Raw genomic sequence first — 115,343 nt, 5'->3', positions numbered from 1 at the left:
CCAGTTCCTGTTCAGATAAATGAAACATATTAATCCCCTTTCTTAACGCTGGATATGACGTTACTACCAGTTAATATTAAAAAAAATTATTTTACTTTAAAAACCTTCATACCTTCTTTTCCAGATTGCATAATTTCTTCCATAAATTCATCGATTGATACATTTCTTTTGAAACAGCTATCTAGAAGTAGTGGAGCATTTGTTCCTGATAAAACCCTTACATTTCCATGTACAACTGATAGTTTAGCAGATTCATTGAAAGGTGTTCCCCCTGCAATATCAGTAAAAACAACAATATCCTTTAAGGATGATAAGTTTTGGATCGCTCCCTCAAGCCTAGTTGCTAAAGTATCTGCGGACATGCCTTCCTCATAATCAATGATTTCAAAATTCTCTTGTTCACCCGCAATTAATTTGATGGATGAATATAAACCCGATGCAAAATGACCATGTCCACTTAATATGATTCCAATCATGCTGTTCAACTCCTTAATTTCTTATCTAATATGTCTAATTTTGTAAATAAATTGATCACTTCTTGCAATACTTAGTGTAAATTCAATCACTTGATTTGCAGTATTATATGTGGTGCGCACTAAACGCAAGCAAGCAGAATCTGTTGGTACTTGTAGAATCTGTGCCTCTTTAAGTGGGACTATACTTGCCGAGAATTCCTCATCAGCTGCTTTCACGACTTCTCCAAAATCCTCTTTAAAAATTTCATATAAAGGTTTTATCTTTACTAATTCTTCTGTTAAACTCGAAAACTTTTTAAAAGGGATATAACTAGTTTCAACCATCATCGGAATCTCATCTGCAAGTCTTAAACGAATAATCTTGAAAACATCCTCCCCAATCGTTAAACCGATATGCTTGGCGAGATATTCATTGGCTTCAATTACATCATAGGAAAGTACGTCAGTCTTTGGAACCCTCCCAATTTTCCTCATATGATCGGTAAAACTATAGCTTTCCATTAGATTTTGCTTATTTTCACCAAGGGTAGCAACAAAGGTTCCTTTACCATGCTTTTTATAGATATAACCCATCTTTTCCAGCTCAGCCATTGCCAATCTAACCGTCGTTCGACTCACATTATATTTTGTCGAAATTTCCCTCTCCGACAACATTTGATCATGTGGTTTCATACTTTCCTTAATCTGCTTCCCTAATAAATCAACTAGTTGATAATATAACGGGACTTTACTTTCACTACTAAGCACTCATTTCGACTCCTTATAAGCTTTTGAACTGGTTACCACCTCTTGAATAAAATATAACTCTGATTGTTTTCAATTGTCAATGATTTTCTTGTAACCCTTTTCAATATATTGACTATTATTAATTTTATAAACTACCAACACAGCCTTTCAATAATTAATAAAGTATGACAAAATACTACAAAAAAAGATTCAGAGTCTGCTCTGAATCCTTTAATCGCTACAATAGATGATACTTACATATTTACACTTCAAATTTGATTTAGTGAATTCCTTCTTAATCTAGTAAAGGATTGATAGATTTCATAAGCAAACCGATAAGTAGTCTTAGCCTATCAATCACTATTCATCTTCTTCCGATAATAATAGGTTAATAGCCATTTTAACAATGGAGGGACAGCAAAGAAAATAAATAAGATCCGGAATAATTGATAACCAGTTACAATTGACAAATCTGCATGAACTTCATGAGCAATGATCCCCATTTGATCCATTCCACCTGGTGCTGAACTTAGGAATGCAGTAATTGGAGAAATCGGATGTAGGTTTGCCAAAAAGAAACTTAGACCGATTGAAGCTAGTATGAGAACAGATCCACTGATCAAGGAGAAAATGATGATTTTCACTTTATTTGTTAATTGTTCTGGCTTCATCAATGTCCCAATATATCCTCCCATAAAAAATTGCGATATGTCTACTATCGTTGATGGAAGACTTGGTCCATGTAACCCTCCAATATTTAGTATGGCTGTACCAATAATTGGTCCAAGCATGTAAGCGGTTGGCAATTTAATTTTCTTGCCTATAATAGCGAAAATCACGCAAACAATGGTGAAAATAATGATATTCGGAAAAAGTTCAGCCCATTGTGGTTTGATTTTCGTTAATGATCCAGTTAAATGAAAAACCTCTCCTCCAGAAAACATAGGGCTGATTACTAGAAGCGGGACAACAAAAATAATCATCATTAACCTAGTTACCTGGAGAAACGTTACTATCGTTAAATCAATTCCTTTCATTTCCTCGCCTAACGTAATCATCTGGGATAATCCACCTGGGATACTACCTGCTAAAATAGTTGGATAATCAATCTTAGTTAACTTTGAAATAAGTAGAGCAAATAACGCACTAAATGATACGATTAAAACGGTCATTAGAAGCATGGATGGTGATTGATGAATAATTTGGATTAATGCATCCTTTGTAAATGAAAGTCCAATCGTATATCCAACAATAATTAAGCCTATATTCCGGATATGTACTGGCCAATAAGGAGTGAACTTCCCTGTCCTTGATAGAAGGAAAATCACCACCATGGGACCTAGGAGCCAAGGTATCGGCATATGAATATAGTTAAATACTAACCCGCCTAATGCCGCTACAACAAATGAATATAAGAGTTGAATCGATTTATTCTTACTATTTAATTGTTTTTCCATGTTAAAACCTTCTTGACATTGATTTTATTCCTTTTAATCTTATGTTACGGAATACGAAATATCAATGCATAATACCTAGATTAATTATAAGTAGCCTATATTAATGAAATAAGCATACATAATAATGAGTCTAGCCGTAGCCCTTTATTATAGCCAAACATCTATTCATTCACTTTATTTGCGGTTATCAATTCACCTTTGAAAATATTTATACTAGTTGGGGGAGATAAATTGGATTCGGTCCATCATTGAAGGTAATGGCGATTATTCTTTTAGAGTGAGTAGCCTCATGAATTAAACTACCTCCATGCATATTAATTACCTTCTAAATTCATATAGCTGTTCATTTAGAATCTTCGTTTGTGAATATATTTTTTTATAAAGAATAAATAAATTTTTATATGCTTCCACATTTTCATTATTAGGAAGATACGTCTTTGCAGTTTCAATGAATACCTCACTGCATGCTTTCAGTGATGGAAACCATCCACAGCCATATGCCGCTAGCATTGCTGCCCCCATTCCTGGTCCTTGTTCACTTGTTAATTTTACAATTTTTGTATTAAAAATATCAGCTTGCATTTGTAACCATACATCATTTTTGGCACCTCCGCCGATAGATACGATGGTATCAATGATCTTTCCACTATTCTTAAATATCTCAATGGATTCATTTAAAGAGAAGGTTATTCCTTCAAGAACGGAACGAACAAAGTGCTTACTTTCATGGGAAGCATCGATCCCGATGAAGCTTCCACGAATCATTGAATCTGCATGTGGTGTCCGCTCACCGACTAAATAAGGTGTAAAAAGTAGACCATTTGAACCCACTGGTATCTCTTCTACACCATGTAAAAGTTCTTCAAAACCTGCCCCATCTGCAAATGTTTTTTTAAACCAGCTTAAACTATATCCTGCGGCTAAAGTAACTCCCATTGTATAAAATGAATTTTCTTCTCCATGGTTAAAATAGTGAACCTTGCCTCCAAAATCCTGGTCATTACGACTTTCATAAGATAACACCACACCAGATGTCCCAATACTGCATAATGTCTTTCCTTCTGATAAAATCCCTGCCCCAATGGCCCCGCAAGCATTATCTGCTCCACCCGCGAAAACCTTAGTAGATGGGGATAATCCAGTTAGTCTTGCCCATTCATCGGAGATAAGGCCAACACATTCATGTGACTCTACTATTGGTGGGCAGAAACCGGGAGGCAAATTAAATATTTCGAGAAGTTCTGGACTCCATTCTCGCTTACTAACATTTAAAAGCAAAGTTCCTGCTGCATCCGAATATTCCGTATGGATCTTGCCGGTCATACGATATCGTAAATAATCCTTAGGTAGCACAAATACATGAGTCTTGGCAAATGTATCAGGCTCATTTTCTTTTACCCAAAGAATTTTAGGTAATGTAAACCCCTCTAATGCGGGATTCTTAGTAATTTCTAATAGACGCTGTTTTCCAACAATTTCATAGATTTCTTGACATTGCTTGGTCGTCCTAGTATCATTCCACAAAATTGCATTTCTTAGAATATGATGTTCCTGATCTAATAAAACAAGTCCATGCATTTGCCCGGAAAAACTAATACCCTCAATGTCTTTGATGTCACCTTGGAATTTTTGAATAAGCTCTGATAATCCTTCTAATGTTTTTTCGACCCATTCTTCGGGATTTTGTTCACTATATCCTGATTTAGGCTGTATTAAAGGATAGGATTTGGACACTTCATCACACACTTCACCTGTATGATTAACTAGTAATATTTTCACAGCACTTGTCCCTAAATCAATTCCAATTACATATTTCAACATCAAGTCACCCTTTCTATAAAAATGTGCTGGACAAATAAACTTCCAGCACATTGCCTTTAAACATTTATTTTTTTAGATAGTGAGAGTGTTTCTAACAAATATTGATTAATTAATGCTTTTATACGTTCGGTACGACCGGATTGATTTTTGAGTTCCGATAATTTTAATGCATATTCCTCTAACTGACGAAAGTTTGTTTTACCTTCTACTATCTCCAGGCCAATACCATAGGTATAGCTGCTATATCGGTCACTAATCAAATCATCTAAAACTTTATCTGAAATCAATTGATTTGCGACTTTTAGCCCGATGGCAAAGCTATCCATCCCAGCAATGTGGGCATGGAACAGATCATCTGGCTCAAAGGATCCTCTTCTTACCTTCGCGTCAAAGTTTAATCCACCTTTTCCTAATCCACCATTTTTTAAAATTTCATACATAGCTAATGTTGTAGAATACAGGTCTGTTGGAAATTCATCTGTGTCCCATCCTAGAAGTGGATCTCCTTGGTTTGCATCCACTGATCCAAGCATTCCATTGATTCTTGCGACCCTTAGTTCATGCTCGAACGTATGACCAGCAAGTGTAGCATGATTTGCTTCAATATTAAACTTAAAATAATCTTGTAAGTCATATTTTTGCAAAAATGCTAGACCCGTTGCCACATCAAAATCATATTGATGCTTTGTTGGTTCTTTTGGTTTTGGTTCAATCAAAAATTGCCCAACAAAGCCAATTTCCTTTGCATAATCAACTGCCATATGGAAAAAGCGGGCTAAGTTATCTTGTTCAAGCCTCATATCTGTATTTAACAGCGTTTCGTAGCCTTCACGTCCACCCCAGAATACATAGTTTTCAGCACCGAGCTCTTGCGCTACTTCTAAACCTTTTTTTACCTTAGCAGCTGAATAGGCAAAAACATCAGCATTACAAGATGTAGCGGCCCCATGTGTATATCTTGGGTGAGTGAACATATTAGCCGTATTCCATAGTAATTTTGTTTTACTTGTTTTCATATATTCCTTCAACATATTAACGATCACATCTAGATTTTCATTTGTTTCTTTTAATGTTCGTCCTTCTGGAGCAATATCAACATCATGGAAACAGAAGAATGGGGAATTTATTTTTTCAAAAAATTCAAAAGCAGCCTCCACCCGTGCCTTTGCTAAATCCATGCCTGTTAGATGATTCCATGGACGTATTGCTGTTCCAACACCAAAGGGATCGGAACCATCTGCTGTAAAAGTGTGCCAATATGCTACTGAAAAGCGCAATATCTCTTCCATCGTTTTTCCGCCAATGATTTCTTGTGGATTATAATATTTAAAAGCTAAAGGACTTTTTGAAGTGGCACCTTCATATTGAATCTGATCTACATTCGAAAAATACGTCATATGTGGTTTCCTCCAATCAAAATGAATTAAGTCTTAATAATGTTTGCTAAAGATAGATAATAGACTAAATATTACGAATAATTATAACAATCGCTAGTTAGTTTGTCTATTAAACAAACTAATTTTTATATAATTATTACTTATATTTTCTTGATTAATTTTCTATTATCAGAAAAACTTTGGATATCGAATAAACTATATTTATGTTAGAATAAATCCACTTAGCACATTAAGGAGACGAAACCATGTCACAATCCACTTGGAATCAACGAGTTGTTAAAAGAAACAATAAATCGATTGTTTTGCAAATGATTATGGAGCAGGAACCATTGTCTAGGGCAGATATCGCACAAAGAACAGGACTAAATAAAGCAACAGTTTCCTCCCTTGTAAATGAATTATTAATGGAAGAGTTAATCTATGAATCTGGCCCTGGGGAATCAAGTGGGGGACGTAGGCCTGTCATTCTCCACTTTAATAAAGCAACAGGATATTCAATAGGTATTGATATTGGTGTGAATTTTATTCTAGGTGTTTTAACCGATTTAAATGGAACGATTATTTATGAAAAAAGTCTATTCATTCATGATACTGACTTTTCAGTTGTATTGGAGCTTGTGAAAAAGATGATTTTTTCTTTAAAAGAACAAACTCCAGAAAGTAGATATGGAATAATTGGAATTGGAATAGGGGTTCCAGGTATTGTTGATAAACAAGGTACGGTTTTACTTGCTCCAAATTTAGGATGGAAGAATGTTTCCTTTAAAGAAGCATTTGAGAATGAATTTAACCTTCCCGTTATCGTAGAAAATGAAGCAAACGCTGGAGCTTACGGAGAAAAATGTTTTGGAGAGGGACAAAATTCCCAAAATATGATTTATGTTAGCGCAGGAATTGGAATTGGAGTAGGTATCATCCTCAATGGTGAGCTTTATCGAGGAAAAAATGGTTATTCTGGAGAAATGGGACATATGATTATTGAAGTAAATGGCAAGCTATGCAGATGTGGTAGTAATGGGTGCTGGGAAGCATATGCTTCTGAATATGCCTTGCTTAATAATGCAAAACAAAAGGATGCCACACTAGAATCTTTAATCAATTTAGCTGCTGCAGATGATGAGGATGTGCTTAAATTATTTGAGAGAATAGGCAATTATCTTGGTTTCGGGATGAATAATATTATTAATACATTTAACCCTGAAATGATCATTATTGGAAATCGATTAGCCAAAGCCAAAAAATGGATTGAACACCCCATTTATCATACCATTAAAAATCATACACTATCGTTTCAACAGAACGATTTACAATTAGTTATTTCCAATCAATATAAATATTCTACTGCCCTTGGAATGAGCTCCTTTGCAGTTGAAAAGTTTATAAAAGCTTAACCCTCAACATTAAAAACACCATTCATGCATACCCATAAGAAAATGCATAAATGGTGTTTCGCAACTATTTCGTTGGTAGCTTTCCTTCCTTCATATAACGATATATTGGAATTTCGTCCCCCTTCTCAACAGGGATGAAGTTGAAGGTGACGTAGCTGTCGATGGATTCTGGTTCAAGGGCAATGGCAATGACGTTTGCATTTGCTTGAGACATGTTGAAAACATAGCTTCCTTTAGGGAAGGTTTGTTCTTTTGTTGTAACTTCTGTTTTTACTTGATTTGTATAGTGACCATTTTCTAGAGTTGTTGAAACTTTATTATCAATCACTTTGAAGCCTTCAATTTGAAGTTTCATAGGTTTATTTAATTTTTCTACTTTCACTCCTAAAATTTCAAGTTTACGCGCAATATCATGGTAGGCTGGCGGCATGATATAGGCTGTAGGACGCTCTCTTTCAAGGGTCGCATAGGCTTCATTGGAATCCTTCCAATCAATCGGTATAGCTGTCCTTTCACTTTTCGCAAGATCGATTACTTCAAGTAATTGATCGGGTATCAATTTGTTTTCGCTTGTAATGACAATCTTGTCATTATCATTGATTTGTTTTCCTTTTGCAACGATTTCTTGTCTTGCAGTACTTACCAATTTTTTAATTTGATCAGCATGTTTTGCTGTAGATTTAATAAAATTGGTTTGAGCAATAGTTTGTGCATAGACGCGTCGTTCAAAGTTCTCACGTCCAATATTGATGCCACGTGTCTCAATTAAATATGTGAGTGTGTTCTTTAATCCTAGAGCATTTCTACCAATTCTCGCTTCTGTACTTCCTTCAGTTGCAACTAATTTTCCGGAATCATTGGTACCTAATGTGTAATAGTCATGATGGGTTAGTTTTTCTTTATCAAGTACCTTTTGAACCTCAGGAAGGAGCAAGTCCTCAGATGCTTTACGTAGCTGCTCTGGAATATTTAGGTTCTTAGCAGGAGAAATGAGCAGATCATAGGAAGCAATCGAACCCTTATCCCCATATTTCTTTAATAAAGACGAGTTCACTGTATATTCGTGGGTATCTAGTACGACTTCTGGCTGATACTCATTCACAGCTTGATTAATTAATTGAACCTCTGGATATTCCACTTTTATATAATCACGATTGGCATCAAGGTTCGTAGCAATGTATCGTTTAAAATTATACGAACCATCTGGATTTACACGCGGAACGATGGCGATATTCACTTGATCAAGCACATCTCCTAGCTTTCCTTCTGCTATCATTTGAGCCATTACAAGGGTAGATTCTCCAGCAGCAGGCTCATTTCCATGAATTTGTCCTTGTATCCAGATCAATGGTTTCTTTTTATTACTCTTTATTTTTTCCGGGTTATCTTTTGTAAATAAAAGAAGTGGGATATCCCTTCCTTCTAAAGATTGACCAAGAATCTTTAAGTGAACATTTTTATTTTTATTAGATAATTTTTTAATGAATGACATCATTTCTTCCTGACTTGTAAAAGCAATCTTTCCCTTTCCAAAGCCAGGAGTTGTGAATTGTGCATGGGGTGATGGAAAAAGGTGGGCAATGTTTTCGGGCTGAATATAGCTTGGACCATTTCCATAATATGGGGTGAATTCGCTTTTGTCCTGAGCAGCAAATGCGTTTTCCTGAAACAGTCCTCCAGAAAAGGGCATCACGGCTGTTATTGACAATGCAGCTACAAGGGATGTGACTCGGATGATTTTTTTCATTATATTCCTCCTCCTTTTGTTTGACTATTCAAAATTTAACATTAATATTCGATAAATGAAATGAATAGAATGACACTTTTTTGAAAACAGGAGATTCCTCCTAACATTCTTGCGATTCAAAGCATCACAAGCCAAACATAAATAAAAAGGGGAAATTATCCCCCATTGCTTTATGGAGGAAATGCTTAATATCAATATTCCATGTATATTTGCCTAGTATCTTATAGTTATTACCACGTTCCCCATTTTAGGTTACTACAACTAAAATTCTGCTTCCATTCCGTTTAGCCTTTTTTACGAAGCTCCATAATTAAATCAGAATGATTCACTGTTTTACCTTGTTGAATTCGGTGACTGATTTCATAGTGATCGCCATTAAGCAGAATGATTGGTGTAATTACTTCATAGCCTAGTTTTTTTATTTTTTCTATATCAAATATACCTAGCTGAGTTCCCTTACTTATTTTATCCCCATTTTTTACGTTTATTTCAAAACCTTCACCTTTTAGATTTACGGTTTCTAAGCCCATATGGATTAATAGCTCTGCACCTTCATTTGAGCGAAGAGAAATCGCATGCTTTGTCGGAAAAACGTCAACCACTTCACCGTCTATCGGTGATACCAATCGATTATTTTGAGGTAAAATTGCAACACCATCGCCCATCATTTTTTCAGAAAATACTTGATCTGGAACTTCCTCTAATAAAACAAAGGTTCCTTCTAGTGGCGCATTTAATATAATAGATTGATTCACTTTTTTAAATAAAGATTTAAACATCATTATCCCTCCTACGAATTCTTATAATTATGAAAGCGTTTATTATTTTGTTGATTTTTTATATTGTAATACTTTATACTGTGTATGTAAATAATTTTCATCCGATGAGGTAACATGATGAATAGTTTCTTTGAAAAGGCGCAACAATTTGGTAAATCATTTATGTTACCGATTGCTGTATTACCAGCAGCCGGCCTTTTACTAGGAATTGGAGGAGCACTATCCAATCCTAATACAATTAAAGCCTATCCATTTTTAGATGTATCATGGCTTCAAGGTGTATTTACGATTATGTCTAGTGCTGGAAACATTGTATTTGCAAATCTTGCTTTACTTTTTGCTGTTGGACTTGCGGTAGGATTAGCAAAATCTGATAAAGGTACAGCGGGTTTAGCTGGAGTCCTTGCCTTTTTAGTAATGAATGCGACAATGTCTGCACTTCTTACAATTACAGGAAAAATTAATATTGAGAATCCTGCAGCAGCTGGACAAGGAATGGTCCTTGGTATCCAGTCATTAGAAACGGGTGTGTTTGGGGGAGTTGTAGTCGGTATTGTAGCTGCATGGCTTCATAATCGCTTTAATAAAACCCAGCTACCACCATTCTTAGGCTTCTTTAGTGGTTCACGATTTGTACCAATTATTTCGTCGTTTGCTGCAATTATTCTAGGTGTTGTTCTATTTATTGTATGGCCATTTATTCAAAGCGGAATTTTTAAAATGGGTGGTTTAGTCGAAGCAACTGGCTATATAGGAACATTTATTTATGGCTTTGTCCTTCGTTTATTAGGGCCTTTTGGCTTACATCATATTTTTTATATGCCATTTTGGACAACAAGTCTTGGGGGATCACTCGTAGTAGATGGTCATCTCATTGAAGGAACACAGCGAATTTTCTTTGCTCAATTAGCAGATCCAGATACAAAAGAATTTTACATTGGAACATCCCGTTTTATGTCTGGACGTTTTATTACAATGATGTTTGGATTAGTGGGTGCAGCCTATGCAATTTATCGCACAGCAAAACCCGAAAAGAAAAAGATTGTGGCAGGTTTAATGGGTTCAGCGGCCTTGACCTCTTTCCTTACAGGAATTACCGAACCACTTGAATTTTCTTTCCTATTTGTCGCACCATTTCTTTATGTATTACATGCATTTTTTGATGGATTGGCATTTATGATTGCACATATTCTTCATATTACGATTGGTCAAACTTTCTCTGGAGGCTTCATTGATTTTATTTTATTCGGAATATTACAAGGAAATGCGAAAACTAATTGGGTACTCGTACCTGTAGTTGGTATCATTTGGCTCTTCCTTTACTTCTTCACTTTTACTTTCTTTATTAAAAAATTCAACTTTAAAACACCTGGTCGTGAAGAAGAAGGTGAAGCAGTAGTATCTATCAATAATAAAAGTGAACGTGCACAAGTGATTGTAGAAGCATTAGGCGGGAAAGAGAATTTAGAAAATGTTGATTGCTGCGCTACTCGCTTACGTGTAACGGTAAAAAATGAAACAGCTGTTGATGAAAACATGCTGAAGAAAACAGGGGCAAAAGGAGTTCTTTCAAAGGGAAAAGGAATTCAAGTTATTTATGGACCTGATGTAACTATAATTAAAAATGAAATAGAAGAAATGGTAGGCGAATAATTGATGTTAGAAACCATAAAAAAAGGGCTTGTTGCTTCTTGCCAAGCACTTCCAGACGAACCACTTCATAGCTCATTTATTATGGCAAAAATGGCGTTAGCAGCACAGCAAGGCGGTGCTGCTGGGATTCGTGCTAACTCGAAGGAAGATATCATTGCGATAAAACAAGAGGTAAAGTTACCTGTCATCGGTATTATTAAACAGGATTATTCCGATAGCGATGTGTTTATTACTGCAACAAAGCGCGAGGCAAATCTTTTACTAGAAACTGGTTGTGAGATGATTGCACTTGATGCAACTCTCCGGAAACGACCGCAGGGAGAAACACTAGAAGAATTGGTTTCATATATAAGAAAAAAGGGACCACATGTTCAATTGATGGCTGATATTTCTACGATTGAAGATGCTGTGAATGCTGAAAAACTTGGATTCGACTGTGTCTCAACTACTCTATATGGATACACAAATGAAACAAAAGGTTGTAAACTATATGATAATGAGTTTCACTTTATAAAAAAAGTCCTTCAATCCGTTTCCATTCCTGTCATTGCAGAAGGTAATATTATCACACCAGAAATGGCTAAGCAGGTATTGGATTTAGGAGCATATTCAGTTGTTGTCGGTGGTGCCATTTCAAGACCACAGCAAATAACCGCTCGATTTATTGAAGTCATAAAAAAGGGATAACGCTGTTTTTCGAAGGAGAAAGGAGCTATAAGTGTCTTCACTATTAGAGGATATTCAATCTAGATACTCTTCCTTTTCAGATAAAGAAAGGCAAATTGCAGATTACCTCTTAGCATCACCAGATGAAGCGTCCCATAGCCATATTAAAGATATTGCTAGTAAAACAGGAGTTTCTGTTGCGTCAATTACAAGATTTGCTAAAAAAGTATCTTGTCGTAATTTTGTAGAACTCAAATTAAAGCTTGCTAGGCAAAATCATGCAGCAAAAAGCGATGACATTGACGAAACATTACAGAATCAATATAAAGAAATGTTTCAAGATATACAGTCTTTATCTGGAAAAGAATCCTTTTCACGTGTTCTATCATTAATCGAAGAAGCTAATCGGATTTTCATTTATGGATTAGGTAGTTCCGGTTTAGCATCTCAAGAATTAAACTACCGTTTAAGTCGGATGGGGTTTGCTTCCGAAGCGGTTACCGACCCTCATTTGATGGTAATTAGGAGTGGATTATTAAAGGAAGGGGATCTATTACTTACATTTTCTCGTTCTGGACAAACAAGAGACCTTTTAGTATCACTTGAAAAAGCAAGAGAAAATGGAGTAAAAATTGTCTCTTTCACCGCCTACGGCGATACACCACTCACTGCGCTTTCACACGAGGTACTATGGACAATACACCCAATAAGAAATGGTTACTTCTCTCCGGGTCTGGACTTAAGTGCATTATTTTTAATTGATCGAATTACTGCACATTTCCTTCAAGATCCTGAGCGGAATAAAACATATAGACAAACCATATCAATCATTTCTAATTTATCACACTTAAATCAATCGAAATAATAAATACATGCTGAACAATAGATAGCGTCCTCATTAAAGGACGCTATTTCCTTGTTCAAACTAGCATTTATTAGTAAAGATGGATTTTATAACGTGCAATCACTTATTGAACACCCAATGCTGAATTGCTTTTGCTACACCGTGGTCCTCATTTGTAGCCGTTACCCAATTAGCCATCTCCTTCACCTTTTCTTGGGCATTTCCCATCGCCACACCTACACCCGCTTTTGTGATCATTGAGCTATCATTCAGACTATCTCCCATAGCCATCACATTTTCCATTGTAATCCCGATCCTAGAACAAACCTTTTCTAAGCCTCTCGCTTTACTCACTCCATAAGGATTTACCTCTAGATTCGTCGGACTAGAATTGGTTACTTGAAGTTTTCGGTTCGTTAGTTCTTCTAATAAAGTGTGACGAATGACATCATCTTTAACATCAAAACCAAATTTTAACCATTTATGCTCTGAAATATCCATTTCATTAGGGAATCCTTCTCGATAAATATGCTCAGGAGTAATTGCCCAGAAATAGGTTTTGTATTGTTTAGCTAATTCCCACATTCTTTGTACATCGTCTATTTGGAGAAAATTTCTTTCTATTAATTCACATGAAGGATCCCATATTTCTCCTCCATTCACTGTTACCATATAAGAATCTAGTTTCAACTCCTCTGCATATGGATGAGCGGTCGTAAAGTTTCTACCAGTCGTTAAGACAATATGTATTCCCATTTCCTTTGCTCTTGAAATGGCTTCTTTATTTTCTTTCGATACTTCTTGTTGATTAGTAAGTAAGGTTCCGTCCATGTCGAGTGCGATTAAGCGGATATCTGGATGAATGGCTTGATTGTCCAATAATATCTTCCTTTCTATTCTTATCCTTTCTTTAATTGTAGTATAACTTTACCTATTTTGCAGGTATTTTGGTCGGCAGAAAAAGAGCAACCACCTCAAATAGACGCTGGCATTGGACATTGCGGGACTGACTCCACCTTTAGAAGTGAATGAAAACTAAAATAAAGAAGACTGTCGAAAGTTGAATCTCTTTCGTACAGCCTTGTTCTTTTTTGTGGCTTTTTCTATATCCCCTATTTAATTAAATAGGTTGAAGATTAATTAAAATAGATTTCTTTCCCTTTTTCACTTGATTCATATATTCCACATAATATTTTCATCATTTCTACTCCATGCTGGACTGGACTTAATGTTTCTTTTTCCCCTAAACATACATTGACAAAATGATCAATTTCGTTTTGAAAGCCTTTGACAAAATCAAAGGATAGATTGTCAACCTGTGGAGTGATATTCAAAATTGTATTATGTTTTTCTGAAATAATGGAGAGCTCTGGTTCAATTTCAGCTCCGCCCTTTGTTCCAAAAAGCTTGACCGCGATTTCATCCTTTTTCGCATGGAGAGTGAAACTTACATCGACTAACATCGACGCTCCATTTTCAAAGCGAATCATCGCGTTTGCCATATCCTCTACATTATTTTTACTAGGATCATAGTCTGCTGCTTTGTAGAATGATAGATTTTCTATATTCGACCGGTTCCCTAACTTCGAATACGTATTTCCGCTAATTGATTTAACTTTTGGACAGCCCATCAAATACCAAAGAATATCAATCACATGAACACCTATATCGATTAATGGACCGCCACCTGATCTTTCTTTATCAGCAAACCAGCCACCCGGGTTTCCTAATCTTCGAATACAAGTCGCTTTTGCAAAGTAAATTTCACCTAATTCACCATGATCAATAAAATTTTTTATGATTTTCGTATTCGTTGCATATCTTCTTACAAAACCAACCTGCAGGTTTTTCCCACTCCGTTTCACTGCTTCTTCAACCTTTAATGCTTTTTCAACACTTGTCGTTAATGGTTTTTCCACTAATACATGTTTACCGGCATTCAAAGCATCAATAGCAATTTCAGCATGTGTATTATTCCATGTACAAATACTCACCGCGTCTAGTTCAGCATCTTTTAAAAGATCTAAATGATTCGTATACGTTTTTTCTGCCTGAAAAGCTGCAGCCTTTGCCTTTGCTCTTTCTTCATTAAAGTCACATATAGCATAAATATCAGCATTTTCATTATTTTGATAAGAGCGAAGATGTGAATCTGAAATTGAACCTGTGCCGATCACACCTATTTTTAGTTTTTTTGACATATCCCTTCCCCTTTCAACTATATATAGTTTCTAAACGAACGACCTGTTTTTTGCGGTTGGATTCATAAGCCGCTTTTACAACTTCTAATGTGCGAAGTCCATCCAATCCAGTGATGGATGGCTCTCTTTGTTCTTGGACACAGGATATAAAATCATTGATCAGTTTTTCATCCATATCCTCTGCTAACGGTAAATGCTGTATTTTACCATCATGATCATTAAAATAGGTAGCATGCTGCTTGAAAGCATCCACATATAGATTTCCTTTTGTGCCAATAAAGTGGATTGTAACATCACCCCAAGTAGGAAATGTTTTCGGTCTCGACCAGCTCGGATCAATGGAAACGATGACACCAGATTTAAGCTCAAGTGTGACTATGCCACAATCCTCTACGTCAATATCATAAAATCTTGTATCAAACTCAGCATATACATTCTTTACCTCGTCCTTTAAAATCCAACGAATGACATCCATTATATGAACGATATGGTCTGTTGCTGCACCACCTCCAGAAAGAGCTTTTTCGATAAACCATCCACCAGGCATTTGTCCGTGATTGGTCCCGCTGATTGCAATTACTTCCCCAATATCGCCTTGATCAATTATTTCCTTCGCCTTTACTACAGCAGGAGCAAAGCGAACTGGATAGGCCACTTGAAGGATGACACCCGCCTGTTCACATGCTTGAATCATCTCTTTTGCATCACTAATTTCAGTTGCGAGCGGTTTCTCACATAAAATATGCTTGTTTGCCTCAGCCGCATAAACGACATGCTCTTTATGTTTGGCATTTTCCGAACAAATAATGACCGCTTCAATATCCGTTTTCAAAAAAGAATGAATATCGCTTATATAAACACAATGAAACTTTGTAGCCATTTCTTTCCCACGTTTTTCATCCTCATCCCAAATATAAGATAATTCAGCATTTGGATGTTGCTGGACATAATTGGCATAGGTTATGGCGTGCATATGTGCAAAACTAATGATTCCTATTTTCATAGACATTCCACTCCTTTTGAAAGAAAAACAGGCTGTCCTTGTGCAACTGATTGATTCGCCGCATCTGCTAGTTGCAATGCCTTCATTACATCCTCTGCTGACATAGCCGGCTTTTCATTCCCAAGTAGACATTGCAGGTAATGACGAAAAATATGGGTATCCACGCCTTCCTTCTTATACTCTATTGAAGCGCTTGAATGATTTTGTAAAAGCAGTGGATTATTGTCCTGACTATCATATGTAATCATTCCTTTGTTTCCTGTCAATTCAAAGGAAGTATGCTGTGCATAATCAGACCAAGAACATTCCAAATAAGCGATTGTTCCATCTGTCATACGCAATGTGACAAAACCATATTCGATGGGAGTACCCTCGATATCTGAATAATTTACACGTCTTGACATCACCATTTCTGCCTCACCAAATGTCCAACGTAGCCAATCGAAATGAGGTAAGCCCACCTCATTAAATAAATTACGATCTATATTTATTTGATCATCATTGTTTGGATACGGGACTCCACTCCTTATTCGAATAACACCTGTTTTTCCAATCAATCCCTTGTTAATTTGATGTCTTGCCTGAATAAATTCAGGTGTGTGACGGTATGTATTTCCCATTAAAAGCTGTACTTTATGTTTCATGCAAACTGAAATCATCTTACTTACTTCATTACTATTAATTGCAGCTAATGTTCCATAAATCACATGAATATTAGCTTCCGCTGCTATAGTCACTAACTCTAAGGGGCTTCTAACCGGTGTTGCTATATCAATAACATCCACATCTGTATATTGAATGAGTGATTCTAATCGATTATAAATTGTAATCCCATTTTCCTCTGCCTCCTGCTGTAAGGTCGAATCCTGCGTAATAATCCCTACAACTGTGACTTCTCTAAATGTTAACCATGCTCTCAAATGTTGCTGACATTGACTTCCTGTCCCGATGATTGCAAGCTTCATTTCTTATGCCTCCTATCTTTTTCGCCGCGAAATGTTCATTATCATGTAACCCACGATTTTTCTTCATTTCCCTTTTCACACATTTTCAGCTGAGTAGGAATAATTTCGCTTTCAATACCCAATTCACCTTTATTCTATTGTCGAGTATTTTTTAAACAAAAACCTTATTAGATTATTGAAAAAACTCCCCACATACTACACCACACTATTTCACATGGGCTCCATCAATTCTTGGCCAATCTAATTCAATTCCCTGACGAACTAATAATTGTTGAAACTCAGTAAGTAATTCTTCATTGTTTCGAACGTCCCTAGGCAGGATTCCTTTTTCAATCGAATAAGCTGCTAAATAGCCTGCTGATTCTCCAATATTCCACTCAACAGGATGAAGCCGGAAGCATCCATTTGTTAAATGTGTAGCTCCAATGTTTTTACAAGCCGGCAATAAATTATTCATCCGTATAGGTATAAGACTGCCTAATGGAATTTGAAAAGGATAGCTCGGTACATAGCAGGTAGTATTCGTAACAACTGTTGGATGTAAATCAATATAATACCAGCCTACTCCAATTGAATCAGGGAATATCGTGATACCTTTATCACCACGGCTCTCCACACTAATATGTTGTTCCAATACAGTAAATTCCGCCTTAATTCTTCTTGATTCCCGAATATAGGGATGCATAGCTAAACCATCTTCCGTACCTACCATATCTTTTCTTAGTCTTAAACCAGGGTAACCAATGCCACCATCATCCCTAGGCGCCTCCGTTTGTAACCAATATAAAAGGGAGAGGCTTAACTGTTTCGCTCCTTCTAAATGTTTGATCTTTTCCTCATGACTGACATCAATGATCGGACCTAGCCAATAATCATTTTGTGGCCAATTAATAATGGAAATATCCCCTTCGTATCTATTTGGCTGAAAATGGTTGCGATCAATGATCCTCCGATAATCCCATAATGAAATATGCTTACCAGGAAACATGCCGAATTTTTTAGATTGACCTGTTACTCCATCAACCCCATACCAACTTAGTAATTTATGGCTCATAAAATCAGCATGATAATTTTTCCAAAAATCATATTGCTTTGGTTTTTCAATCGTAAAATTTCCACCTTCGATATAATCAACGATAAAACAATGGGTGATGGATTGCATATCTAATGGAATAGGCGCCCCATCAAGAGCATGTGGCTCACCCGTTTCTGATTTTGCTTCAGCCCCTGTTACATACTCCGTGCCAGTCATAGGAAGCATGTCACCACATTCTGTTGCATCTAAAAAGTATTTACCACTTAATATAAATATTTCCTTATTTTTTTGATTCTGTACGTGAACCGATTTAACAATATCCCCCTCAACCTCCGCACGAGTCAAACAATAATTTAGCATAATAGTAATTTGTGCGTTGCTGATATACGGGGCCAACATATCATAAAGAACCGCAAGAGCTACTCTTGGTTCATGTGCGATCCTACTGACCCAAGCATTCCCTGGATTAAAAACTTCATCTTTTCTTGCGGCCTCTGTTAGTGGGTAATGACGTCGATAATACTCCCTCACCCGATTCCGAAACTTTCTATAGGTCGTTGTACATCCAAAGTATTCGATCCATTTATGTTCGTCCGGAGGAACAGCTTGACTTGTAAGCTGTCCACCAATCCAATCTGTTTCTTCCGTCATAATAACCTTTTTCCCCATTTGGGCGGCGGCAAGTGCTGCAGCACAACCACCTATTCCACTGCCAATTATAATAATATCTGCGTCCTTTTCCTGTGCCATGTTTCCTCACCTCTCAGAAATACCAATTTTTCAAACTGCTTAAACAATCTTTTCCATGACATAAGATAAATGAAAGTCCACTTCAAACATTCGCTTCCAAGGAGAAGTAACATTCTCTAGTTTTAATCTACCTTCAGCAGGATTGGACAGATTCTCCTTTATAAACTGCTCTAGCTTCTGCTTTATTATGGATTGAATCACCTCTAATTGGCTGGATATATCAAAATATGTACAGCCTAAACGCGGAATATCATTGGTTGCAACCTGCTTTCTCACAATCGTTTGATATCCCCAATCCTCGACAAGTCTTGAATAATAAAATTCTCGACTCTTTGCAATCCTCTCATAATCAATCATTTTATGATAATAGGACTCTATGATTGTATGTGCAATAACCGTACCGAGGGAATTTCCAGAGGTATTCCAACCTGCATAAGCGCTAATTTTTTCAAGTAATCCTTGTTTTTTAAGCATATACATGAGCGTTTGATCACTGCCATTACAGGTAGCCACATCCGCAATTCCTACAACCATATTCTTAGAAAGATAGAATTGCATAGCTTGAATAAATTCTCTGTAATTGATTTCGGAAAAATAGGACCGATGTCTTTCACTGAAAAGCTGATTCGGTTCTGCCATCCCTGATTGACCAACAGCTGGCGAATGGGTGAACAAAACTGCATCAGCATCTAATGAATGATCCACCATGACCGCGCCACTTGCAGTTAAATGGGATTTTATGCTTTCCTGTAGACTTCGATCCTCATATTTCGGAATAATAAAGGGACCATTTGTAGATGAATATCTTACATAAAGGGCCGGTGTGTACTGATGAATCTCACAAAATACTTTTGAAAATAACGTACAGCCAATTTCATCGGCACCAGGATAGATAGCGATTCGATCCATTAATTGGAGCTGTTCCACTTTAAACAATAAATCACTTTGCTCCATCGCACTAAATCCATACTCCGCATTATCATCAAGAGGAAAGATTAAAAAATCAATTAGCCCTATTTGGACTAAATCAATAGCCACTAAATTCGTAGCAGAGTTAGTCCTTCGTCTATTAGTAAAATCCTTAAGAATTTCAACAGGTATCTCTTGCTTTAGAAGAATAAAGTCCTCGCTTTCCTGTTCTAGTAGCTCCCCTCTTCCCTTCTTATCTAATAATTTTCCGTAGTGAGAGATTCGTTCACCATATATCGCATAATAATCTGGTTCCTCATCACTGCTGTTATAACTTGGAACCCTCATAATTAGATTAAATGCATAAATAATGATCCTTTGGTTTTGCTGCTTTATTTCCTTTATTACATCTAAGCGCGCTACACATTCCTCATCCGTTAACTGATGCAATCTCGATGGTACAATTCCACCATAAACGAGCATGTCTAAAGAGAGGATAAGATGTGTTGCTTCTTTCGTTTCTCGTAATAGCCAGCTTCGAATATCCTCAAACTTGGCAGGATTCTTCTTTCTACCCAATATTTGTTTTGAAGGGGTAAAAAGTTGAATATCCGTAGCTGCCGCTAATTGCTGCGGATATTTTAAATTACATGGCCTCTCATCAAGTGGTAAATAAACAACCTTCATCATCAAACTCCTTTCCAAACTCTTATACTCGTATTATCCTTCTTCCCTAGCGCCCGCTGAATAATTTGGTAATGTATGAGGCCTGTAATACTAAAGGCAAATAATATTGGTAGAACATGAATATATGTACAAATAAGAACAGCGATACTAGCAAATAACAGAACCATTGTTGGATATGCAGGTCGAGTAACCGCTAAATAAACAGATTGCTTGATCAGCTGTTTAAGTGATCGATCATCATCAACAACTAAAGGATAAAGATAAGATGAAATAAATAGAAAAAAGAGACCGATTATAATAAACAGCGGGAATAAGATGTATTTAAGTGTTCCATCCATATTCCAAACGAACAAGAAATCACTCACTAGAATAATCATAATAAGACTTTGTAAAATACCAATGATCAAACTTTTCATAAAATACTTTTTAAAATTTAAAAAAAATGTTTTTATTATGGCGGGATCATCATTTTTCGACCAATCCCTAATCACTCCATACATGGCTGTGGTTGATGCAAAAATTGTAATTAACGGGAGTGAGCAGATGATCCATAAAATATTTAGTAAACAAAAGTTTCCGATGAACTCCATGATTCTATATAATTTACTGTCTGGTTTAAACAATTGGGCTCCTCCCATTTCTAAAAAGATAATATGGGAAGTACCTATTATGGGAACTCCCCTTCACATTAAGTGTCTTATGTTCTAGCTGGTAGTAATTTCTTCAAATTACTTACCGATTTCTCTGATCCTACTTTAGGATCTTCTGTCCCTTCAAACTCAACAGATAACCAACCAGTATACCCCACGTTTTTTAATTCAGAAATCACATGGTTGAGATCAACATTTCCCTCACCAGCTACAGTTCCTAAAAACTTGTTACCCGATAACGATTTAAAGGCAGGGCCATCATAATCACTGCTCATTTTTATGAAATCTTTAAAATGAACATGGGCTACATATTGTTTAACTTTTGTAACAGCATCATTGGGATTCTCATCAACTAATAGAAAGTTACCTGTATCAAGAGTGCTAAGAATATTCGGTGAATTCACAGTATGAATTAATTCTATAATTTGCTCACTACGTCCTGCAAAATATCCATGGTTTTCAATACCTAAAATCACACCTTGCCGTTCAGCATATGTTGCACATTCTTTTAAACATTCAATGATCCACTCTTTCCCTTGTTCAAAAGGAACCCCCTCTAAAATATCCCCACTAAATATTCGAACAACATTTGTATTTAATTCCTTTGCAATATCAATCGCCTGATGAACTCTATTTATTTCATGTTGCCTCTCCTTTTCATCCGGCTTAACAAAATTATTTGTTATATCATAAGCACTTACTTGGAGGTTATTCTCAGCTAATAAGGAAAGAACTTGCGGGATTTCTTCTTGTTCGTTTTTCCAATATATATCTAATAATTCAACCCCATCTACACCAATGGCAGCCGCATATTGAATAAACCCAAACACATCAAGATTTTCTTGTTTCACATACCGGTGTAAACTATACATACTAACACTTGTTTTCATACATATCCCCTTTTCAATAAATATTCCTCTATTGCTAACTGGATAAATTACACGAATAACTATCGATTGAAGACCTTAATCCATTCCAAATTATCAGTACATCTTATCCAATACCGCCTTTGCGGTCTTCTCAATTGATTGGAAGGTTTTTTCCTTTTGCTTTAATACGATAATGGTTGTTAAAACATCTAGTAAATGTAACTGGGCAATTTTTGATGCAAAAGCCCCACCCTGTAGTGGAGTTTCCTTCGAGGCAGCTAGTAAGATAACATCCGCATATTGAGTAATCGGCGATTTAGCATGGTTTGTAATACAAATGATAAAAGCGTTATTTTCCTTTGCTATGGCTATTGCATCCACAACATCCTTCGTGCTCCCTGAGGTTGAAATACCAAAGACAACATCGTTTTTTGAGACAAGAGCTGCATTCATCGCCATAATATGGGAGTCTGATGATTGTTCTACATGATACCCCAACCTCATAAATCGATATTTTCCATCAAAAGCTGTAAGCCCAGAGGAGCCGACTCCAAAAAAGTATAGCTTATTCGCCGACATAATGGCTTCGACAGCTTTATCAAGTTTTTGTGATTCTAATAATTGGAGGGTACTCTCCAATGTTTGAACATTTTGCGAGGTAATTTTTTTCAAGATCGTTTCAATATTATCATTTTCCTCAATTTTTCCATGTACTTGTTCATCTGGGTCTGCAAGATTTTGGGCAATTGCCAGTTTAAATTCTTGGTATCCGCGATACCCTAGCTTCCTGCAAAAGCGAATGACGGTTGTTTCTCCTACTCCTGACTTTTCCGCAAGATCCGTTACCGATGAATAGACGGTTTCTTGCGTATCCGCAATCACAAAGTCAGCCACCTTTTGTTCTGCTTTAGTTAATGACTTATAAATGGTTGAAATGAGTATGATTGGATTAGAGATTGTTTTTGTATTCATTTTTTTCCTTTCCTTTTCGTAGTTTAGCCTACGATAACGTGTAGCTTCCATTTACAAATTGATAAATTTTGTCATAATATTCTCTTTCTTTTTCATCTGAGCCATGATAGATTCTGTATAATGCCTTTCCTCCATCAAACCAAGCAATAGCCGATTCCTTCATATATTTATGAAGAATCCCTCCCTCTAAATAACAATCAAATCGTTTTAATCGTTCCGCTTTCTCTGCCATTGATTCGTTATTCGCAGTATAGAATTCCATTTCAACCCCTGCATTCCTTTCCTCTGCTGCCTTTGCAGCATCCTTTACACCAGTAAAGTCTTTATAAAACATATAATTAGGCTGGAGAAAAGCAGAATGGAAATAATAGTCCTGATAGTTATCCAGCTGATGAATATTATATGAGCTATAAAAAGGAATCCAAAAGAACTTTTTACCTTGTTGTTCGATGTATTGATATAGTTCCTTCAACAGCCAATGATCATCAATATCCCAGCTTCTATGTATTGTCTCAAATGTCCAATAAAATCCTAATAAATGAAGATGTTCATAGTTTTGCTGCGAAAATCTTTCTATCACTCTATCTATAAACCATTTACAAGCGACTAAACGAGCTTCTGTTGCATGCTGTAAATTCTGTCCTTGAACACTAAAATTCAATGGAGCTCCATCAATGGTTCCAAATTTTGATTGTAATGGACCCGGATAAGGAATCGTAATAATTAAATTGCGCTTATGTTTAGGTGATCCAAGCGTCTCAATTCCCGCATTAATTGCTTGATTAAGGGCATCTGCGAAAACATCAGGCATAAAATACCAATCAATAATCGCCTCCCAGTCTGCTAAATTTCCAGGGTTAGGGGCAGGGACTGCATAAAAATTCCCTTCTCCATTCTTAGTTGTACCAATATTCACATCTGAATAAAGATATCCTCCCTTCGGGGACTTAAAATGCCAAAAGGCAAAACTATCAAACATCCAATCATCTGACTTCCCCTGCTTATCCAAATGAGTAACATAATGCAAAAAATCATCTTTTCCCCAAGGATTATCGACATTTCCACCTACAAGAATCATCTGTTTGAGAAAATTAAATGCTTCTTGGTTCGGTTGAAAATATGGCAAAAGAAACACTCCTCATTAATAAGATTTGTTTGAAACTATTTTCTGATTCAAGACATTATGTTAAGACTATTTTTTTCCAAGCTCTCTACAAACCTTTTTGTTAAAACCTGTGGCCTTGTAATCGCCGTTCCTACTACGACCGAATGAGCCCCCTGCTTAAATGCCATCACTGCCTCTTCTGGTGTTGAAATTCTCCCCTCGGCAACAACTGGAACATCAAAGGATGAAGTGAGTTCTTTTATTAAAGAAAAATCTGGACCATCTAATTTTGGACTATAGGAGGTATAGCCTGATAGAGTTGTAGAAATTAGATCACACCCCTCCTCGACTGCTATTACTCCTTCTTCAACCGTCGAAACATCAGCCATCACAAGGCTATTGCTATTTTCCCTAATAAAAGTAATCATTTCATGTAAAGTAATCCCATTCGGTCTCATTCTTGCTGTTGCATCAAGGGTAATGACATCCGCTCCTGATTCAATGAGTTCTTCTACTTCTTTTAGAGTAGGAGTAATAAAAATTTCACTACCCGAATAATTCCGCTTTATGATTCCGATAGTTGGTAGACCTGTTAATTTCTTGATTGCAATAATATCTTCTTTCCCATTTGCACGTATGGCAACGGCACCGCCTATTTTAGCTGCAAGACCCATTTTCGCCATATATTCAGAACCATGTAATGGTTCATCCTCTAATGCCTGACATGATACGATTAATTTTCCTTTGATTAAATCTAGGAATGTTTGTTTTTCCATCATTTCACCTCTTATTCATTCACCAAGATTGTTATCCCTTTACTGCACTGCTGTATGCACCTTTAATAAAGTAGTTTTGAAATGCGATAAATACAACTAAAATAGGAATAAGAGCGATGATAGCTCCTGCAGATACTAATCTCGTATCTGATACAAATGCTCCCTTCAAATCATATAGTCCGATTGTTAAAGGATACGTATTTGGATCCTGCAATACGAGAAGTGGCCATAAGAAACTATTCCATGATCCGATAAAGCTTAGTATCGCAAGTGTTGCCAACATTGGTTTGACCATTGGCATCATAATATGCCACCAAATTTGCAGAGTTGATGCCCCATCCATAATGGCAGATTCATCTATTTCCTTTGGAATCCCCATAAATGCTTGCCTCATCAGAAATATTCCAAATGCCGAAACAGCTCCTGGTAAAATAACCCCTGTATATGATCCAATCAGGTGAAGTTTTTGCAAGATGATATAGATTGGTATCATTGTCACCTCTCCAGGAATCATCATCGTTCCTAGTATTGTGAGAAATACGATATTTTTTCCTTTGAAATTCATTCGTGCCAATGGAAAAGCTGCTAAAGAGCAAAATAATAAAGGCAAAACAACACCCCAAAAAGCTAAAACTGTACTATTCCATAGATAACGACCAATGGGAATTGTATTCCATACCTTCACAAAGTTTTCAAGAGTAATATGTTCAGGAATAAACTGTGGAGGAAAGGAAAATATTGTTTCATTTTGACCTTTTAATGCAGTTGAAACAGACCACAGAAAAGGCACGATCATTATTACTGCTACAATAATTAGAAAGAAATAGGATACAACATACCGGATGATTTTGCGTTTATTAAGGGGTTTTCGTGCTTTGCTATATGGCTTAATATCTTTACCTGACTGAATGTTCGATTGAGTCGGCTGCATTGGACTACCTCCTTATGACGCCTTATCTAAGGATCGCTTATTTAATAGAGTTAAGATTAAGATAATAATAAATAGAATAAAGGAGATGGCACTGGCATATCCCATATCTAATTGCTTAAACGCTTTTTCAAATACGAGATATACTACCGTTGTAGAAGCACCAATTGGCCCTCCATTTGTCATGGTCAACATTAGGGTAAACTCTTTAAAAGCAGACATGGTCGATATCACAGCGGTGAAGAAAATAATTGGTTTTAGCATGGGGAATGTAATATAAAAATGTTTTTGCCAAAAATTCGCTCCATCTAATTCTGCCGCTTCATATAGGTCTGTTGGGACAGACTGCAAACCAGCCAAGTAAAATAACATATAATAACCAAGTCCTTGCCAAATAGTGACAATGGCTAAGCTGATCATTACGAATCCTTTACTTGTAAGCCAGTCAATCGGGTGGATACCAACTAAGCTTAATAAATAATTAAAGATACCATCACTTGCAAATAACCAGTTCCATAAAATGGCGGTTATCACAACAGAAACAAGTACAGGGAAATAATAAGTTAATCTAAAAAGCTTAATCCACCGCAATTTCTGATTAACTAATATGGCAAGAAAGATAGGTAACACAACTAATGCTGGTGTTACTAATATCCAAAAATAAAACGTATTTTTTAAGGCTCTCCAAAATTCTTCATCTTTAAAAGCTCGAATAAAGTTATCTAATCCTACCCATTCAATTGGTTGGAATACATTATAATTCGTAAAACTCAATCCGAGGGCTGCAAGAGCTGGAAGGAAACTAAACGTTATGAGTAAAATTCCTGTCGGTATAAGAAACATCCATGCATGTCTTGCTTTATACATTTGATCACTCCTACCATTTTCGCTTACAGTATCCAATGTGGTGTAGATTTTTTTATATTGAGTAGTCTCTTTTTTATCGCTTTTGTGAAGCTATTTCGTATTAAACAGAAGAGTTTTTTACATATTATTTACTCATATACACATACAATGAGAGAATAAATCCTTTGGAAAAGAAGGCATTCATTAGAAGGATGAATGCCTTTCTATTGTTTCCCTTTGATTTGTAGCTAGAATTATTTTAGTAGATTATTAATTTTGGCTTCCGCATCATCAAGTGCTTTTTGAGGATCTTTATTTTCTAGCAGAACTTTTTGAAATTCTTCATTAATTGCTTTATTAATCTCAGAGATATTTTCTACTGGAGCAAACATATCTCTTGAAGTTTCTAATTGTTTCGCTGCAAAATAACGTCCTTTTTCTGATGGGTCTTCCGAATCCTTTCCTTGAGTAAAAAATTCGTCCTGAGCTGCTGCTTTAACTGAAGGAAGGACAGCAACAATTTTACTAAATGCTAATTGACTTTCTGCATTTGTCATAAACTTAGCGAATGCAACTGCCTCATCTGGTGCTTTAGATTTTGCTGCGACAGCAATGTTCATAATTGCAACATGGGCAACTCCTTCAGAACCTAGAATAGCAGGTGCTGCATCCGATTTATCGTATACCTCTGGAGCAAGATCCTTTACTTGACGATAAAGCTGCGGTCCAGTTCCCCACCAAGCAATTTTTTCTTGAGCATACCATTCATTAGGTTGAGCTTGTTTTAATAGGAGCTCCTTAGGAATAAGACCATCATCAAATCGTTTCTTAAATGTCTTAAAAATTTCTAATGCTTTTGGCGTATTAACAGCTGCACTCTTTAAATCCTCGGAAATGAGGGGTACGCCATTTTGTGGTAAGTATAGATGGATGTCTCCAATTGTACTTCCATAAACACCAAGCTTTTTATAAAGAACCTCTGACATCTTCCATGCCTCATCTTCTGTTGCAGGTGGCCTATCAAATCCAGCCTTTGCCAAGAGGTCTTTGTTGTATAATAGGCCAGAGTTAGAAAGATACCATGGAAGCGCATACAATTTATCATTCAGCATCCCTGACTGTAATACACCTTCAAAATAATCATCCTTTACATCTGCCGCTTTTTCAGAAAGGTCGAGAATGGCTCCAACAGCAGACAGCTTTTTCAAAAAGTCAGTATTTAAATTCATTACATCTGCAAGTTGCCCAGAAGCAGCTGCTGTTAATGTTTTCTGTTCAACATTCTCGAATGGAATGTCTTCCCATTTGACCGTTACTCCAGGATTTTCTGCTTCAAACTTATCAATGATGCCATTAATATAATCATCAAATGTAGGGCTTAATGAAATCGTCCAGAATTTAATTTCAACATTTTTCTTCTTCCCCTTCCCATCTCCTCCTGCACTCTCCTTATTCGAGCAGGCTGTAACCAGAATTAGGACAAACACCAGAAGTAGCATCGAAAGCCATCTTACTTTTTTCAATTTCCTTCCCCCTTATGTTTTAGTTGAAGCATTCACCCATAAGATCCTGGAGTAATTTTTCACTATTTTGTAAATAATTGGTGAATTTATTCTTCATTCACCATTTTATTTAAGAAGATAATTTGTGTCAATCATTTATTTTGAATTTTATAAAATTTCAAATTACAAGAGATTATATATGGATAATCATCCCGTCAAATGCCACTTTAATCCCACTCGGAGAAAATAGTTCTTCTAATTCCTCATGCATGAGTCCAATATTATGGGAATAATGGGTGGCAATCATTTGACTTCCTTTATGAATCATATTATTTTTTTGAAATATTTTTTGGATATCCTTAACGGCTTCAATATTAAGATGATTTCTTCGTTCTGGAATTAATCCATTTGTACAGTCAAGAATCGCTACATCAATTTTTTTATCCATTAGCCAATCCCATGTAACATCAGGAAACCATCCAGTGTCATGGCCATAGAATAATGTTTTTCCGTCCTTCTCAATAAAAAATAATAAGCATGTCTCGAATGGATTATGATCTGCTAGTAACGGTGTCACCCTGGCTGAATCAATTTGATACGTGTTAAATGGCTGGATTAGTTTGTAATGATAATGTTCTTCTATGCTTGGTAGCACTGCTTTACAATTTGCGATTGCTACATCGTGACCATAGATATGAATGGGATATGGAATATTGTGAGCAAAGCCTGGTGATCTCATCCCAATATCTCTAGGATGAAAGTGATCGGAGTGTGTGTGGGTAAATAGTAAATGTTTAACTTTAAATAAGTCTAATTGATGGGTTAATACATGATGATAAGTATCAGGGGGAAAATCAATTTTCAATATATCATCGATAATGGCAGAAGAGCGAGTTCGGATATTTTTCCCGCCAAGTTTTCGCGCCTTTTGACAATGCTGGCAATTACAAAATATACCTGGAAATCCTTCAGCTGCAGCTGTCCCGAGAATTTGTATTTTCATTTGGTCCTTCCTTCCTTAAAAATTAAGGTTCTTTTCTCAAACATTGTTACTATTTAAGTAAAGTCTTAACAAATAACTATCGGCTGAAGACCGCTACACCTTTCATTTCACTGAGAAAGGAGCAACAAACTATAAGAAAACAGTCAAAACCAATGATAAAAAATGTAATGAATAATATACATTGTTTAATCTAGCTGTATAAGGAAACTGAAAAATTACTTCATCATTTAAACAATATGTACTTCACAATAGGTCCATTTTGAAACAATATCACTTTACCCTCCTCTCTTTCATTTGTGGAGAATTCTTTCACAATTAATCTAAAAAGTGGATATATTCCCCTATAAACATTATATAGTTATTATTCAAGAAAATTCAATTAATTTAAAAAATATTTTAAAATTCCTTTTTTTCTATTACATTAGCAGGGTAAATCCAATCTTCTGTCGTATTTAGGTTTAAAAAGAGTAGCACCGAAAGGATGATTGAAATGGCCCTCATTCAATGTCAGTTTTATTCACAAGTATTAAATTTGTGCACATCAATGACAGTTATTTTGCCTGAACCATCAATCATAGGTAATAAGTCAAATCAATTTCCTGAAAAAAAGTACCAAACATTATATTTACTTCATGGTTTATCTGACGACGATACGATTTGGACAAGACGGACCTCCATTGAAAGATATGTCTCTTCTTTAAGGTTAGCAGTTGTGATGCCACAGGTACACCATAGCTTTTATACGGATATGAAATATGGAAATAAGTATTGGACTTTTTTAACTAAAGAGCTTCCCCTTCTTGCACAGTCATTCTTTCCATTATCAACAGCTAGGAAGGATAACTTTGTGGCCGGGCTTTCAATGGGTGGATACGGAGCATTAAAATGGGCTTTAAATCATCCAGAAACATTTAGTGCAGCTGCCAGCTTATCTGGGGTGACTGATATTGTAAAAAGAAAAGCCGATCAGCCGGATGGAATTTTCAACCTAATATTCGGTGATGAGGAACTAACTGGTACGGAACATGATTTATTTGCCTTAATTAAAAAAACGCATGAATGCGAGGAAAAGCCCATTATCTACCAATGCTGCGGAACCGAGGACTTTCTATACGAGGATAATCTTCGTTTTAAGAAGTTTTGCGAGGAGGCAAATTATCCTCTAACAACTAAATTTGAACAAGGAAACCATGAATGGGGATATTGGGACAAAGCGATTCAGGAGGTGCTTGACTGGTTGCCTTTAAATAAAGGACAATGAATAAATTTTGTAGTAATACTATTACATTACTAAAATTTTAAGATAGAAAATATTCAATTCAAGGAGATCCAAAGATGCCCAATATTGTTGACCTAGTACAATCTCAAGTAATTGCTTCTATTAAAGATGAAGCTGATATCGAAAAGGCGATTACTAGTAAAGCCAATATTATCTTTCTATTAACTGGAAACTTGATTAATATGGAAGATCATTTAAAACGCCTCAAAAAGGCACATAAGCATATTTTTATCCATATTGATTTTATTGAAGGCCTATCTAATACGAAAAGCGCCATTAAATATATTGCTTATACTTGGAAGCCTACTGGAATCATCACCACAAAAAGTATGCTGATTAAATATGCAAAAGAAGAAAATCTCATGACCATACAAAGAATATTTTTAATTGATAGATCGGCTATGTCTAAAGGAATTGAAATGAGCCAATCCATTAAACCTGATGCAATCGAAATTTTACCTGGTCTTATGCCTGAAATCATTGATGAATTAACACAAAAAGTTGACTTGCCGATCATTGCAGGTGGATTAATCAGTTCAAAAAAACATATTTTGCAAGGGCTAGAAGCAGGAGCATTAGCAATTTCATCTGGGAACCCCAATCTGTGGAATTTCAATTTATAAACGGATTAAGTAAAAATAGTCCCCATTAATAGAAACAGCTCTATTATTGAGGACTACTTTCATCGTTTTATTCTAGCCACTAATTTCTGTACTATAAATTTTATCAATCTTTGCAAGACCATAGTAGATATCAGGGGTTGTTAGTTTATAGCTAACCATAACTTTTAAATCTACTAAATAACTTTGATCCTGTAAATCCTTAATTCTTATATGCTCTATTTTAATATTTTTTTCTTGGATATTTTTTAATACACTAGCAATGTCTTCTTGCTTTTTCAACGTTAGTCTAACTCTGAGTTCCTTCGATCTCAGCCTCTTAACTCCCAGTATTCGAATCAATCCCGGTATTAGCTCCACACTTATAATAAGTAAGATGACACCTGCTATAGCCTCAAAATAAAATCCTGCACCAGTAGCGATTCCAATACCTGCTGCTCCCCAAACCATTGCAGCTGTCGTCAGGCCTGAAATGGTATCGTCCCCTTTCCTCATAATCACACCAGCACCTAAAAAGCCAATTCCTGAAACGATTTGAGCAGCTAATCGTAGAGGGTCCATTTGAATATTAATATATTTCGATCCAGGAAATAAATAAGCAGATTGGATGGATACAATAGTTAGTAAACAACTAACAATTGAAATAACCAAGCTTGTTTTTAATCCTAAAGGCTTCCTTTTCAGTTCACGTTCTAAACCAATCGTTAATCCTAAAATTGCCGAAATAGACAGCTTTATTATCATATCAATATCCACATCTGCAAATAATTCCATCATGTATAGTCATCTCTTTTCTATCAAACTATTTAATCGATGTCATATCCTGCATCGATATAATTTCCTTTATACTATTCAATATATAAGTAGGTTGAATTCTGGACTCTTTTAATAGCTCTCTCGTTGTAATTCCAGTTAATACAAGAATGGTATTTAGTCCATTTTCATTGCCCATTAATATGTCCGTTTCTAAACGATCACCGATCATATAACATTGCTCCGGCTTTAATTGGAGGATATCATTGACTACAAACTCTGCAGTTAATTTCGATGGTTTTCCAATAATTACATCAATTGACTTCCCCGTCACTCCCTCCATGGCACCGATCATCCCTGCACAATCAGGAATTTGTCCGCCATCCACAGGACAAGTTCTGTCTGGATTCGTAGCCAAAATGGTTGCATTATTTTTTACCCATGCCTGGTATGCAATATTTAACTTGTCATAATGAAATTGGCGATCCCAGCCTAAAACAACATAGGTAGCTATATCTGCATTATTTGTCATTCGAATATTCTCAGCCATTAATTCTTGGATCAATGCTTCCTCCCCAATAACATAGGCTGCATCTGTTTGAGTCATATGTTCTTTTAAATACTTGCCCGTAATGTAATTAGAATTAATAATTTCCTCTAATGACACCTGAATTCCTAATCGATTTAGTTTTTCTACATACTCCTCCCTTGTTGCAATCGATTTATTTGTCAGAAAGACAAGCTTATCCCCTCTAGCTCTTAAAGTTTGAATTACTTCAGCTGCCCCATCAATAAGTCGATTATCTAAATAAACGGTTCCATCTAAATCAAAAATATATCCCTTTTGCATGTTCTATCCTCCAGGTCTAATCTGTTCGAATATTGATTCTTACTAAACTAATAAATATCGTGTAATAGCTTTAGCAACACCATCCTGCTCATTCGTATCGGTTATCCAGTCAGCAGCTTTTTTTATATCCTCATTTCCATTACCCATTGCTACTCCAAGACCAACAGCTTGAATGAGCTGTAAATCATTCCAACTATCACCAATTGCCATTACCTCTTCCATACTAATATCCAGTAAATCACATACTTTTTTTATGCCATTTTTCTTAGTTGTTCCTTTAAAAGAAATTTCGAGATTATTTCTAGAAGACTTAGTGATTTCTAGATCAACCCAATTACATATTTCTTCATATATCCCGTGAATAACTGATTGTTTATCATGTCTAATTCCGAATTTCATCCAATGATGTTCAATAAAATTAGCTGGCCAATCTTCTTTTCTAAACAATCCTTGTTCACTATATCCCCAAAACCGTGAATGAGTATCAATGGCTGTTTTATGTAACTTTTGAATTGTATCAATGCTGATAAAATGTCTTTCCAATAGTTTTCCGGGCTCCATCCATATCTCTGCCCCATTTAATAATACTAGTGGGAACGATATACCTAGCTTTTCCCAATATATTTTCGTATTCGGCACCCCTCGACCAGTGCAAAATACAACAATAATCCCTGCTTTAACAACGTTTTGGATAGCTAAACTTGTATGAGGTGAAATCTCATGATTATTTAATAGCGTTGTACCATCCAAATCTAAGGCAAGCAATCGATATTTCGGCAAATATCCCCACTCCTTTCCAAAAACGATTTAAAGATATCGTTGCTAAAGCTAAAAAAAACCAAGCTATAAAAACCTTATGAAATAAGGTTAAATAGCTTGGGTTTTCTCTTTTTCTCTTCCCATGCATATATTAGATGAATTTATGACTGGTTAGTCGAAATTATGCTTGCCCCCTTAAAATTCTTTGGTTTATTTGTAATGATTCCATCTACCCCTAATTTTCGATAATACTCTCCTAGTTCCATATCATCCACCGTATACGGGAATACTTTAATATTTCTTCTATGAGCTTCCGCTATCATAGAAGGACTGACATAGAAGTGATTAGGATGAATACTATATGGTTTCAATCCGCTATGATCAATATAGTCAAATAAATGAATTAAATTTAGATGGAATATAAAAGCCACTTTCACTTCATTATCCAGCTGTTTTAATTTTTTTAAACTGATATGATCAAAGGATGAAATAATGATACGATCCTTAAAGTCATATTTGTATACTAGCTTAAGCACTTCAGCTTCAAGATGTTCCGTTATAACCGGTCCATTTTTCAATTCGATATTTAAAAGGACATTTTGATGTTTTAATTGTCTCATCACCTCTTCAAGTGTAGGTATACGCTCATTCACAAAACAATGGGAAAACCATGAACCAAAGTCATACGTCTTTAATTCTGATACATCGTACTGATGAATATATCCTTTACTATTACTTGTTCTTTGAATCTTTGCATCGTGACATACAACTGGTATTCCATCTTTGGAAAGTCGTACATCTAATTCAATTCCATCTGCCCCTTGTACAAGTGCCTCTTTAAATGATGACAAAGTATTTTCCGGACAATCACTTGATGCACCTCTATGCGCGAAAATTAACATGATGATCCTCCTGCCTGTATGAGATTTTTATTTACCAGCAGTTTTATTGTAGTTATCTAATGATTTAGTAATTTTAGCAGCTGCCTCATCTAAAGCTTCTTTCGGTTTTATACTACCATCATAGATTTTTTCAATTTCATCTTCTATTGTTGTACGCATCTCTGGTATCACACCGATTGCAGCCCCTTGCGTTGCTGGGATTAGTTTTGTAGCTTTCATTTGATCTACAGGTGTCTTGAATTGTGGATTTTTATTATACGCGTCCTTAATGATTTGTAGATCATAGGAATCACTTCTAATTGGAAAATATCCAGTATTTACTGACCAGAATGCTTGGCTTTCAGCAGATGAAAGGAATGCTAAAAACTGCCATGCTGCCTTTTGGGCTTTTTCAGATTGATTGGCCATAATCCAATGAGAATTACCACCTAATTGAGCTCCTTGCGGCTCAACTCCATCAGGACTTGGTAAAGCTGTTGTACCCACTTCAAATGTTGAATTATTAATTATATCTGCAATAGAAGCGGAAGAATCTAAATAAATGGCAACCTTGCCTGTTTTAAATGCAGTACGAGAGTCATCAAGCTTGCGACCATAATTGATGCTCAAACCTTCTTTATTCATCTCTAATAGCCAGTTCATAATTTTTGTACCCTCTTCACTATTAAATACAGCTTCTGTAGGTGCCTTCCCAGTACGACCGTTATCATTATTCACCATTAGAGCCCCCTGGTTAGCCATAAGCTGCTCAAATAACCAGCCATAAATCGGAAAGGTAAAGCCATAACGTTCTGTTTTTGAACCTTTTTTAACCATTAATTTTTCCGCTGCTTCTTTTATTTCACCGAAAGTTTTTGGCGGATTTTCTGGATCTAGTCCTACTTCTTTAAATGCTTCCTTATTGTAGAACATAATTGCATTCGAAGTACTAAAAGGCATAGAGTATATTTTGTCGTTAAAGGTATAGTAAGCGAGTGTATTTTTTTCAAATGTACTTAAGTCGTAATTTTCATCCTTAATAAAATTATCAACAGGGATGACGTCAACGGTATCAATCATTTCCCTATTTCCAATACCAAATAATTGTACGATTGCTGGAGCTTCCTTCGTTCCTTCAACCTGTTTTAATTTATTTAATGCTTCCTCATAAGAGCCTTGATATATGCTTTTTATTTGGATTTCATCTTGACTGTCGTTAAATTTTTGTACTAATTCATCTAGAGCTTTCCCTGAAGCACCGCCCATTGCATGCCAATAATCCAAAACAATTTTCCCATCCTTTTTCACATCTTCTTTCTTTTCAGGTGCACTACTTTTTGCTCCACATGCAGCTAGGACAAAGATTAACATCGTGACAATCAAACTGATCCCCATTCTTTTCATTGGATACATCTCTCCCATTCCTTTTTATTAACTTTTTTGAAGTAAACCTACTTTATTAAAGGCGCATTTCTCAAACATTGTTGCTATTTAATTACAGTTTTAAATATCGGCTGAAGATCGCTACTACTAAGAAAAGAGTTGCAATCTCCATAAGAAGAATCGCTAAAATCCTTTAATGGGTGTAAAACCCTTTACAAATCAACAAACGATACGTAAACAGCCATTAAATAATCGTTAAGTTTCCCTCCTTACCAAATAAGCTGATCAAGACTTCATCCTTTTAATGACCCTGATGTTAAACCCTTCTGAAGTTGTTTTTGACCAATAAATAAAATTAACAATGTTGGGATGATGACTAAAATAACTGCAGCCATAATCATGGGCCAGTTATTTGCTGTTTCCTCAGATTTCATCATTTTCAAACCGATTTGGATGGTACGAACACTATTGTCATTTGTTACAAGAAGCGGCCATAAATACTCATTCCATGCTGATAAAAATGTGTAAATTCCTAATGTAGCAATCATAGGTTTAGATATTGGCATAATCATTTTTATATAAAAACGGAAGTTACTGCAGCCATCCATTTGTGCTGCCTCATGAAGCTCTTTTGGAATGGTTAGGAAATATTGCCTTAAAAGAAAGATCCCAAAAGCTCCTGCAAACTTCGGTATCACTAACGCTGCATACGTATTCATCCACCCTAAGTCCCTTACAGTAGCAAAGTTCGGAATAATTGTTGCTTCCCAAGGAATCATCATCGTTGAAATAATAATTAAAAATACGATATTCCTTCCTTTGAATGGAACAAACACAAAGGCAAATGCTGCTAAGCTACAAGTAATAATCATCCCAATCGTAATTAGGGTAGACTGTATAATGCTATTAAATAAAAATCTAAGTAAAGGAACAGTAGTAAAGGCATCCACATAATTTCCAAGCGTAGGAGAAGTGGGGATAATTGCTCCCTCAAAAACCTGCTTGGAGTCCATAAGACTAATCAATAATGCATAAACAATCGGTCCAAAGACAATGATAGTTGAAAAAATCAATAGGATATAAAGAATCGTTCGCTTGAACATTATTGATAATGCACCTTCCTTTCCCCGAACTTGAATTGTAATAATGTAAAAATTAAGATGATAGCAAATAATATCATTGCCTGTGCGCTAGCAGATCCAACATAATGATTGGCGAAAGCATCCTGGTAGATTGAGTACACGATTAAATTAGTTGCTCCCGCGGGTCCTCCTTTGGTCATAATATCGATCTGCCCAAACGATTGAAATGAATTAATCACCGCAACTACTGTTACAAAAAATAATGTTGGTGATAACATTGGAATCGTAATATTCCTAAATTGTTGAAAAAAGTTTGCCCCATCAATTTTAGAACTTTCATATAAGTCCTCAGAAATACTTTGTAGTCCACCAAGTAAAATAATAAAATTAAAACCCAAATGCATCCATATCGTTGTAACAGAAATGGAAAATAGAGCCCAGTGCTTATCCGTGACCCACCCAATCTCTTGAACACCAAACAAACTTAAAATATGATTAGTTAACCCAATACTTGGGTCAAATAAGAAAAGCCAAATCACAGCTGCAGCAGCCGATGAAACACCTAATGATGATGAAAATGCCACTCTAAAAAACTGAGAGCCCTTTAATTTTTCATTTGCTATCACTGCAAGAAACAGAGCTATAATAATCGTTGGAATAACGGTGCATAATACAAATAAAAAGCTAGATTTTAAACTTAATAGAAATTCTTTCGAGTGAAAAAGTTCAATATAATTCTGAAAACCATTAAATAAAACAGGATCTCCTTTCGGGTTGGTCAAAAAAAAGCTTAAATATAAGGTACGAAACATTGGATAAAATAGAAATACTGTAAAAAGAATAAGAGCGGGCAGCAAATATAGAATTCCAGTAGAAAACTTCCGCTTTCTTTTAACTGAATCAGCCGTTGTCATTTCTAACACCCCTTTTGATTATTTTTAAAATAAATACATTCAGTAGGAAGCTTTAAAAAAAAGAAAAATCCCCAAAAAGAATAATCGACAACAACCTAAATTACTGTTGCTGTCATCATTCTCTTTGGGGTTCTCTTATTCTCCACCCTAAATGATGAATTAAATAGTCATATAATGAATTCGCTTTCATAGTACTTAAAAAAAGTATAGTTAAATTAATTACATATGTCAATTCAATAAATTATAAATTTTTAAAATATTGTACAGCTAATAATGACAGGGAAGTGATCACTTGGAAAAGAACCATTAATACAATCATCCACAATCTTAATCCAATGTATATCTATTTCTGCTCGGGCTAAAATCCAATCTATCCTCTGATCCCCACCATCTGAGTACATAAAATCATTCTTAGTACCTAGGTTCTTATTTACGTGCTCCCTTGCAAGATCCCAGGTATCTCTAAATAACCCAGGCTGGGTCAATATATTGTAAGGCTCTGTATGAACATCTGTATTGAAATCACCCGTTAAAAAGACAGGAAGTTTAGGGTCTAATTCATTTAGTTTTTCACTAATTTGCTGTGCTCCTAATATTCGTGCTTTCTCACATATATAATCTAGATGTGTGTTCATATGATAAAATACTTGGCCATTTCTTTTATCAAGGAATTTAGCCCAAGTAACCATACGAGGTATTTCATTTCCATAGGTCATCGATCCAATAATATTTGGCGTATTGGAGAGCCAAAAATGATCATATTCTATGATAGAAAACTGATCTTTTTTATAAAATATAGCCATAAAATCATCTTTACTTCCCCCTTGTCTTCCTAAACCGATCCAATCATAATCTGGCAAAAATTGAAGTAGATCCTGAATTTGTATATATAAACATTCTTGTGTACCAATAATGTCTGGAGATTCCCTATCAATGATATTTCTAATTAACTCCCTTCTTTTTTTCCAGTTATTTTCCGGATTGTCATCAATATGAAGCATATTGTAAGTCATGATTTTAATCTGATCCATCGCATATCTACCTCTTTCAAAAATTAATAAAAGCCCATTAAGACAACTAAGAAACCAATGATCCAACTTACTGTTTCTTATTTGTTTTAATGGGCTCTCTTCATCTCTTCCCTTTTTTAATAGTTTAAAATTGGATAGAATATTTTGTCAATAGATATTTTCTCATTTAGGTAAAAACAGCCATCTATTAGTTGACTGTTTATTACCTTACCATTCCATTGAAATCAATCGCTCAATATCGCCGATCCTCGTTTCGCCACTATCCTTATCCACTAAAGATGTATATAAATGCGGAATAACTATTTGTGCTCCATTTTCTAGACATGTCTGAACAATACGTTCAACATTTTCAAGTGTTATTCCGCCTGTAGGTTCAAATACTTTGATTCCCGCACCTGTTGCCGCTTTTACCATCTCAGCGACTTCATCTAACCGTTGATCACCATCAATTGGGTAAAACTTAACAGAATCCACACCTATATCAGCAAGCATGGAAGCTGCAAGTCCTACTGAGACTGTTTCCCTCCATTTAGAACTATTTGGACCTGTTGAGATCATCACTTTTCCTGGGATCCCTGATGGCTCAATCAATGCATTAATAATAGTCTCCGATGATCTAACCTCTTCCATTCTCCCCAGTGTATAGGCTGAGGCAGGAAATACTTGATTAATATGGTCAGGGATTGTTTTCACAGATACATCCGCCACCTTTTTCCATTGTGTCGGGTCGCCTGCCCCCAGTCCTACTGATACCGGAATATGCTGCTCCTTATAAAGCTTCACTTCATTAATGATGCTTTGTTCATCCGGGAAGGATTTTACCATTAGGCCAACAAGAATACGGTCACCTGCAACTTTTACTATATCTATAGCATTAGTAATATCTTTAGCTAATACATTAAAAATTACTTTTTGTTGGGTCATTATTTTTCTTCTGCCTCCTTCATGATAGCGATAATTCGTTCGGCGATAATATTTTCCTGACCTGGTAATAGTGGACGTGGATCAACAGAAATAATTCCAATATTTACATAGTGATGTCTTAAATAAATTGCTGGATTCCCCGATTCAAGTTGATGAAGTAATGTTTCTGCCGTAATACCTGCTGCATTTTTTCCCACTTCAATCTGTGCTCTGTAAATGTGGCGACCCGCTTCATCTTGTTGAATCGAGCAGGATAATTCGTTTACCTCATTTAGCTTTTCACACAATGCGGTCATTCGTGTGATTTGTTCATCCACACAAGTGTTCTTTAATGGATATTGATTTAAGGCAACAATGAGTCCAGAGATTGCTTCCTTCCCTACTTTCATCGCCCTTCCAATTCCTTTATATTGTTTACGACAAGCCTCCATAAAGTTTTTCTTTCCACAAATGAATCCAGAGGTCGGTCCTTCCAAAGCTTTACCACCACTATAAATGACGATATCTGCTCCCATATCTATATATTTTCTAAAATCACTTTCTGCTGCACCATCAATAATCAATGGTAAATTGTGTTTATGAGCAATCTCAAGCATCGTTTCAATCGATTGCATTCCTTTTTGCACAGCATGGTGTGATTTTACATAAAAAAGCGCCGCGGTTTTTTCCGTAATTGCTTGTTCAATATGCTCACTTTCAACCTTGTTTGCACTACCTACTTCAACTATATGACCACCACCAAGGCGAATCATTTGATCTATACTTCCTCCAAAATGAATATTTTGCCCCTTTTGAATGATAATTTCGTTTTTTAATCCATCAGAATTCGGCATTCTTTCAATTAGGCTTAAAATATTTCCCGTAATGACTGCTGCCGTCGAAATAGCAATTCCTGCAGCAGCACCAACGGTCGGACAACCATCCTCTGCCCCTGTATGCTGGGCGATCACCTTTCCCGTATACTCAATTAATTCATCAATATCTACATAGTCCTGTGCTGCTGTTTTTAATGCATTAGCAACTTCGTCTGTAACAGCTGATGCACCTAATGCTGTCATTTTTCCACTTGCATTAATAATTTTTTTTAGTCCAAACTCTTCAAATAAGCTTACTGTCATGTTTGATCACTCCAATGTTATCGGGAATATGGCTCCTAAGATCATTGCTCCTAAGATTGCCCCACCTGCTACTGGTTTTTTCCATACATAGAATATTGCTGCTCCAATAATCGAACCGATCCCAATTGGAATAGACGCCCCGCAGGCTGAGAGTACAATCAATGGTCCTAAAAAACGTCCAGATTGGTTCCCCGCTCCCATCATTACATCTGACCCGAAGGTTGAATTTGCTTTTCCAACGGTAAACTTTTTCAACCCAATTACTGCGTAACCAACTACTAATCCTAGAATAATCCCTGTAATTAAAGATAAAATAAAATTACTAATCGGTGCGACAAAACCTGCACCAAGCATCAACGCTGGAACTCCGATTCCAATTCCGGTTTGAAGAGATCCACCAATATCCAAAATTCCTACTAAGGACCCTTCCAGCACACGTGCAAACAAAAAGCTTGCACCAAATGCTGCAGCCGCTCCATAGCCGCCACCTTTCATGCCTGCCTCAAGCATAGCGACAATCGCTACATCATTAAAGGCTCCAATATGATACACATAATACATATGTGTTCCAGCAAAAATTCCAGCTGATAAAAAGGCGACAAAAATTGGGAAAGACCAATCTGCATACCAGAAGCTTCTTGTATTCATTGTTTCCACTATTATTTTCCTCCCCCACTAATAAGGTTGTGTAAATCTGTTAACCATACTGGAACGTCTAAATGCAAGCTTTGGATGAAATTCATATCGAAACCACGGAAAAACCCACTTAATACGAATAAAATAATAACCGATATAAGAAGTGTCTTCGTTACTCTATTCCAGCCACCATCATCTACACCTTTTCCAATTAATATTCCTAATACAACACCTGGTACCGCATTTCCCATTATGAGGTGAGCAAGCCCACCAAAAATCGTTCCCCACATCCCCGAACGCTTTCCTGCATCTAATGCTGCTAGCCAGAAAATAACAGGCATGACTGGGTTAATTAATAGATTGGCAGCAGGAACTAATACTTTCACAGCAATAGCCTGCATTGATTCTGGAATTGCCGAAGCAGTTGAGCATTCCTGTAGATCGTTAAATATCAGGTTTGAAAAAAATAGAGCTCCTCAGTAAGATACGAGTATGAGACCAATCAAACTCAAGTCTTAAGGAGGAGCCTTACTATGAATTTTAAAATGCAGAACAAACAAAATCAACTAATAGAAAGAATTTCCGATACTCATCTAATTGTTGGGGTGGATATCGCTCAACAATTTCACGTTGCACGTGCAGTTAACTACCGTGGCATCATTGTCGGTGATCCTCTCACATTTGAAAATAATGAAGAGGGTTTTGTGAAACTATTAAACTGGATGCAAGATTTACAAAAACTTAAACACTTAAATTCAGAAATAGTAGGAATGGAGCCTACAGGCCATTATTGGATTAACCTATCTAAGTGGTTATTTGATAAAGGAATTGAGGTAGTTACTGTCAATCCTCACTCAGTAAAAAGGAATAAAGAGTATCGTGATAATACTCAATCAAAGAGTGATAAAAAAGATGCGCTAGTGATCGCAGATATGGTCAAAAATGGCTACTATTCTTTCGTTCGCCCATCATCTGAATCATTTGAGAAACTCAGAGTTCTTATGTCTAATCGTGATGTGATTGTAAAACGTCTCGTCATGGCCGTTAATCAAATTAATCGATGGGTAGATGTTGTGTTTCCAGAGTTAAGACACGTATTTAAAGATGTTTCGTGCAAAGGAGCCATTGCCACCCTTCGGCTGTTCCCCACTCCAAAAGAGATCTCTTCCATGACTTCACTCGATATCATGGCGGGGTGGAAGTCATTAATGAAAAGACAACCTGGTCCCCAAAAAGCTCAATTACTCATCAAATTAGCAAAATCCTCTATTGGAACTGGACAAGCACTCGATGCATATAAGTTCCACTTAGAACAATTACTAGAAGAATATGATCTCGCTGTAAAACAACTCGAAAGAGTGGAAAAACAAGTAAAAGAAGTGCTTAACCAAATCTCATTTGCCAGGAAACTACTTGCGATGAAAGGAATAAGTGATATTTCTTTAGCTGGAATATTAGGTGAGGCCGGTGATCTGAGTGGATTTTCTCACGGAAACTCTTTATTACGACACGCTGGATTACATCTAGCTGAGGCGAGTTCAGGTAAATGGAAAGGTAAAATTGTGCTCTCTAAACGTGGTAGATCGAGATTAAGACGCTTCCTCTACTTAGCCACAATGAGCCTAGTGATGAATAATCCTGAGTTTAAAGCCATCCATTCCCATAATGTGAAGGTAAAGAAGATGAAGAAAATGAAATCAATCATGAAACTAATAGGAAAACTCGCAAGGATATTTGTGGGAATAGCACGACGAAACGAATCATACTGTCCAAGTAAGGTTCAGGTTCAGGAATCCATTCACTTAGCTGCCTAAACCGAAGGTTCAAAAGTTGAAGATGCATCTAATAAACTAGTTAACTTTATTTTGAATGTTGTCTTATTCGTAGGATTTCAAATATGTACGGAGTACCAGGTTTCTTAAACAAAAGGGCACTGTGACCCATCAGTTTAGCATAACTGGCCTCCACCCCTTGGAAAGGCATGACGAAGGAATGAGAGGGCAATTGACCCGTTGAGATATGGGAGGGAAAGCCTCCAGGGGCGGCGTGGAGATGTACATTATATGGTAAAATATGGAGTGGTAGCTGGCTCCTTTATTTAACTATGCCTTCACGAAGCCTAAATTATCAGAACTCATTTCAATTTTCCGTAAATCCAATTACAAGGGTTATGAATTCCTGCGAATAAGTGAGCATTCGAGAGATATTCGTATCAAACTGAGGGAGTTTAAGAAGGTAACCACGACCATTCCTACTAAAGCGCCAACAATCGCCATTTTCTTTGGATTATGTAGCGTATCCTCTACCTTTTTTCCCCTACCGATTAGTATCGCAGCTGCCCAGTTTGGGATAATTCGATGATCTACATCCTGTGTAAATGCTCCTGCACCAACTGATGACGCCCAAGCATTAAAGAAGAAGCCTAATCCAAATGAAAAATGGGATACAGCATCACCTGCACAGGCATTTAGTTCTCCTAATGTTCTAAAAGCCCCCATCCCTTGAACTTTTGGTGCATGAAACATACGTGCAGCACCCGCTCCAACACCAAAGCCCACTAAACCCCCTATAATTAGAGATTTTAATAGAATCACGAAAAACTCCATGAATTCATCCCCTTTGTTTCTTTTTAAAATCAATATTTTCTATATTTACGAGAAATAGATCTACTGTTACATCCATGACCACCTGGAATTGACTCCTACTTCTTGGGAAGAAAAAGAGTAGAAAGCGTTCTTTATAGATTTCTTCTATTGCAGATACAATATCGATGTTCATTGGTTCAATTCGAATGATCATTCCATTCAATTCGGCATTTACTTTTTTTTGAATTTTACTTAATGCATTTGCCATTGCATGTTCCTTTGATTGCCCTTTTCCTTCAACACGAACCGTTCGCTGAAGTCTTTTATAGTTGTTATTATCCATTTAGTTTGATGTACTCCTCCGTAATTCGTTTTCCCAATTCTTCAACATCCATGAAGCCAAAGCCTAAAACTTTTATTCCATCACGAATCGCTGTTATCCCCTCATCGATGGAGCGCATGCCATATCGTGCTTGATAGCCATATTTGGATTGAGCCGTAATGGCACCAGCCCCACCACTTCCGCAAAATGATATACCTAAGTTCGCATTGTGTGCATTCATTTCATCTCCAAGCCGCATATCTGCACCGAATCCTGCAACAACAATCGCCTTGCCACCTGCAGCCTCTACACCTTTTGCTACATTTTGTCCTTTACCTAAACGATCACCAATCACGACAACAACTTGTTCACTCATGTTCCATACCTCCTATAGTTATGAATTGTGTTTAGCTATCTCAAAATGAATGGATAATAAATAAATTTCATCTTCATCCAAGTGTTCCAGTGCTTCTTTTACTTTTTTCGCAATCCCAAAGGATTCCTGAGATATCTCAGAAAATAATGATCGATCAATAGCAGCAAGCCTTTCCTTTGTAATAGAACGGTAAACCATCGCTGAAAGATGTGATAAAAGGGCTACCTGTTGGACAGGCGTCATTGTGATTTGTCTTATTTCACATTCTTTTCGTGAAAGTTCAAATACGTGCTCACACAGCTTCTCATCTCCACTTTTTATAAATAATAATTTTTCCTCTTCGGTGAAATTCGTTTTATTCATTTCGCTTTATAAACAACCCTTCCCTGTCGTATCGTTATATGTGGAACTAACATTTTGCTTACTTCCATCCCCTCGCCTTGAGAATCAATTAATATTTCCCTCTTGTCGATTAACTTAAAAATGGTTACATCTGCCCTTGTTCCAGGAGTAAAGCATCCTTGTTCAGATAAACGTAGCGCTTTTTTTGGTCTCGCAGTAACAGAGGCAACCAATTCCTCTAGGCTATAACCGAGGGCAAGAAGCTTTGACATTGTGGTCATTAAGCTTCCAACTGGTTTATCGTAGTTTCCTAGATAAATATCAGTACTTGTCGTAAATGGGTAAGGATAGTTTTTTTTATACGTTTTCATCGTTTGAAAAGAGAAACTGGATGTCCCATGGCCCACATCGAACAATACTCCCCTTTTAATTGCATCATGTGCTGCATCTATAAGTTTTCCCTCATTGCTCAAGATTCCCCCTTTTTTCCCATGAAAAGCATGGGTAACAATATCCTCTTTTTGTAATAAGGGGAGAATTTCTATGATTTCAGGAGGAGCATTGCCGATATGAACCATGATTGGTAATTGACTTAAATCAGCTAATGTTCTCGCATATTCTAGCGGTTTAACACCATTATCCTTCACTACTGAATGACTCATTCTTGCCTTTAATCCAACGATATCGGTTTGCGTTTTTAAAAGTTCTTGAAGTTCATCAATTGTCATCAGATCATTCATATTTGCTAATTCCGATAATCCTGAGCACAGCCCATTACGAGAGATATTCAAAAAGGCAAGAACTTCGGTTTGGTTTTGGTCAATAATTTTTGTTTTAAAGGTAGGAAAATCATTTACACCAGAACTTCCTGCATCCACAATAGTTGTTACTCCCTGATTTATCCCCACTAGGTCAGGATTAATTCCAAGTGTCGTTTCTGCTTCAAAAACATGAACATGCATGTCAATAAATCCTGGAGCAACATAGCATCCTGTTACATCTAGTTCCATTACATTGGCCGTCTTATCGCTTTCGAGTTGAATGAATTTTCCATTAATTATAAGCACATCTTTTTTTGTCATTTTTTCAGTTTCCGGGTCAATTACCCAACCATTTTTTAACAATAGCCCTTCTGTCATGCTTGATCACATCCAGTCAGCTGAAAATATTGTAGTAACGCTCGTTGCTCTGCTTCATTAATAAAAATTTGATTTTGATGTAAAATATCCATTATTTTCACTAATATCTCATCATTTTGCTGAAGGGAAGATTGATGAATAAATTGATCATATTGCTTGTGAAAATAATATCGATGGATCATGAGAAAAAGATGGACCTGCAATCCCTTTTTTCGTTCTTCAGAAATTTGATTAGATAGCAGATTAAGTATCCCATAGGATATTTCAAAACCTTTGATTATGACTTCCTGACTCATCATTTCGTAATCAATATGCTCGTTTTCCACCTCATATATTTTCGTTTCATAGGCCTCTGTGTTTCTTTCCTTCAGAAGTCCATTTACCTTTTCACGAATGGCCTGTATATTTTCTTCCGTTGGAACAGGTTCAACGAGAACAACAGGAATGGTCGATTTGAGAGGAAACACACTTACGATTAAATCAATCTCTTCATTTTTACTTATCTCTTCAACTTCCAACACTGAACAATAGGTAGTAATATGAATATTCCCTATTTCGCGCTCTACTCTATTTTTAATAAGTCGAGCTACTCCCCTCCCAGTTGAACAAACATAAAGAGCTTTAATTTTTGGCTTCTTCGCAAATTCATTTTCATAGGATACGAGAAAATGCAAAGCGATAAAGGAGACAAATGAATCCTGAACGATGCTCGTATGCTTTTTAAACAGTTTTGCGCATACCTCTTTTATACTTGTAAATAATGAAGTATTTTTTCTTTTAATTTCATGAATAAATGGATTTACTTCGCTCACGTATGTCGTATTTTTCTCGAAGCGCAAAGATAGATGTGATAAGAGATTATTAAATAATTTCGTATCTTTGTAAAATGGTATTTTTTCTTTTTTGCTGACATACCGAATCAATTCCTCTGTTATCGTCAGCAAATTCATTTCTTTATCTCCAAGGAGAAAATTACGTTGGATGTAGAGAAATTCGTCTTCAAGTAAAGGAAGATCGAATTCATTGCATATGCTTGTCATCACATGAAGAATAAATTTCGATGATGCGGAGTTCTGTTGATGAGACTTTAATAAGCGATAACTGCCAATCGTGTATTCACATTCCATTCTGACAAGAAAGATAATTAAGCGTATAAAGATAGAAAGAATTTCTGCATGAAAAATAAAATTCGTATTTTCCTTTTTTAAAACGTACCGAATATATTGAAGAATGACTTCAAACTTTGGTTGAATTCCCTCAATAAATCTGAATTTAAATAAATCGATTCTCTCCGATTCATTATTCAAAATCATTGAATACATATCATAATTCGTTAGGCTTTCCTGAATAACATGTTCAAATAATAGACGAATATGAATTTCTTCTCCAACTAGCTGATACCCCACCCGTGGTTTTCTCTCTAATTTGACCATCCAAGATTGGATAAATTCTTCTGCATGCTTTAAATCACTTAATACAGTATTTCTACTTACCTGTAGATAGTTTGAAATTTGTGATGCGGTAATATAGCCTTTCTGTGAGAAAACTTTCATGATCTTTCGCTCTCAACCCAGAATGAAAATGGGTTCTCTGTCCCATAATGTAGATACCACAAACAGTGAGTATATGACGTAGCTCTTATTGGTGGTCTTACCCTGTTGAGAAAACTGTTGGAATGAATTTGGTGCACAACCCATTGTTAGCTCTCTCAATTTCGAGAGATGACTACGAACAGAAAAATGTTTAATTTCAAATTCATTCCACTGTTTGTGGAATATTTTCAGAAGGTGGAGTGAAATGGAAACATTGCACAAACGATGTGCAGGCCTAGATGTTCATTCGGAAACAATAGTTGCCTGTGTCATTCTTGGAGAATCAGAAACTGACTTGATTAAGGAGACCGAAACATTTCCTACTTTGACGAAGGATCTGTTTCATCTTCTTAAATGGCTTGAGGAGAAGGAAGTAACCCACATCGCAATGGAAAGTACAGGCGTCTACTGGAAACCTGTATACAATATCTTGGAGGATTTCTTTGATATTACTTTGGCAAATGCTCAAAGGATTAAAAATGTCCCTGGAAGGAAAACAGATGTTTCGGATGCTGAATGGATTGCTAAATTATTAAGACATGGCTTAATAGAGAAAAGTTTTGTCCCTCCCGAAGACTTTCGAAATTTGAGAGATTTGACTCGCCTCAGAAAAAAATGGATTGGACACATGACATCCGAAAAAAACCGAATCCAAAAGGTACTAGAGTCCTCAAACATCAAATTAAGCACAGTTATTTCAGATATATTTGGAGTATCAGGACGAAAACTATTGGAACAACTGATGAATGAAGGTTATATCGATCAAGAAGATGTCGAACAAAAGATACATGGAAGAATGGCCCATAAAAAGCAATTGATTACCGACTCACTATTTGGAACATTAAATGATCACCAGCTATTTCTTATTAAGCAATCTTGGATGCACATTGTTAATTTAGAAGAATTAATATTAGATATCGAGAAAAGAATCGACGTCATTTTATCCAACTATCAGGAGGAAGTACAGCTTCTGGTTACAATGCCGGGAATTAAGAAAGACACGGCAGCTGTTATCATTGCGGAAATAGGAGTAGATATGGGACAATTTCCAACCTCCAAACATCTTGCATCATGGGCAGGATTGTCGCCCGGAAATCACGAAAGTGCTGGAAGGAAAAAAAACACTAAAACGGTTAAAGGAAATCCTCATATTAAATCTGCATTGTGTGAGGCTGCGTGGGCTGTTTCAAGAAGTCGGAATCAAAGATTAGGAATCAAATATTGGTCACTAGCTGCAAGAAGGGGAAAGAAAAAAGCACTCGTTGCCATCGGACATCGAATGCTAACTATTGTCTATCATATGCTTCAGAATAAGGAACCCTACCATGAGTCAACTTAAATTAGCATTATAGACAAACAACAGAAAAGTTAAACGAGAAACCGAAAAATTCGGTAGCTCTGCTTTCCTATTGCCCAAATTAAATTATTTATAGCTTGCACCATTTTAATCAAGTTTAAACTTAATAAATTATTCTTAAAGGCGGAGTTTTATTTTCACAGAAAAAGAGATAGAGAATCTTCTCAATCCGACGTTTTTGATCGGGATAGAAAGACCTATTGGTATGTTCCATCACAGTTTTATATAGCTGTATTCTTTCATTTTCATCACATTCGATCCAATACCCTTTGTTCGGCTGGGAAAAGAAGGAGACATTTTGATGCTGGAACCACTGACGAACTTGCTCTAAATCGGATTTAATCGTTCTCGTACTTACATTCAAGTCTGTCGATAAATCCTTCGTTCTAAGTGATTTTTCCGCTTCCAATAGCTTCATTACTATTTGAGCCGATCTAGTTGTTAACATACTTATCACCACACTACTAGTAGTCATAGCTCGGATATCCATAATTAAATTATAGCCTCCACCTGCAAGCGTTTACAGACCAATTTCATTCACTAATAATAGTGAAATAGTTTGATCATTCAAATGACTGAATCAGATTTTTTGAACTTATAATAAGGGAAATAGTTGAATGGCTGTTGAGTTGGAAGATTACTTCTGGGGAAAATATATGGACGTTACACACTGGGAAAATAAAATCTCGTTTCATATTCGATGCTTAAAGTAAGCAAGGAGATAAAAAATAAAGAGTGCCCGTTACCCTTTATTTGGAAGAAAAATAGGAAAATCCTTGGTTATATGGATGAATCAGTTAAGTTATAATTATAAATAATTGAAAATTGCTTCTTAATGAAAAAGGATCTTTTCTATTACTTTGTTGTTATTTCACATGAAGTTATAAAAAAGAGCTACATCTTAATGAGAAACTCCTTCATAAATTCCAAGTTTTTTAGTTTACACGCTTACAAAATAAGTTGAAAAAGGTGAAATTATTTGGACATCCAGGAATTAGGACAAAAAATCAATCAATGTACGGAAGATCTCGATTTCCTTTCTGCCCGAAGATACATTGAGGAAAATTTAACTATTTTAGAAGATCATAAATATTTATTGAAAAGCAATGCACGAGAAATATTTAACTTTGTTAAAGAAAGACTTGAATCTGGCTACCCACCTCTTACAAAGCAGGAAAAGGCAGTTATTAACTCCATCAATACATATGCTTACAATTTTGACTTAAGAGGAATTAAACTAGTATTAAAAAGTAAAGCCAAACTATTCCTAAGAGAAGATATTATTAGCTATCTTAATGAAGACGCAAGGAATCTTTTAAAAAGTATGGGTGCAATAAACGAGTAACAAACAAGAACGACTCTATAATTATATCAATACATGCGTGATCTAATTGCTTCTAATAACCGGGCAACTCTTTTCTTTTCACTTGGTTCTGCACGGAAATGCAGATTTTCTCTTTCTTGATTTTCCAGGTGATAATTCAAATTTCAAACGACCTTTAAGGTATACCTAACTGCCTTTAGCAGTTGTCCAATAGGCAGATGATTTTAAGTCATTTACCTATTGGACAATGTCTCTTTAATAAAATTAATGCTCATAAATAATTAATCATAAGAAATATGGTAAATAATATAAGAAGCTTATTAAAATTCCTAAAATGCAAAATGAATATATTCCTATATAAAAAGGACTTAACCTTACTTTAAATACTGTCACATTGTACTGTACTCCACCATAATACTTATCTAAAACTTCTTGTTGATTAAGTGAGTAATTTCTAAAATAATTATATATCCACGTTATATCGATTAGTAAAAAACTTACGACAAAAAGTGTATCGATAAAATCATATTTATATAAAAAGGATATAGCTAAAACAATTATTAACTGGACTATGATTGTTGTTCCCACTATTAAACTTTTACCTTTTTTAGTACTAATCATTTTTATATAATTTTTTTCTAATTTACTAAATAAATATCCCCAAATAAAGGCAAAACATATCACTATTGAAATTAGAATTATTGTAACTATTACTCGTTTATAGAACTCCATTTCAATACCTCTTTTATTTTAGATATTTTCCCTCTTCAGATACTCCTTCCATGCTGTCAAACCGCCTTCTAACACCCGTACATTATAATCGTGCTCTGCTAATATTTTTGCACATTTCATTGCGGAGTTACCGGTAGTACAAGTAACGATGATTTCTTCACTTTTAGAAAGAACTTCGTTAATACTATCTTCCGATTCTTCGAAATTAAAGATGCTTGTTTTTGGAATATTATAAGAGTCTTCTATATGATCATTTATAAACTTTTCCTGTGCTCTTACGTCTAAAACAAACAATTTATCATTTCTTTTCTTTTTTTCATCTAATTGTTTCGGTGTAATCTTTTTTATTTCCAATAGGATACCCCTTTCTATTAATACTCTATCAAAATTATAACACGCGGTTATTTTCTATTCATTTAATAATCGATACATTACTTGTTCATCTGTCTGTAATGGAGTTTGTTCTTTCATCATGTCTTTGGCATCATTAATGGTTCCGATAAAATGGATCTTACCTTGTTTTAACACACCAATCCGATCACAAAGAAAAAGAATTTCACTCATATCGTGTGTCGTATAAACAATCGTTTTTCCCTTTTCCGAAAGCTTCTTTATATATTGATTGATTTCCAATTTCGATTGAAGATCAATACCAACCGTTGGTTCATCCATTAATAAAACATCAGGATCATGGATAAGTGCAACAGCAATATTTAGTTTACGCTTCATCCCACCCGATAGCTTTGATACCTTTTCTGTCCATTTTTCCTCTAAGTGAACGGTTTGACAAATCTCAAATAATTTCTTATTTGATACCTTACCTTTTGTAAATTTACTCCAAAAAACTAAGTTCTCTTTGACAGTCATATCTTCCCAAAGTGAAATATCTTGTGGAACATACCCAATTAGTTGCCTCGCTTGTTTTTTTTGCTTAACTAAATCTAATTGTTTCACCGTCACAGAGCCAGTCGATGGCTGAGAAATAGTTGCTAAAATGGAAAGCAAGGTTGATTTTCCTGCCCCATTCGGACCTAATAATCCAAACACCTCTCCCTTTTTAATTTCCAATGATATATCCTGTAAAATCGCTTTTTTCCCAAATTGCTTTGATATTCTTGAAATAGTTATCATTAGACTTTCTTTAACCTCCATATCGCCATCGCCCATAGGATGACACTCACTAATATTAAGAAAACGGAATAGTTAACTGCGGATGCGGAATCTAAAATAAAGAAGCTTTGCGGCATCCAATAAGATAAAGTCGCAAGCGATGGAGTAATGTCTCCAATCGGAAAAAAGCTCCCCCCGATAATCCCTATCAAAAAGGTTATGAAAAATCCAGCAATATAGTATGTCCCTAGATGAGAGATAAAACTAGCTACACCTGAACATAAAGCTATACAAAAGATTATAAAAAGGACCATCAATATAAACATTCTTATGCTAGACTCAATCATATGAAAGTGAACCAATAGGAAATAGCTGATAGTTAATTGAATGATATGAAAAAATAGATTGGCACCTGAGCTTTGCAGCAAATACCCCATTAATCCTTTATTCATCGTTTGGATCCGTGGAAAGATCTTTTTCCGCTCCTTTACGATCCAATCTGAAGTGAAGAAACAAGCAAGCATAGTAAAAAAACTCCAAAGTCCTAAAAATGAGGTAAAATCAATGTTTTCTTTGCTTTCTTTAGCCTTCTTATCTCCATTATTACTATAGTCGATTGTCATTAAAGGCTCTGGTTCCCATTGCTTATCTGTATATTCATAAGCTTCATTCCATAATTGGTTCGATTCTCTAAGCTTTCCAAACCTTTTCTCCATTAACTTTACTACACGATTTGATGCTTTAATGGTGGTCGTCAACCGGGTTATCTTGCTTGCTACAAGCTCCCTTACTACTCCTGTAGCTAAAGAAGTGGGGGATGTCCATAGCTCAATTGTTTCTTCCCATTCTTCATCCATTAACCGTTCTTGAAAATCTCTCTTTATGTAAAAAACACTGTCAACATCATTCCGTACAAGTAGTTTTTCTGCATTACTAGCTGTTGTCTCACGTACAACTAATCTTGGTTCATTCTTCAATTCTTTAACCACTGTCTTTGAAAAATTATGTTGGTCTTCATTCACAACTGCAATTGGGATAACTAATTCTTGCTGCTGTTTCTCAAAAAGAAAACCGAAGAAAAATGTAGCAGCAATAGGAAAAAGAAAGAAGAACATCATCCATGGCTTATAAAATATATACTTTACTTTCTGAATTAGAATTCCCATTCTTAAAGGAACCTCCTTTTCCTGGCATTAAGCAAAATGGAAATGAATAGAAATCCACAGGATGATAGGAGTAGAAGCTTAAATGAATGACTCAAAGAGGACGTCCATTCCCCATGGAAAATTTCAAGCATAAAGGTAAGTGCCCATGCATTCACCGAGTAACTACTCATTTGCTCCAACCAAGATGGATAATATGCGGTCGGAATAAGATGTCCACCAACAATGGCTCCAACTAATATGAAAATAACTCCCATAAGTAGAAACACTTTTTCCCTTTGGAAAAGGGATTCTAGCATGAGGAAGAACAAGGAAAAGACCAATGAGATCAGTACCGATCCAAAAACAAACGACCAAGGTGCTAATTCCATCCAAATGATCAATGGAATTCCTATGATTAAAGAACAACCCATTACCAATAGAAATAGAGCAACAAATTTAGCTGCAATAATATGGATTGGTGTAATACCGTATGACAATAATCGCAAACTCACCGATTGATTAATTCGTGATGTAAGTAATAATTGACCACAAAATCCCCAAATCATTAATAATAAAATAAAAAAGGAAATGGCGTAGTATTGTAGAATGTCTTCCTGAAACAATGATGCTTTTTTCACCTCTTCAAACACCTGGCCACGTCCTAATACATGTAGTGCATAGGTTACTATATTTTTTCGGAGTTCTTTTTTTCTTACATCTTTAGGAAAATCATTTTCTACCATAAAATCATTGACCGTATTGATTCCACTTTGCGCTGCAGATGTAAGGTCGGCCGCACTTTTCAGTAAGTAGTGGATTAATTGTGATTGCAATGGACGCCTTTGATTCCCAATTACTTGAACGGGGGTATTCTCTCCATGAGCAACATTCCCACTAAACCCCTTGGGTATATGAATAACTCCCGCTATTTCATTCTTATTTAGCAGCTCATCAGCATGGGTTTGGTTCGTTTGAATCGTTTCCATTAGTTGATTTAAATGATCATTGTCTGTGAGCTGCTTAATAACCATTTTTGTTTCAAGGGTAGGATCCTCGTTAACAATTGCGACCTGAAATGGTTGTACACGGGATTCTTGTTGAAACAATTGACTACCAATTAAACCAATACCTGAAATAAATAAAATAGGAATAAAAATAATAGCAAAGATTACTTTTTTAGTACTAAATAAAGCTTTTACATAGAAAGATAGGAATATAGTAAATTTCCCCATGCTTGCTCACACCCCCCTATTGAAATTATTTAGGTTCAAAAACATTTCAGGCACCACCCAATAATTGGATGGTGCCCTAAAAGCTTACTTAAATCCCGGAGTACTCTTCATCTTCTAGATAATACTCATCATCCATTGGTCCAGTGAACATGTCTTGAAGTCCCAAACTTTCCACTAAACCTTGAATATTAACCATAACTTTTTCCTGAATATCCATCATTTGTTCCGGAGTGATTTTAGTGATATTAATTCCATTTTGATCGGCTTTTGGAATCGTTAGACTATCTTTTAATTTTGTTTCAGAATCAACCTTTAATGAGACGGATCCTCCCATTCCTTCTGCCTTTACATTTAATTTAATATCCATTGCATCTTTTTGATAGTTTTTCTTTATATTCACGTCATTTGTTTGATTTATTGTTCCACTCAAATCAAAATCTGATGGAATTTCAACAAAATTTGGTCCTGAAAACCCGATGTTGAAATCTCTTTTTACTTGATGCTTTTCATTCATCTTTCCGTCATAATTCGAATTCATCGTAAATTTAATTGTCCCTGACTCTTCTCCAGGATCTGAAACAGAAAGTTCAGCAGACAATTTTTCTTTACGCTGCTCTTTTTTCTTTTCATCAATATCATTATTTACTTTAATTGAAACTTCTTCTTTTGAATTATAATCATTCATAAGTAAATGAAACTCTTTAAATTGTTTCTTATCGCCATAAGGAACATTTTTCGTGGAGATAGTTAATTTAACTGGCTCTTCTCCCTTTTCTGTTCCCATTGTCATTTTACGATCAACCACTTGCTCTTTATCATTGATTAGTAGAACCGACTTAATTCCACCTTTAACCTCTTTATCTTTTAAATCATCCTTAATATCATCAATTGCACGATTCATTTCCTTTTTGAACCATGCTCCATCCATCTTTTCTCCATTTACTTCACTAGCCATCGCTTGTGTTTTTGTTAATTCGACAAAGCGCTTAGCAAGCATATCTTGGAATTTTTTATCTGCCTTTAAATGATCTAATAAATTGGTCAGAACAGTAGTAGCTTCTTTTGGTGACATATCTAATGTTACTTGACGTAACTTTAATGTCTCCCCTTTAAACTTATATTCTACTCCTTTTTTTAAAGTAAAATATTCATCTTTTAATTGGTCATTAAGGAATTTTCCATATCTTGTTGCTAAATATTTCTTTTCACTATCCGTAAATTCAATATCCTTTAAACTAGTATTGGATAGATCAAGTGTATCTGGACCATTGTAATAAGGATCACTCATACGCATAAAGTCGCCAAATTCATTCGTATTTAAATAGAATGCTTTATCATATAGTGTAGGTACTTTTAGCCCTAACTGTTCTTTTGATTGGAAAACTTCAACATCAAGTGCCTTTTCCTTATCTAGATTTAAAGAAAGCGTATGGTGTCCTGCTTCCTTTTTTGGATCTTGGTCACTTTTTACTGCAATAGATACGCCATTTAAAATTTCTTGTACCATTTCAATTTCAGGAGTCATTAGCGCATCATCAAGTTTAAAGTTTCCACTTATATTTACCGTTGAACTTGATGGTTTTTCTAGCATATCCTTTTGAAAGGCAATACTGTTCCCATAATTTTCATCAATTTCTTTCGTCATATTTTTGAAAGAATTATATTCTGATAGTAAATAAAGTTCCTTAGGTGATTTTTTGAATACAAAGGCGGAAACAGTCCCCGCACCAATCAATAAGATGGCTGCCAAAATAGCGATGACTTTTCCTTTAAATGGTTTTCTAGCAGGTTGCTTTTCCGGTTCATCAAGAGGTATATGTGCCTCAAGAGCCGCAGATGCTTCTTGCATAGAATCCTGGTTTCCTCCCCCTACAGAAGAACCACATGATGGACAAAATTTGGAATTCTCTTTTAATTGCCCACCACATTTTGAGCATAAATTCATACTTTTTTCCCCTTTTCATTTTTTATTACACATGCTTTATACATAATAATCATAAATAACCTACAGTTCTATATATTCGACAAAAGTAGACAATAACTCATCCTTTCACCCTATGCTAAAATAAGGAAAATAGTGTAAAGTACCTATTACACCTCCGTTTTTCAAATAGGTAAAATTACCTAAAAAGGTTTTCTTACAAAAAAATAAGGTTAAACATTAAGCAAACTATCCGGCATTACCTTTATATGTATAGAACAATTAAGTTAATTATGATTATTTATATATATAATTTGGAATCTTTTTGAATGCTATGGAGTAGATTCATCTTTAAAGGAGATTAGCCGATGCGTGATTTTACCCTTGATTGAGAGGAAATGTTATAAGGGGGGCTCATTACAATTTTAACCAAGCAGATAGATGGAGTACATTTTTATCGGACAAGGGGCTTTCAAACCCACATGTCCATTTTGTTTTCGTATAGTTGTTGCCTTTGTAAAGCCTTACTGCTAGCTATAAAGAGCGCTTAACTCCTGTGAAGCTATTTTCAGTGAAATGAAGAGACTTGTCCTTCTTCGACCTATTTTTCTTAGGTAAAACTTTAGCTAAAATAGCAACCTTGTTTGTGAAAAGGGAATTTTATAGTTATACGTCCAAAAAAGCCGTAAATATCATGCACCTTCATTGTATACATTGAGCATATTCTGTAAGAGAGTCTTCATTTGATTTCTAAAATCTTCAGGACCAATGATCTCCACTACTTCTTTTTGGGATAATATCCACACTAGGATTTTGTCTGTGTCTTTTACTTCTATTTCATACGTTGCCCACGCATTTTCCACTTTTATTTGTTTCGAGTTTGGAAATTCTCTTAGTAGGCTCTCCATTAGAACAGATTGAATTTTTAAGGTGACCATTTCTTTGTGTTTAGAAGATGGAATGAATATTTCTGTTGATTGAGGGTTTTCTATTTCATCTATCATGATGCTCTTTCTACTAATTCGAAGATTTTGTATATGCTCTAGTTTGAAATTTCTTTTTCCATTATTAACACCTTCGAGCATTTCCCCAATAAGATAATAGCTGCCCTCATGAAAATGGATCGAATGAGGTTTTAGAAGACGAACCTTCAACGAAGCATTATCGCTCTTATATATAAAAGATAATCCTTTTCTTTCGTCAATTGCCCGAAAAATTACTTCAACATTCGGTAAAAGATCTTTTACATTCGTTTCTTTGCAACAAATATCAAAATCATGAAATAATTTACTTAACTGTAGCTGAGCTTCATCTGATAATTGTTGGACTAATTTTTTTTCTAATGACTTTATCTCTTTATAACTAAAACTGTTACTTTGGTAAATGTTTAATAGTAGAAGAATCGTTTCAGAATAGGATAATAGTTCAGATTTTCTTATTTTATACATTCCATTTTTTAAATGAATATCAAATTCTTCCAAAAAGTTTCTGATTAAATAGATGGATTTTTTAATCGTTGCTTCATGTACACCATATGTAATTGCTTCCTTTTCTATTGATATTTCTTCTCCTTTTAAAAGCCTATTACATAAATCTAAAAGACGTTCTTGTGAATTATAATGTGTATGGTCTCCAAGCTGAGCATCCATAATTTCCTTTACTAGTTTTTGATCGCCATCTATAATTTCCAATTTATGAAAAGTAGGAATTTTATTTTTCAGCTGCTTAATGATGTTTGAGAATCTATCAACGATTTTTCCTTGTTCTATGATTTCATTCTTCTCTTGAATTTCATACCAAAAACGGGAATTATATTGATTTTCCTCCTTATGGATGGTAATACTTTTTGTATTACTTACTTTTAGAAGTAAGGCTGTCCCCAAAATAACCCCTCCTTTTTCTAGGTAATTAGAACCAATCACTTATTATATCGGGAATTTAAAAGAAATTTTTAGTTTTTAATGTGGTTAAATTATTTATAAATAAAAAAAATGGAGCCTTCTGATACATTGCGTTTCAGATTGCCCCATGTCTTTCTACTCTTTTTAATTTTCTACCCTTTTCATTTGGTTGATACTTACTAAAACTAATAGTTGGGATTACGCTATTTTTTTCTTTTAAGAAGGACTGAATCCTATTTTCCACCTGCTCTTTCATATGCTCAGTAAGAGGTTCCATTTGAATTTCTAATTTACTATCTTGATATTGGATAACTCTATATTCCCTTACTTCAGGTGCTGATGTAATAATCCATCTCCGGACAAAGTCAGGGAAAATCGGTAAAGACCCACCATCATCTGTATTGAAATAAAAAATATCATCGCATCTTCCTTCAATTTGTTCAATGGCTAGATGTGGAGAGCCACATAAACATGGATCTTCTTTAATGGTTAAAATATCATTTAATCGATATCGAATAATAGGCTGTGCTTTGCGTTCAAAATCAGTAATGATCGGAGAGAATCTTTTCTTTTTCTCATCGATCCATTCTTTCTCAATGACAACAATATCTTCATTTAAGTGCAGGGTTCCGTATTTACAGGTTGCAGCAAGAAAACCCTCCGTACATTGATAGACCTGATGTATGATTTGATTAAACACCTTTTCAATATAGTGCTTGTCAATTGGATCTAAAACTTCAGCAACTGTAATTATTTTTTTCGGTTGTAAAACTAGCTCTCCTTGATCGACATACTCAGCTATCATACGCATCATTGAAGGGGGAGCGACTAGAATGGTAGGATTAAGCTGCTTTAATCTTTGAATAAGGGTCTTAATTTCCTCTAATAAATCAAAAAAGTGAAATTGAATTCTCCCCTCACTTACTGATTGATAAAGATTACTGTTTGCTCTTAAGAAAAAGGCAATGACTTCCCGAGATCGAATGGATTGAGGAAGTAATTTAGCTAATATCGTTCCTGCCCATGCATTTCTTTCCTTCTCAGAAACGATAAACAATCCTCTATTTCCAGAGGTTCCAGAAGAAAGACCAATTGTTACATCATTAATCATCGGATCGAAATCCCTTGTCTTCTCTGCCTCCAAAGCAACACGGAATGCTTCTTCTTTACCAATCCCCATTGTATTTAGATCATCAAAATGGTCCATCATTATCTCTTTGTCAATGGTGGGAAATGTAGTTAATACATCCATTGTCATTGTTGGAGGAATATTTTTTAATCTCTCTTGATAAAAGGTAGAATATTTACAAACATAACGTAAGTGCTTCGCTAACCTTTTCATCTGATACTTCTCAAGCTGATCTCTCGTCCTATACTTCAAGAAATACTTTGTTTTTACATATGCCAACAATATTGATAAAATTCTCAACAAAAGCATCTCCTTTGCTCAAACATTTATTTTAAACGGTTATGAACTACTTTTTCGATCCATTTCCAAGGAAATACTTTTTTCGACACATCTAATGTTTTTGCACCTTTTCCAATCGGGTACCGAAGTTTAGGGTGGCGTCTGTTACAGATTTGTACAATTAACTTTGCTACCTTTAATGGATCGTCTCCATTTTGATAGGATTGATTAGCATATTTGTAGATACTCCCAATCAAGGATGATTCCCTATCTATTTGAAAATTCTCCAGCCCCTTTTCCCATATTTTCGTTTTAAATGAGGCAGGTTGCACAATCGAGACATCTATCTGATCCTGTCGTAATTCTAAACGGAGACTCTCACTAAATCCCTCTAAAGCAAATTTAGAAGAACAGTAAGCAGACATTCCTGGCATTCCAATCATTCCGCTAACACTACTAATATTGATGATTTTAGCTCCTATACTTTTTTTCAATAAAGGCAAGAATGTTTGGGTGACACGAATGGCTCCAAAGACATTCGTCTCAAATTGACGAATATAATCCTCCACATGTAAATCCTCTATTAATCCACCTTCACAATACCCCGCATTATTTATTAAAATATGTAGATGAATATTTTGTTTTTTGAAAAAGTCCAAAGCTTGTTGCACCGATTTTTCGTCAGTGATATCCATTTGCAAAATATGGATTCGTTCCTGTGCTTGATAACGTTCCGCTTCTTCCATCAGCTGTGTTTGTTTTTCAACATTTCGCATCGATGCATAAATGGTATATCCACATTTCGCTAGTTCAAGTGCACTATACATCCCAAACCCGCTACTGCTTCCTGTTATGAGAACATTTTTTTCCATTGATCCTCTACCTCTCGACAATGTGATGGTACGATCCATACATCCTGGTTTTTCTTTGCAAAGTCATGTATATGAAGAAGAGATCGTTTAAACTCTTTGTAGTTATTGAGAACTAATCTCCCCAACCTTGTAGGCATCGAATTCTTTCTATAACCATCGGAATCCCATGCAGCATCCGCAATCAACCAAATTTTTCGATTCCTATATGACAGATACACTCCCATTTGTCCGTTCGCATGTCCTGAGAGATCTACTGATAGAAGGGAACCATCTCCGAACACATCAAAAACAGGCTCTCCAGGTTTCGCTAATCTCCAGGAGTTCTTTACTTTCTCTTGATAGGTGGGTCCTTCCTCTAAAAATTTCACTCTATCTAAGAAATCTTTAGGTAAGAAACCTGGAATAAAACCATTCCGAACCGCTTTCAATCCGACTAAATTTTTGACCGATTCATATGCTTTTTTCGAGCAAATGAATATCGCATTAGGAAAATCCTTTAAACCAGCAATATGGTCTCCGTGAAAATGCGTAATGAAAATATACCGAACATCAGATGCCTTCACCCCAAGGCGTTCTAATTGATGTTTTGCACTCTCATGATTAGAAAATGATAACGGGGTTATCTTTCGATAAAGTGAATATGGAAACGTCTTTGTCTCCTTAAAAAAATAATCACTATATCCCGTATCAATAAGAATATGACCTTTTTTGGAATGCTTTATATAAAAAAAGTGGGCAGGAAACTGAATGATTTTGAAGGGCTTCTCTCGATTTGTCCATTTCTCAACCTGCTTGCAAGCACCCCCTATTAACACATCAAATTGCTCAATCATGTTCTTCTTCCTTCCACCACTGACTAAAATATTCAATTCCTTCTTGAATACTTACCTTTGGTATATAGCCAAGCTCTCTTTTTGCTTTTTCTATATTAATTGTTTGACTTTTAGATAAAACAGTTATGGAATAATTTGTGATTTTAGGTTCTTGTCCTTTTTTAAATAAATGCGAGTGCCATTTTAAAAGCTTTGCTGCAATATTTGCAGTTGCCACATTGATCTTCTTCACTCTCAAGCGTTCGCCAAGTTCATCAAATAGCATATGAAGAACTTGATGTAGGTTCACCTTCTCGCCATTTGATATATTGTATTTCTGCCCCAATGTCCTTTCTGGTGAATCCATGCATAGCAACAATGCATCCACGACATTTTCCACATAGGTTAAATCAATCGCAACATTTTCATTAAAGACAGGGATAAATCCTTCTCTATTCACTTTGATCAATCGTGGAATAATAGACGTATCACCAGGGCCAAAAATAGCTCTAGGACGAATCGTTATGACAGGCAAGCCTTTTTTAAATGCTTCATCCACCTCTTTCTCTGCTAAAAATTTTGTTTCTGCATAATGATTAATAAATTTTTTAGGAAGTGCATCCTCTTCCTTTACGTCTAAACGCTCTTTATTTTTAAAATAAATGCTTGGGGTAGAAACATGAATCATCCTTTTCACGCGAGCACTCATTGCACCTTCGATAATATTCTTCGTTCCAATCACATTCGATGCATAAAAATTCTCATATTTTCCCCATGGTGCGGAAAGTGCTGCACAGTGAAAAATATAATCCATTCCTTGACAATGCTCGATCGTAGATTCCTTAATTGATAAATCATTATAAATGAAGCGAATCCCTTTTCCCGCTAATTCCTTTCCTTTCGCTTGATTTCTCCCCATCGCAGTTACATGATGCCCCATCTTTCCCAAACGAATGGCAAGCTTTTCACCGAGAAATCCTGTTCCACCTGTCACTAATATATTCATCCATTATCACCATCCCACGATATATCAAATGTTGTTGCATCAACTAGACTGATTCCTCTTTTTCTACGAATCTTGTTTAATTCTAGCAGGAAGCGGAATTGATAAAAAAAGGGGCCGATATCCCTTATATCAAACAATACATCTTTTGAAGTAACTAACATTCGAAAATACTCTCTTACCCCCGCTATTTTCATAAAGCTTATTACCGATAGTACCCAGGTTGGGTAAATGATCATCGTCCTATTTTTTACTGGAAAAACTAATTCCTGTCTCCTTCCTAAAAAACATTCAACTATATCAGTGCCACGAAACAAATGGATACCGCTTGTTAAACGAGGATTACATTCGATTGGATACACTTCTCCATCCTTCGTTTGAATAAAATCAAAAGCAATTTGACCCGAAAAATTTAGTTTCTTTACAAAAGCAGACACCCATGTTTCAATCGACTTGACCTGTTCACATTGGAATACAGTCGTTGCTCCCATACCCACCTTATAAATGGATGGATATGTGCAATGTGCCAAGATATTTCCTTGTTGAACAAATGAATAGGTACAATACTGCTTCCCTTCAATCAGCTCTTGAATAACCCAAGGATATTTCTCGCTTACAGAAACAGAGGTACCCTTATTATCAGGAAAAAACAATAGCTTTGAAGAGAATCTAGAAAAAACCGGCTTTGCAATATAGCTTTCATTTCCAAGCTTATTCAATTGATCATTCCATTGTTCCTGTGACTCTATTAAAAAGGTTTGTGGAACGTTTAAACCGAATTCCCTTGCCTTCTGTATAAACGTATATTTATTATGTAAAGCTAATAAAGTATCAAACGAGTCGGTCAACACCTTACACGATAATGGAAAGCGCTCCTTTTCCTTAGCAATAAAAAAGATCTCTTCACATGTAGGAATAAGCAGCTCAATCCCTTCTTTTTCAATAATCGTGATTAACTGTTCGATATAAAGAGCCAAATGAGTTTTTGGGCTAGCTACTAAGTGATATCCCGAAACAGCTTTACTTTTTTTAATCATGCAATGCTTTAGACTTTCAGCTATATGGACCTCTATTCCATAGCGTTCAAATAACCTTGCTAATTCAATCGTACTATAAGCACGCCCACCGGTAATAAGCACTTTTTTAATACTCAATGATCAATCCCCCGAGTGACAATCCTGCAGATGTTCCTAATAATAATACTTTTTGTCCCCTACGAATCTGATTATTTTGGATAGCATCATGCAATGCTAAGGGAATAGAAGCCGCAATCGTATTTCCATAATTCTTAATTACATTTACCATTTTCCTAGATTCAAAGCCTATTTTTCCAGCCAATATTCTCATCGCCATACCACTTGCTTGATGTGGTACTAACCAATCAATCTCCTCGGTTGAAAGGGATGCTTGATCAAGTAATTCATCCAGGAAACCATTAATCACCTTCGAGCTCAAGCGAAAAATAGCTTTCCCATCCATATCAAATAGAAAATCCTCTTTAACAGAATGATCATTCGGATGAAGATGAGTACCACCACCCCTAATCTCCGTGAATCTTGCACCTTCACTATGCGTATACATAAGGGAAGCTTGAATTTTTGATTCCTCTCCATCACTTGATCGTCGAATAACACAGGCAACCGCCGCATCGCTAAACAGAACATAACTCTCCTTTTGCATAGGATTGATGCCTATCGAAGCAATATCACTGGATACTAGTAATACATGACGATATTTTCCTGCGTCCACCAAATAACTCATTATATCCAATGCAGTGACAAAGCTTAAGCAAGTAGAATTGATGTCAAATGCTGGGATCGGTCGCTTTGGCTTCAACTTTTCGTGTATCAATGATGCTGTACAAGGAATTGGCTGCTCCATTGTTCCACTAGCCGACACAATACAATCAATTCCCTCCAATGTCAGCCCTGCATCTTCAAGTGCCAGTTGTGCAGCCTTTGCTCCCATTTCAGAGGCTGTTTCCCCATTTGCATAATATCTTTTATATACGCCTGACTTTTTCTCGGTCCAACCATCAGAAAGTCCCAATCTTTTATCAATGTCAGATGACAGAACCGCTTTTCCAGGCAAATATTTTCCCATGCCAATGATTTTGATCTTTCTCATTTGAATCCCCCCTGTTGTATGCTCACTAACCCATTATCTATTAATAGAATACGAATAGTATAAAATTTACAAACTATACAAAAATACCTTTTAATTATACCAAATTGATCCTTTTTCATTATTTATTTCGGGAATAATGAAACTTTGTGCCTATATGATTTTTATTACTATTATTAAAATTCAGAACCTATGATATTTTTCCGATAACATAGATATGTTATATTAGAGCCATTAGGAGATTTTCCCTTTATCATTTGAAAAAGCAAATAAATAAATGAGGTGAATCCATTGAAATTCAATAAGTGTAGTAACATAAATGAGTGTGAAGGAGATTGGGGTTTAGATAGGATTATTATTTACCGTCTAAATTCTAATTTTACGAAATGAGGACTAAAACTAAAAAAAGAAGGAAAGCGTGGTTACTCTCTCTCCTATGTGCACTATTTACCCTTGGAATCATCGGGGGGTATATCATATCTCAAAATCAAAATGAATCACCTAAAGCTACTGAAACAAAAGATTCCGGTACTGTGAAAAAGAATGAAAAGGCTTCAACGCCAACCCAAAAGTCAAACGACCCTATCGAAGAAAAGGTAGACCATTTATTAAAGCAAATGACACTTGAGGAAAAAGTCGGACAATTAGTTATTGTAGGGTTTCAAACGAAACAACCAGATTCCCTTATTACAGCAATGATTCGGGACTATCATGTAGGTGGGGTTATTCTCTATGATCGGAATATGGATTCCCCTAATCAGGTTACTCATTTAACGAGTGATTTACAACGATTGGCACTGGAAAACACCCACCAGATTCCATTAATTGTGAGCATTGATCAGGAAGGCGGACAAATTGTAAGAATGAGAGATCATGTTTCACCCATTCCATCCCAACAAGATTTAGCTAGAAATAAAAACTTAGAGACAGTATATAATACTGCTGTTCAAACAGGATCAGAACTAAAAGCAATGGGAATCAATGTGAATTATGCACCGGTTTTAGACTTGTCGAACCTAGATAGCCGCTCATTTGGGGAAGATCCTCAAAAAGCAAAGGAATTTGGTGAGAAAGTAATTGCTGGCTTTACGAAATCAGGAATCATTGCTACTTTAAAGCACTTTCCTGGAAATGGTCGAAGCAATATCGACCCTCATAAGGATACATCTGCCGTTCAAGCGAATCAGCTTGATCTTGAAAATAATGATATTTATCCATTTAAAAAGATTATTGAAGAAGTGAATCATCAGAATTTTTTTGTCATGGTTACTCATATTAAATATCCCGCTTACGATAAAGAAAATCCAGCTAGTCTTTCACCAATTATCATCCAGCAACTACTAAGAAACAAATTAGGCTATAAGGGAATTGTTGTAACTGACGACCTAGAAATGGGTGCGGTAAGTAAATATTATTCTTATAAAGAATTAGGATATTCTGCTGTAAAGGCAGGTGCTGACCTTTTGCTTGTATGCCATACATTTGATAGCCAAAAAGAAGTCATCAGCGGAATGATCGAAGCCGTTAAAACAAACAAACTTTCCAAAGATCGAATCAATGAATCGGTAAAAAGAATTTTAACCTATAAATTTTCTTCTACAATGATGGATGCACAATAGACAAGGAGGGATTTTATGAACTGGACAGTATTTGAAAATAAACTAAAAAAACGGATGGAAACCGACCATGTCCCAGGATGTGCAATTGCAGTTAGTAAAAAGGGAAAAATGATTTATCAAAAAGGATTCGGTGTTAAAAATCTAGAATCAGGTGATTCTGTAACTCCGAAAACCATTTTCGGCATCGCCTCCGTAACTAAGTCTTTTACAGCTTTAGCAATTATGAAGTTAGAAGAAGAAGGATTGCTATCGATTCATGATCCTGTCATTGATTACTTACCAGAATTACAAATATCATGTATTCAGCCAATCGATTCAATTAAAATTCATCATCTATTAACCCATTCAACTGGACTTGCCCCTATCAGGCGAAGAGAGGAACTTAACGACTTCCATCAACACTTAAACTACTTGGCAGAAACCAATCATGACATACTTGGTATGCCTGGTGAATTTATTTCCTATTGTAATGATACCTTCCTATTATTAGGCGCTATTATCGAGCGCCTTACAGGACGGTTATTTAGAAGGTATATGACAGAGGAAATTTTAGCCCCTCTCCATCTTCATCGTTCTACTTTTAGTATCGAAGAGCTGCAAAAACTTGAGGATGTTTCAACGCCATATGTTTTTAATGAAGAAAAGAGAGATTATGAGATTCATCCTTGGCCACCTCTAGGAAACTATGAAGTAGGAGGGGGCATTCGTTCTAATGTCGTTGATTTACTTAAATATGGCGAATTATTTCTCAACCAAGTTCCTCCAATCATTACGAAAAAACAACTAGATAAGATGTGGAAACCATATATGCCATTAAGTACAACTTCTTATTATGGATATGCATTAGAGGTCACTCCAAATTATCACGGGATGACCCTTGTAGAGCATGGTGGAGGACAGCCAGGAGTCTCTTCGCATTTTGGTTTTATCCCTGAGCAGGATTTAGTCGTGGCAATATTAACAAATGTTTCCGATGCATCTGTTAAGGATATTTGGATAGAGGCAGTCAATACAGCTTTAAATTTACCGATAGAAGAAAGAAGAACTACATACCCTTCCATAGAGTTATCTCAAGAGCAACAAAGAAGATTTCTAGGGACTTATCAATCAGAGGAAGGAACCTGTCTCCAAATAAATCTGGATACACAAGGTTTAAAAGCAAACATCGAAAACAAAGAATTCCTATTATATGCAAGTGATGAAAAAACACTCATCATTGCTGACATACATAGGCCGATTCGATTTCATATGAATCCTGAGGGAATTCCATGGGCAGCTTTTTTCGGTTTAAGAATGTTATTAAAACAATCGGTTAGTTAAACCTATTTTCCTGTCAGCAGACTCTAGAACCGCTTTATGTAACTAAAAGCACTTTTTCTGTGATCAAATGACCACGTTCCGCTATTGCATGAAAAAATGGGTATAAGTTTAGGGAAATATCAAACCCATTATCCTCGTTTCTCTTAAAAACAGGAAATATAAAATGCCTGGATTTCCAGGCATTTTTGTGTCAATATTCAGCTTAGTATTTAATGTGATTCAACTTTTCTAAATCCTTTTTCATCATACATTTCTTTTTCTTTTCGCTGTGTTGCCCGTTTTTGTTTAAGCTTTCCTGCCAAAATAACAGCAGCTATGACTAAAAGCTCAAATCCGTATTTAATCCATCCATTAGAAAAGTAGTCTGCTAGAAATGGCTCAGCTACAATCATTTTCGATGCAGTCCAAGCAAGGATTGCTGAACCAATGGTGACAATGATCGGGAACTTTTCAATCCATTTAATAATAATTGTACTCCCCCACATAACGACTGGAACTGATACTAAAAGTCCAATAATTACAAGTAACATATTCCCGTGGGAAGCACCAGCTACTGCTAAAACATTGTCTAATCCCATTAAAGCATCGGCAATAATAACCGTTCGGATAGCTGCCCAGAAACTACCTGCTGCCTGCACATCACCATGATCATTATCATCAACTAGTAATTTATAAGCAATAATCACTAATAAAAGACCACCTACTAAATGTAAGCCTGGAATATTTAATAACCAAACAACTGCGAGTGTTGCAATAATTCGAATGATGATCGCACCCACGGAACCCCAGATAATTACCTTTTTTTGCTGTGGCTTTGGTAAATTTCTTGCCGCAAGACCAATGAGGATTGCATTATCTCCAGCTAGAACTAGATCAATAACAATAATTGATAGAAGTGCTGTTAAAAATTCCATAAAACTCCTCCTGTTTTTAAAAGTTTCCTTGCTAAAAACTAAGCTTTTGCAAATAAAAAGAGACCTTTACCATTATGAGTAATAATGGTAAAGGTCTCGCTAAGCACAATGTTATGCCAACAAAGCCGATGGATGCGATCCATGTAATGACGACCTTGTTTCAGGTATGAAACCTGACGCTACTCCCCTTCACGGTGGAAGATATAGATTAATATATATTAATTATACATAGATTATAAGGGATTGTCTATTTCTTTTAACAAAAAAATTGAATAGAACATTCTGAATTACATTTTCTCTACTAATTGTAATACTGCTTCTTGAATTTGTTGATTTAAACATTGACTCTCCTTTAAAGATGATCCCTTTACTCCAAAATAAAATTTAGCTTTTGGTTCTGTCCCAGAAGGACGTATACAGAACCATGAGCCATCCTCCAATGTAAATTTCAGCACATTTGATTGTGGTAAAGTAATTTCTTTTACCTCCATTGTTTGGAGATTCCTGCTTTCACTAGAAAGATAATCCTCTACTTTAATCACATTTAAGCCAGCAATCTGTGCAGGTGGATTTTTACGAAAGGCATTTAATATTGCTGAGATTTTTTCCGTTCCTTTTTTCCCTTTTAAGGTTAGTGAATGTAAAGATTCTTTATAATAACCATATCTATCAAAAATCTCTAATAATCCATCATAAAGTGATTTACCTTGTGCTTTATAGTAGGCCGCGACCTCCGCAGCAAATACGGCGGATTGTACTGCATCCTTATCCCGAACAAAATCCCCTATTAAATAACCATAGCTTTCTTCATATCCAAAGAGGAAAGTATGCTCCTTCGTTTCTTCAAATTCCTTCATTTTTTCTCCAATAAATTTAAAGCCTGTCAATGTATCTATTGTCTGGATGCCAAAGGATTTTGCAATTTCGCGTCCAATATTTGAAGTTACAATGGTTTTAATGAATACTCCATTTTCAGGTAATATGCCATTCTCCTTCTTTTTCGTTAACAGATAATGAAGCATGAGTGCACCTGTTTGATTCCCAGTCAACACCTCATATTCCCCATCATGATTTTTTACGGCAATTCCTAAACGATCAGTATCAGGATCGGTTCCGAGTAAAAGATCAGCATCCATTTCTTTTCCATATTTGATAGCTAATTCAAAAGCTTCATGCTCTTCAGGGTTTGGAGAGGTTACCGTTGAAAAATTAGCATCTGGTAACTCCTGTTCTGTAACAACAGTAATATTTTGAAAGCCGAAAGCCTCAAGTCCTTTACGAACAGGAATGTTTCCTGTTCCATGTAATGGGGTATAAACAATTTTCAAAGTATCCGCTACAGATTGTATCAGTTTCTTATCCTGCTGAATACTTGTTAACGCATTTATATAAACATTGTCCACTTGTTTCCCTATGTATGTTAATAGATCTTTCTCTAGAAGTTCGGCCACATCTGCTACGTCAATCTCCAATTCATTCTCTATTTGATTGACATATTGAACTAACACGTCCGCCATTTGAGGAGGCATTTGTCCACCATCTGGACCATACACTTTAAAGCCATTATATTCTGGCGGATTATGGCTAGCAGTTATCATCACACCAGCAAACGCATACAAATATCTCACTGCGAATGAAAGTATCGGCGTTGGATGTAGCTCATTAAACAAATAAACTTTTATGCCATGATTCCCTATGGTTCTCGCTATCTCTAAAGCAAATTCAGGTGATCCGTGACGACAATCATAGGCAATCACCACACCACGTTGTTTAGCCAATTCACCCTGATCCTCGATATAACAGGCTAAACCCTCAGCTGCTTTTCGAACGGTATAAATATTCATACGATTCGTTCCTACTCCAAGCTCCCCGCGCATTCCACCTGTACCAAATTCAAGATTTTTGTAAAAACGATCCTCGAGCTCCCTGTCATTTCCCATCAATTGTACTAACTGCTCCTTCAATTTCCCATCTAGCCTTTCATCACTTAACCACTTCTCAACTGATCGTTCCCAGCCCATACCATATCCTCCATCCACCAAACATAATTATCTGTTATTTTACCATAAATCAACGGGACAGGGGGTCGGTTCCTTTGTCCCTTATTTCGGGACGGGGGATCCGGTCCCTTGTCCCTCCTTGTCCCTTTATTCAATTTCGGGGACGGGGGGTCCGGTCCCTTGTCCCCTCTCCATAAAAAAGTCCACTCATTTTTAGAATGAATGGACTTTATACTGTTACTCGTTTAAATAAACCCAGGCATATTGAGCATATAGCTCTGCCCCAATGGCTAATGCATCTTCATCAATATTGAATTTCCCATGATGATGAGCCCATTGGGTATCTTTTTCGGGATTCCCACTGCCAACTAAGGCAAAGCTACCTGGAACCTCATCTAGATAAAAGCTAAAATCCTCCCCACCCATTGTTGGTTTTTCGCTAAATAGAGATTCCTCGCCAAATGCCGTAGCAGCAACCTTTTGCACTAAATCGGCACTGTATTTATCATTAATCACGGCTTGTGTTCCTCGAGTGTATTCCACCCTTGCAGTTGCCCCATAAAGACTAGCTACATGATCTGCATAATGCTGGAGCTGTTTTTCAATATGATCCCTTGTTTGAGGGTCGAAACAACGAACTGTACCTTCGATTACTGCATTTTCTGCAATAACATTGAATCGAGTACCAACGACCATTTTTCCGATTGTAAGAACAGCAGGATGTTGCGCATCAATGGTTCTAGACACCACCGTTTGTACATTCATTACAAAGGAAGACGCGACAATTGCTGTATCAATACAATCATGCGGTATTGCACCATGTCCGCCCTTTCCTTTAAACGTTACTTTAAAAAGATCTGCGGATGCAAAAGAAGGTCCTGGTGTACAAGAAATTTTTCCAATCGGCATTTGTGACCATATATGAATCCCAAAAATATTATCCACCTTATCTACTGCCCCTTGCTTTACCATAGCCCTAGCACCTTCTGCCACCTCTTCAGCCGGTTGAAAGATCAATCTAACATTTCCAGGCAATTCATCCTTCATCTCTTGAAGTACTTTGGCTGCGATAAGGAGCATGGCTGTATGAGCATCATGACCACAAGCATGCATTTTTCCTTCTTCCTTTGATACGTATGATAGTTCTTTATTTAATTCTTCCACAGATAAGGCGTCCATATCTCCCCGTAAAGCAACCGTTTTTCCAGACCTTTTGCCTTCAATTGTAGCAATGACACCTGTTGGTTCTGTTCTGCGATGAGCAATGCCTAGTTGTTCAAGATACTGGCAAATAAATTCAGTGGTTTTCTCCTCTTGCCAAGATAACTCAGGCTCACTATGAAGTTTTCGACGAATATCTGTAAGCTCGTTACTGTATTTTTTTATCGCTTCTTTTATTTTTGTTTGGATCATTTTACTTCTACCTCCGTTAAATTCTTCGCTGCTTCGTATAGGATTTGAACTGCATTCGCTAAATCCCGTGAATCCGACCATTCTTCAGGACAATGGCTAAGTCCATTTTTACTTGGGACAAAAAGCATCCCGACTGCTGTAAAGTCTGAAAAGACCATCGCATCATGACCTGCACCACTATTCATAGAGTAATAAGGTATATCTAATTCACTACTCTTTTGTTTCAGTAAAGTAATTATCTCTGGATTCATTGATTTTGGCTGCATATATAAAAGCTGCTCAATAGACAACCGAATATTATTTTGGTTATGCGAATAAACTAGCTCCTTTACCTTTCGAATCATGTTCTGGACATGTTCTTCTTTCCCTGATCGAATATCTACAGAAAATACGGTTTTTTTCGGGATTACATTTGCTCCATTTGGAAACACCTCGACACTCCCTACCGTAATAACCGAGCCCTCTCCTTCCTCCGTTGCAATAGTAGGTAATTCTGCGATTATTTTTGCAGAAGTTACTAGTGCATCAGCGCGATGTTCCATCGGCGTAGTGCCTGCATGTCCAGCTTGACCATCAACCGTAATTTCTAACTGAGTAAGACCAACAATCGTTTCCACCACACCAATCGGAATCTTTTTTTCCTCCAGAATCGGCCCTTGCTCAATATGTAATTCTAAATAGGCCTTCATTGTTTTCGAGTCCCTTCTTTTAGGAAAAGAAGGATCAAGTCCGATTTTCTCCATCGCTTCTACAGTTGAAATCCCGTCTTTATCTTTTAAACGATAAAAATCCTGTTCACTTAATAACCCAACGATTCCTCGAGATCCCATCAATCCTCCACCAAATCTTGTTCCCTCTTCTTCCACTAAGGCAATGATTTCTAGGGGATATTTGGGAATCAACTGATTTTTTGAAAAAAGCTCAGCTACAACAAGGCCTGCTACCACTCCTGCCGGTCCATCATAATTACCACCATGGGGAACCGAATCAAAATGGGAACCAATGAGAACACTAGGTGCATCCTGCAAGGCCCCTTCCATCTTGCCAAAAATATTACCAAAGCCATCCTCATGAACTTTAAGCCCATATTCATACATTTTTTCTTTTATATACGTTCTAGCTCCCAAGTCTTCCTGACTATAGGTAAGTCGCGTCGTTCCCTTATTTGGGGTTGAGGTGTATTTACTTAATTCCTGTAGATGTTTTTCGATTTGTTCCTGAATATCTATCATTTCTATCTCCCCCATTCTATAAAAACTTCACAAATATTCCTGCTAAAATGACCGATACAATAGTGACCGTAATGAAACCTCCGACAAGCATTGGTGGTAACATCTGACTTGTTAGGATTTCTTTTTCCTTTTCATCAGTAGTTAGTGAATTAATGACTTCATTCGTGATAATGTAATCAGCAGGAAATCCATATAAGGCAGTTAAAGAAACTGCAAATGCCATTTCCTTGCTGACTTTTAAAAACTTACCCGCAATAAATGAAAATATATACATACCAACGACACCAATAACTATACATCCCACCAGTGGGTATAAAATTTGAAGCATCATACTTGGAGTTGCTTGTTTTAATCCATCAAAGATGAATAACATTAACGCAACGATGGCAAAACCAAAACCATTTGCTTTTTGCAGCACTTGTTTTTCCAAAAAACCAATGCTCTTTGCGATTACACCAAAAAGTAAGCAAAGAACAAAGGGACTAATTGAAATAATAGGTGCCAATAATGTAGAAACTTGATAAGCAAGGAAAGCAACAAAGGCTAGTCTGAAAAACTTAAAAAATTCCGTATTATATTTTTCTGGTAATCTTTTAAATAGCTTAAGTTCCTTCATTCTATGTTCTGCTGTAGCAGCTACCTCTGAGGAAGCTTCCTCCTTTACCTTCAATTGTCCACTTCGATATTGTTTCAAAAGACGCTTCCCTTCTTTTTTCAACATAATAGATGTAAGTGGATAACCAGCAAATCCCTGCATCACATAGATAACAATCGCAAAAACGGATAGAGAAGCAAGTCCCACTTCCTTTGCACCTTCTGACATGATTAGGGCAGATACAACCCCACCCACTAAAGGTGGAATAGCTACAACAACGGTCTTAAATCCAAATAGAAGGGATCCAACGATAAATAACAGAACAATAATTCCAATAATCCCTGAAAGAGCAATAACAATCGTTTTCCATTGATTCTTTAGTTCCTGAAGCGATAACAAGGTCCCCATGTTCGTAATTAATAAATACATCATCATTGTAGCTACCACCGGGGGCACTCCAGATATAGCTACAATATCTTGTGGAAAAAATGTCCAATATCCAATAAGAAAAAGGACCGCACAGATAAAAATAGAGGGTACCCATGCTTTCGTCCGAACAGCAACTAGGTCCCCAATAAACAAGATCAATAAAAGAATGACTAAAGCTAACATTTGCGACATAAGATTCACTTCTCTTCCTAGGATGTATTTACTCTCATTTGCGATACGCAATATATTGAATAAATAGAATAATAATATAATTATTCCACACAGTCAAACTTTTTTAAATAGTTTTATAATTAAGAAGGGACAGGGGGAGGGACAGGGGGTCGGTTCCGCTGTCCCGAATTTTGGGACAAGAGAACCGTCCCTCTGTCCCCCTCTGTCCCCTTTAAAGTGTGAATGTCTCTTTAATTGTTCCTACCTCTATGCCTGAATCATTTTTGACAATGGAGGGTTTTAACATTCTAAGTTTGTGAATTGTCTCTTTATTTTTATAGTCGATTTGTTCAAGAATGGATGCAACGATGTTTGGCCATACTTCTTCCGATCCATTGATTACCTTTAAAGCAAAGGCAATTCGTTCGTTTTTTAAACCAAAGCCATAAACACCTTGGGCACCACCTTTTGCTACTATATTAGGATCTTGTAATAGAATCGAACAAATAAAGTGTTCAGAGGCAATCATGTTATACTGATGATTCATCGTACGTGTTAATTTAACAACAGCAGCTTTTAATCCAGAATCATCAATCAAATCTGGACATGCGAATTTCAAATATGTTAGTGCCATGGAATGTAATGGAATCGCAAAGACAGGAACACCACAACCATCTATTCCAACTTTAATTTCTGAAATAGGAACTTCAGATAATGTCGATAAAATTTGTACGATATGCTGCTGAAGAGGATGATCCTGCTCCCAATAATTAGCAACTGGATATCCTAGTTCACGGCAAACAGCCACAAATCCTATATGCTTCCCTGAACAATTATGATAGAGTCTTCTTTTTGTCTTTCCCTCGCCAATCATTTTTTCTCTCGGTTCTATATTTAATGGATAGGAAGGCGGGCAGAATAAATCTTCTTCCACAACTGGCAATTTGTTTAATAACGATTCAAGAGCATTGATATGGTAAGATTCTCCACGATGTGATGCAGAGAATAAGGCTGCCTCTTCCTCTGTAATATTATATTTTTCTATAATATTTGTTAAAAATAGTGGTAAGGCTTGAATCGGTTTTGCTGCAGATCGAAAAAATACTTCTTGTTGTGAGTCTCCAACTTGATAGATCTGTTTTTTCATCTCATTTATGCCACAAATGATGCCGAAGTGTTTATTCTCAACCAATCCTGCTCTAGTTTCTTCTATTAATATGTCATACCCCATGTTCATTTCTCCTCTTTCACTAAAACATTATTAATATAGCTTGTGCTAGGATAGCAGCTCCAAGTCCACATTACTGGTAAACTACCATAATGTTTTTTGTAAAATTATTTTAATTTTAAAATCAAAAATTATTTAAAATAATTATAACTATGAAAAATTCCCCTTACAACTGTACTAATTTTTATTTAAAAAAAATTAATCATTGATTAATATGAGATTGTAATTTTGTTTGTATAAAAGAAAAATAGGTTGCTCCTTAATCGGAACAACCTACTCAACTTTTATTCTATTTATTTAAGAACCAATTCCCCTATTTGAGCTCCCGCATTAACATCATCGGAATCATACCTTTTGAGCTCAGAGATTTTCTCATCAAAGTTTGTAAAGACAAGAACTGTTGTCGTTTCTTTACCTTTTTCCTTGAGATACGCTAGATCAAATGTGCCTAAACTGTCATTCGTATGAATCTTATCTCCAGCTTTTACCGTGATCTCAAATCCTTCTCCATTTAATTCAACTGTATCTAAGCCGAGATGTAAAAGGATCTCTACTCCTTCTTTCGTTTCCATTCCAATAGCGTGTTTAGTCGGAAATACCTGTGTAACGGTCCCATCAATCGGTGCAAGGACCTTTCCGTTATTTGGAATAAATGCAAAGCCATCCCCCATCATTTTCTGAGAAAAAACTGGATCTGGTACATCCTCCAATGGAATTATTTTTGCATTGAGAGGGCTTGATATGATCACATTACTCTTTGTTTTATTTTTCTTAAAAAACAATTTTCTCACTCCCATTATTATTTTCTTGGTTATAGGAGGCTTTTTCTCATATAACTTGAAGCGAACTTCTGCTCTTTTCTATAACTTTTATTTTTTTGATAGTGTAGAACAATCAAAAAAGTCTTATTAGACTCCCCCGAATATACCTTTTTTTAGTGGTAGGAAGGCTATATATGTTAGAAAAAAGCCTTATCGGAAAGGGCTGTTTTCGTATAGTTTGTAGCTTTTTTCGCAGTAAAATGAAAGGTGTAGCGGTCTTCATCTGATCGCTACTCGTTAAAACTTCACTTAAATAGCAACAATACTTGAGAAAAGAGCCTAGGAGAAAAAGAAGTTCCATTAGAGGAACCTCTTTTGTATCACTCTTAAATCAAGACGCCTTCTTTATACTTTTTATTTAGTGTTGGCCAATAATCTTTATTGGCTTCAATTAAGTCATCCAACACCGCTTTAGCTACGCGTGCAGATGGGAATGTTTTATTTAGTGTAAATGCTTGTAACGCCTTTTCATAAGAACCTTCTGTAATTGCCTCAACCAAGATTTTTTCAGATGCTAACTGTTGTTCAATCATTGCCTGATGGAAATAAGGAATTTCTCCTACATATTCTGGAACAGGCCCTTTACTTGTAATTAAGCATGGAACCTCAACCATCGCATTAGCCGGTAAGTTTGGAATGGTTCCGTTATTTTCTACCATTACAAGATATCTCTTTGCTAAGTTTTTTGCAAGTGAAACGGTTACATCTACGATAAAGATTCCATGGACACCTACATGAAACTCATCAGCTAAAACTCCAGTTTCTTCATAATTCTTAACTGTTTCAAACAATGATTTCTCGCGGCCATCCATCACTTCATTTGCTCGTGTATATTCCTTATTCGAAGTTTCGACGATATAATCTGGGAAGAAATAATATTGTAAATATGGATTTGGAATATAGTCTGGGAAGTAATCCATTATTAATTTAATATTTTTAAAGGTTTTAATCCATGATGAATCTGCATGACGATAATCAATTTTCGAAACATCCTCTGTCAATAATCCATATTGATAGATATGCTCCCGTAATTCTGGAAGACGATCTACTCCGTCTACTTTCACTTTCGTAAACCATCCAAAATGATTTAATCCGAAATAATCCACCTCTAGCTCTTCTCTCTCGACACCAAGAATGGCACTCATATTGCGCATTGTAGCAACTGGCATATCGCAAATATTGATGACTCTAGCATGGGGTCTTAATTTACGAACACCTTCTGCAACGATGGAAGCTGGGTTAGAGTAATTCACAATCCAACAGGAAGGCTTAGCATATTTTTCAACAAAATCAATTAATTCAACCATTGGGAAAATCGTTCTTAATCCATAGGCTAATCCACCAGGTCCACATGTTTCTTGACCGACAACATTGTGGGAAAGGGGAATCTTTTCATCAAGCTCTCTCATTGCATATTTCCCCACCCTCATTTGGGCAAAAACAAAATCTACATCATCGAAGGCAATTTGTGGGTCTGTTGTTTCCACTATGTTGATACGATCAGTATATTCAGAAATGACTGCTTTGGCAGCAATTACTACCTTTGATTGACGCTCCCCATCAATATCGTAAAATCTTAATTCAGATAACGGCAAATCTTCTAATCTATCCATTAAACTTCTTACAATTCCAGGAGTATACGTACTACCGCCACCAGCTATCGCTAATTTATATGTTTTCATCTTATATTCCTCCTAAGCTACTATCTACTTGATCCCGAACAGATTTAACATTTAATCCGTAAACAACCTGAACATTATTACCAGACTTGATCACACCTTTTGAGCCTGTTTGTTTCAATAGGTTTTCGTCCACAATATCTGGATTTTTCAATACAAGCCTTAATCTTGTATAACAATTATCAACGTTCTCAATATTTTCACTTCCACCCAAAGCAGTAATAATTGTCTGCCCAACTGGAGAGGAAGCCTTCTCTTTTTCCGTCGTCTTATTAGTTGATTGAACTGGAATCTGCTCTACTGCAAGGTCTGTATCATCTTCACGCCCCGGTGTTTTTAAATTCAATTTTAAAATTAAGAAGCGAAATATAATGAAGTAAAGTGCAAACATAAACAATCCGACTAATATAAACATCGGCCAATTGGATTTTGTTGTTCCTAATGGCAGGTTATAAAGTAAGAAATCAATAAAACCATTTGCCCCAATTGCATGGACACCTAACAGACTTAACAGCATCATACCTGTACCAGCTAAAACTGCATGAACAACGAATAGTACAGGAGCAACAAACATGAACGCAAATTCGATTGGTTCCGTTACACCCAATAAGAAGGAAGTAACCGCTGCAGGTAATAAAACCGCTTTCGCCATTGATTTTTTTCCCTTTTTTGCAGTCACGTACATCGCTACTGCAGCACCCATTAGTCCAAACATTTTACTTAATCCACGGGCATCCCAGTTTACAGTGCTGCTTAACACTGGAATACTTTTATCTGCCATTTCAGCAAAGTAAATATTTCTTGCCCCATAGACGATATCTTTGCCTATCTGTTCTGTTCCACCTAATTCTGTATATAAAAATGGTGTATATACAAGATGATGCAGACCAGTAGGGATTAAAATTCGTTCTAAGAAGCCATATACTAAGAAGCCAAAAGACCCTAAACTTTTAATACCAATGGCTAATGCTGTAATTCCATTTTGAACAAATGGCCAAAATTCAGCGGCCAATACGCCTAAAATCATCGCACTTGGAATGGCCAGAATAGCGACAAAGCGATGACCAGAATAAATTTGCATAACGCCTTTAAATTTTGTATCACAATATTTATTGTGTAAAATTCCTACCAAAGCCCCGATTAAAATACCAGAAAATACACCCATTTCAAGCACTTGAACATTCAATACCATGGCTTGCCCAGAAGATTGCATAGACTCAGTTGGTACTAGACGATTTGCTAATTTCAGTACTTGATGCATGGCATTGATGAAAATAACGAAAGAAACTAAGCCAGTTAAAGCCGCATACCCTTTATCCTTTTTCGCCAATCCAATGGGGATCCCAACGGCGAAAACTAAGGCTAGGTTTTGAAGAATCGAAACGGCCGATCCTGAAATAAACTGTCCAATATTCTGTATAAATGGATGTTTTAAAAAGGGAATATATTCTGCTAAGTTCCCATTTCCAAATACATTACCAAAGGCTATAAACAGCCCTATAATCGGTAAAAGTAATATAGGTGCAAATAATGATTTTCCAAAAAGTTGAAGACCATTCAAGACCCTTTTCATTCGCAACCTTCCTTTCAACAAGTAAACGCTATCAATTACATTCACAGTATAATGCCGTTTTCCTACTCACGAAAGGGAAAACGGCGATTCTGTACAATGTGAACAAATATCGTAACATGTTACATCTCATTAATAGCTATTTAAAATTCAGTGATAATCCCTTGTTTAATCGCTAAAGTTAGAATGATATCAATAAGCATAAACATGTTTGATTCATAGGAAGTCACTTGAAATTCTTGTTGTGACTCGATCGTTGGGTCTAATACTTGAAAAACAATATCAGCAAGTTGAGCTGTTGTACTTTTATTATTTCCAGTAAATAGGACCGTCTTCAATCCATTATCCTTTGCGATTTTTACTTTTTCTATTACTTTATTTGTTTCACCAGACCGCGAAAAGACAATTAATAAATTGTATTTTTGAATATTATTAAAAAATAATGCCCTGCTATCACTAGTAGAGGCATTCGAAACATAATAACCAAATAACTCTAGCTTCTTCGCTAAATAATCGGAAAATATTGTAGAAAACCCTGCCCCATAGAAATAAATCTTTCTATGCTTTTCGATTTCATGTAAAAACGCTTGAATATGAGTTTCATCAATCGAATGAAAGGTTAAATGATAATGTTGAATAAACTCTGATACTTTATCCTCCAACGGTTGATGAATACCCACAACAGATTCCGACATATGTTCAGGTAAATTAGAAACCTTTAATCCTAAATGATAAATAAATTCACTATACCCGCTGAATCCAAGCTTTTTACAAAGCCTAATAATCGAAGTCGTCGAAACAAACAACTCATCCGCCGCCTTCCGAATACTTAACGGACCACCAACAAACCTCTTCTCAATAAGAAAAGCAAGAATATCCCTCTCCGATTGATTTAACTCCTTATCATTCACATAATCTAAAAAAATCTTTTCTGAACGCTCCATATGTTCTCCTCTCTTTGGGACAAAGGGTCGGTTCTGTTGTCCCACCAATTATTGCTTTAAAAAAATCTCTCCACCCTTCCCATTAATTCATGCACTGCTGGAGAAAGATGCCTATCTTTTAAATATGCAAGGTAAACCGTCCGTTTTAAAAAATCCGAGTGTATCGTATGAGTAGCAATCTTAGATGTATGGATATGCTTGATATAGCTTTCCGGCAAAAATGTGATTCCTAAACCTTGTTCAATTAAGCTACAAGCTGTTTCGAAACGCTCGATTTCATACATTACCTTAGGGGTCACCTGTTCATTTGCAAATGCTTGTAATACATTTTCTCTCGTTTGAAATCCAGCAGAGCAGATAATGAAATCTCGGTTTGCTAAGTCTGGAATGGTAATCCGTTCCTTTGTATTCAACTCATCCTCTTCATGTGTTAAGAGAATGAACCTCTCATCATAGATGGGATTAAGTTGAATTTCCTCATGACTGAGAGGCTGATTCGTTACGGCAAAATGAATGTCATAGTCGATTAGGGATTGAATAACCTGTTTCTCCCCTAATATTTCCTTTAGTTTAAATTCTATTTTAGGAAAGCTTTTTTTAAACTTTTTAATCACTTTAGGAAACCAAAACATTGATGATTCAATTAATCCAATACTAATTTTCCCATTACCAATTTGCTTCACTTCTTCAAGCTCTTTATGTGTATTTTCTAGCGATCTTATTAGCTCTTCAGCCCTAAAAAAATAAATTTGCCCGGCATCCGTTAATGAAAGACCTCGAGTATTCCGTTCTAATAGCTTGATCCCAACCTCTTTCTCTAATTTCATTATTGCATTACTTAAAGATGGCTGTGATATATGTAAAAGTTTCGCAGCCTTTGAGAAGCTTTGTTCCTTAACAACTGTTATGAAATACCTTAATTGACGGATCTCCATGTTCTCCTCCCCCACTTATAGATTCAAACTATAAATCTATTATTATTATGTATTAGTAATTATAAATGAAAGCGGTTATAATTGGTATATAGATATAATTCTGAATTTTAACAGGAGTGAGACATATGTATATTCAGCCTTCTTCCGATCACTGGAATGGTAGAGTCGATAGTCACACTGATCCACTTAGTTTCCGTCTACACCAACAGGTTAAACTAGATACACCTTCCTCCCTTTCCACCGCTTCAAAAGGACAGAAAATCTTTGGATTGATTGGCTTTAGTTGTGATGAAGGAGTTAGACGTAATCAAGGACGCTTAGGCGCTGCCAAAGCTCCTAATCTACTTAAACAAGCTCTTGCAAAGTTGCCTTGGCATCTTTCCAATTCAACAACTGTAGTTGATGTAGGGACGATTCAATGCGAAGAGGAACAACTTGAAAAGGCGCAAAGTGAACTAGGACAAGCAGCCACCGTCCTCTATCGTAAAGGTATTACCCCAATTATCCTTGGTGGCGGCCATGAAACCTTCTATGGACATTATTTAGGTGCAAGAAACTATCTCGGCCCCGATGAAACATTAGGAATCATTAATATTGATGCCCACTTTGATATGAGGCCATATGACGAGACAACCTCCTCTGGTACAATGTTTAAGCAAATTTTAGATGCTGATTCAAAATCCAGCTACCTGTGTGTGGGCATTCAACAGCAAGGAAACACAAAAGCACTTTTTGAAACAGCCAAAAAGTATCATGTACAACATATCTCTGAAGAAGAGGTAACATCCGAACTGGCTCTCTCTTTAGGAAGAATTGATGATTTTATCAATCAACATGACAAAATCATCCTAACTTTATGTACGGATGTAATTAGTGCAGCCTATGCTCCAGGAGTTAGTGCACCATCCCCGTTTGGACTGCATCCCAAAACGGTAAGAGATTTAATTAGACATATTGTTGCGAAAGAAAAGGTTCTTTCCTTCGATGTTTCAGAAGTAAACCCTGTTGTTGATGAGAATAATAAAACTGTGACATTAGCGGCACAATTAATCAATGAATCTCTCATTCACTTTCACGAATAACATTAAAATTGGAGGGATAGTATGAACTTGGAATTAAATCAAATTACCACTATCTTTCTAGCTGTAGCTTTACTAATGCTAGGAGGACTACTAATAAAAAAGATAAACTTCTTAAAAAAGTTCTGTATACCAGCCCCTGTTGTAGGTGGACTCTTATTTGCCATTCTCGTTACGGTTTTAAGACAAACAGGACTAATGAAAATCACCTTAGATACTTCTTTACAAAGCCTATTCATGTTGACATTCTTTACCACAGTCGGTTTAGGTGCAAGCTTTAAGCTAGTGAAACTTGGGGGTAAGCTACTGGTTATTTACTGGTTAGCTTGTGGCGTCTTAGCTTTGTGCCAAAATCTTATTGGTATATCATTGGCAAAGGTTCTTGGAATTGAACCGTTATTAGGAATAATGATTGGTGCAGTATCCATGGAAGGAGGTCATGGTGCAGCAACAGCATTCGGTGGAACTATCGAGGGACTAGGGGTCAATTCTGCCTTATCTGTAGGACTTGCAGCTGCAACATTCGGTCTTATTGCTGGAGGATTAGTAGGTGGGCCAACCGTAAAATATTTAATCTCAAAATATAATCTTAAACCAACTGAGGTTGATGCTAATGATGAAGTAGCAGCAGCAATGGATGCTAATTCTGAATCAAATGGGATTCACTCGAAGAAATTTATTGCCCAAATTCTCATCATTACGTTCTGTATGACGGCAGGTTCTTATCTAGGGGAATTATTCTCCAATGCAACAGGCTTCGTATTACCAAACTATGTGGGTGCAATGTTTGTCGCTGTGATTGTTCGGAACATTATCGATAAAGTAAACAATGAAGTAATTGATATGACCAGTATCAATCTAATTGGTGATGTAACATTAGGAATCTTCCTTTCCATGGCGCTAATGAGCATTCAATTATGGGAATTAACAGGACTTGCCTTACCAATGGTCATCATCGTTTTTGTCCAAGTTATTTTCATTGTCCTTTTAGGTATCTTTGTTCTATTTAAATTACTTGGAAAAAACTACGATGCCGCTGTAATGGTTGGTGGCTTTACTGGACACGGACTAGGTGCAACCCCTAATGCTATGGCCAATATGTCCGCCATTACTGAACAATTCGGTCCATCACGTAAAGCATTTCTAGTTGTTCCAATTGTTGGGGCGTTCTTAATTGATGTATTTGCCATGCCGATTATCATAACAAGTATTAATTTATTTAAATAAGGCTCTTTTCTCAAACATTGTCGCTATTTAGGTAACGTTTTAACTAAGTAAAATTGGGTTAAAGACCGTCAAACCCATTCCACTGTGAAAAGAGCTGCTGCAAAACTTCATCAGATCCGCTGGTGTAATAGTCGGCAGTAAGGTTTACACAAAAGCAGAAAATAGTCTTAAATTAAGAAAGTGTGGGAGACTTATCCCACACTTTCTTTATCCTTCCATCTGATTAATCATCAGAGAGGATTGTTTGAGCAATTTTTTCATCTAGCTTTTCAAATTCAAAATATTGTATCGTATCATAAAGATCTTTCCTTGTTTGCATGGCATATACAGAATTCTTTTGTGTCCCATCCTTCAATATATTAGTAAATACCTGTTCAATCGCCTTGGACGCTACCCTTAGTGATGTTACGGGATAGATCACCATACTGTATCCAAAGTCTTCAAATTCCGTTGCTGTATAGTAGGGAGTTTTACCAAACTCAGTCATATTCGCTAATAAAGGAATTTGAAGTGAATGTTTAACTTTTTTAAACTCTTCTTCCGTTGCCAATGCTTCTGGAAAAATTGCATCAGCACCTGCTTCAATATAAGCATTTGCCCTTTCAGTTAAACGATTAATCCCTTCAACTGAAGCTGCATCACTTCTTGCGATAATAACTAGAGAGGGAGCTACTTCTTTAATAATTTTAATTTTTTGAACCATTTCCTCGATGCTTACTAATTCCTTTCCATTCAGATGACCACATTTCTTTGGTAATTCTTGATCCTCAATTTGAATGGCAGCCACTCTGGATTCAACCATTTCTCTTGCGGTTCTCGCCGTATTTAAAATCCCCCCAAACCCTGTATCAATATCAACAAGTAGTGGTAAGTTTGAGGCACGAATAATATCTTTCGCACGAGCAGCCAATTCCTCAGAATGAATCATTCCTAAATCAGGCAAACCTCTGCTGGCAGTATAAGCTGCTCCCGATAAATAAAGCACCTTAAATCCTATTTTCTTAGCAATTAGTGAACTTAGTCCATCATATGCACCAGGAATTTGTAAAATAGAAGGTTCTAGCATTTGTTTACGAAATCGGTCTGAAAGCTCCTGCTGACTTAATTCTTGATCTATTAACCATGACATCAATAATCCCTTCTTTCAATGTGTAACAAATTAGATCAATAGCTTGCTTATAAATTCATCTACCTGATAATCAATTAACACCGATGAATCCATACAGATGCTCATAATCTCTTGAACTTGTTTTATGGGAAAGCAGGTTTCCAAGTTATCCTGAAATTTCTTAATTAGTAAGGGAACTCCCTCATCCCTTCTAAACGGATGTCCAATTGGATATTGACATTCAATTTTTTCACTAACTGATCCATCCTTAAAATAAATTTGCACAGCATTAGCAATCGAACGAAGATTTGGATCTAAGTAATCAATACTATATTGTTTATTTTCGACGATCTCCATTTTTTCACGTAGTTGATCAATCCGTTGGTCCTGTGCTGTTTCATCTTCATAGTGATCAGCATTTATCGTTCCATATATTAGTCCTATTGCCGTAATATATTGAAGACAATGATCTCTGTCAGCAGGATTATGTAGCGGTCCCTTCTTATCTAAAATACGAACCGCCGATTCTTGAGTATCAATGACAATTTTATTTACCTCATCCAGTCGATCTCTCACAATCGGATGCAATCGAATCGCACATTCAGCAGCCGTTTGCGCGTGAAATTCTGCCGGATAGGAAATTTTAAATAAAATATTCTCCATAACATAAGAATCAAGTGTTCGGCTAAGGGTTATCTCTTTTCCATCAAATAACACATCCTGAAATCCCCAATGAGGGGCAGAGAGTGCTGACGAATAACCCATTTCTCCCTTTAATGCCATAAAAGCTAATCGAACACCTCTACTTGTCGCATCACCTGCGGCCCAGGATTTCCGAGATCCCGTATTTGGAAAATGCCGGTATGTTCGCAAACTAGAATTATCAAGCCAAGCATTCGAAACTGCATTCATGATTTCTTCTTTTGTACCACCAAGCATACCAGTAACCACTGCGGTAGTAGCAATTTTAACAAATAACACATGATCCAGCCCCTGGCGATTTAAACTATTAGTCAGTGCTAGCACGCCTTGTATTTCATGGGCTTTAACCATCGCTACAAGAATATCCCTCATCTTCAAAGCCCGTTTCCGAGTTCTGCTAAGGTAATCAGCTACCGCTAGTATCCCCCCAAGATTATCAGAAGGGTGTCCCCACTCAGCAGCTAACCATGTATCATTATAGTCTAGCCATCGAATCATACACCCGATATTAAACGCAGCATGGACAGGATCTAATTCAAATGAAGTGCCAGGTACACGACTTCCATTAGGAACTATGGTTCCAGGTACTATTGGCCCCAGATGCTTTGTACATTCCGGATACCTTAAAGCCAAAAAACCACAGCCTAAGCTATCGATTAAAACATATCGAGCAGTCTCCAAAGCAACGTCACTTGTAATCTCTTTATCTAAAACATAATTAGCGATCGTCTCAAAAACTGAATCAACGGTTTTAGCTTTTACAGAGTTTAATTCCTTCATATTCAATTACCCCTTCCTATTATGATTAGGCACTCTGCTGTGATGACTGATTATCTTCTTTTTTCCTTTTCCATGTTTTTAAAATCGGTAATAGAAATGCTAAAAGTGCAATGATTAAAAGTACACAGGAAATTGGATTAGTAAAGAAGATTGCTAGACTTCCATTTGAAATCGTTAAGGATTGGCGGAAAGATTGTTCCATCATTCCCCCTAAAATAAATGCTAATAGGAGTGGTGCGGCAGGAAAATGAAATAATCTCATCACATAACCAATGATTCCAAATAGTAGAAGTAAAAACATATCAAAGGTATTAAAACTCACTCCGTAGACACCAATTAAGCAAAACACAATCACTAAAGGAATGAGCATTGGACGAGGAACCTTTAAAATCTTTGATATATATGGGATTAAAGGTAGATTCAATATTAATAGAAAAATATTCCCGATATACATACTTATAATAACTCCCCAAAAAATATCGGGATGATCTCCAATTAATAATGGACCTGGTTGCACCCCTAACACCATTAATGCACCTAGCATCACAGCCGTTGTCCCTGAACCAGGTATCCCTAAACTTAGTAATGGGACAAAAGCACCGCCAGATGCAGCATTATTAGCAGACTCAGGTGCTGCGATTCCTTTTATTGCACCTTTCCCAAATTGTTCTGGGTTCTTACTCATCTTTTTTTCGGAAACATATGCAAGCAGTGAGGCGATCGTTCCCCCTGCACCTGGTAATACGCCAATGAGGAATCCTAAAAAGGATTGTTTCCCGGCTGTTGTAGACATTTCACGAAATTCTTGTTTGGATAATCGTAAACTACCAATTTTATTCGTGTCTGCCCCTTTTTCCTTTCGATTAATAATCAATGAGCATACTTCTGCTAATGCAAATAAACCAAGAGCAATGACGAGGAAATCAATTCCTTCTAATAAATGTGCACTCCCAAATGTAAATCTTGGTGTCCCAGTCTGTGAATCAATTCCTATCGTTGCAATCATGAAGCCAATTGTGGCAGAAATTAGTGCTTTTATTGTTGATCCGTCGGACAAACTAGATACAGCTGTTAAACCCATTAGCATAAGAGCAAAATAGGCAGGTGGTCCAAACGAAATAGCGACATTTGCTAGAGTAGGTGCCAAAAGAGTAAGTAAAATAACACTGATCGTACCACCTATAAAAGATGAAATGGCTGCGACTGCTAATGCCTTCCCAGCTTTCCCCTGCTTCGCCATTGGATAACCATCAAAGCTTGTTGCCACTGCCTCAGATGTACCAGGTGCATTTAATAGGATTGACGAAGCTGCTCCCCCATACGCAGCACCATAATAAACACCAGCCATCAATAACAGTGCTAAAGCTGGCACCATCCCATAAGTAATTGGAATCATGACCGCAATAGCCGTTATCGGTCCCAAACCAGGTATCATTCCAATAACTGTCCCAACGATAACACCAATTAATACGAATAGAATTCCTTGAAAACTAAAGACCACTTCAATTCCTGCTAATATTCCATCAAACATCATTCATACTCCTTTCTTAAAAAGGCAATATACCGCTTGGTAATTGAATTTGTAAAAATGATACAAATAAGAAATAGATTGCTACTGGTAAAACAATGGATACTAAGCTGTTGGATAAAAACTTTTTATAACCGAGATACCAAGAGCTAAAGAAGATAAAGAGTGCTGTCACAATAATAAATCCTAGCAATTCAAGGAAAAGAATATAAAAAAGGATAAATCCTAATACGATTAAAATCGGAATCAAATCATTCATTGGAATTTTTACTTTTTCACCTGTATCCTTAATAAAAAATAAGGCGATGGACAGTAGTAATAAAATAAATCCTAAGGCAATCGGAATGACATCCGAATCAATCGGAACATAGGCATATGAAGGTAATCGAAAACTAAGAATTAGATAAATGATCGATACCACCATTAAAACTAGTGATACCTTTTTATTTTTTGTATTTAACATTCTAAACACACCACCTATGATAGAATGAGCCGATGCGGGAAACATCGACCCAATAATATTTTTACTTTGCTAGACCAAGTTCATCTAATAATGCCTTCATGCTTTTATTTTCTTCTTCCAAAAACTTTTGGTATTCCTCGCTATCCATAAATTCTTCATCCCAGCCATATTTTTCTCTAATATCAGCCCATGCTGGGGAATCACTTAACTCTTTTAATTTTCCCTCATAATAGTTCAAAGCAGCTTTGTCCATATTAGGCGGTCCAAAAAATCCTCTCCAATTAATGAAAGTCGCATCAATTCCTTGCTCCTTCGCTGTTGGAAATTCTGAAATAATGTCCCCTTTCAGCCTTTCCTCTGATGTTATTCCCAAAACCTTAATCTTCCCAGCTTTCACCTGTTCGGCCGTCTCAGCAACTCCTGTTGAGAAAACATCGGCATTTCCATTTAGTAGAGAAGTTAAGGCTCCCCCATCTTGATCAGAAACATATTTAATTTTGGTAATATCTACACCTGCTGCCTTTGCAATTTTTACAAATTGGATATGGTCCATGCTTCCAGGTGAAGAACCACCAATAACTGTTACACTCGAAGGATCCTTTTTCATATCCTCAAATAAATCATTCAGACTATTCCATTTTGAATCCGCCTTGACAGCGAACGCTGCATAATCAGCAATTAAGTTTGCAATAGGAGTAAAATCTTTATAATCAAATTCTGATTGACCATTTAATGGAACAAGTAGCATCGGTGGCGAAGTAACAAAGAGATTATTAGAACTTCCCTTTTTAGAATGAATATAGGCCCATCCTACAGCTCCTCCTCCACCAGTCTTATTTACCACCCCCATTTTTTGATCAATTATTTTCTCCTCGCCTAGAACCTTGGCTGCCATTCTTGCTGTGGTATCCCAACCACCACCAGCCCCACTAGGAGCAACAATTTCAATCGTTTTATCTGGCTTCCAATCCTTTCCTCCCTTTGAAGATGAAGTGTTACTAGAACAAGCAGAGGTAATAACCAAGAAAAGTGCAAATACAACTAAAAAGAAAAAACGTTTCTTCAATTTCCCTTCTCCCCCTTTCAAAGCTTAAAAAAATCATAGTAAAGAAAAACCTTTTTGTAACCGTTTACAAAATAAGTTAATAATAAAAAAATTGTGAACATTTTGTTCATAATGTTCACAATAAAATACATAAATTATTTATTTACTAATCGATATTTCCTTTCTGGTCTGCCTACGATTCCATATTCTAGCTCTGCACTTCCCTCCCCAATTGAAGTCAAATATTCTAAATATCTTCGAGCGGTTGGCCTTGAGGCTCCCATTTTTTCACCCATTTCTTCCGCTGATACACCATTAGGGAAAATCTTTAAAATCCCTTTCACCTTTTGTAATGTTAGTGGATCAATTCCTTTCGGAAGATCCCTATTGGAATCATTCGAATCATTTTTAAAACCAAAATATTTATCTATTAGTTCTTGATTTAATTCGTTTGAGCTAAATAATTGATGTTTTCTTTTATAGTTTTCGATGGACTGCCTAAATCTTTCCATCGTCACAGGCTTAATAATATAATCCAATACACCTTGTCGAATAGCAGCTTCTACATAATTTTTTTCAAAAGCTGCCGAAATAATAATCACGTCGATATGTTCATAGTTGTTTCGTATTTCATTTAAGATCTCTGTCCCTAATTGATCGGGCATAAAAATATCTAATATAATTAAATCCACTCGATTATTTTTAAGAAATGCGAGGGTTTGTTCTCCGTTTAATGCCTTTCCAATCACACAAACATCCTCTATTTTCTTTAGGAATTGTTCATGAATAGCCGCTACTCTAAAATCGTCCTCTGAAATGATAACATTAATCACAAAGAATCCTCCTTTTCGCATTTAATCCATTTTGGAATAAAAATGGAGAATATCGTTCCTCCCTCTTTTTTTGCTTGTATTTCAATCGTTCCATTTAGCTCTTCTATAATTTCTTTTACAATACTTAATCCGTATCCCCGATTTTTTCCTTTTTTTGTTGTATATCCTCTATGAAAAATATGCTTAATATCCTCTACTCTAATTCCATTTCCGGTATCATCAATTTCGAACACAATATCATTTCCAACATCAGTAGTAAAAAAAGTGATTTCTTTTTTCGTACTCGTTGAAACCGCCTCAAAGGCATTGTCAATGATGTTTCCAAGAACAGAAATTAATTGAGCGAGACCAATTTGTTTCGGCAATGGTTGTAAAGAACTGGACGAATCAATCGTAAACTTTACTTTTTTTTCCGAGGCTTTCCCAATCTTACCAATAAGAATTGCTTGAACTTTTGAATCAACAATCTGTTGGAAAAGAATTTGATTTTGATTTCTATGTACTGCAGCCTCGTTTTGGATAAAAGATAATGCTTCATCGTATTGATGTAATTGGAGCATTCCTGATAAAACATAAAGTTTATTCGCAAATTCATGAGTTTGTGCCCGTAAATCCTCTGAATACTTCTTTACCTCTGATAGAGTATCTAACATCGCCTTAATTTCAGTTTTGTCCCGAAAACTAGCAACCACACCGACAATTCGCTCTTTATCCCGAATTGGGATCCGATTAACAATCACATGTTTTTCATTTAAAAGCATTTCTTTGTCATTTTCATGAATCCCAGTTTCCAGTACTCTATGCATTTTTGTATTTGGAATGATGGTTTCAATCGGAGTATGCAATGAATCTTTTTTGACTCCTAATATTTTTCGAGCAGAATCATTCATCATTGTAATATCGCCATTTGCATCTACAGCAATAATTCCTTCTTTGATAGATTGTAAGATAGCACTTCTTTCTCGATATAAGGAAGCAATTTCATGCGGTTCCAAGCCAAGAGTATCCCTTCGAATGTTTCGAGCTAATAGGACACCACCTACACTGCCTAAAAATAATACAAATAGAGATATAAGTATAATTTTTAATAGTCGATTACTTATTACCTCTCTCACTTCTCTTTTCATAAAACCAACCGAGACAATTCCAATAATTTCACCCTTTTCATCAACGATAGGAGCTTTCCCCCTAATGGAAGGCCCTAAAGAACCTACTGCTTCTGAAATATAATTCATTCCTTTTTTTAAGGCACGGTCATTATCTCCACCGACCATTTTTTTTCCGATTTTATTTTCGTCTGGATGGGAATACCGAATACTATCCTTATTACCAATAACAATAAACTCTGCCCCAACTTCATCAGAAATTTTTTTGGTAATGGGCTGAATGACTGTTGAAGGATGTTCAAGATTAAATGCTTCCTTCACGGTAGGCATTAACGAAACAGTGATCGCTACCTGCTTCGCCAACTGACCTATATGTTGCTCGGTACTTTTTGATTCAATGTATCCGTAAAACACTGTCAAAATCAAAATAACAAATAATAATAAGGCCGTAATTAAAACAACTACTTTTGTTTGAAGTGATACCGAAAAATATTTTTTCATCCCATCCCTCCCTTTTTTACTTACCAATTCTACTCTATTGTAAATCGGAAGCAGATGAGATTCTATATATTAGACTAATAATTCTAAACATTCAATTTAATATTTTGCTTTATGCCGATGTACGAGAACGTTCAATTTTGTGTGCTTCCCACCGTTTTAATAATCGAAAGACTGGAGGTAAAATGACCAGTACAACAACAATCCGAAGAACTTGAACAACTACTACAAATGTTGAATCTGCATTTAGAACAGCGGAGGTTGTAGTCATTTCAGCAATACCTCCCGGTGTAAATGCCAATACAGACGTAACTAAGGAAATGCCTGTTATGAGTGAAATAAAATACGCGCAAAAAAACAAAGAAAGAATTAGACCAATCGTTGTAAAAAATGAGACAACTAATGTTTTTGTCATGCCGACGATCATTTCCTTATAAAACCGAGAACCTATACTAGTAGCAATAAAAATTTGCGATAAAACCATCATACTAGGTGGCCACCATGCCTTTAAATCGGTACCAAACAAAGCAGAACCCATTGTTTGAACACATCCTACACCTAGCATCCCGCCTACGAGCCAAGGAGCTGGAAATCTCAAATACTTTCCAACATAATAACCGCCACATACGCCAACGATTAACAATAACGTCCATAGAAGTTGAGTGATTTCAAAAGGAGAATCTGTCGTGGAAACTATTGCATGGTTTACGGTGAGATCATTAGTAGAACCTGTCAACCAAATTGAAGCAAATAGCGGAATCATTAGAACAACTAAGAAAACACGCATGGTTTGTATAACTGTCACCACCATCGTATTCGCTCCAACCTCTTCTGCAATGCTTGGCATTGCGCTTAACCCTCCAGGGGTTGCTCCAAAAAAACAGGTAATCATATCAAAATCAGTAAAACGCCATAATATGAAACCAGATAAAAGTGAAAAGAGAATAGAGAGTAGAAGCATGGAAATAATACTTATCCAATTTGCTCTAAAGACTTCGATAAAGGATATATTTATTTTCTGTCCAAGCTCAATTGCTAGAAAGCTCTGACCTAAATACATCCAAAAAGAAGGTAGCCCTTTTTGATGATTATGGTGATTGATCAGCTTTGGTTTATAAAAGGAAATCAGTGCAGCTAAAAGAAGCGTTCCAATCATCCATCCTATTGAGAGATTTGTAAAGGAAAAAATAAATCCTCCCAAGCTACTAAGAAAAATAAAACAAATACTCCGAATAAAAAAATGACTCTTTTCCAATGTAGACCCTTCTTTCTTTATCAAGAGGTGTCATTTCATTTCTAAATAAAGTTGATAAAATTATTAGAATTATCAATACAATAAATGTAATATACATTTAGAGATTAATAAAATAGTAAATTTATATCATTACCCATCAAAAAAAATAATGGCTAAATTGGAGAAGATAACATATGGATGATCGTGATTGGCTCATATTACAAACCCTCTACAAAGAAAAAAACATTACAAAAGCAGCAAAAAAGCTATTCATATCTCAGCCTGCTCTAACCAATCGCTTGCAGCAAATTGAACAAGAATTTGCCGTCCAGATCGTCAACAGAGGAAGACGTGGTGTTCAATTTACCCCTCAAGGTGAATACTTAGCGAAATCCGCACATGAAGTGCTAATCAATATTCAAAAGATAAAAGAGAATGTGAGGAATATGGAAGGCAAAGTAACTGGAACCTTAAAATTAGGGGTATCAAACTTCTTCGCATACCACAAACTACCCGATTTGCTGAGAATCTTTAAAGATCACTACCCACTTATAGAGTTCAAAGTCACAACAGGACTTAGTGGAGATATTGCAAACTTGGTTCATAATGAAGAAATTCATATTGGTTTTCTAAAAGGAGATTATGGTTGGAAGGAAAAAAAGCATTTATTATTCGAAGAAAAAATCTGCATTGTCACAAAGGAAAAGATAGATATTGAGCAGCTCCCACATCTACCAAGAATTGATTACCATACTGATTATCTTTTTAAAACACTAGTTGATCATTGGTGGGCAGAAAATTATTCGCAACCTCCTTTGATTAGTATCGAAGTCGATAAATCGGAAACCTGCAAGGAAATGGTAATCAATGGATTGGGATATGCCATTATGTCCAGCATGACGTTAGACGATATCGATGATCTTCACAAAATCGAAATCAAAACAAAGGACAACGAACCCATCTTACGAAAAACATGGATGTTCTATCACGAAGAATCCTTAAAATTAAGCATGGTCCATGCCTTTGTACAATTTATTACGGAAATTGATTTTTATCATTTTGACAAGTGAAGAAATCAGCACGATATATTTAGGGGATTTGCATGAAAAAGCTATGCATTGGCACGACTTTGCTGATGATTCGCACGATCTCACCTTAGTTTCGCACAAGTTTGATGGCTATTCGCACGATTTTACTTCCTTTTACTCAACTCTAAACACAAAACAAAAAAAACAGACAATATCAAATATTGTCTGTTTCCATTCTTACATATAGTGAATATTATGTTTATTTTCTTCTAAAACTTTTTTATTAAATTCATCTCCACCATCAACATTGGCACTATGGAAGACAGGTGGGGTAATCCCAGCCTTAATCAAATTATCTACTGTAGCAATAACGATTGCATTCACAATAAGTGCTCCAATTGCTGTTGAGGTTGGTCCAATTTTTTGATCCATGCCTTCAAGTAGCATAGATGAGTCTTCAAAGTCACCACAATTGTCTATAACAATATCCACTACTTCATACAAATTTTTTCCGCTACTATGGCGAGAAGAAACCTTCGAAGAATACGTCATATTAGTTAGTCCAATAGTGGTTAATCCCCTTTCCTTGGCTGCTAAGGCAATATCAACAGAAACAGAGTTTCGACCCGAAACGGAGTGAATGAGAATCGTATCTCCGGCTTTGGCAGCTGTAGATTGAAAGATTTCTTTTCCAAACCCATTTAACCGCTCCATTTGTGATGTTAATGTGACTGGACGCGTATTTAACATTAAAGTTGGATTTAAGATTGGATTAATTACTGCTAAACCACCCGTACGATAAAATAATTCCTCTGCAATAATCCCCGCATGAGAAGCACCAAATACATGTATTGTGTTCCCGTTTTTAATAGATTCTGAGAAGGAATTAGCTGCTTCTATGATACGATCATACTGTGTGTCCAAAACACGCTTCGAGATTGTCTCAACATGTTGAAAATATTGTTTAATGTAATCTGTCACTTCATTCACCTTCAATTAAAATAATTTTCCAATAGCTCCTGCAATAATTGACCATAGGGATAAGTCATTTCCTCCAAATACTAGAATCCATTCGGATACAGTATTTTGTAGGAATGGAACTGAAAATCCTACTAATAGGATCATTAGTACACCAGCTACTGCTGATCCAATGATTGCACCTCTTAATCCTCCGGTACCATTTCCGATAACTGCCGCTGTTCCAATTTCGAAAAAGCATGTAATCGTTAGCGGTACAATCGCAAAAGGAAATAAGCCAGTGCCACCAATAATAAATAAAGTAATCGTTGAAGTAACCATTGATACTAAAAATCCAATAATCACTGCATTAGGTGCAAATGGGAAAATAATTGGACAGTCTAATGCAGGCACTGCATTTGGAATAATTTTATCTGAAATCCCTTTAAATGCTGGGATAATTTCGGATAGCATCATACGAACACCTTGTAAAAGAATTGTTAAGCCCGCTCCAAATAAAACACCCTGCAATAATGAGAATGTTACTAAGCTTTTATCTCCAAAAATTTTATCTACTTGATCTCCACCGATTAATAAGCCAACAATCATGTATACAATAAACATGACAAGTGAAGATGTAATCGTAATTTCACGCAAAAACTCAATTTGCTTAGGAAACTTGATATCCTCTGTTGATTTTTCCTTATTCCCAAATACTTTCCCGAGCAATCCAGAAACAATAGATAATCCGATAGTTGGATGACCAAGTGTAAATGAATCTCCGCCTGTTACTTTTCGAACAAAAGGTTTGATCAATGCTGGAGCAATAATAAAGTATAATGCTGCAAAGATCGTTGCAAAAATGACAATTCCTGCACCCTTTAAACCACTTTCAACCGCGATTGCAGTAAAAATAAACGGGAACCAAAATAGCATATGTCCAGTTAAAAAGACATTCTTTAATGGTGTAAATCGAGCGACGATAATATTAATTAAAAATGCAAGTAACATGGAAAGCCCAATTTGACTACCGTACGTACTAAGAAACTTATCTGCTCCAATTGGATGTAACGTTTTATCCGCTGGAATTTGATACAGAGCATTAAAGGAATCAGATAATGGTGTAATCGAGCTAATAAGAATATTGGTTCCTTGTGTTAGAATGACCACACCAATAACTGTCTTTAAGGTTCCACTAATAATATCTGAGAAATTTTTTCTTTGTATAATCAATCCAAGAGCAGCGATTATTCCTAAGAATAATGCTGGCTCACGTAAAATTTGGTTTACTATAAAATCGATAATTTGCATACCCCATTTTCCTCTCTGTCAGAATTATGAAAGCAGACTTTGAATAACAGGTAAGCCTTTTTCTTTAATTTCATTTTTATCAATAAAGTTTTTCACCATCACTACTGGAACACTAGCAGTTTGACTAAGCTTTTCCCCTAATTCATTGGATGTAAAAATAACATCACATGGAGTAGATGCTGCTGAACCAACATCAGATGTCGAAACCTTTGCTGTAATACCTTCTTCTTTTAAAATTTCATCTACTTTCATTTTAAGAACCATTGATGAACCAACACCAAAGCCACAAACTGTAATAATATTTAAATTTTTCATTTTCATTTCTCTCCTTTAGTTGATTGATTTAATAGTTGATAGATTTCCTCGTTGCTTTTACTTTCATTTAATCCTTTGAGAACATTTGGGTTATCTAGCAAACTAGCAAGACTAGTTAATTGCTCAAGATGCCCGCCATCTTCTGTAGCACAGAAAGCAAATACAATATTTACAGGATCATTGTGCTCGCTGCCAAAAGGAACTGGGCTTTCTAATGTAATCAAACTAATATCATTCTTTTTAACACTCTCACTTGGCCTTGCATGGGCAAATGCAATATGTGGTGCAATCACAATATATGGTCCCATTTCATGTATCGCTTGAACCATCATATCGATATAGTCCGTATCTACACTTCCATTTTCAAAAAGGAGCTGTCCAGCTCTTCTTATTGCATCTTCCCAATCTGTTGCTTTTTGTTGTACTTGAATATTTTCGATCTGAATTAATTGCGACATATACGTTCATCACCTTGCTGCTTTATTGTTTAAATTTAATATTTGTTGAATACTAGTTGAATTTTTCACCATTTCCAAGTTATCTTGCTTCTCAAGAATTTGAACCAAATGAATAAATAAGTCTGATTCGGACTTAGTTGAACAGATAACGATGATCACCTGTACCATTACTTTTCCTGAATCTCCAAATGGAATCGGATGATCAAGCACTAATAAGCTTGCACCATCTTTAATCACACCATCCTTCGATGAGGCATGTACAATGGCGACACCTGGAATAAAGACCATATATGGACCTAACTCCTCAACCGCTCGAATCATTGCATTCACATATTGATTCGTAATAAAATCATTCTCTAGTAAAGGTTTTCCAGCCATTTTAATTGAATCTCTCCATGTACCCGATTCTTCTTGTAATTGAATATAATCTGCTGGTATAAGATTTCCTAACTCATAATAATCGTTTAATGGCTGTTCCTTCTGAATGAGCTCATTCATTTGCCTTTGATAGGTTTTCTTAAAGATTAAGCCTTTCAAATTCATTAGTTCTTCCGGCTCAAGAAGTGGATTGACAATGACAACCTCAAGATCCTGTAGTGTTAATGGTACCGTCGATATAATAAAATCGATTGGTTGATCCATGAATTGATCAATATGGCTCACACTGATAGGACCGAAAACCTTTAATTCAGGAAGCATGACCTTCAATCTAGTAGTTAATAAGGAAGAAGTCGCTAAGCCGGAACCACATACAACAAGTGCTGTAGGCATATATCCGGAAAAGGAATGTCTTTCATAACTAGCACCTAGATGCATGGCAATATAGGCAATCTCATCCTCAGGTAATTGGAGTTGATAAAGATCCTCAATTTTCTGTAACGCCTTACGAGTGATTTCATAAATAAATCTATATTTATATTTCACTTGCTCTGTAAGTGGGTTTTCAATACGTTGGTTATTTGCTAATCGATGCAATGCAACCTGCAAATGAACGACTAGCCCATTGATAAATTCTAAATCTTGTTTAAAATTTATCCCTAATCGCTTTTCTACTTCTTTGGCAAATAAATAAGTAATTTGATAAGCATCTTCCTGTTTATTAAATGGATCAATGCTTCCCGGAAATGTTGACACCTTTGCTCCTTTCAATTGGTTGTATAAATAAAAGATTTCATCATCTTCAAGATTGGTATAGAAGATGGAAGTATACATGTTTTGTATATCCTCATACACTTGTGTTTTGATAAAATCTTTCTTTTCAACAAAGGGAAATTCCACAAATTGGTTCATTTTTATCCGGTTGAATTGATAACAAAGAACTAACTTCAATTCATCTAGGGAATCATCACTAAATTGAACAGCCTGTTCCTCTTCAAATTTTTTTATAAATGTATTTGCACGCTGAAGTAACTCGTGATTAAATTGTTGAAAAAAATATTGCACCGAAATGGCAGACGATACAATCGCATCATTAAAAATGGAAGTAAATGCGTTCCGAATATCTCTTTCATTGCCTACAGGTGAAATTCCCTTTGAAGGCTTTCTTTCGATTTTAATTCCACATTTACCCAATTCTACTTCGACCTTCTCCATATTCTGAAACACTTTGTTTTTACTGGTATTCAATTGGTCTCCAAGACTATCAAGAGTTGTATGCTGTTCCAGAAGAATCTTTATACAGAGCATATATATAAATTCCTTAGGGGCTACAACATAGTGATTTAACTGCATAAGATCATTTTTTAAAATTGCGGCTTGCTGAGCAGTAATGTCAAGGAAGATTCCTTTTCTTGGCTCCCTTAACAGGGATATCTCACTCTCCTTCAGAAAGCTTTGAATATAATCCAAATCATACCGAATCGTCCTATCACTCACCTCAAACGCTTCTGACAACTGCCTAATCTTCACATAATCTTTCTGAAACAATAACCTATTGAGTATACTCAACTGCCTATTCGTTAAGGAAATCACATGATCACATCCCTTACTATCTATAGTGTAACCCCTTTCAGGCCATTAATTAATAACTAAGTATTTCCGGGAATGTGGCAAAAAGGGGAAGAAGCATGGGGAAGCATGGGGACGGTTCTTCCGCTTTCTTTTACGCTTTAAATATCAAGAGCAGGGGGACGGTTCTTCCGCTTTCTTTTACGCTTTAAATATCAAGAGCAGGGGGACGGTTCTTCCGCTTTCTTTTACGCTTTAAATATCAAACTAGGGGAAACTCCCAAAATTCGCGCGGCTTGTCGTTGGGATATCCCATCAATTTCCTTCACCTGTCTAAGTATCTTATTTCTTTTTTCCCTTGGAAGACTTTTAACCTGCGCTAATTCAATTCCACCAAGTTGCCTCTTAATCTCTTGCCTTGCTTCATTATCTGATAATCGCCTTTGGTTTATTTGTTCTTCTAAGCATTCATCATTATTTTTCCTTTCATTAAATTCTTTAAATCTCTCTTGTGCAATTGACAAATCTGACGAAAATAAACTTAATAGATCATCAGAATCCAGCAACATCCTCGGATAAACTGTTTTTCCATAGTAGCCGAGACAGCTGCTCCACTTCCATAAATCAACTTGCTGAACCATTCCCGCTTTAACTGGGTTTTGATGAATATATCGAATTACGGTGAGTAAATATCTCATACTTTCTACATTTTCACTACGGAACCTATCTTGAAAAAGATGCCCAGTTGTCTCGTATTTCCTGTTATAATACGAAACAAAGCTCACGCCTATCCTCTTCATTGTTATCGAAATATCCTCATTCCCTTCTTTCAAAAGGAGATGCACATGATTATTCATCAAGCACCAAGCATACACAGTTAACTCAGCTTTCTCTTTATATCTATTAATCGTATCTAAGAATGTTATACAGTCCTCATCATCGTGAAATATTTCCTGCTTGTTTACTCCCCTAAGCATAATATGATATATTCCACTTCTACTTTTCACTCTAGCACCGCGAGGCAAGTTTATCACCACAGCTTAAATGGACCTTCATATTTATTCATCAGACCACCGTTTCTATTAAATTTTTCTTTTGGATGTATTTAGGGTAGGTAAAAATCAGTTTAGGTAGGATACATTAATAGTCAGGATAAGTTACAAACTAGAAGATTTTTTTGGTAGGTTAGTATTTTTAGAACATAGGTATTATTTTGAGGTGTTAAAAGGAACTATAAAATTTTTTGCGGAAGTACTATGAGGTTTATGGCGAAGAGATTATTAAACCTATTATATATGAAATGATTGAAAAACCAATCCCTTTATTGATAAAAGCAGTAAAAACACAGTCTTTTTATAAATTTAACCTTAACCGCATTATTAATTATGAACTATGCATTTGGAGTGTCTCGAACCGCCTTGTTGTCCTCGCATAAGGATAACAAGTGAATCGCACAATTTGCCTTCCATTCATATTTACCTCGATTGTATAACTTAAAGAAATGAAGTTGCTAGGACAAGCATCTATCAAACAATATATGAAAAAAGAAGCAGGAGAACCGTCCCCTGCTTCTTCTTTACTCAATATCCGCTACTTTAACGAGTTGTTTTCCGAGATTTGCTCCTGTAAACAGGTCAAGGAATGCGTCGATTATATGGTCGAATCCTTCGGTTATGGTTTCTTCATATTTAAGTTTTCCTTCGTTTAACCATGTGGCAAGCGCGGCGCCGCCTTCTTTAAATCGATCAGAGTAATCTCCAAGTGTAAATCCTTTCATTAGGGCACTTGTTTTAATTAGTGCAGTTTGAACGCGAGGTCCCATATCAGCTTCCACTTTATTATAGGAAGAAATTGCCCCACAAACCGGAATACGTGCAAATTTATTAAGAAGTGGGAACACAGCATCAGAAATAGAGCCACCAACATTATCAAAGTACACATCGATTCCATTCGGACATGCCTTTTCTAACGCACTAGGAACATCTTCTTTTTTATAGTTAATGACTGCATCAAATCCAAGCTCATTTAAAAGATAGCGGCATTTTTCTTCTGTGCCGGCAATCCCTACGACACGAGCCCCTTTAATTTTCGCAATTTGTCCAACGGCCGATCCCACTGCACCAGCGGCTCCGGATACAACAACAGTTTCTCCTTCTTTTGGTTGACCAATATCAAGCAGACCAAAATACGCCGTTAATCCTGTCATTCCGATAATACTTAGATGAGCTGATACAGGAGCTAGTGTCGGATCAATTTTCCGAATCTCTCTCTCATTTGCAATTGAATATTCCTGCCAGCCGAGATTGCCAATTATTACATCGCCTTTAGAAAAATGCTCCGATTTCGATTCTACAACCTGGCCAATTACTCCACTTGTAATAACCTCATTTAATTGAAATGGAGGAATATACGATTTAACATCCTGCATCCTTCCACGTAAATACGGATCAACCGAAATATATACGGTACGTACGTAAGCATGGGGACGGTTCTCATGCTTCGTTTTTGTTCATTAAATACAGAATATCTCAACCCACGATTACGAAATAAAGTAGGTTTCTCTGAATAGTCATTCACACATTAAAATAATATCATACATAAGAACTGTAGTCATAAATTAGGGCCTACACGTTCAGGTACATCCTTCACTCATGTAAAAAAAAAGCAGATCGGGTGCTTCATCCGATTTACTAGCCCTGGAAATTACAGTGAAATCTTATAATTTTTCCTTCAACTTAGCGTCTCTTTAATCGATCGATTACTATAAATTTACACAATTAACCAACCGGGTGCAAATCTCTCTCAAATAACATAAAAAAAGAAGCAGGAGAACCGTCCCCTAGCTTCCGTATTCCAAAAGCAATAAGTCTAAGAAAATGTTGAATGGAGCACGAGAGCACATGTCTATTTCTCCGTGGTAATAGTTTTTGATTGGTGTGTAGAAGACAAAATCGGATAGTTCTGATAGGCGGTTGTGCTTTGTTCCAACGAGTGAGAGTATGGGCGTTCCTTGTTTTTTGACTAGATGGGCATATTCGAGGATATTCAAGGTTTCACCGCTATTAGATACAAAAATAGCCAGATCGTCTTTTGTTAAATTCAATGCCGCGTACCTTAAGTCATCCCAGTCCGTCCGTGCCATACTTCGTTTTCCTAACATGATTAACTTTTTCGATGCATCCAAGCAGACGGAATAAGAATGGCCGACTCCGAACCATTCAATCTGCTTTGCACGTTTAATCATACTATTAGCTTGTTTAAGAAGATTTTCATCTATTCTTTTTAACGCTTCATGCATATCCTGTTCATATCTCCTGATGTGAGCAGAAAGAGATGCAGAAGGTTCGTGATGTTTTGAATCGCCCACATCATGTCGATACAATTTCAATTGGAGTTTAAAATCTTGAAAGCCTTGATACCCCAATTTCTTGCATGTTCGACTAATCGTTGCTGTCGACACATACATCTCCTTCGCTGCATCCTCCAATTTGAGGGAATCAATTTTTTCTGGATAGCGAATAAAGAAATTTAGGACTTGCTTTTCCAGTTGACTCAATTTATCTCGTTGCTGTACTAACTGCTTCATAAAGGACTGCATACTCATCACCTTTACATGATTAAGAAACACTATGCTCTATTTCATCAAGGGTTGGAAAGGGATAAAGATCGTACCGAACGCTTTAAACGTTCTAAGCCTTCCACTAATTTTGTTTGAGGACATCCTACATTCATCCTTAAAAAGACCCCTCTATTCTCTCCATACACTTCCCCTGACATAATCCCGACTTTTCCTTCATTTATAAGTGCTTGCTGAAGATCGTTTGATGTTATGCGTAAATTTGAACAATCAATCCAGGCTAAATAAGTAGATTCTGGGATAGTAAAATGTAGATCTAGTAATTCTTCATCTATAAATTTTTTGACTATTTTCATATTATTATACAAATATGAACAAAGCTCATCAACCCAATAGCCTGATTGTCGATATCCTTCTATAATAGCAATCTCTCCAAAAATACTAGCATTGGAAACCCCATCTCTATATTTCAGTAACTGTAAAAATTGTTCCCTTATTGTTTCATTTGGAATAATGGAATAGGAGCCGCCTAAACCAGGTGTGTTAAACGTTTTACTAGCCGATGAACAAATAAAGATATTGTCCAAATTACTTGCTACACTTGTAATCGGAATATAGTTTTGATTACGATAAGTAATATCCATATGAATATCATCCGAAATAATCATCACATGATGCTTCTCACTAAGCTCAACAATATCCTTTAACTCTTGCCTCGTCCATAATCTCCCTGTTGGATTATGAGGGTTACATAGTAGTAATACTTTTGCTTTTTTATGAGTTAGCTTTTGTTCCAAATCAAAAAAATCCAATTCGTATCTACCATTAGTATATGTAAGAGGATTGGCGATGAGCTTGCGATTTAAACCTCTTATCAGTGGAAAGAAGGCATCATATGCTGGGGTTTGCAAAATAATATGATCGTCCTCTGAAGTAACCAATTCAATGATTCTAGCAATTGAATAAATCACACTCGGAGCATAGGCGATCCAATCAGTTTCTACTGTAGACGAAAAGCGCGTTCTATACCAATTAGTAATCGAAAATTTGAAATCATGATGATTCCATCTAGTGTATCCGAATACTCCATGGTTCATCCGTTCCTTTAGAGCTGCTAATATTTCAGGGGAACTTTGAAAATCCATATCGGAAATCGAGAAAGGTAATAGATCATTTACACCAAATCGATCCTGGATATAATCCCATTGAGTACAGTATGTTCCCTTTCTATTAATACGTTGATCAAAATAGTTAGACATATTATCCCTCATTTGTTTCTAGTAGTATCTTTTGTAAACAGAAAAAAGAAAGGATGAGATATGCTCATCCACTTATTTTATATCCCTTAGATTCAATGAGATGATCCATTTCCAGGCGTACATGATTAACATGTGTTCCAATCACGACTTGAATATTATGATCGTCTAATTTTATTACACCTAATGCACCATTCTTTTTAAGCGCTGTCTCATCGACTTTCTCCAGACTATCAACCACTAAACGAAGTCTCGTAATACAATTATCTAGGGATTGAATATTTTCTGGACCACCTAAAGCATCTAATAATTTTGCTGCTTGACTATTATCGGAATTGGAATTTGCTTCACTAGTAGCTGAGTCTGAACTTTCTTGTTCTTCCTCTATTTCTCGTCCTGGTGTTTTTAGATTAAACTTGATAATTGCATATCGAAAAACAGAATAATAAATCGCAAACCAAATGACCCCAATAACTAAAACTAAATACCATTTCGTATATGTCCCTTGTAAAACACCAAATATTAGAAAATCTAAGATTCCGCCATCCGTATTTCCTATTTTTGTACCGAGAAGGGCCATAACCATAAATCCGAGGCCAGTTAATATCACGTGAATTCCATATAAAGCTGGTGCAAGGAACAAGAATAGAAACTCAATGGGTTCGGTTATTCCTGTCACGAATGTCGCAATGACTCCCGATATAAGGAGACCTTTAATCTTTTTACGATTTTTCGGTTTTGCTGTATGATAGATTGCTAATGCAACTGCAGGCAAACCAAACATAAAAGTAGGCATCTTCCCTTGAGAAAGGAAAGCTGTTGCCGAAGCACTAATTGGTGAGCCATTTTTCAATTCAGCATAGAAAATATTAAGAGCACCCGAAACAGTATCACCATTAATAACCGCTGTTCCTCCAGCCTCAGTAAAACGGATCATTGCCACCAATATATGATGAAGTCCAAATGGAAGCAGTAATCGTTCCCCTGCACCAAATAGGAATGGGCCAAATACGCCAGCTCCCTTTATCGCGGAACCTATACCATTAATAATCATTGTGAAAAACGGCCAAATCATAGGTATAATAATACCTACAATCGATAATGTAATTGCGGTAATAATAGGTACAAATCTAGCACCACCAAAGAAAGCAAACGCTTGTGGTAGCTTAATATTATAAAAACGCTGATGAAGGAAATAAACAATAAGACCAGCAATAATACCACCTAATACTCCCATCTCAAGGCTTTGGATCCCAAGAACCATCCCCTGACCTTCCTGTCTCATCACATCTGCATTGGCAATTCTATCTGTTTCCACCAAATAGAAATTAATCGATAAATGCATAATGACATACCCAATTAGACCAGAAAATGCAGCTACTCCTTTTTCATAACGAGCTAGTCCCAATGGAATCGCCATCGCAAAAAGCAGTGGTAAGTATGTAAACGCGAATCCCCCAACCATCGAAATAAACCGTAAAAACACTTGAATAACTTTATGATCTAAAAATGGAAGATTTTCAATTGTCGTCGGACTAGTAAATGAACTCCCAATCCCAAGCAACAACCCCATAAAAGCAAGAAGGGCAACAGGCAACATAAACGTCTTACCAAGCCCCTGAAAAAACTCCCACCCCTTAGAAGATGACCGAGCCTTTGTCTTCATCCCATAACCTCCATACTATGATTTTAACTACACATTACTCCGTTGTCCGAAAGTTAGCAACCGCTTTCAAATTGTTTGTATATGAGTACATTTTTTGTATGGGGGTACAAAAAAGAAGCAGAGGGACGGTTCCTTTGCTTCTTATACATTAGCGCTATGTACATACTAATTTTGTAAATACTAAACCCAAAGATTACTATGAAGTGTGTAATCTTTATTCAGGCACATTGTGCAATTATTTAAATTAATATTTCTCTCTGTGTCTTTTAATATTTGAGGATTTGGTCAGCCAGAAATACTTATATTTTTCCAATTTGATATTTAAGCTTCTAACTCACAGGAGTATGGGATGAATTTCATCTAAATCATTTAGTTAGAGTAATCAATAGACCGGTTACCAACATCTATTAAACAATACTTAAAAATGGGAGCAGAAGAACCGTCCCTTTGTTTCCCTTTGTTTCTCGCCGTTAGCTAGTATTACTTCTACTTTTTTAGGAGGATTTTTTTACATTAGTAATGTTTGATTAATATATTTCCTAAGTATATGTTTTAACAAGTTATTTTGCAATGATACTATATAAAGTCATAGAATGAAGAAACGTGAATCGTGGCAATAATGTATACGAATAAAAAAGAAGCAAAGGAATCTTTCCTTTGCTTCTTGATGATTGAAATAAGTCTTATTGTTGAGCAACAGATACATTTGTAACAGTTAATGCGTTGTTGTTTGTATCTTTGATATCGAGAGTACTTGCTGCTTGTAAAGATAAGCCTTTATTAAGGTCATCTGCAGTTAACTTAGTACCACTAATAGTTAGCTTAATTGTATTTTTTGCTGCATCTTGTGCAACAGTTTCAGTAGCTAATTTTGTAGCAGTTGCTTTAGTTCCTCCGATATAAAGGTCAAAGTCCGCACCAGCTGTATTAGTTGTATCATAAACTTCTTCAGAGAAAGTTAATGTAATCTCATTATTAGCTGTAAGCTCAGCTTTTTTTACAGTTGGATGTACATTCTCTGTAAGAGATAAGTCATTTTTAACAAACTTATCCATAGTTACTGATGAACCAAGTGCTCTTACATTTTCTACTGTAATATTACGAACCCCAGTAAATGCGTTAGAGTTTTCTTGAAGTTTTAAAGTAACAACTTGAACATCAGCTTCATCATCATATGATGCTAATGTAGCAGATTCAACTACAGCACCATCTACTTTATAATTTGCAACATTTGTTGCAGACTCACCATCTACTTTACCTTTAAATGTAACAGTAAGTGTATCATTTGTTGCAGCTGCAATTGTAGGGGCTGCAAGTTTATTATTATTTGGTTGTGCACCATCTTCTCCACGGGTAAATGAAGTAGAAACTTTTTCAGGAGCTACTCCGGAAAGACTTGCTACACCTCCAGTTGTTGCTTGAACTGCGTCAACTTTATAGTTTGCACCTTTTTCAGTTGCAAATGATGCTAATTTAACAAGTAGAACATTCTTACTATCCTTCGAAGCATAAGTAGCATCTACATCAGTGCTTGCTAAAGAAGATGTTACATAATCTTTTACATATGAACCAGAAATAGCAAGTTTACCTTCTTTAACATCTTTGTCATAAGTAAGTTCAAGGTATTCCGCATTATCAGAACCAACAATAACTTTTGCACTAGTTACTTTAGGAGCAACTGTATCAACACTAAAAGTAACTACTTTAGTTGTAGTTTCACCAGCTTGATTTGAAAAATCTGTATAGCCAGCGTTTACTGTAACATTTTGAACACCATCAAGATTTTTAGTAACAGTAACTTTATACTCACTATCTGTTACTTTTTCAATTGAAGAAACAGTATTGTTAGATACAGTTACATTGCTTTTATTAATAACTCCAGCAGTTGATGTTAAAACAACATCTTTTGAAAATTTAATATTAAAAGTTTTAGCCCCAGTTTGATTTACTGAAGAAACTACTGGCTTAACACCATCTACTTGTTGTTTAACAATTTCAACAGTTGCAGGATATGGAGTTACAAGGTTTCCAGCTTTATCTTGAAGACCAATAAATGTAACTGTAATTGGTTTATTAACTTCAACAGCACTATCTGATAAGTCAACTACAACTTCTGTAGCACCTTCAGCTACACTAATTGTTGTATTTTTCACAGTAGTTCCATCTGCATATTTAAGCGTTGCACCATCATACTTTTGAACAGGTTCAGAGAATTTTATCTTCACTTTATTAGCGGAGATTCTCTCAGTTCCTAAAATAGTAGGAGCAGTTTTGTCAGCTTCAATAGTAATCATCTTGCTATATTTAGCAACTGCTTTATCGTCTTTTGTTTTTACATTTTCAACTACAACGTCATAACGCTTTGAAAGAACTTTTGTAGCAGTTACTGTTAATGTTTTTCCATCTTCACTTAGAACACCAGATAAATTCCCAGCATCTTGACTATCTAATGAAGTGAAAGAAATCACACCAGCTTTAAATGCACCTTTCACACCATCTACAAATAATGTTTTAGCATCTACAGCTTTGTTGAATTTTACTTCAACTTGTGTAGCGTTGATAGAGCTCACACTAGTAACTTCAGGATCAACAGCTTTAACTACAACTTTAACAGAAGCAGTAAGATCTGTATCAGCTACATCACCAGTTAGAGTATATTCGCCTGGCTTGTTAAGGTCTAAGCCTTTTTTGTCCCATTCTACAGCTTTTTGAGCTTTTTCGCCGTTAGAAAGTTTTACTTCTACTTCTTTAGGAAGGTTTACAGTTTCTGCTCCTTCGTTTACTTCGATATTGTTGATTGCACTTACGCTTTCAACTGTTGGAGCAGCTTCACCTTTAGCTACGCGGAAAAGGAATACTGCTACATCAGCACGTTTTACGTTTGATGCAGAACCGAATTGGCCTTTAGCGATACCGTTTGCATATCCGTTAGCTTCTAAAGTTTTGATAGCGTCAGCAGCCCAAGCGCCACCTGCATTAAGGTCTTTGAATTGAGATTCGAAACCTTCTTTAGCTTGTAAGTCATAAGCTCTTACAACAATTGATGCCATTTCAGCACGAGTTAGTGGTGCGTTAGGACGGAATGTTCCGTTGCCATCACCTTTCATGATTCCTGCTTTAGCAACAGCTGCTAAGTAACCACCAGTGTTAGCCCAGTGACCTTTTGCATCACTATAGTTAGCTGTACCAGCATTTTCAGTGTCAAGTCCTAATTGAACTGCAATGATTTTTGCAACTTCTGCACGTGTTACTTGATTATTTGGACGGAAAGTACCATCTTCGTAACCTTTGATAACACCTGCTTCTGCTAAAGTGTTAACAGCTTCTGCATAGTAAGAACCTTCTTTAACATCAGTTAAGTTTTTTTCTGCTGCATGTGTTGCAACTGGAACTACTGCTGAAGCAACTACTGCTGCTGTTGCAGCACCTGCTAAAAATTTATTGTAAGACTTTGGTTGGTAAGACATATACCAAATTCCTCCCTTATAATAATTCTATGATAGCGACTAACTCTGCTAGACTCTTAATCTATTATGTATGATGACTATAAATCCAGCCTGTTAGTAGACCAGGCAAGTTATTGGAACAACTTGACCTTGTAGACATATATTACATTTTTATTTTACTGGTGTCACTGGCACATTATGTTATGACCCCCTTGTTTTTCCTATATTGCATGTTCCTTCTATTAAAATTATTTCCGTTTTAAAGTAGAGATGTCATTAAATAGTAGATAGAATAAGCGTTTCCATCAAAGCAACATGTATAATCTTCATAGATTTACTCCATAAATTGGCAGTTTTATAGTTTGAATGTTACGTTTTTCACAAATGCATCATTTCTGTCACAAATTCGAAAAAAATAATGATATTTTCCTATGATTTTGCCATTTGTACTCTTGGCAAAAGCAAAACTAGACCTTTCTACCCTGAATTGATATTCATTTTCTACTATCATTAAAATCCATCTAGTTACTATGACTTAATTATCGGATTGTATATGTGCCAATAGTTTGATAAATAATGAAAATGTCAGTATTTATGGGAATTTGTCGATTATGGGCTTTTCGGGTATCTTATATTAGGGATGATTGTACTATATCCTTTTACCAAAATAGAGAGAGAAATGGGGGATTAGTAGGACAAATGGAAAGGATCTTAGAAACACGCCAAGAGCGGGTAACAAAGAGCAGAAAAGTGAAAGCGCATCAACGGAATTCAAAGTTAATGGGGGCAACATTGGCCATGTCATTAACAGCCGTGTCATTATTGAGTCAGCCAAAGGATGCAAAGGCTTGTGATTGCGTTGATTATTACACGATTAAAGAAGGGGATACCTTATATTCATTAGCAAAACAATATAAGGTCACTGCTGAGCAGCTTAGGCAAAAAAATGGTCTAACAACCGATTCATTAAAGGTTGGCCAACAAATTATTGTCCCTTTTAAAGACGTGAATGGAAATTTCCCGCATGTAGAATTAGAAGAAGAGAACAAAACTGAAGCTGCTACTACTGACAAAACGACCAAAAAGGTATACACCGTCAAGTCAGGGGATAGTCTTTGGAACCTATCAAAAACATTTGGCGTTTCAGTAGAAAAGCTAATGAAAGACAATCAACTAAAGAACGCAACATTAATCCCTGGACAAAAGCTTAATATTTTACAGCCAACAGCAGTCAGCCAGAGTGATAACCTAACTTATACTGTTACGACTGGCGATAGTCTTTGGAAAATTGCACAAAAATATAAGACAACGATTGAGAAAATTATCTCAGATAATAAACTAGCATCTGATTTAGTCATACCTGGCCAAAAGCTTACAATAAAAATAGAGAAAAAAAAGCCAGGCACAGAGCCTGGCAACACAAATGATCAGAGAAATAATAATTTCTCTACTACTTATATCGTCAAAAATGGCGATACTTTATGGAATTTAGCAAAAAAATATAATATTTCTTTAGAAAAGTTAAAAAAAGACAATAAATTAGACTCAGATTACTTACTTGTAGGTCAAAAATTAATCGTTCCAACCAATCATATTAGCTCTCTACCATCACCGTTGGTGACCTATAAGGTTCAACCTGGGGATACTATTTACAGTTTAGCGAAACGCTTTAATATGAATGTGAAGCAAATAATGGAGCTAAATCAACTAAAAGATGCCTATGTTCTAATAGGGCAAGATTTATTCATTAGTGCAGAGAATGTCGAGCAATTTTCCGGAAAGATCATCGGAGCAAATGATTCTTCCTCTATTGAAGTATTGATTAATGGTCAATATATTGATCTAGAAGTAACCTATGGAACAGCTCAAAAATATCAACAATGGAATAATAAAAATGCCTTTATCACTTATAAAAAAGGTTCAAAAACAAAACGCCCTGCACTTATTCATATAGATCTTAATTAATATCAGGACACCGGACCGGATCTCCTGTCCTAGTTGGGACATGAGATCCACCCCTTCGTCCCTTACGCATACTTATATTTATCCATTACATCTTGAATATTAGGCTTTATTGCTTGTTGGATGTTTGTCAATTTACGTAGAAATGCAGCTTGAATATCAAAGGATGATGTGTCTGTATCTGTATTTGTAGTATTTACCGTTGGTTTTGCTAGTTCCTTTGGATCCTTTGATGTCGGAAAAGTACCTTCTACTAAATTCTCTACATGTGTTTTCAACTCTGTATCTTCTTTGAAGATAGGATTATCGTACCACATATTATCTTCAAACTTGCCTTGACTGTTCACTAAAGCGGAATTGTATGGACTGTTGAAATAGGAATCATCCGGCTCTTCTACCCCATAGGTAGCTGCTAAATCAGAATTACTGTTTAATCCAATAACATAAGGAACAATACCAGGAGCATTTTTAAAATCCTTTATTGCTTCCTGAAGATTATTTTCCCAGCTTTTAACTACGGATTGATCTTCTGACATTTTAGCTTCTTGTAGAGCTTTTAATTTTGATTCGATTAAATTACCATAATAAATTTTATTAGGAACTTGTTTCCCATCAACTTCCTCATACCAAGCGGGGTGCTGTTTAGCTTCGAATTCATTATATTTTGACCAATCATTTGATTGAATAGACTCTAAAATGAGATTATTTCTACTAACATTTACATCAAAAAGCGGATTAACCTTCCGAGCCTCGTCTCCAAAAATCATTTTCCATGAATTTGTGTCTCCACCTGTATTGGAGCGAACATACATCCCATTGTTTGGCATTAGCCCATTACCATTTTCTATAATCATAATTTTCCTCCGCTACTATTTCATTCCTATTCATTGTAGCATAATATTCCTATCAAAAAAGTACACTTTCGTAGTTCTTTTCACCTAAAAACAAAAAGGACTAGTACATTAGTCCTTTTTGTTACGTTTAACCTTTTACCTTAGAGCCAATGAATTGATTAAAAAATGACAGAATTCTTTGATATACTGCAATTTCATTTTCTTTTTTCGAGAAACCATGCCCTTCGTCAGTTAAAAGCATATATTCAACTTCTCTTCCCTTTTCCCTTAACGCGGCAACAATCTGGTCCGATTCTTGTTGAACAACACGCGGATCATTAGCACCTTGAATGACAAGCATCGGCTTAGTCATCCCATCTAAATACGTAATTGGTGAATACTCAATTAGCTTTTCCTTATCTCTTTCAGGATTCCCAACCCATTGATCCATCACTGGTTTCCAATCGTCAGGTACTGAATTGATAAAGGAGAAAAGATCAGATGGTCCGAAAATATCAACGACTGCTTTAAAATAATCTGCATGTCGCCCATGCAATAGAAGCGACATATATCCACCGAAGCTTCCCCCCATTAAAAGGATATTTCCTTTTTCCACATATCCATTTTCAATCAACCAATCTAAGCCAGCCACATTGTCAAGACGAGGACCGTTCCCCCAATCTCCTTCTACCATTTTCGTAAACGCTAATCCATATCCTGTTGAGCCACGGAAATTAGGTGCAAAAATACTAAATCCTTGGTTTAGGAAAAATTGGAAGGACGCTCGAAAAAATTTCCGTTCCGCTGCTTGTGGTCCACCATGTGGCCAAAAAATAATTTCTCCATTGTCATTTTCTTTTTTTGCTTTAAAGAATAACGCTTCGATTTCTAAGTCATCGAAAGACCGATATGTAATGACATCCGGATCAACTAACTCTTCAGGGGCTACTCCTGGCACGGTATATTTTGTTAAAGAAACCCATTCATTTTCTTCTCGTTTATAAATATTATGTGGTGTTGTGGCACTTCTACCTAATAAGTATAATGTCCCAGCTTTTGATACAACCAGTTTTTCAATTACACTGCATGGGGTAGAAACTTTATACCAATTCCCATCCTGTAAACGATATTCATACAAAAAGTCGTCTACACCTTTTTCACTGCTTATATATAATGTTTGCTGAGATTTATTATATTTTAATGATCTTAAGCTTTCTTTTTCCAGACTTTTGATTTTTAAAAAGGTTCTCGTCTTAAGATCATAAGAAGCAAGATACGTAAAATCAGACTCATAATCAGTCAGTAAATAGACTAAATCATTTGAGACAAATACAGCATCGCTTACAGTATGTTGCTTTTCAGTTGGTGGTGTTAATCGAATCTCTTCATCTCCGTGTTTGGCGAATACTAGAGTATGCGTATTAGCAAAATGCTTATAATAGAGAAAAGTCGATTCGTCCGGACTAAAATCGAGTAGATAAGTAGCAGCGTCTCTCCCCTCTATAACCTTCGTTTCTTGACCGGAATCTAAATCAAGGCAATATGAACTTAAACACATTGGGTTATCCTTCGAAGATGTATAATAAAGCTTTTTTCCATTCTCCGATAAAATCGGCATGAAATTTCTAGTATTCTCTTGATACACAATCTCTTTCATCGTTCCACCTTGTAGTGGAAGCCCATAAAATTGAGTGTTTTCATCTCCGTCCTGATCAAATCCTGCAATAATGAATCTCCCTTGTTTATCGTACAACAGTCCTTGACAGCTTTGATCAATAAATGTTAGTGGATATGGAAAAGTCTTTGGCAAATCCATCGCCCACAAATTATACTTACCACTTAAATTCGTACTAAACACTAGCTGCTTCTCATCAGGACTAACAGCAAAATCCCCAATCGCAAATGTTCGCAAAAACTGTTCGACATCAGGCTTCGGAAAAGAAATCATCAATTAACACTCCTTTTTTCACTATATTGAAAACTCTGTCATTATTATAACATGAAAAGGGACAAGGGGTCGGTTCTTTTGTCCCAGTGGGACAGAAGAACCGACCCTCTGTCCCTTTTTCAAAATAGTTCTTGAATAAAAAATGAATATATATTAAACTAGGTGAATAAAAATACAATCTACTAATTAAAAATACAAAAGGAGTTTACAAGATGTCTAAATCACTACTTCAAGATCAACAGCCATCATCTATTAATAGTAAAAAGAAGCAAGTGAAGAATATTAATGCATTCGTTCTTATTTTTTGTGTGATTATCATTTCTACTATTTTGACTTATATTGTCCCAGCTGGGGAGTATGATCGAGTGGATAAGGATGGGCGTACTTTAGTTGTTCCGGATTCCTTTCATTTCACAGATTCTTCTCCTGTAGGCTTTTTTAATATTTTTACAAGTATCCATACAGGAATGGTACAAGGAGCAGGAATTATCTTTTTTGTGTTAATGGTTGGGGGTGCATTTGGTATTCTTAAAGCAACTGGTGCACTAGATGCTTTGATTTTAACCATTACGAGAAAGCTTGGTAATCGTGAATTATTGCTTATCCCTGTACTCATGCTCTTCTTTGCTGCAGGTGGTACATTAATGGGGATGGCCGAGGAAACAATTATTTACATCGCCATTATTACACCGTTAGCCATTGCTTTAGGATTTGATGCAATTGTCGGATTTGCCATTGTATCATTAGGTGCGAATATAGGTTTCATGAGTGCCATTATGAATCCATTTAATATCGGTATTGCACAAAGTATAGCTGAATTGCCAACTTTCTCTGGAATCGGCCTTCGTTTAATCTTGCTTGCAACTTTCTATATTGCAGGAGTACTTTTTGTTTATCGCTATGCTAAAAAAGTAAAAGCGAATCCTGAACTACGTTATCTTGGAAACTTTGAAACGAACAAAAAAATCGTCTCAACAGATACAAAGCTGGAAACTCGTCATAAATGGGTACTAGCGGTTTTCTTACTTAACTTCGTAGTTTTAATCATTGGTGTTTTAAAATTTGGCTGGTATATAACTGAAATTGCAGGTCTATTCCTTCTATTCGGGATCTTAATTGGGTTTATCGGTAAATTGAATCCAAGCAAAATGGCGGATAGTTTCATGGATGGAGCAAAGGAAGTAATTGGTGGTGCCCTAATTATTGGTTTCGCGCAAGCCATACTTGTCGTTGTGCAGGATGGAAAATTAATGGATTCCGTTTTGTATTATGCATCTTCCCTATTAAGTCACTTAACACCAGCATTGAATGCAGTTGGCATGTTCTTCGTGCAACTCTTTCTAAACTTCCTTGTTCCTTCAGGAAGTGGACAAGCAGCTTTAACGATGCCGATTATGGCACCTTTATCTGATCTTGTAGGTGTCACTAGACAGACAGCAGTTTTAGCTTTTCAGCTAGGCGATGGCATTACAAACTCTAT

General features: G+C 36.1%; 99 protein-coding genes and 3 pseudogenes (2 of these 102 cut by a window edge). 16 read left to right on the top strand and 86 right to left on the bottom strand.

Annotated elements, in window-relative coordinates:
* The 6 genes from MHI39_RS05300 to xylA form a co-directional block, all read right to left on the bottom strand.
* On the bottom strand, nt 1–28 hold the start of the coding sequence (locus tag MHI39_RS05300) for an SIS domain-containing protein (protein ID WP_342540833.1). Its footprint begins 1,133 nt before the window's first position; the window shows 28 of its 1,161 coding nt (coding positions 1–28); its start codon is at nt 26–28; the stop codon falls past the left edge of the window.
* A gap of 58 nt (nt 29–86) precedes the next feature.
* Entirely contained in the window at nt 87–476 is a 390-nt protein-coding gene (gene agaF, locus MHI39_RS05295) for a PTS galactosamine/N-acetylgalactosamine transporter subunit IIA (RefSeq protein WP_259549132.1), read from the bottom strand.
* 21 nt (nt 477–497) lie between these two features.
* On the bottom strand, nt 498–1,223 hold the full coding sequence (locus tag MHI39_RS05290) for a GntR family transcriptional regulator (RefSeq protein ID WP_071975169.1): 726 nt from the start codon (nt 1,221–1,223) through the stop codon (nt 498–500).
* A 332-nt stretch (nt 1,224–1,555) separates the two neighbouring features.
* Nucleotides 1,556–2,659: an AbrB family transcriptional regulator gene (locus MHI39_RS05285; RefSeq protein ID WP_342540831.1), complete on the bottom strand. Its 1,104-nt coding sequence runs from the start codon at nt 2,657–2,659 to the stop codon at nt 1,556–1,558.
* Between the two features lie 318 nt (nt 2,660–2,977).
* Nucleotides 2,978–4,477: a xylulokinase gene (xylB, locus tag MHI39_RS05280; RefSeq protein ID WP_071975171.1), complete on the bottom strand. Its 1,500-nt coding sequence runs from the start codon at nt 4,475–4,477 to the stop codon at nt 2,978–2,980.
* 59 nt (nt 4,478–4,536) lie between these two features.
* Nucleotides 4,537–5,877 carry a xylose isomerase gene (gene xylA, locus MHI39_RS05275; protein ID WP_251344799.1) on the bottom strand — a complete coding sequence of 447 codons (1,341 nt, stop codon included), beginning with the start codon at nt 5,875–5,877 and terminating at the stop codon, nt 4,537–4,539.
* Nucleotides 5,878–6,122: 245 nt separating this feature from the next.
* Here xylA and MHI39_RS05270 point away from each other — a divergent pair, with 245 nt between their 5' ends.
* Nucleotides 6,123–7,268, top strand: a complete 1,146-nt coding sequence (locus MHI39_RS05270; RefSeq protein WP_071975173.1) for an ROK family transcriptional regulator — start codon at nt 6,123–6,125, stop codon at nt 7,266–7,268.
* A gap of 64 nt (nt 7,269–7,332) precedes the next feature.
* Here the strand turns inward: MHI39_RS05270 and MHI39_RS05265 are convergent, their stop codons facing one another.
* Together MHI39_RS05265 and MHI39_RS05260 are read right to left on the bottom strand one after the other, a co-directional pair.
* The gene (locus MHI39_RS05265; protein ID WP_342540830.1) at nt 7,333–9,015 is read right to left on the bottom strand and encodes a M14 family metallopeptidase; all 1,683 of its coding nucleotides are present in this window, start codon (nt 9,013–9,015) and stop codon (nt 7,333–7,335) included.
* Nucleotides 9,016–9,299: 284 nt separating this feature from the next.
* Nucleotides 9,300–9,794 carry a PTS glucose transporter subunit IIA gene (locus tag MHI39_RS05260; protein ID WP_251344797.1) on the bottom strand — a complete coding sequence of 165 codons (495 nt, stop codon included), beginning with the start codon at nt 9,792–9,794 and terminating at the stop codon, nt 9,300–9,302.
* A gap of 117 nt (nt 9,795–9,911) precedes the next feature.
* On the opposite strand from MHI39_RS05260, the gene ptsG reads away from it, so the two are divergent.
* From ptsG to MHI39_RS05245, 3 genes are read left to right on the top strand one after another with little or no spacing between them, the layout of a single operon-like run.
* Nucleotides 9,912–11,447 carry a glucose-specific PTS transporter subunit IIBC gene (gene ptsG, locus MHI39_RS05255; RefSeq protein ID WP_259549125.1) on the top strand — a complete coding sequence of 512 codons (1,536 nt, stop codon included), beginning with the start codon at nt 9,912–9,914 and terminating at the stop codon, nt 11,445–11,447.
* Between the two features lie 3 nt (nt 11,448–11,450).
* Nucleotides 11,451–12,134 carry an N-acetylmannosamine-6-phosphate 2-epimerase gene (locus MHI39_RS05250; protein ID WP_071975177.1) on the top strand — a complete coding sequence of 228 codons (684 nt, stop codon included), beginning with the start codon at nt 11,451–11,453 and terminating at the stop codon, nt 12,132–12,134.
* 31 nt (nt 12,135–12,165) lie between these two features.
* Nucleotides 12,166–12,978: a MurR/RpiR family transcriptional regulator gene (locus MHI39_RS05245; protein WP_071975178.1), complete on the top strand. Its 813-nt coding sequence runs from the start codon at nt 12,166–12,168 to the stop codon at nt 12,976–12,978.
* A 99-nt stretch (nt 12,979–13,077) separates the two neighbouring features.
* Here the strand turns inward: MHI39_RS05245 and MHI39_RS05240 are convergent, their stop codons facing one another.
* The 15 genes from MHI39_RS05240 to MHI39_RS05170 form a co-directional block, all read right to left on the bottom strand.
* Nucleotides 13,078–13,788: a Cof-type HAD-IIB family hydrolase gene (locus tag MHI39_RS05240; protein WP_078109380.1), complete on the bottom strand. Its 711-nt coding sequence runs from the start codon at nt 13,786–13,788 to the stop codon at nt 13,078–13,080.
* Nucleotides 13,789–14,093: 305 nt separating this feature from the next.
* Complete coding sequence (locus MHI39_RS05235; RefSeq protein WP_078109364.1) at nt 14,094–15,158, bottom strand: Gfo/Idh/MocA family oxidoreductase; 1,065 nt, start codon at nt 15,156–15,158, stop codon at nt 14,094–14,096.
* Between the two features lie 13 nt (nt 15,159–15,171).
* Nucleotides 15,172–16,161 (bottom strand): Gfo/Idh/MocA family oxidoreductase, encoded by a 990-nt coding sequence (locus MHI39_RS05230; protein WP_259549118.1) that lies wholly within the window; start codon nt 16,159–16,161, stop codon nt 15,172–15,174.
* Nucleotides 16,158–17,126 (bottom strand): Gfo/Idh/MocA family oxidoreductase, encoded by a 969-nt coding sequence (locus MHI39_RS05225; RefSeq protein WP_278890419.1) that lies wholly within the window; start codon nt 17,124–17,126, stop codon nt 16,158–16,160. Before MHI39_RS05225 ends, MHI39_RS05230 begins: the two co-directional genes overlap by 4 nt.
* 205 nt (nt 17,127–17,331) lie before the next feature.
* Nucleotides 17,332–18,912 (bottom strand): FAD-dependent oxidoreductase, encoded by a 1,581-nt coding sequence (locus MHI39_RS05220; RefSeq protein ID WP_278890420.1) that lies wholly within the window; start codon nt 18,910–18,912, stop codon nt 17,332–17,334.
* Between the two features lie 39 nt (nt 18,913–18,951).
* Nucleotides 18,952–20,508 (bottom strand): DUF4127 family protein, encoded by a 1,557-nt coding sequence (locus tag MHI39_RS05215; protein ID WP_139358059.1) that lies wholly within the window; start codon nt 20,506–20,508, stop codon nt 18,952–18,954.
* A gap of 2 nt (nt 20,509–20,510) precedes the next feature.
* A complete protein-coding gene (locus MHI39_RS05210) occupies nt 20,511–21,131 on the bottom strand; it encodes a DUF624 domain-containing protein (protein ID WP_071975185.1) in 621 nt (206 codons plus the stop codon).
* Nucleotides 21,132–21,205: 74 nt separating this feature from the next.
* A complete protein-coding gene (locus MHI39_RS05205) occupies nt 21,206–22,048 on the bottom strand; it encodes a sugar phosphate isomerase/epimerase family protein (RefSeq protein WP_071975186.1) in 843 nt (280 codons plus the stop codon).
* Nucleotides 22,049–22,141: 93 nt separating this feature from the next.
* Nucleotides 22,142–22,999 carry a MurR/RpiR family transcriptional regulator gene (locus tag MHI39_RS05200; RefSeq protein WP_058003459.1) on the bottom strand — a complete coding sequence of 286 codons (858 nt, stop codon included), beginning with the start codon at nt 22,997–22,999 and terminating at the stop codon, nt 22,142–22,144.
* 28 nt (nt 23,000–23,027) lie between these two features.
* Nucleotides 23,028–24,125: a DUF4855 domain-containing protein gene (locus tag MHI39_RS05195; protein WP_278890421.1), complete on the bottom strand. Its 1,098-nt coding sequence runs from the start codon at nt 24,123–24,125 to the stop codon at nt 23,028–23,030.
* Between the two features lie 47 nt (nt 24,126–24,172).
* A complete protein-coding gene (locus MHI39_RS05190; RefSeq protein WP_071975188.1) occupies nt 24,173–24,880 on the bottom strand; it encodes an N-acetylmannosamine-6-phosphate 2-epimerase in 708 nt (235 codons plus the stop codon).
* A 31-nt stretch (nt 24,881–24,911) separates the two neighbouring features.
* Nucleotides 24,912–25,811, bottom strand: a complete 900-nt coding sequence (locus MHI39_RS05185) for a carbohydrate ABC transporter permease (protein ID WP_058003456.1) — start codon at nt 25,809–25,811, stop codon at nt 24,912–24,914.
* 12 nt (nt 25,812–25,823) lie between these two features.
* Nucleotides 25,824–26,675, bottom strand: coding sequence for a sugar ABC transporter permease (locus MHI39_RS05180; protein WP_058003455.1), 852 nt, complete (start codon nt 26,673–26,675; stop codon nt 25,824–25,826).
* 233 nt (nt 26,676–26,908) lie between these two features.
* A complete protein-coding gene (locus tag MHI39_RS05175; protein WP_259549114.1) occupies nt 26,909–28,177 on the bottom strand; it encodes a sugar ABC transporter substrate-binding protein in 1,269 nt (422 codons plus the stop codon).
* Between the two features lie 172 nt (nt 28,178–28,349).
* Nucleotides 28,350–29,159: an MBL fold metallo-hydrolase gene (locus tag MHI39_RS05170; protein WP_212944769.1), complete on the bottom strand. Its 810-nt coding sequence runs from the start codon at nt 29,157–29,159 to the stop codon at nt 28,350–28,352.
* Between the two features lie 490 nt (nt 29,160–29,649).
* On the opposite strand from MHI39_RS05170, the gene MHI39_RS05165 reads away from it, so the two are divergent.
* Together MHI39_RS05165 and MHI39_RS05160 are read left to right on the top strand one after the other, a co-directional pair.
* On the top strand, nt 29,650–30,420 hold the full coding sequence (locus MHI39_RS05165) for an alpha/beta hydrolase family protein (RefSeq protein WP_278890422.1): 771 nt from the start codon (nt 29,650–29,652) through the stop codon (nt 30,418–30,420).
* Between the two features lie 74 nt (nt 30,421–30,494).
* Complete coding sequence (locus tag MHI39_RS05160) at nt 30,495–31,061, top strand: glycerol-3-phosphate responsive antiterminator (protein ID WP_251344791.1); 567 nt, start codon at nt 30,495–30,497, stop codon at nt 31,059–31,061.
* Nucleotides 31,062–31,133: 72 nt separating this feature from the next.
* Here the strand turns inward: MHI39_RS05160 and MHI39_RS05155 are convergent, their stop codons facing one another.
* The 12 genes and pseudogenes from MHI39_RS05155 to MHI39_RS05100 form a co-directional block, all read right to left on the bottom strand.
* Nucleotides 31,134–31,835, bottom strand: a complete 702-nt coding sequence (locus MHI39_RS05155) for an MgtC/SapB family protein (RefSeq protein ID WP_278890423.1) — start codon at nt 31,833–31,835, stop codon at nt 31,134–31,136.
* Between the two features lie 25 nt (nt 31,836–31,860).
* Nucleotides 31,861–32,661, bottom strand: coding sequence for an HAD-IIA family hydrolase (locus MHI39_RS05150; RefSeq protein ID WP_278890424.1), 801 nt, complete (start codon nt 32,659–32,661; stop codon nt 31,861–31,863).
* A gap of 42 nt (nt 32,662–32,703) precedes the next feature.
* Nucleotides 32,704–33,441, bottom strand: a complete 738-nt coding sequence (locus MHI39_RS05145) for a Cof-type HAD-IIB family hydrolase (RefSeq protein ID WP_278890425.1) — start codon at nt 33,439–33,441, stop codon at nt 32,704–32,706.
* A 140-nt stretch (nt 33,442–33,581) separates the two neighbouring features.
* Entirely contained in the window at nt 33,582–34,322 is a 741-nt protein-coding gene (locus MHI39_RS05140; protein WP_278890426.1) for a glycerophosphodiester phosphodiesterase, read from the bottom strand.
* A 27-nt stretch (nt 34,323–34,349) separates the two neighbouring features.
* Entirely contained in the window at nt 34,350–35,705 is a 1,356-nt protein-coding gene (locus tag MHI39_RS05135; protein WP_278890427.1) for an ABC transporter substrate-binding protein, read from the bottom strand.
* A gap of 272 nt (nt 35,706–35,977) precedes the next feature.
* Nucleotides 35,978–36,787: a carbohydrate ABC transporter permease gene (locus tag MHI39_RS05130; RefSeq protein ID WP_278890428.1), complete on the bottom strand. Its 810-nt coding sequence runs from the start codon at nt 36,785–36,787 to the stop codon at nt 35,978–35,980.
* Nucleotides 36,787–37,680: a sugar ABC transporter permease gene (locus tag MHI39_RS05125; RefSeq protein ID WP_342540826.1), complete on the bottom strand. Its 894-nt coding sequence runs from the start codon at nt 37,678–37,680 to the stop codon at nt 36,787–36,789. Before MHI39_RS05125 ends, MHI39_RS05130 begins: the two co-directional genes overlap by 1 nt.
* Nucleotides 37,681–37,931: 251 nt before the next feature.
* Entirely contained in the window at nt 37,932–38,711 is a 780-nt protein-coding gene (locus tag MHI39_RS05120) for an endonuclease/exonuclease/phosphatase family protein (protein WP_278890430.1), read from the bottom strand.
* A gap of 207 nt (nt 38,712–38,918) precedes the next feature.
* Entirely contained in the window at nt 38,919–39,635 is a 717-nt protein-coding gene (locus MHI39_RS05115) for a KDGP aldolase (RefSeq protein ID WP_278890431.1), read from the bottom strand.
* Nucleotides 39,635–40,753, bottom strand: coding sequence for a DgaE family pyridoxal phosphate-dependent ammonia lyase (locus MHI39_RS05110; RefSeq protein WP_278890432.1), 1,119 nt, complete (start codon nt 40,751–40,753; stop codon nt 39,635–39,637). Before MHI39_RS05110 ends, MHI39_RS05115 begins: the two co-directional genes overlap by 1 nt.
* A 6-nt stretch (nt 40,754–40,759) precedes the next feature.
* Complete coding sequence (locus tag MHI39_RS05105) at nt 40,760–41,401, bottom strand: DUF4310 family protein (protein ID WP_278890495.1); 642 nt, start codon at nt 41,399–41,401, stop codon at nt 40,760–40,762.
* A gap of 11 nt (nt 41,402–41,412) precedes the next feature.
* Nucleotides 41,413–41,817 (bottom strand): annotated as a pseudogene (locus MHI39_RS05100) (DUF4311 domain-containing protein); the annotation flags it as partial.
* Between the two features lie 105 nt (nt 41,818–41,922).
* Between MHI39_RS05100 and MHI39_RS05095 the strand changes: the two are divergent.
* Nucleotides 41,923–43,203, top strand: coding sequence for an IS110 family transposase (locus MHI39_RS05095; RefSeq protein ID WP_278890433.1), 1,281 nt, complete (start codon nt 41,923–41,925; stop codon nt 43,201–43,203).
* A gap of 381 nt (nt 43,204–43,584) precedes the next feature.
* Here MHI39_RS05095 and MHI39_RS05090 read toward each other — a convergent pair.
* From MHI39_RS05090 to MHI39_RS05065, 6 genes and pseudogenes are all read right to left on the bottom strand, one after another.
* Nucleotides 43,585–43,995: pseudogene (locus MHI39_RS05090) on the bottom strand (DUF4311 domain-containing protein); the annotation flags it as partial.
* 4 nt (nt 43,996–43,999) lie between these two features.
* Entirely contained in the window at nt 44,000–44,317 is a 318-nt protein-coding gene (locus MHI39_RS05085; protein WP_278890434.1) for a DUF4312 family protein, read from the bottom strand.
* A complete protein-coding gene (locus tag MHI39_RS05080; RefSeq protein WP_278890435.1) occupies nt 44,310–44,672 on the bottom strand; it encodes an SFCGS family glycine-rich protein in 363 nt (120 codons plus the stop codon). Before MHI39_RS05080 ends, MHI39_RS05085 begins: the two co-directional genes overlap by 8 nt.
* An 18-nt stretch (nt 44,673–44,690) precedes the next feature.
* On the bottom strand, nt 44,691–45,035 hold the full coding sequence (locus MHI39_RS05075) for a PRD domain-containing protein (RefSeq protein WP_278890436.1): 345 nt from the start codon (nt 45,033–45,035) through the stop codon (nt 44,691–44,693).
* Nucleotides 45,032–46,153: an amidohydrolase/deacetylase family metallohydrolase gene (locus MHI39_RS05070; protein WP_278890437.1), complete on the bottom strand. Its 1,122-nt coding sequence runs from the start codon at nt 46,151–46,153 to the stop codon at nt 45,032–45,034. The genes MHI39_RS05075 and MHI39_RS05070 overlap by 4 nt, the downstream gene beginning before the upstream one ends.
* The gene (locus MHI39_RS05065; protein ID WP_342540825.1) at nt 46,150–47,706 is read right to left on the bottom strand and encodes a PRD domain-containing protein; all 1,557 of its coding nucleotides are present in this window, start codon (nt 47,704–47,706) and stop codon (nt 46,150–46,152) included. The genes MHI39_RS05070 and MHI39_RS05065 overlap by 4 nt, the downstream gene beginning before the upstream one ends.
* 244 nt (nt 47,707–47,950) lie before the next feature.
* On the opposite strand from MHI39_RS05065, the gene MHI39_RS05060 reads away from it, so the two are divergent.
* Complete coding sequence (locus MHI39_RS05060; protein ID WP_259544790.1) at nt 47,951–49,084, top strand: IS110 family transposase; 1,134 nt, start codon at nt 47,951–47,953, stop codon at nt 49,082–49,084.
* 121 nt (nt 49,085–49,205) lie between these two features.
* Here the strand turns inward: MHI39_RS05060 and MHI39_RS05055 are convergent, their stop codons facing one another.
* On the bottom strand, nt 49,206–49,592 hold the full coding sequence (locus MHI39_RS05055; protein WP_342540824.1) for an HTH domain-containing protein: 387 nt from the start codon (nt 49,590–49,592) through the stop codon (nt 49,206–49,208).
* A 489-nt stretch (nt 49,593–50,081) separates the two neighbouring features.
* Here MHI39_RS05055 and MHI39_RS05050 point away from each other — a divergent pair, with 489 nt between their 5' ends.
* The gene (locus MHI39_RS05050) at nt 50,082–50,447 is read left to right on the top strand and encodes a hypothetical protein (RefSeq protein WP_058003447.1); all 366 of its coding nucleotides are present in this window, start codon (nt 50,082–50,084) and stop codon (nt 50,445–50,447) included.
* Between the two features lie 729 nt (nt 50,448–51,176).
* Here the strand turns inward: MHI39_RS05050 and MHI39_RS05045 are convergent.
* The 12 genes from MHI39_RS05045 to MHI39_RS04990 form a co-directional block, all read right to left on the bottom strand.
* Nucleotides 51,177–51,512, bottom strand: coding sequence for a rhodanese-like domain-containing protein (locus MHI39_RS05045; RefSeq protein ID WP_058003445.1), 336 nt, complete (start codon nt 51,510–51,512; stop codon nt 51,177–51,179).
* A gap of 54 nt (nt 51,513–51,566) precedes the next feature.
* The gene (locus tag MHI39_RS05040; protein ID WP_278890439.1) at nt 51,567–52,310 is read right to left on the bottom strand and encodes an ABC transporter ATP-binding protein; all 744 of its coding nucleotides are present in this window, start codon (nt 52,308–52,310) and stop codon (nt 51,567–51,569) included.
* Nucleotides 52,289–53,434, bottom strand: coding sequence for an ABC transporter permease (locus MHI39_RS05035; protein ID WP_342540823.1), 1,146 nt, complete (start codon nt 53,432–53,434; stop codon nt 52,289–52,291). Before MHI39_RS05035 ends, MHI39_RS05040 begins: the two co-directional genes overlap by 22 nt.
* A gap of 2 nt (nt 53,435–53,436) precedes the next feature.
* Nucleotides 53,437–54,645 carry an ABC transporter permease gene (locus tag MHI39_RS05030; RefSeq protein ID WP_278890441.1) on the bottom strand — a complete coding sequence of 403 codons (1,209 nt, stop codon included), beginning with the start codon at nt 54,643–54,645 and terminating at the stop codon, nt 53,437–53,439.
* A gap of 88 nt (nt 54,646–54,733) precedes the next feature.
* Nucleotides 54,734–56,590 (bottom strand): zinc ribbon domain-containing protein, encoded by a 1,857-nt coding sequence (locus MHI39_RS05025; RefSeq protein ID WP_259549090.1) that lies wholly within the window; start codon nt 56,588–56,590, stop codon nt 54,734–54,736.
* Nucleotides 56,591–57,258: 668 nt separating this feature from the next.
* Nucleotides 57,259–58,449 (bottom strand): WYL domain-containing protein, encoded by a 1,191-nt coding sequence (locus MHI39_RS05020; protein WP_342540822.1) that lies wholly within the window; start codon nt 58,447–58,449, stop codon nt 57,259–57,261.
* A gap of 133 nt (nt 58,450–58,582) precedes the next feature.
* Nucleotides 58,583–59,896, bottom strand: coding sequence for a F390 synthetase-related protein (locus MHI39_RS05015; protein WP_342540821.1), 1,314 nt, complete (start codon nt 59,894–59,896; stop codon nt 58,583–58,585).
* A gap of 26 nt (nt 59,897–59,922) precedes the next feature.
* Nucleotides 59,923–60,747, bottom strand: a complete 825-nt coding sequence (locus MHI39_RS05010) for an SDR family oxidoreductase (RefSeq protein ID WP_342540820.1) — start codon at nt 60,745–60,747, stop codon at nt 59,923–59,925.
* Complete coding sequence (locus MHI39_RS05005) at nt 60,726–61,580, bottom strand: MBL fold metallo-hydrolase (protein ID WP_259549087.1); 855 nt, start codon at nt 61,578–61,580, stop codon at nt 60,726–60,728. Before MHI39_RS05005 ends, MHI39_RS05010 begins: the two co-directional genes overlap by 22 nt.
* Nucleotides 61,573–62,565 (bottom strand): NAD-dependent epimerase/dehydratase family protein, encoded by a 993-nt coding sequence (locus MHI39_RS05000; RefSeq protein ID WP_342540819.1) that lies wholly within the window; start codon nt 62,563–62,565, stop codon nt 61,573–61,575. The genes MHI39_RS05005 and MHI39_RS05000 overlap by 8 nt, the downstream gene beginning before the upstream one ends.
* Nucleotides 62,562–63,716, bottom strand: a complete 1,155-nt coding sequence (locus MHI39_RS04995; RefSeq protein ID WP_342540818.1) for an ATP-grasp domain-containing protein — start codon at nt 63,714–63,716, stop codon at nt 62,562–62,564. Before MHI39_RS04995 ends, MHI39_RS05000 begins: the two co-directional genes overlap by 4 nt.
* Nucleotides 63,706–64,689 (bottom strand): beta-ketoacyl-ACP synthase III, encoded by a 984-nt coding sequence (locus MHI39_RS04990; protein WP_342540817.1) that lies wholly within the window; start codon nt 64,687–64,689, stop codon nt 63,706–63,708. The genes MHI39_RS04995 and MHI39_RS04990 overlap by 11 nt, the downstream gene beginning before the upstream one ends.
* 530 nt (nt 64,690–65,219) lie before the next feature.
* Between MHI39_RS04990 and nagZ the strand changes: the two genes are divergently transcribed.
* Together nagZ and MHI39_RS04980 are read left to right on the top strand one after the other, a co-directional pair.
* Nucleotides 65,220–66,305, top strand: coding sequence for a beta-N-acetylhexosaminidase (gene nagZ / locus MHI39_RS04985; RefSeq protein ID WP_342540816.1), 1,086 nt, complete (start codon nt 65,220–65,222; stop codon nt 66,303–66,305).
* Between the two features lie 15 nt (nt 66,306–66,320).
* Nucleotides 66,321–67,625, top strand: a complete 1,305-nt coding sequence (locus MHI39_RS04980; RefSeq protein ID WP_342540815.1) for a serine hydrolase domain-containing protein — start codon at nt 66,321–66,323, stop codon at nt 67,623–67,625.
* 209 nt (nt 67,626–67,834) lie between these two features.
* Here MHI39_RS04980 and MHI39_RS04975 read toward each other — a convergent pair whose 3' ends face one another.
* The 11 genes from MHI39_RS04975 to MHI39_RS04925 form a co-directional block, all read right to left on the bottom strand.
* Nucleotides 67,835–68,539, bottom strand: a complete 705-nt coding sequence (locus MHI39_RS04975; RefSeq protein ID WP_342540814.1) for a TerC family protein — start codon at nt 68,537–68,539, stop codon at nt 67,835–67,837.
* Between the two features lie 287 nt (nt 68,540–68,826).
* The gene (locus MHI39_RS04970) at nt 68,827–70,560 is read right to left on the bottom strand and encodes a phospho-sugar mutase (RefSeq protein WP_342540813.1); all 1,734 of its coding nucleotides are present in this window, start codon (nt 70,558–70,560) and stop codon (nt 68,827–68,829) included.
* 216 nt (nt 70,561–70,776) lie between these two features.
* Entirely contained in the window at nt 70,777–71,952 is a 1,176-nt protein-coding gene (locus MHI39_RS04965; RefSeq protein WP_078109782.1) for an amidohydrolase, read from the bottom strand.
* On the bottom strand, nt 71,949–73,184 hold the full coding sequence (locus tag MHI39_RS04960) for a Zn-dependent hydrolase (protein WP_342540812.1): 1,236 nt from the start codon (nt 73,182–73,184) through the stop codon (nt 71,949–71,951). Before MHI39_RS04960 ends, MHI39_RS04965 begins: the two co-directional genes overlap by 4 nt.
* 16 nt (nt 73,185–73,200) lie before the next feature.
* Complete coding sequence (locus tag MHI39_RS04955; protein WP_342540811.1) at nt 73,201–74,400, bottom strand: hypothetical protein; 1,200 nt, start codon at nt 74,398–74,400, stop codon at nt 73,201–73,203.
* A 211-nt stretch (nt 74,401–74,611) separates the two neighbouring features.
* Complete coding sequence (locus MHI39_RS04950; protein WP_342540810.1) at nt 74,612–75,610, bottom strand: asparaginase; 999 nt, start codon at nt 75,608–75,610, stop codon at nt 74,612–74,614.
* A gap of 290 nt (nt 75,611–75,900) precedes the next feature.
* Nucleotides 75,901–76,389, bottom strand: a complete 489-nt coding sequence (locus MHI39_RS04945; RefSeq protein ID WP_158022176.1) for a PTS glucose transporter subunit IIA — start codon at nt 76,387–76,389, stop codon at nt 75,901–75,903.
* Between the two features lie 365 nt (nt 76,390–76,754).
* Nucleotides 76,755–78,110: a 6-phospho-alpha-glucosidase gene (locus MHI39_RS04940; protein WP_342540809.1), complete on the bottom strand. Its 1,356-nt coding sequence runs from the start codon at nt 78,108–78,110 to the stop codon at nt 76,755–76,757.
* A gap of 1 nt (nt 78,111) precedes the next feature.
* A complete protein-coding gene (locus MHI39_RS04935; RefSeq protein ID WP_342540808.1) occupies nt 78,112–79,680 on the bottom strand; it encodes a PTS transporter subunit EIIC in 1,569 nt (522 codons plus the stop codon).
* A 140-nt stretch (nt 79,681–79,820) separates the two neighbouring features.
* The gene (locus MHI39_RS04930; protein ID WP_071975220.1) at nt 79,821–80,621 is read right to left on the bottom strand and encodes a MurR/RpiR family transcriptional regulator; all 801 of its coding nucleotides are present in this window, start codon (nt 80,619–80,621) and stop codon (nt 79,821–79,823) included.
* A gap of 56 nt (nt 80,622–80,677) precedes the next feature.
* Nucleotides 80,678–81,556: a LysR family transcriptional regulator gene (locus MHI39_RS04925; RefSeq protein ID WP_342540807.1), complete on the bottom strand. Its 879-nt coding sequence runs from the start codon at nt 81,554–81,556 to the stop codon at nt 80,678–80,680.
* A gap of 125 nt (nt 81,557–81,681) precedes the next feature.
* On the opposite strand from MHI39_RS04925, the gene hutG reads away from it, so the two are divergent.
* Nucleotides 81,682–82,638 (top strand): formimidoylglutamase, encoded by a 957-nt coding sequence (gene hutG, locus MHI39_RS04920; protein WP_342540806.1) that lies wholly within the window; start codon nt 81,682–81,684, stop codon nt 82,636–82,638.
* Between the two features lie 21 nt (nt 82,639–82,659).
* Nucleotides 82,660–83,862, top strand: coding sequence for a sodium/glutamate symporter (gene gltS, locus MHI39_RS04915; protein WP_342540805.1), 1,203 nt, complete (start codon nt 82,660–82,662; stop codon nt 83,860–83,862).
* 223 nt (nt 83,863–84,085) lie between these two features.
* On the opposite strand, the gene prpB is transcribed toward gltS, so the two are convergent.
* The 8 genes from prpB to MHI39_RS04875 all read right to left on the bottom strand — a co-directional run bounded on the left by prpB (nt 84,086) and on the right by MHI39_RS04875 (nt 93,180).
* On the bottom strand, nt 84,086–84,991 hold the full coding sequence (prpB, locus tag MHI39_RS04910; RefSeq protein ID WP_342540804.1) for a methylisocitrate lyase: 906 nt from the start codon (nt 84,989–84,991) through the stop codon (nt 84,086–84,088).
* 30 nt (nt 84,992–85,021) lie between these two features.
* Nucleotides 85,022–86,452 carry a bifunctional 2-methylcitrate dehydratase/aconitate hydratase gene (locus MHI39_RS04905; protein ID WP_342540803.1) on the bottom strand — a complete coding sequence of 477 codons (1,431 nt, stop codon included), beginning with the start codon at nt 86,450–86,452 and terminating at the stop codon, nt 85,022–85,024.
* Nucleotides 86,453–86,477: 25 nt separating this feature from the next.
* Nucleotides 86,478–87,983: a tripartite tricarboxylate transporter permease gene (locus tag MHI39_RS04900; protein ID WP_139254816.1), complete on the bottom strand. Its 1,506-nt coding sequence runs from the start codon at nt 87,981–87,983 to the stop codon at nt 86,478–86,480.
* Between the two features lie 16 nt (nt 87,984–87,999).
* Entirely contained in the window at nt 88,000–88,443 is a 444-nt protein-coding gene (locus MHI39_RS04895) for a tripartite tricarboxylate transporter TctB family protein (protein ID WP_058004913.1), read from the bottom strand.
* Between the two features lie 61 nt (nt 88,444–88,504).
* A complete protein-coding gene (locus tag MHI39_RS04890; protein ID WP_236036665.1) occupies nt 88,505–89,467 on the bottom strand; it encodes a tripartite tricarboxylate transporter substrate binding protein in 963 nt (320 codons plus the stop codon).
* A 176-nt stretch (nt 89,468–89,643) separates the two neighbouring features.
* Entirely contained in the window at nt 89,644–90,321 is a 678-nt protein-coding gene (locus MHI39_RS04885; RefSeq protein ID WP_078109796.1) for a response regulator, read from the bottom strand.
* Nucleotides 90,318–91,928 (bottom strand): sensor histidine kinase, encoded by a 1,611-nt coding sequence (locus MHI39_RS04880; RefSeq protein WP_342540802.1) that lies wholly within the window; start codon nt 91,926–91,928, stop codon nt 90,318–90,320. Before MHI39_RS04880 ends, MHI39_RS04885 begins: the two co-directional genes overlap by 4 nt.
* A 109-nt stretch (nt 91,929–92,037) precedes the next feature.
* Nucleotides 92,038–93,180, bottom strand: coding sequence for an AbrB family transcriptional regulator (locus MHI39_RS04875; protein ID WP_342540801.1), 1,143 nt, complete (start codon nt 93,178–93,180; stop codon nt 92,038–92,040).
* A gap of 173 nt (nt 93,181–93,353) precedes the next feature.
* Between MHI39_RS04875 and MHI39_RS04870 the strand changes: the two genes are divergently transcribed.
* The gene (locus MHI39_RS04870; RefSeq protein WP_342540800.1) at nt 93,354–94,229 is read left to right on the top strand and encodes a LysR family transcriptional regulator; all 876 of its coding nucleotides are present in this window, start codon (nt 93,354–93,356) and stop codon (nt 94,227–94,229) included.
* Nucleotides 94,230–94,424: 195 nt separating this feature from the next.
* Here the strand turns inward: MHI39_RS04870 and MHI39_RS04865 are convergent, their stop codons facing one another.
* The 11 genes and pseudogenes from MHI39_RS04865 to MHI39_RS04815 all read right to left on the bottom strand — a co-directional run bounded on the left by MHI39_RS04865 (nt 94,425) and on the right by MHI39_RS04815 (nt 109,141).
* The gene (locus MHI39_RS04865) at nt 94,425–95,168 is read right to left on the bottom strand and encodes an SIS domain-containing protein (RefSeq protein WP_071975329.1); all 744 of its coding nucleotides are present in this window, start codon (nt 95,166–95,168) and stop codon (nt 94,425–94,427) included.
* A gap of 15 nt (nt 95,169–95,183) precedes the next feature.
* Entirely contained in the window at nt 95,184–96,455 is a 1,272-nt protein-coding gene (locus tag MHI39_RS04860; RefSeq protein ID WP_071975231.1) for a PTS ascorbate transporter subunit IIC, read from the bottom strand.
* A 24-nt stretch (nt 96,456–96,479) separates the two neighbouring features.
* On the bottom strand, nt 96,480–96,770 hold the full coding sequence (locus tag MHI39_RS04855) for a PTS sugar transporter subunit IIB (protein ID WP_071975232.1): 291 nt from the start codon (nt 96,768–96,770) through the stop codon (nt 96,480–96,482).
* A gap of 2 nt (nt 96,771–96,772) precedes the next feature.
* The gene (locus tag MHI39_RS04850) at nt 96,773–97,228 is read right to left on the bottom strand and encodes a PTS sugar transporter subunit IIA (protein ID WP_078110355.1); all 456 of its coding nucleotides are present in this window, start codon (nt 97,226–97,228) and stop codon (nt 96,773–96,775) included.
* Nucleotides 97,229–97,237: 9 nt separating this feature from the next.
* On the bottom strand, nt 97,238–99,121 hold the full coding sequence (locus tag MHI39_RS04845) for a BglG family transcription antiterminator (RefSeq protein WP_139358149.1): 1,884 nt from the start codon (nt 99,119–99,121) through the stop codon (nt 97,238–97,240).
* 302 nt (nt 99,122–99,423) lie between these two features.
* Nucleotides 99,424–100,209: a transposase gene (locus MHI39_RS04840; RefSeq protein ID WP_313902926.1), complete on the bottom strand. Its 786-nt coding sequence runs from the start codon at nt 100,207–100,209 to the stop codon at nt 99,424–99,426.
* Between the two features lie 542 nt (nt 100,210–100,751).
* A pseudogene (locus MHI39_RS04835) lies at nt 100,752–101,648 on the bottom strand (NADP-dependent oxidoreductase); the annotation flags it as partial.
* Between the two features lie 366 nt (nt 101,649–102,014).
* On the bottom strand, nt 102,015–102,773 hold the full coding sequence (locus tag MHI39_RS04830) for a MurR/RpiR family transcriptional regulator (protein ID WP_058004900.1): 759 nt from the start codon (nt 102,771–102,773) through the stop codon (nt 102,015–102,017).
* A 44-nt stretch (nt 102,774–102,817) separates the two neighbouring features.
* A complete protein-coding gene (locus MHI39_RS04825; protein ID WP_342540799.1) occupies nt 102,818–104,011 on the bottom strand; it encodes a MalY/PatB family protein in 1,194 nt (397 codons plus the stop codon).
* Between the two features lie 64 nt (nt 104,012–104,075).
* The gene (gene malX / locus MHI39_RS04820; RefSeq protein ID WP_180211986.1) at nt 104,076–105,674 is read right to left on the bottom strand and encodes a maltose/glucose-specific PTS transporter subunit IIBC; all 1,599 of its coding nucleotides are present in this window, start codon (nt 105,672–105,674) and stop codon (nt 104,076–104,078) included.
* 683 nt (nt 105,675–106,357) lie between these two features.
* The gene (locus MHI39_RS04815) at nt 106,358–109,141 is read right to left on the bottom strand and encodes an S-layer homology domain-containing protein (protein ID WP_342540798.1); all 2,784 of its coding nucleotides are present in this window, start codon (nt 109,139–109,141) and stop codon (nt 106,358–106,360) included.
* A gap of 678 nt (nt 109,142–109,819) precedes the next feature.
* Between MHI39_RS04815 and MHI39_RS04810 the strand changes: the two genes are divergently transcribed.
* The gene (locus MHI39_RS04810) at nt 109,820–111,085 is read left to right on the top strand and encodes a LysM peptidoglycan-binding domain-containing protein (RefSeq protein WP_342540797.1); all 1,266 of its coding nucleotides are present in this window, start codon (nt 109,820–109,822) and stop codon (nt 111,083–111,085) included.
* Nucleotides 111,086–111,147: 62 nt separating this feature from the next.
* On the opposite strand, the gene MHI39_RS04805 is transcribed toward MHI39_RS04810, so the two are convergent.
* A complete protein-coding gene (locus MHI39_RS04805) occupies nt 111,148–111,936 on the bottom strand; it encodes a hypothetical protein (RefSeq protein ID WP_259549062.1) in 789 nt (262 codons plus the stop codon).
* 127 nt (nt 111,937–112,063) lie between these two features.
* Nucleotides 112,064–113,863 (bottom strand): S9 family peptidase, encoded by a 1,800-nt coding sequence (locus MHI39_RS04800; RefSeq protein ID WP_216386122.1) that lies wholly within the window; start codon nt 113,861–113,863, stop codon nt 112,064–112,066.
* A 212-nt stretch (nt 113,864–114,075) separates the two neighbouring features.
* Here MHI39_RS04800 and MHI39_RS04795 point away from each other — a divergent pair, with 212 nt between their 5' ends.
* Nucleotides 114,076–115,343, top strand: the 5' portion of a protein-coding gene (locus tag MHI39_RS04795) for a YfcC family protein (RefSeq protein ID WP_259549059.1). It continues 157 nt past the right edge of the window; 1,268 of the gene's 1,425 nt are visible here — the first part of the coding sequence; it begins with the start codon at nt 114,076–114,078; its stop codon lies off the right edge, out of view.

It is taken from the genome of Heyndrickxia sp. FSL K6-6286, from assembly GCF_038630395.1.
GTDB classification, from domain to species: Bacteria; Bacillota; Bacilli; order Bacillales; family Bacillaceae_C; genus Heyndrickxia; species Heyndrickxia oleronia.
This window is presented reverse-complemented; position numbering and strand designations above follow the sequence as displayed.

Coding starts and splice junctions, on each gene's coding strand:
- agaF (WP_259549132.1), bottom strand. CDS start 476: ATGATTGGAATCATATTAAGTGGACATGGTCATTTTGCATCGGGTTTA.
- MHI39_RS05285 (WP_342540831.1), bottom strand. CDS start 2,659: ATGGAAAAACAATTAAATAGTAAGAATAAATCGATTCAACTCTTATAT.
- xylA (WP_251344799.1), bottom strand. CDS start 5,877: ATGACGTATTTTTCGAATGTAGATCAGATTCAATATGAAGGTGCCACT.
- MHI39_RS05270 (WP_071975173.1), top strand. CDS start 6,123: ATGTCACAATCCACTTGGAATCAACGAGTTGTTAAAAGAAACAATAAA.
- MHI39_RS05265 (WP_342540830.1), bottom strand. CDS start 9,015: ATGAAAAAAATCATCCGAGTCACATCCCTTGTAGCTGCATTGTCAATA.
- MHI39_RS05260 (WP_251344797.1), bottom strand. CDS start 9,794: ATGTTTAAATCTTTATTTAAAAAAGTGAATCAATCTATTATATTAAAT.
- ptsG (WP_259549125.1), top strand. CDS start 9,912: ATGAATAGTTTCTTTGAAAAGGCGCAACAATTTGGTAAATCATTTATG.
- MHI39_RS05250 (WP_071975177.1), top strand. CDS start 11,451: ATGTTAGAAACCATAAAAAAAGGGCTTGTTGCTTCTTGCCAAGCACTT.
- MHI39_RS05240 (WP_078109380.1), bottom strand. CDS start 13,788: ATGGACGGAACCTTACTTACTAATCAACAAGAAGTATCGAAAGAAAAT.
- MHI39_RS05235 (WP_078109364.1), bottom strand. CDS start 15,158: ATGTCAAAAAAACTAAAAATAGGTGTGATCGGCACAGGTTCAATTTCA.
- MHI39_RS05230 (WP_259549118.1), bottom strand. CDS start 16,161: ATGAAAATAGGAATCATTAGTTTTGCACATATGCACGCCATAACCTAT.
- MHI39_RS05225 (WP_278890419.1), bottom strand. CDS start 17,126: ATGAAGCTTGCAATCATCGGGACAGGAAGTCAATGTCAGCAACATTTG.
- MHI39_RS05220 (WP_278890420.1), bottom strand. CDS start 18,912: ATGGCACAGGAAAAGGACGCAGATATTATTATAATTGGCAGTGGAATA.
- MHI39_RS05215 (WP_139358059.1), bottom strand. CDS start 20,508: ATGAAGGTTGTTTATTTACCACTTGATGAGAGGCCATGTAATTTAAAA.
- MHI39_RS05205 (WP_071975186.1), bottom strand. CDS start 22,048: ATGAAAACAAGTGTTAGTATGTATAGTTTACACCGGTATGTGAAACAA.
- MHI39_RS05200 (WP_058003459.1), bottom strand. CDS start 22,999: ATGAATACAAAAACAATCTCTAATCCAATCATACTCATTTCAACCATT.
- MHI39_RS05190 (WP_071975188.1), bottom strand. CDS start 24,880: ATGGAAAAACAAACATTCCTAGATTTAATCAAAGGAAAATTAATCGTA.
- MHI39_RS05185 (WP_058003456.1), bottom strand. CDS start 25,811: ATGCAGCCGACTCAATCGAACATTCAGTCAGGTAAAGATATTAAGCCA.
- MHI39_RS05180 (WP_058003455.1), bottom strand. CDS start 26,675: ATGTATAAAGCAAGACATGCATGGATGTTTCTTATACCGACAGGAATT.
- MHI39_RS05170 (WP_212944769.1), bottom strand. CDS start 29,159: ATGAAAATACAAATTCTCGGGACAGCTGCAGCTGAAGGATTTCCAGGT.
- MHI39_RS05165 (WP_278890422.1), top strand. CDS start 29,650: ATGGCCCTCATTCAATGTCAGTTTTATTCACAAGTATTAAATTTGTGC.
- MHI39_RS05160 (WP_251344791.1), top strand. CDS start 30,495: ATGCCCAATATTGTTGACCTAGTACAATCTCAAGTAATTGCTTCTATT.
- MHI39_RS05155 (WP_278890423.1), bottom strand. CDS start 31,835: ATGATGGAATTATTTGCAGATGTGGATATTGATATGATAATAAAGCTG.
- MHI39_RS05150 (WP_278890424.1), bottom strand. CDS start 32,661: ATGCAAAAGGGATATATTTTTGATTTAGATGGAACCGTTTATTTAGAT.
- MHI39_RS05140 (WP_278890426.1), bottom strand. CDS start 34,322: ATGTTAATTTTCGCGCATAGAGGTGCATCAAGTGATTGTCCGGAAAAT.
- MHI39_RS05135 (WP_278890427.1), bottom strand. CDS start 35,705: ATGAAAAGAATGGGGATCAGTTTGATTGTCACGATGTTAATCTTTGTC.
- MHI39_RS05130 (WP_278890428.1), bottom strand. CDS start 36,787: ATGTTCAAGCGAACGATTCTTTATATCCTATTGATTTTTTCAACTATC.
- MHI39_RS05125 (WP_342540826.1), bottom strand. CDS start 37,680: ATGACAACGGCTGATTCAGTTAAAAGAAAGCGGAAGTTTTCTACTGGA.
- MHI39_RS05120 (WP_278890430.1), bottom strand. CDS start 38,711: ATGGATCAGATTAAAATCATGACTTACAATATGCTTCATATTGATGAC.
- MHI39_RS05115 (WP_278890431.1), bottom strand. CDS start 39,635: ATGACCCAACAAAAAGTAATTTTTAATGTATTAGCTAAAGATATTACT.
- MHI39_RS05110 (WP_278890432.1), bottom strand. CDS start 40,753: ATGACAGTAAGCTTATTTGAAGAGTTTGGACTAAAAAAAATTATTAAT.
- MHI39_RS05105 (WP_278890495.1), bottom strand. CDS start 41,401: ATGAATACAAGAAGCTTCTGGTATGCAGATTGGTCTTTCCCAATTTTT.
- MHI39_RS05095 (WP_278890433.1), top strand. CDS start 41,923: ATGAATTTTAAAATGCAGAACAAACAAAATCAACTAATAGAAAGAATT.
- MHI39_RS05085 (WP_278890434.1), bottom strand. CDS start 44,317: ATGGATAATAACAACTATAAAAGACTTCAGCGAACGGTTCGTGTTGAA.
- MHI39_RS05080 (WP_278890435.1), bottom strand. CDS start 44,672: ATGAGTGAACAAGTTGTTGTCGTGATTGGTGATCGTTTAGGTAAAGGA.
- MHI39_RS05075 (WP_278890436.1), bottom strand. CDS start 45,035: ATGAATAAAACGAATTTCACCGAAGAGGAAAAATTATTATTTATAAAA.
- MHI39_RS05070 (WP_278890437.1), bottom strand. CDS start 46,153: ATGACAGAAGGGCTATTGTTAAAAAATGGTTGGGTAATTGACCCGGAA.
- MHI39_RS05065 (WP_342540825.1), bottom strand. CDS start 47,706: ATGAAAGTTTTCTCACAGAAAGGCTATATTACCGCATCACAAATTTCA.
- MHI39_RS05060 (WP_259544790.1), top strand. CDS start 47,951: ATGGAAACATTGCACAAACGATGTGCAGGCCTAGATGTTCATTCGGAA.
- MHI39_RS05055 (WP_342540824.1), bottom strand. CDS start 49,592: ATGGATATCCGAGCTATGACTACTAGTAGTGTGGTGATAAGTATGTTA.
- MHI39_RS05040 (WP_278890439.1), bottom strand. CDS start 52,310: ATGGAGGTTAAAGAAAGTCTAATGATAACTATTTCAAGAATATCAAAG.
- MHI39_RS05035 (WP_342540823.1), bottom strand. CDS start 53,434: ATGGGAATTCTAATTCAGAAAGTAAAGTATATATTTTATAAGCCATGG.
- MHI39_RS05030 (WP_278890441.1), bottom strand. CDS start 54,645: ATGGGGAAATTTACTATATTCCTATCTTTCTATGTAAAAGCTTTATTT.
- MHI39_RS05025 (WP_259549090.1), bottom strand. CDS start 56,590: ATGAATTTATGCTCAAAATGTGGTGGGCAATTAAAAGAGAATTCCAAA.
- MHI39_RS05010 (WP_342540820.1), bottom strand. CDS start 60,747: ATGGAAAAAAATGTTCTCATAACAGGAAGCAGTAGCGGGTTTGGGATG.
- MHI39_RS05005 (WP_259549087.1), bottom strand. CDS start 61,580: ATGATTGAGCAATTTGATGTGTTAATAGGGGGTGCTTGCAAGCAGGTT.
- MHI39_RS05000 (WP_342540819.1), bottom strand. CDS start 62,565: ATGAATATATTAGTGACAGGTGGAACAGGATTTCTCGGTGAAAAGCTT.
- MHI39_RS04990 (WP_342540817.1), bottom strand. CDS start 64,689: ATGAGAAAGATCAAAATCATTGGCATGGGAAAATATTTGCCTGGAAAA.
- MHI39_RS04980 (WP_342540815.1), top strand. CDS start 66,321: ATGAACTGGACAGTATTTGAAAATAAACTAAAAAAACGGATGGAAACC.
- MHI39_RS04975 (WP_342540814.1), bottom strand. CDS start 68,539: ATGGAATTTTTAACAGCACTTCTATCAATTATTGTTATTGATCTAGTT.
- MHI39_RS04970 (WP_342540813.1), bottom strand. CDS start 70,560: ATGGGCTGGGAACGATCAGTTGAGAAGTGGTTAAGTGATGAAAGGCTA.
- MHI39_RS04965 (WP_078109782.1), bottom strand. CDS start 71,952: ATGATCCAAACAAAAATAAAAGAAGCGATAAAAAAATACAGTAACGAG.
- MHI39_RS04960 (WP_342540812.1), bottom strand. CDS start 73,184: ATGATAGATATTCAGGAACAAATCGAAAAACATCTACAGGAATTAAGT.
- MHI39_RS04955 (WP_342540811.1), bottom strand. CDS start 74,400: ATGTCGCAAATGTTAGCTTTAGTCATTCTTTTATTGATCTTGTTTATT.
- MHI39_RS04950 (WP_342540810.1), bottom strand. CDS start 75,610: ATGGGGTATGACATATTAATAGAAGAAACTAGAGCAGGATTGGTTGAG.
- MHI39_RS04940 (WP_342540809.1), bottom strand. CDS start 78,110: ATGAAAACATATAAATTAGCGATAGCTGGTGGCGGTAGTACGTATACT.
- MHI39_RS04935 (WP_342540808.1), bottom strand. CDS start 79,680: ATGAAAAGGGTCTTGAATGGTCTTCAACTTTTTGGAAAATCATTATTT.
- MHI39_RS04930 (WP_071975220.1), bottom strand. CDS start 80,621: ATGGAGCGTTCAGAAAAGATTTTTTTAGATTATGTGAATGATAAGGAG.
- MHI39_RS04925 (WP_342540807.1), bottom strand. CDS start 81,556: ATGGAGATCCGTCAATTAAGGTATTTCATAACAGTTGTTAAGGAACAA.
- hutG (WP_342540806.1), top strand. CDS start 81,682: ATGTATATTCAGCCTTCTTCCGATCACTGGAATGGTAGAGTCGATAGT.
- gltS (WP_342540805.1), top strand. CDS start 82,660: ATGAACTTGGAATTAAATCAAATTACCACTATCTTTCTAGCTGTAGCT.
- prpB (WP_342540804.1), bottom strand. CDS start 84,991: ATGTCATGGTTAATAGATCAAGAATTAAGTCAGCAGGAGCTTTCAGAC.
- MHI39_RS04905 (WP_342540803.1), bottom strand. CDS start 86,452: ATGAAGGAATTAAACTCTGTAAAAGCTAAAACCGTTGATTCAGTTTTT.
- MHI39_RS04900 (WP_139254816.1), bottom strand. CDS start 87,983: ATGTTTGATGGAATATTAGCAGGAATTGAAGTGGTCTTTAGTTTTCAA.
- MHI39_RS04895 (WP_058004913.1), bottom strand. CDS start 88,443: ATGTTAAATACAAAAAATAAAAAGGTATCACTAGTTTTAATGGTGGTA.
- MHI39_RS04880 (WP_342540802.1), bottom strand. CDS start 91,928: ATGAAAAAATATTTTTCGGTATCACTTCAAACAAAAGTAGTTGTTTTA.
- MHI39_RS04870 (WP_342540800.1), top strand. CDS start 93,354: ATGGATGATCGTGATTGGCTCATATTACAAACCCTCTACAAAGAAAAA.
- MHI39_RS04860 (WP_071975231.1), bottom strand. CDS start 96,455: ATGCAAATTATCGATTTTATAGTAAACCAAATTTTACGTGAGCCAGCA.
- MHI39_RS04855 (WP_071975232.1), bottom strand. CDS start 96,770: ATGAAAAATTTAAATATTATTACAGTTTGTGGCTTTGGTGTTGGTTCA.
- MHI39_RS04850 (WP_078110355.1), bottom strand. CDS start 97,228: ATGTCGCAATTAATTCAGATCGAAAATATTCAAGTACAACAAAAAGCA.
- MHI39_RS04830 (WP_058004900.1), bottom strand. CDS start 102,773: ATGCAGTCCTTTATGAAGCAGTTAGTACAGCAACGAGATAAATTGAGT.
- MHI39_RS04825 (WP_342540799.1), bottom strand. CDS start 104,011: ATGTCTAACTATTTTGATCAACGTATTAATAGAAAGGGAACATACTGT.
- malX (WP_180211986.1), bottom strand. CDS start 105,674: ATGAAGACAAAGGCTCGGTCATCTTCTAAGGGGTGGGAGTTTTTTCAG.
- MHI39_RS04815 (WP_342540798.1), bottom strand. CDS start 109,141: ATGTCTTACCAACCAAAGTCTTACAATAAATTTTTAGCAGGTGCTGCA.
- MHI39_RS04810 (WP_342540797.1), top strand. CDS start 109,820: ATGGAAAGGATCTTAGAAACACGCCAAGAGCGGGTAACAAAGAGCAGA.
- MHI39_RS04805 (WP_259549062.1), bottom strand. CDS start 111,936: ATGATTATAGAAAATGGTAATGGGCTAATGCCAAACAATGGGATGTAT.
- MHI39_RS04800 (WP_216386122.1), bottom strand. CDS start 113,863: ATGATTTCTTTTCCGAAGCCTGATGTCGAACAGTTTTTGCGAACATTT.